We start from the raw sequence: 115,343 nt of genomic DNA, 5'->3' as shown, positions 1-115,343 counted from the left end.
CCTTAATGCTATCAGTAGGTAAAAGGCAACCCCAACGCCCGCGATAGACTTAGACGGGAAGTCGCAGTCAACGCGGTTTGGATTAACAATCGCATCGGCAATCGGTAACTCATCGCCTTGTAAATGGTGATCGGTAACAATCACTTTAATACCCGCTTGCTTCACGATTTCAACGCCGCGAATACAGGAAATACCATTATCTACGGTGATAACCAAATCAGGTTTTATGGCGACGATTTGCTCGGCCAATGCAGGGCTTAGGCCGTACCCCAAGCTAAATCTATCCGGCACGAGGTAATCCACATGCTGAAAACCAAACTGAGGCAACCCCTCCATTAATACGGCGGTGCTCGTTGCGCCATCGGCGTCAAAGTCGCCAACAATCAACACTTGTTGTTGCAAAGAAAGTGCTTCAGCCAGAATTTGGCTTGCAAGCTCGATGTCTTTAAATAATTTAAAATCGTGTAAGGTTGCGGCGCTATTATCGAGTTCAACGACCGATTTAACCCCTCTGGCAGCATAAAGCTGTTTGATCACGGGATGTAGTGAAGCCGGTAAATGGCTGTCATCAACCCGCTCTCTTGGTTTAATTTCTGTATGCATACTTTTTCACAAAACAAAAAAGGCCAAAATGGCCTTTTATATTCTTTATCTTGCTATCTTATCGAGTTCTCAACGCGAACTCCATCGCTAAGCGTGAGTCATTATGACTTAGGGCTATTTGCGTCTAGCATTTGTGCGATAGCCGCTGCAGGTTGATAACCTGGGATCATAGAACCATCTTCAAGAATGATCGCTGGTGTTCCTGAAATACCAAAGCTTTGCCCAAGTTGATAGTGCTCGGCTACTGGCGCTTGGCAGTTTTCAACTGGCTTCACTTCACCACCAGCTTTCGCCTCAGTAAGTGCAGCCGCTGCATCTTTTGCACACCATACGTTTTTCAAATCTTCATAGCCTGAACCACGCAAACCACCACGTGGGAAAGCTAGGTATTTCACGGTAATACCTGCCGCTAAGTAATCTTCTAATTCACGGTGAAGTTTGCGGCAGTAGCCACAAGTAATGTCTGTGAATACCGTGATTTGATGTTTTTCATTTTCCGCTTTGTAGACGATCATTGAGTCTTCGTATTCCGCGATACCTTTCTGGCGCACATCACTCAACGCGTCTTCGGTGATATTACGGCGGTTATCAAGATCGATCATCGTTCCCTGAATCAGATATTTACCATCGGCACTTGAATACAGCACCCCTTTATCTGTGATCACTGTTTTTAAGCCAGCAAGCGGACTATCTTTGATTTGCTTAACCGTTATACCCAATCCGCTAAATTGCGTCGTAATTGGGTCTACTGGTGCTGTTGGTGCGACAGGACCCTCAACTTGCTCAGCGAAAGCGCCAAAGCTCAATGCCAGTGAAGCGGCAACTATTAGTTTTTTCATTATGTTCTCTCTAAACCTGTTATTTGAGGGGATCACACGCCCCTTTGTGTTACTCACTAAGACCGGAGTAACCATAAATAATTCCCAAGCAACAAAAATTAAGCTCTTGGGTGATGCTGCTGGTGCAATGTTTTTAAACGTTCACTGGCAACATGTGTATAAATTTGAGTCGTCGACAAGTCGCTATGGCCAAGCATCATTTGCACAACTCGCAAGTCAGCGCCATGATTCAATAAATGTGTTGCAAAAGCATGACGTAACGTATGTGGCGATAACGGCGACTTTACGTCTGCCAAAATAGCATAGTGTTTTATCCGATGCCAAAAAGTTTGTCTCGTCATACCTATACCGCGCTTGGATGGAAAGACAAAATCGGTAGCATGCTTGATCATTAAGCCCCGCCCTTTTTTGAGAAATTGTTCAATCCAATGCAATGCTTCTTCACCCATCGGCACTAAGCGTTCTTTGCCGCCCTTACCACGCACAAGTACAACAGCTTGCCTCATGTTGACTTGCTCCATTCTTAGCCCGACCAGTTCAGTCACGCGCAACCCTGTGGCATACAAGAGCTCGAGCATTGCTTTATCTCTTAGCCCCATAGGGTCGTCACAATCAGGAGCGTTTAACAAGGCCTCAACTTCTTGCTCTGACAAGGTTTTTGGCAACGACAGTGTTGTTTTAGGTTGCGCAATAGTATCCAGTGGAGACTGCACTATTTCTTTTTCTCGCAGCCAATATAAATAAAATCGCTTTAATGCACTGATGGCTCGCGCGTTACTCTTTGCTTTTAAGCCCTTGTCTATTCTGTGTGCCAAATAAGCCTCAACGTCCTGACTTGTGATTGCCAATAAAGAAGACACAGAGGTTTCTGCTTTTATGAATAAGAGAAATTTTTCAAGGTCGCTGCGATAGGCTGCAATGGTATTTTCACTGAGCCCTTGCTCCAAAAATAGCGCATCTAAAAAGGCTTCTATATATTGCGGATCGGACAGTGTATGGGAAGTTGCTTGGTGTTCGCTCACAGAGTACCTGTATTAATTATTAACGTCATGATGTAGACTTGCCACCTATAATACCAGTCAAATTGAAAGTGATAAATACAATGCAAATTGGGTTATTTTACGGCTCGACAACATGTTACACAGAAATGGCCGCAGAAAAGATTCAGGAAATCATCGGCAAAGACACAATTACCTTATTTAATATTAAGGACGAGCCGCTAAAACAAGCTGAGCAGTTTGACTTCCTCATTTTTGGTATCTCAACATGGGACTTCGGCGAACTTCAGGAAGACTGGGAGTCTCACTGGGACGATATCGACAGCGTTGATTTGAGCAACAAAGTGATAGCGCTATTCGGCATGGGTGACCAACAAGGTTATGGTGAATGGTTTCAAGATGCACTAGGTATGCTACATGAAAAAATTGCCCCTCAAGGCGTCACTTTTTTAGGTTACTGGCCAAATTCAGACGACTATGAATTTGAAGCGTCAAAAGCACTTACCGAAGATAAAAATCAGTTTGTTGGCCTAGCACTAGATGAGGACAGTCAATACGACAAAAGCGACGAGCGTATCGCAACTTGGATAGAGCAAATCATGACGGAATACGCCGAATTAGATGTTTAGCGCAGTAGGCGTTAGCACTAACCCAAAGTGTTAACGTTCAGTCTTGTTGTTAACTGTAAAATTGACTCAATGCGGCCTCAATTTGCGACAGCTTGTAGGGTTTATGGATCACATTATCAAAAACCTCATTTTGTGCTTGGGTCAAAAAGATATCTGCAGTGATCGCGAGTATAGGCAACCTCGCGTTTTCCTGTTTAATTAACTGCGCCGCCTCTGTGCCATTCATCCCCGGCAAATTAACATCCATAAAAATCATATCGAAGTGCGTTTCTTTTGCAGCCTCAAAATAATCTTCTGCTGACTCAAAAATATCATAGCTACAATTGAGCTTATCAAGTATTGCTGTGATCAATAATTGATTAAGCGGATTATCTTCAATTACGCCAATGTGATGATAGAAAATTGCAATGTGCTCAGTCTTAGGTGGAGGAGTAACTTTTGCCTCGCTATCACTTTTACATGGAATGATAAATACAACTTCAGTTCCTTCAGCTTCTTGACTCGATACACTGATCCGCCCATCCATTATTTCTATCAGTGATTTAGTCACGCACAAACTTAAGCCCGCACCAAAGTTACTGCGTTCCTCAAACATACTAAAACGGTCAAACAAATTGGTTTGCTCTGTAGCTGAAAGTCCTCGACCTCTGTCTTTAATGATAAATTGAATCTCACTGCCGATCACAAACGCGCGCAGCATAACTTCCTGACCATACTCACTGCTCTTTACTGCAATATCTAATAAAGTATCAAGCACTCTAGCCAGTTTATTTTTGTCTAGATATAAAACTTGGCCTTGGTGTGCGCCTGTAATCACAGAAGATATCTTTACATTGCGTTGCTTGGCCTCTGTGGCCAATTTGGCGGTCGATTGTTTGAGTATCTCAGGTAAAGAACAAGGCGTTGGTTCAAACTGCACCTTATCTCCTTCGATTAATTCCAGCTCTAAAACGGAATCAATTACGGAAAGTAGCTTGCTGCCTCCCGCTTCAATATTTTGTAAGTAACTTACCGTAGCTTCAGAAAACCCGGCAGCCTCTTGCGAGTTAAGTACCACATCATTAAAACCAATCACTGCGTTTAACTGGGTGTGTAGCTCATGGCTGATATCAGATAAGAAATTGTCTTTGGAATCATTGAGTAGCTTGAGTACGTTCACTTCTCTGCGCAGTTCAAATTGTCGAATCACCTGACGACCCAAGGTCACGAGTGTTTTTCTTTGCAAATCGGTGAGCTTTTTAGGCTGATCACTGATAGCACAAATGGTGCCTACCTTATAACCACCAGAGCTAATCAGAGGTGCACCAGAATAATGGCGGATTTTCGGGCCACCAGTAACCAGTGGATTGTCAAAAAAACGCTCATCTTCTAAGGCGTCTTGCACCTCAAAGACCTCTTCTTGCAAAATAGCGTGAGAACAAAAGGAAATATCTCGATGGGTTTCATCTACATCGAGCCCCACCTTGGATTTAAACCACTGGCGATTTGTGTCTATCAAGCTAATAAGAGCTATTGGCGTTTCACAAATCTCCGACACCAGCTGCGTAATTTCATCGAGGTTTGCTTCTGCTGCAGTATCTAATACCTTGTATTCTCGCAGCGCTTTGAGACGATTTTCTTCGTTATTTGGGATATCTGCTTTTTTCATGAACACCTACACAAGCGATTTAAACCAGTCAAGTACACATAAATCAGACAGTACTTTTGATACGATGACTCTTACTATTTCTCAGCTGAAGTGTAGAAGATAAATCGCGATACGTGTAAAAAAATACCCATCACATTTTCAGGTAAAACTCACGACATAAAGAAATAAAATCATTCGTATATTGCCTATCTACATCGTATATCACCAGTGATTGCTCTTGGCTTGATTGTGGCACATTTTGCTTGGCGATCTGGAGCAATCTGCGAGAGTAAGATTTACTTGGGGTGGCTTTGACTGCGCAGCTTGAAACAAGAAACCAATTTCGCGCCTTGGCAAGCTGACAAAAAAGCAAGCTCTCTTTATAAGGTAAAATTACCGCAAGTTGCCCAGCGTCCGTCGTAAACTTTTCGAAGGCATCAAGCAACGCATCAAAACTTAAGCTGTCTGTATGCCTCGCTCTATTTCTCGCTTGATTTTCTCCTTTCAAGCTAGCATTGAAATAAGGTGGGTTTGATACCATGAGGTCAAAGCGCAGCTCGGTATCAAACTCTTGTATTGCACAGCGATGTAGCTCAATATCAGGCCACGGGCTGTGCTCGATATTAAATTCTGCATCCTTTAACGCATCTTCATCAAGCTCAACCGCATGGACTTTGCTTGTTGGACTTCGCTGTTTACACATCAATGCGATAAGCCCGGTTCCCGTTCCGACATCAACAATCCGGTTGGACTCAGCGAGTGAAACCCATGCGCCAAGCAAAATACCATCCGTCGAAACCTTCATTGCCGCATGATGCTGGGTGACCGAAAACTGTTTAAATGCAAACTGAGACATCCTATACCTTTGAGAAAATGCAATAGCAACGTATAATTCCGCTATTGTCCTTTATTTGTGATGCAATATGCAATTTACTGAATTTGATTTAGACAGCAAGCTGATTAGTGCGATTAAAAAAATGGGTTTCGATACTCCCACCAGCATTCAACAGATGGCTATTCCTGAAGCGCTAATTGGCCGAGATATTCTCGCCAGCGCACCAACCGGTACGGGTAAAACCGCTGCATTCTTGATCCCTGCGATTCAGTATTTGCTTGATTTCCCTCGCAAAGAGCCAGGCTTTGCCCGCGTACTTATCATGACGCCAACGCGTGAACTTGCCTATCAAATACACGAGCAATGTGAACTCCTTGCCGCAGGTGTTAACCTTAAAATAGGCGTGGTAACTGGCGGTATTAATTACGGCAGTCACAAAGAAATCTTCGAAAAGAACAATGATATCCTTATCGCAACCCCAGGTCGTTTGATGGAATATCTTGAAACCGAGAACTTCCACGCAGAAAATGTTGAGCTACTGATCTTAGATGAAGCCGACCGCATGCTAGACATGGGCTTTCGAAAAGAAATGCTACGTATTTGCTCTGAAGCGGTTAACCGTCGTCAATGCTTTTTGTTCTCTGCAACCCTTGAGGGCGAAAGCGTCGAGAGGTTTGCTGAGCGTATATTACAAGACCCAGCACTACTTGAAGCCACCCCATCACGTAAAGAAAAAGGTAAAATTCATCAGTGGGTTCACCTTGCAGATAACTACGAGCACAAAGTCAATTTGCTCGCACAGCTGCTTGATGACGAAGAAGTAACCAAAGCGCTCATCTTCGTAAAAACACGTGAACGCCTAGAAACCCTCGTTGGTGAGCTATTTGCTAAAGGCATTAAAACCACTTGGCTACGTGGTGAAATGCCACAAGACAAACGTATGGCTGCGATGGCAAGCTTTCACAGTGGTAAGACGAATATCTTAGTGGCAACAGATGTTGCAGCCCGTGGTATCGACGTTGCGGATATCAGCCACGTATTTAACTTTGATATGCCACGCACCGCAGATATTTATGTACACCGCATCGGTCGTACAGGCCGCGCTGGTAAAAAAGGCACCGCGGTTTCTTTGGTTGAAGCCCATGATGTTGAAGTTTTAGGTAAGGTTGAGCGTTACACCGACCAAAAGCTGAAGCGCCGTGTAATTAAAGGCCTTGAACCTAAACATAAAGAAGCAAAAGCACCGAAGAAGAAAAAAGATCCGGTGAAAATCAAGGCGAAAAAGAAAGCCGCCAAGGTTAAAAAGAAAAAGTAACCCAAAACCAGCGTCAGTACGCTGGTTTTTTTATGCTAATTTGAGCAAGAGCTAATGTGAGTGAACCTTAACTTGTTCTGTTAGATTTGGCTGATAAAACTAAGTTAACCTAACGGTCGTGTATGTGCCCAATAGCGAGCAATGGAAACATCGCATTAAGTGTTTACTTCACTTTTTCAGCTTGGATGTTAATGGTGATGGGTGTGAGTTGTTTTTCATGCTTGTTAGCTATACATTTAACCTAATGTAAAGTCTAATTGTACCTTAAGATCTTTTTGAATAACGGCAACGCCATTCTCTACTTTAGGGGCATATTTCCAATTGGAAAGAGCTTTGATTGCAGCTTTATCAAAGACTTGTTCAGGTACAGACTTTAGAACCTTAATGTTAATAGGCTTTTTGGAGGCTCTCACTTTCCAAGCTAGTGTAATCAGTTTAGCTAGTGTTATGTAAGCTTTCCCTGCATTGCTCAGCGCTTATTATGTATTCATTACACCTAAATTTGGCTTAATAAGCAATTATATTTTTTGCGCGTACAGAGGCCGCTAGCCTGAGCAATTAAGCAGGTTAACTACTTGATTTTAAAAGGCAGCCATAATCAAGCATACCCTCCTTGGCTAATATCAAAGCGCATCCATGCGCTTCTCATTCATTCTTTTTAAACGACGAAAAAGAACGAACCAAGAAAACGTCGCCCCGACATCACACTCAATCCTTAAATCCTAAGCCGATATAGTGCAACCGCCTTGTAAGGCACGTCCCTATGCCAGACAAGACTTGGCCGACATCCTGTCGGCGCATTGCATATCAGCTTATGCTTTTCGGGTGTGATAGAGGGGGATTAGTTTTGACTGCGAGTTCTAGTTTTTCTCTCAAAGCAGCAAATTTGCCTGCAAGCACCAAACAAAACTATCAGCACCGTTTTCCTCCCTCATCACACCCGAAAGTAAATTACCAATGAGTCATTTCAACGCATGGATGCGTGAAAAGCGGTGACAGGGCCAAGGATGGCCCTTACACGGCGGTGACGTTCATATTGGCAATTTGCTTGAGGAGTCAGTGTGATGTTGGGAGTGCCCTTTCTTTTGCATACTTTTCTTTGGGCATCAAAGAAAAGTATGTCGTAGCCCATGGATGGGCGTCGAAACCAGTCAGGAGGACAAACTGACTTTACGATAAATTTCGAGCTATCAGCTATTAGTAAAATACACCTCCATGTTTAATATCAAAGCGCATCCATGCGCTTCTCGTTCATTCTTTTTAAACGACACGATCGAGCGAACCAAGAAAACGTCGCCCCAGCATCACACTTAATCCTCAAACCCTGAGCCGATATAGTGCAACCGTCTTGTAAGGCACATCCCTATGCCAGACAAGACTTAGCCGACATCCTGTCGGCACATCGCATATCGACTTAAACTTTTCGGGTGTGATGGAGGGGGAATAAGTTGCTTGTGAGATCTTCTACGATTTTTACGATTAAGCTGCTTTAAAGCATTGCAAAAGCTATCAGCGTAGCCTCCTAGCTCACAGTCTAAATAGTGTTGTGGGAGGCGGTTCACCCGCCGAGAAGTTATGCTCTTCTGGTGTGGTTAAGGGGGATTAGTTTTGACTACGAGTTCTAGTTTTTCTCTCAAAGCAGCAAATTTGCCTGCAATCACCAAAAAAACTTTGCAGCACAGTATGTCTCCCTCACCACACCACTACAACGAATCAAACACAGGCTCTACCGCATCTAGACTGAAGTTATCCAGATCCAAGCGGTGCTGTATTCCTAGCGGCAAAACCCACTGTGGATCGGTATGGCCAAAGTCAAGCCGAGTTATTACGGGTAAACTGTCACAGCCAAACTCATCACGTACAACTGATAAAATCACCTCATCAAGCGCAGCCATCTCGCACTCGCTATAATCCCGCGCGCGGCCAATCATTAAGCCGGATAGTTTCTCAAACACGCCCATTACGCCATAGTTACGTAACCAAAAGCGAATATAGTCTTGACTGGGTTTGTCCTCAGAGGTTTCTAAAAATAGCAATTTGTCTTGCCAAAATGACGGCGATGGCCAGTATTCAGTGCCTTTTAGCATCTCCATCACTTCAAAACAGCCGCCAAATAGCCGCCCTTCCACTTGCCCAGTACCTTGCAATACTTTTGGACCATTTGTCGCAATAGCGGGATGCAGCTTACCGACGTTTTCTGGTATTGCCCACTCCGGATATCCATGAGAATAAGCTTTGAATATTGGATAATGGACTTCACCTAGCAGCGCCTGCGCTAAATAGGCTTGATACTCAGCACTAGCGTTGTGATACTGGGAGAAACCGGCCATGACCGATGGGCCGTTAAAGGTGACTAATCCCCATTGGTTCAGCAATGTAGTGAGCGTCGAAAAGTCAGAATAACCCATCATAAACTTAGGGTTATTCAAGATAACGGATTTATCTAAATAAGGCAGGATCCGCGCGGAGTCTGAACCACCAATAGAAGAAATTATCCCGGCGATATTCGGATCGGCAAAGGCATTATTAATATCTTTTGCACGTAATTGTGGCTGTGAAAAAAGCACGTCTGCAGCCGTTCGAGCGGACGGCATTTCAACAATATTAAAACCAAGCGAACGCAGGTTTGCTAACCCTTGCTCAAAGATGTGAGGAAATGTACTTGGGCCACCCCAGCTAGGTGATACAATCGCAAGGGTATCACCCCGGTTTAGTTTTTTAGGCTTGCGTAATCGCACCGTTTATCCTGTCTTAATGGAATATTCATCAGCAACTAGATATATCCCATTAAGACAACAGAATCAAACGCTTATTCGAACCGTTCAACGCGAAACGGAGCTAAATCAACAGAGGTAGGTTTGCCTGTCATGAGTTCAGTAATAAGCGTGCCAGTAATGGCCGACATTAAAATCCCCGTCCTAAAGTGTCCACACGCATTAATATAACCTTCCACTCCATCAACGGGGCCCAAAATTGGCAGCTCATCCGGTGTACCAGGTCTAAGTCCTGCCCAACAACGTTTAATACTCGACTCTTTTAGCACCGGCAAACACTTCATAGCACCTTGCGACAGCTCGGTGATTTTATCTAGACTGTTGGTGGTATCGAAGCCTTTTTCCTCCGTTGATGAGCCAATTAAAATCTCGCCGTTGTCCTTTTGTGCAATGTAGCAATCACTGGTACTGATACAACCATTTAATACTTTAGGCATACGCTCAGACAACACTATCTGGCCTTTAACCGGGTAAACTGGCATGTGTTTACCTGTTGCCTGATAGTAAATATCATCCGCCCAGGCACCAGCGGCATTAATTAAGGTCTCGCAATGCAGGCTTTGATCTTGCGTCCTCACGCCTATCACCTTATTGCCTTCACGCAATACTTCTAGCACTTCGGTATTCAAAAATAACTCAACACCATTTTGGCGCGCCCCCTCTGTGTACGCATCAACTAATCGGTATGGGTTTACCTGATGGTCGCAAATAAAATCTATCGCACCAATCGCATCTGGGGTGATGTAAGGCTCCTCTGCACGTAATTGCTGCTGGTCTAACCACCTGATCTGCGAAGACAAATTGGGGATCCCAGACACTATGCTATCTGCATATATTTCATCGTCGCGATTGTACATAATGAATTTAAGACCGGTACGTTCAAACTTAAAGTCAACATCGTGTCTGGTCAGCATTTCTTCATGCAGTGCTGGATATAATTCGTTTGACTTGAGCGCAAGTTCAAAAAAGCATTCGGGTAATTGATGTGGCCGCAATGTTTGTGCAGCTTCGGTATCTCCTTCACTTTGGAGCTTAGACAGAGTTTTGAAGAAGATCACACCACAGCCAAGTCCGACCGACTCACCAATTGCCCATAATCCACCCGCAGATGCACGAGACGCGTTACCTGGCTTTTTTAAATCCACTAACGCGATTTTTAGGTTAGTATCGCGGCTTAAAAAATAGGCACAGGCAGCACCAATTACACCGCCCCTGCGATAATGACATCATACTGCTTCATGGTTTTTCTCCAGTAAAGTAAATGGAATTGGGTCAAGTGGGAATCTTGGCCTTATCACACCGAGCGTATCTAAGTGCCCTGCCGCGTGCAGTCTATCTAACGCATAGCTAGAACACATTTTCCCTTGGCAGTCTCCCATGCCAATACGGGTTCTCATTTTCACGCTAGATAGATCTTTTGCACCTTGTTGCAATGCTAAATCGAGTTGCTGGCGCTTTACTTGTTCGCAGCGACACACCACGGTATCTGGCTGTGTTAACGCAAGCAGCCCCTCTCGGCGCGCCGAGAAGCGGTCAAATCCAGCTCTAAACTTCTGTGCTTGCTTACGTTTAGTCTTGAGCTTGCGCATCCGCGTGTGGAAGGCTGATTCGCTTAAACAGGCTTGCTCATAGGCAAGCATGGTTGCGGCCATTTTCCCTTCAATGATAGCCGCTTCTGCACCTAGCAAACCATTGGTATCACCACAGACAAAAATTGAATTTAAGCTACTGCGTAAATTGTCATCTAATAAAGGAACATAACCATTCGTGGTGGTGTACTGATGAGAAACCCCGAGCAGCATGGCAAGCTGTGTGCGGGCAACAAAACCGTAGCCAACTCCAAGACTATCCACAGCTAAATGCTGTGCTTTTGACAAGTCCGCATGCCAGTGCTCATCGTAAGGTGCTACGGTAACGCTGGAGAGTTTATCTTGGCCTTCTGCCTTCACGATGCCATAACCATATTTAAACGGAATATTATGCTTTTTGAGATACGCCAACATACTCAATCCCGAAAGCGTCAGCTTAGGTTTATTAAGCAGCGCCACTGTCTCTTTCGCCAGTTCACTAAAGCGACTCGCTTCATATACGCCAACCACTTGAGCACCAGATTTATGTAACTGGCAAGCAACCAGTGGTAATAAGGGGCCAGTTCCGACTAAAGCCACTTTTTTTCCTGGGCGAACTAACCCACTTTTAAGCTGAAGTTGCATCCCGCCCATTAACATCACACCAGGTAACTGCCATCCTTCAAATGGCACGCTGCGCTCATGACAACCAGTTGCCAGAACCAACTTGGTGTAATCTATTTGTGTTAACTGATTTTGTGTTTGCAACAGCAGACCGCTTTCGCCCTCAGGCCCAAGCACTTTGGTTTGTAGTTGTAGTGTTATGTCTTGTTTGTGATGTTCGTAGCGTACCTTTAGCGCAGCCATCGCACGTTTAAGATTTTCATCTAAATGAGGAAGCTTACTCGCGTGTCGAAGTGGCCCGCGATAGATCACCCCACCAATTTTTGGTGCTTCATCAACTAAGGTGCTAGTAATGCCATATTTAGCCAGCTCAGCTGCACAGCTAACGCCTGCGGGTCCTGCACCAACAATAACGATTTTTTCTTTTTGACAACTCGACATCACACTATACTCCAACCTGCTTGAAGCGATTTTGTTTGGTTTCAACCTGCATGTTGGGTTGTACTAAGGTTTGGCAAGCCTTTTGTTTATGTTGTTTGTTTATCGTTACCTGACAACAATGACAAACGCCCATACCACAATAAGCACCAGATACGGCCTCTCGGTCGCTTTCCATGATTTGCTTGTAATTCGCCGCAAGTAAGACAGACAATACGGTTTCACCATCACAGGCATTAACCGCAACCTCGTCGATTTGAATTTGGAACTGTAACCCCTCAGGGTCTGTAATATCTTGGGTTCTGGATAATTCAGACATGAAAAAAATGCTCCTTCAATAAAGTTGCACAAAGCCTACTCTTTAAATATTAAAAATAAACACTTTATTTACTTTATTTACTTTAATTTGATCCAAGTTAACTTTTAAGCACGCTCGTGCTAATTCTGTTCAATTCGGTGCAAATACTGCACTCACCTCACTAAAGCAGTGCAATGTGAACGTATTTACTGCCCAACAAGAATCACATCCTGTTGATATTAAGTAATTTTAATTGTTGGCACAGTTTTTTCTTATCGAATGACACGACGAAAGAAAGGAGCGTAATTATGTACACTTTATATCAAACGATGTACTTACTTTGGCATTTGGATGTGAGTATCTGGCCTGTACACGATACAGCCACAAGCTCAGTAGATGTTAAGGAGAAAGCACAATGACACTTGGCAAACTAGACACAGCAGTACACGCAGTAATGAACGATATGCTCACTCCTTCACAAGCCGCAAAAGCCTATCATGTGCCGCAGCGATCACTTTACAAAGCTCTACGATATTCCAAAGAGAAACAGCAAACTCGATGGCAGAAGTTAATGCATGAAAAGGTAAGGCTTGAACAAAGTCTGGCACGGATAAACAAGGAACTACATGAACAATTTGTCTAGTACCGATATACAGCTTCGCATCATTCAGGCGCCTAGCTTAAAATACAATCGCTTAGATTGTCAGCTTTGGGTAAAACAGCTCAGCGCGCTGACTCAAGCCTGTATTAATCTAGGCGCCTCTATTGGTTTTTTGCCATCTTCCTCGAGCAGAGCAGTACAAAACTATTGGTGGCAGGTATTCGATGCTGTGATCAAGTCGCAAAAGACGCTTATTATTGCTGAACTTAGTGGAGTAATGGCGGGTTGTGTGCAACTCACTCCAGCAACAAAAGATAACGCTCAACACCGGGCAGAAGTTGAAAAGCTATTAGTTCATCCAAACAGCCGACGAAAAGGCGTGGCAACAAAACTGATGCAAGCCATTGAGCAGGAGTCTACACGGCAACAGATATCCCTACTCATCCTAGATACACAATCGGATTCTGACGCGGAAATCCTATATCAGAATTTGGGCTTTAAAGTCGCAGGTCAAATCCCTCATTTTGTCAGCGACGAGCGCGGTGACTTCCATGCCACCACATACTATTACAAACTGCTTGCACCGACCTTGCGCAATCGTATTGAGCGCGTAGCTCAAGCGCCTTATGTCAGTGAATATTAGCAAAACAGTCTAATCAAGCGACTCGCTACGACTTTCATTCAGGCGATAAAAAAACAGCTTACCGATGTGCTGTGGTGTAGTTACAGCCTCTAAGATTGGCGCAGCACCTTGTGGTATGCTCATCACATTGGGATTATTGATAGTAAGACCATCGCGCAGCTTAGTATCTATTGCCCCGGGACACAGTACTGTTATTTTGTAGCCGTCTTTGTGAAGACCTTTAGATAAGGTCACCACACCCGCTTTCGCAGCGCAATAAGACGTCCAATCTTTGTAACTGTTAAATGCCGCCGTCGACGCCACATTGATCAAATGTACCGCTTTGTTTGCTTTAATTGCAGCACGAGAAATTAAATAAGTGCCGATTAGGTTGACTTCGATGTCACGGATCCAGAGATTTGGATCAGAGTCTGCGACTAAACTTGAGTAGAGCGTTCCTGCAGCATTGATTACACAGTCATAAGATTTGTCGTTAAAAAAACGCTCAACTTCAGCTGGTTTAGAGACATCAAGCTGCGCGCGCGATGGTGCTTCCACTTCGTGTCCTAAGCGCTTCAATTCATCGCTTAAATAAGCGGCAAGACCACCCTGTCCACCCGTTATTAACACGTTCATTTCTGTGGCTCTGGGATTGGATGATTGTCGCTTTGCTCTATCAGCTTTTTATACTGATCGTAGATTTTTTGCTTTAAGTTACTGGAGCTGACGCCAGCACCATAAGGAAAGTAAAATACCTGAACTCCAAGCTCTTTCAGATAATCATATTTTCCCTTCCAATCATCGCCAATCACGAACACATCAATATTTAGATTTTTCACCGTTTCACGATGATCTAAAGTACGTTGTGGAATAGCAAGATCTGGGTCTCTTAACCCTTCGATGATCGCCAAACGCTCTTCAAATGGCACTGCCGGTGGCTTTTTATAAGAACAAACAAGTTCATCGGTGCTCACACCAACGATCAACGTGTCTCCTAAACCTCGGCCATAACTAATCATTTTTAAATGATTACTGTGAAATAAATCAAATGTTCCTGAGACATAAACAATCTTATTTTTCATAAATTGCTATTTCCCTCCAGCTAAATCAATAAAAGTTCCTGTAACAAAGCTTGCTTCGTTACTTAAAAGCCAAGCGATGGCATTGGCAACTTCAGTTGCGGTTCCACCTCGCTTCAGCGGTAAAAAATCGGCTAGACGATCAACTCGGTTTGGCTCGCCACCGTCGCCGTGGATATCGGTATAAATACAGCCCGGTCTTACGCAGTTCACACGGATCTGCTCAGCGGCTAATTCCAGAGATAGGCCTTTAGTGAAGCTGTCTATTGCACCTTTTGCAGCCGCGTAGTCAACATATTCATTGGCCCCACCTAAATAAGAAGCTGCCGACGATACGTTCACAATCGCGCACTGTGCTGGATCAGCGCTCAAACGCATGTGTTTAATTGCTTCTCGAGCACAAATAAAATACGGCGTAACATTATTGGTAAGCATATTGTTGATACGCTCTGCGGTCATGTGTTCCACTCGAGTTTGCGTGCTCAGCACCCCAGCGTTGTTGACCAGATGCGTAACCATGCCAATATCGGTCTTTATCTTGTCAAACATTGCCTCTACAGATTTTTCGTCTGTGACATCTGCTTGTAACAAATGCGCTTTACCATTATTACTTAGGATAGTATCGGCGACAGTTTCCGCAGCTTGCACGTTCTGCTTGTAATTTATCACAACGGTAAATCCTTGTTGTCCCAGCAGTTGAGCCGTTGCCGCACCAATCCCGCGGCTCGCACCGGTGATAAGTACCACTTTTTGCATCTATTATTCCTTAAATTGGGTCAAAGATTACTGATAATTCAGCACTTCTACACCCATGTCTTCTTTGACGTGTTCTATCACCATATAGGTATGATTTGTACCAACTCCTGGTATTTCAACGATTTGACCTAATACCTCACGATATTGACGCATATCCTGCACCCGGATCTTAACTAAGTAATCAAAGCCACCTGCTACCATATCACAAGAAACGACGTTGGGGATTTTTACAATATGCTGTTTAAACACCTCAAATACTGCTTCGGTCGAGCTTTTCAAGGTGATCTCAACATGCGCGACCAAATGCTGGCCAAGTTTTGCGGCATTTAATCTTGCCGTATATCCTTCGATATACCCCTCAGACTCGAGTTTTTTCACTCGATCGAGACAAGGACTCGGACTCAAGTTTACCTCTTTGGCCAAGTTTACATTAGAGATCCGACCATTGCGTTGGAGCGCGTCTAAGATTGCTAAATCGATGCGATCTAATACCCGAGTTTTAATGGAAGTCGTCATATCAGCATAAAATTTTGTGAGGGTTTGAGATTACCCGCAAATTTACCGTATTCCTTGAAAATAAAACAGCATATTCTGCTGTCTTTTCGATAGAATGCCCGCGAAATTAACGATAAAGGGCAAAGCGGCATATTTCAGTGTTTAACGCGGCTTTGTTCGAACATTTAGATTATGCATTCTGGCTAAAATTTGAACCCCCAAATGGGTGTGTTATGGTTAGCAATGTGACTGCATCATTTTGTCGTAATTGAGGCTTCCTATATAAATTAAACTACACTTTCAATCTTTGGTTGCTTAGTTTGGCAACAGTTCAGATGTAGTTTTGTAATCTACACATTAAGGTGTGTGATTCCATAGGCTGGCGCGAATTACATGTATTTTTGACTCCAATTTTTGAGGGTTGCTTATGCTTTATAACGGCGATTTGACAACTAACTGTCCTATCCGACAAAAGATCCGTGATTTTTACCGCATCGATGAGAACGCAGTAATTGATCATATTTTACCTTTAGCCGAGGTAGGCGTTACAGCTCGAAGCCGAGCATGGGAACGTGCACGTCAAATGGTATTGAACATTCGTAGAGATCAAGATGGTCAAAACGGTGTAGACGCGCTTTTAAATGAATTCTCTCTTTCTACCGAAGAAGGCGTGGTACTGATGTGTTTGGCCGAAGCTTTACTTCGTGTACCAGACAAAGCAACGCAAGAAAGCCTGATCCGCGACAAGCTCGCGAAAGGCGACTGGAGTTCACACTTAGGCAGCAGCGACTCGTTATTTGTTAATGCTTCAAGCTGGGGTCTACTCGTTACCGGTAAAATGGTTAACTACTCAGACAAGAATAAAGAAGAACAGTTTGGCGTGCTAAAGCGTACCATTGGTCGTCTTGGTGAGCCTGTTATCCGTAAGTCTGTTAACTATGCTATGAAGATCATGGGTAAGCAGTTTGTAATGGGTGAAACCATTCAAGATGCTATAGATCGTGCCGCTGACAAAGAACAAAAAGGTTATGTATATTCGTACGACATGCTAGGTGAAGGCGCACGTACGATGAAAGATGCAGATCGTTACTTCCAAAGCTATATGACCGCCATTCACGCAATCGGTAAAGCAGCGAAAGGCCGTGGCCCAATTAAAAGCCCTGGTATCTCGGTTAAGCTTTCTGCTATTCACCCACGCTTCGAATTCACGCATCGTGAACGCGTGATGAAAGAGCTTGTACCTAAGTTAAAAGAACTAGCGATTGCTGCAAAAGCATACGATATCGGTTTTACTGTTGATGCAGAAGAAGCGGACCGTTTAGATATTTCATTAGATGTCATTGAAGCGGTATTCTCAGACGACGCGCTTGGCGATTGGAATGGTTTTGGCCTTGCGGTTCAAGCATATCAAAAGCGTGCAATCTTCGTTGTTGAATGGGTGGCAGAACTTGCTCGTCGCGTAGGCCGTAAACTGATGGTGCGTTTAGTAAAAGGTGCTTATTGGGATACAGAAATCAAAACCACACAACAAGATGGTCTTGAGCACTTCCCTGTGTTCACCCGTAAAGCAACCACTGACGTTTCTTATAAAGCCTGTGCTATCAAGTTACTTGAAGCCCGCGATGTGTTATTCCCGCAGTTTGCAACGCATAATGCGTACACCGCAGCAACTATCCTAGAAGTTGCCAAAGGCGACAACAAAGGGTTCGAATTCCAACGTTTACACGGTATGGGTGAATCACTTTACGACCAAATCGTTGAAAACGAAGGAATTCAGTGTCGTGTGTATGCGCCAGTTGGTCAGCACGAAGACCTACTTGCTTATCTGGTACGCCGTCTACTTGAAAATGGTGCAAACTCATCATTCGTAAACGCGATTGTGGATACCACTAAGCCTGTGGAGTCACTACTTCCTGATCCTGTAGAAACACTGCAAGGCCTACGTAACCGTTACAATACGCAGATTAAACTCCCTATCGAGCTTTATGGCGATGAGCGTCCAAACTCAAAAGGTAAAGACCTAACGGACATCAACGATTTAACACCGTTTAAAGAAAACCTAGACAACTGGTTTAACGAACACCTAATCGATGAAAGCCAAGTACCAGAGGGTCACCTTGCGGTTCGTAACCCTGCGAACCACAAACAAGTGATTGGATCTGTGCCTTTACACGATGAAGCACACATGCAAAGCGTACTTACCAATGCCGATGCGGCTTTTGAAAGTTGGTCACAAACCTCTGTTGAAGAGCGTGCAAACCTACTACGCCGTACTGCTGACATCCTTGAGCGTCACCATGACGAACTCGTTGCTATCTGTATTAAAGAAGCAGGTAAAGTAACCCAAGACAGCATCGATGAAGTACGTGAAGCCGTTGACTTCTGTCGCTACTATGCAGCACGTGCAGAAGAGCTTTCTAAAGATGAGCGCTTTGAAGCCCGTGGCGTAATTTTATGTATCAGCCCGTGGAACTTCCCTCTTGCGATCTTCTTAGGTCAGGTAGCTGCCGCTATCGTGACGGGTAATACCGTTATTGCAAAGCCAGCTGAACAAACCAGTATGATTGCACTGCGTTGTATCGAATTAATGCATACCGTTGGTTTACCTGAGCACGTTGTACAGCCTGTTATCGCACGCGGTAGCGAAGTGGGTAAACACATTGTGCCTGACGAGCGTATCCAAGCGGTTATGTTCACAGGTTCAACAGAGACAGGTACGCTTATCTCGCAAATTCTTGCTGAGCGTAACGACATTCAAGTTCCTCTGATCGCAGAAACTGGTGGTCAAAACTGTATGATCGTTGACTCAACGGCATTACCAGAGCAAGTGGTTGACGATGTTATTTCTTCAGGTTTCCAAAGTGCGGGCCAACGCTGTTCAGCACTTCGCGTGTTGTTCTTACAAGACGATGTTGCTGACGGTATTATTGAAATGCTCCAAGGCGCACTTAAAGAGTTACATATTGGCGACCCATCGCTACTATCTACCGACGTAGGTCCAGTAATAGACGAAAAAGCGCTGACCACTTTGACTAAGCACGTTGAATACATGAAGTCGAACGGCAAGCTACTATTCGAAGCTAAGATCCCTGATAACAGCGAGAACGGCGCTTATTTCTTCGCCCCTCGCCTATACGAAATTGCTGACCTATCTGTGCTTAAGCGTGAAGTATTCGGTCCGGTAGTCCACGTGGTACGCTTCAAGGCAGACGAGCTTGATAATGTGATCGACCAAATCAATGGCACAGGCTACGGTCTGACCATGGGCGTTCATTCACGTATCGAAGAGCGCTGCGAATACCTAGCTAAGATGTCGCGTGCGGGTAACGTCTATGTGAACCGTAACATGATTGGCGCGATCGTTGGTGTACAACCATTTGGTGGTCGTGGCCTATCTGGTACAGGTCCAAAAGCAGGTGGTCCAAACTATCTAGTTCGCCTTGTGAAAGAAAAGGCATCACCAGACAACGTCCAAATGACAGATCTCACACCTGATGAGCTAGAAATCCACCACTTCCCAGGCGCGGTTGAGCAAGTTGAAAAACTGATGCAAAACTCTAAGCGTGATGAGAAGATCTGGCGTCGTACCGCACTTAATGACCGTGTTTCTGCAGTGCGCCAGCTACTTGCTAAAGTGGCAACAGTAGACATCATTGACGAGCTGGCAGATGATTTGTCGTTAACGCTTTCTGATGCGCGTGCTCAGCTAAACCGCTTAGAAAAGCGTATGCGTACTTACACCACGCTACCAGGGCCAACGGGTGAGTCGAACACGCTGCACTTAGAAGCGCGTGGTTGTGTTGTGGTATATGCCGATAAGAGTACTTCGTTCAACTTCTGGGCGATTTCAATTATCACAGCACTTGCTGCAGGTAACACAGTGATCACAGTAGCCTCTGACTTATTCTATGAAGAAGCATTGGCATTTAGAGATAAGTTTATCTCAACTGGCGTTGCTGAAGGCGTATTCCAAGTAGCGAAGCAAAACCAGCTTCAAGCGATTTTGGCACACCCTCACCTTGCAGGTGCTGTTGTGGCTGCGCGCTCTTCACGCCTTGGTTACTTCTCACAGCAACTTGCAGAGCGTAAAGGTGCTATCCTGCCTGTGATCAGTGCAGAGTACTATGATACGCTTATCAACCGTCTTGTGACTGAGAAAACCATCAGTATCGATACCACAGCTTCTGGTGGTAACACTTCACTGATGACGCTTGTTGAAGACGAAGAGTAAGAGAATATAAGTCGCTATGCTAGGCATAGCGACTTTATCGAACTAAGCCAGCGCAAGCTGGCTTTAATTTTTTACGCAGCGCTTGATGTCCTTAATCCCACAATGACATTAACAATGTCCATTAAATAAACATCTTCAACCAAAGCAATCACATCATTCCATTTAGGGTTGTATTCGTTATTCTCCCAGCGCCTTAATGTTCGCTCCTCTATACCATAGCTTGCGGCTGATTCAGCTTGAGTAAAACCGCGACTTTTACGTGCAAATCTAAGTATGGCAGCGCCAAGCGGCGCGCGTTCAGAAATTAAAGGTTGGCTCATTAACATCACACTCATTCCTTAAAAAATTGCGCAAATATATGACGTTTAGAAAAATCACTTATTTACGCACTCACTGACTAAATGCATTCACTGCGTAATTTAATGAAGATAATAGATCTATTTTTTACGCATTACAACGAAAAACTGGATCTTTTTTGCGTCAAAAATGATTTTACTTCGCAAAAAATAGCCCATATAATGACGCACACGTATCATTATTTAAGAGGCAACGCATGGAACAAAGTCTCATGAGCCTAGCGGAGCGCGTAGAATATGCGATCAAGCCGGACAGTATTAGAGCTTTTGCGTTAAAAATTGATGTATCTGAAGGGACGCTGCGCAGAATATTAAAAGGGGAAGACCCAAAACTCAGTGTGATTGAACGCATTGCTAAACAGGCCAATGTAGATTTGATGTGGCTCGTTACGGGGATCCCACTTGATTGCAAAACCGAATCACCAATCATCCAGCAAAGTATTACCTTGGAAGACTTCAATGAGGACTTTGTTGTTGTGCCTGGCTACCATGTGTCTGTCAGCACGGGTTATGGTGCATTTAACCAAAGTGCCGAGGTTGCGCGCTACCTTGCATTTAGAAAAAAGTGGATTGAATTTAAAAATCTAGATAAGTCACAGCTGGTCGTGGTATTTGCCAAAGGCGACTCTATGGAACCCACTATTCACAATAACAATACAATTTTAGTGGATTTATCGGATAAAAAGTTAAGCGAAGGCCTGATCTATGTTGTCCGCCTTGGTGAGGAGCTTTATGCCAAGCGCTTACAACAAAACTTTGATGGCTCAGTACGCTTGATTAGCGATAATAAAGAATACCGGGAACAAGTTGTGATGCCGAATGAATTGGAGCAGCTGGAAATTCTCGGTAAAGTGGTATGGATTGGTAAAGATCTAATTTAATAATACGATGCTAAATCTTGAATACTTATTCTCTTTTTTAATCGCCAGCACTGTAATTGCCGTGGCACCGGGCCCATCCAATGCGTTTTTAATGGCGCAGACCTTTACTAATGGCCGCGCTGCTGGCATGCAAAGCGCATTAGGCTTTGCACTCGGTGGGGTGATCCACACACTCTTTGCCGTTGTCGGCTTATCGGCACTCCTAAAAGCCTCAGAGACCGCCTATACCACAGTGCAATACCTCGGCGCAGCTTACTTAGCTTATCTAGGTGTAATGACTATCAAAGAGACGCTTGGGAAGGGGCAGATAGCTTGCGAGGAAAAACCACACGTGAGCACCAAAAAGCCTAAAAACGTGATGTTCCAAGCCATGATGACGGAAGTCTTAAATCCCAAAGTCGCCCTGTTTTTTATTGCTTTTATTCCTCAGTTTGTCGATAGTAGCTTGGCGACCTCGACAACGATGCAACTGGCCATGTTTGGCTTACTTTATCCTATTTTAGCTTTTCCCATCGACTGCATGTACATCTACGGTGGTGATAAAATCGCAGGCTATTTTAGGCAGCATCCCGCAGCACCGGTGTGGATTGATCGAATTTCAGGCTTAATTTTTATTGCATTGGCAGTCAACTTATTACTCTAAACAGTCACGCAAAATAGGAGCAGTACACATGCAAAAACGTTCACAGCCACTGCCAGCTAAAAAGCATATTGCTTTGGTTGCACACGATGGCATGAAACCAGCCCTACTTGAGTGGTGTCAGACTCACTTAGATAGCCTAAAACAGCACAAGCTTTACGCTACGGGCACAACGGGTAATCTGATAGAAAAGCATACCGGTTTAGAAGTCACTAAGCTGTTTAGTGGCCCAATGGGTGGCGACCAGCAAATTGGTGCAAAAATCGCGGAGCAGGATGTTCATGTCTTGATTTTCTTTTGGGATCCGCTCGCGTCACAACCTCACGATCCGGATGTAAAAGCACTGTTGAGACTCGCAGCTGTTTGGAATATTCCCGTCGCCTGTAATGAAGCGACAGCAGATTTACTGATGGCGTGCGATAAAATGAGCCAGCCAATCGCAAGACATTTACCTGATTATGAGCAGTACCTTGCTAGTCGCTTAGATTGATAATATAGATGTAGATAGAAGCGGATTGTGACCGCTTCTCTGTTGATGACTTCGATTACTTAAATAGTTTATCCGCCCACTTAGTCAAGCCTGCAGTAACACTACCAAAGTTATCCCCGTTCACCATTTCGATATCACCAATTTGCTGCGCAAGCGTTGCTTTGAGCAGTGGTGATTGTGCGCTACCGCCAGTTAGATAGATCACATCAGGTTTTGACCCTGCTTGATGGATAGCTTCTTTTGCAAGTGTGCCCATCTGTTCTAAGTTCGACATCACCGATTCTGCAAAATCTTGCTGCGTGAATTCAGAGGTGAGTTGTGGCTCAATAAAACCAAGATCGGCATTAAACTTTGCTTGCTCAGAGAGTGCTATCTTGCCAAGTTCACCTTCACGAACCACTTGATGGGTAAGTTTGTTCTGCTGAATATGAAGTAAACGCGCCAGCTTTTGCGGCTCGGCGACATCTCGCAACATGCTTTGTAATTCTCGCGCTAATTTATCACTGTAGAAGTCTAGTTGAGACTGAATATCATTGATTTTACATGCCTGCCAATACAGTTGACTAGGCATTGGCAAACCTGAGCTCATGTTAGAGCCTAGACCACACAACGGCATTAATTGGTGATAAGCAAGCGCAATATCTAAGTCGTTACCACCGATACGTTTACCCGTATGCGCTAAAAAGTCTTGCTGACGCTGTGTATTATTGCGATAACTTGGCCCCATTCGTACAAACGAACAATCGCTAGTACCACCGCCGATATCAACCACCAGCACAAGTTTATCTTGCTGAAGACGGCTTTCGTACTCAATCCCCGCAGCAAGTGGTTCGAAGAGAAAATCCACTTCCTTAAACCCAGCTCTTTTTGCTGCGGTGGTAAGAATATTAACCGCTTGCTGATTACTTTCTTCTCCACCGACGGACTGAAAATTAACAGGTCGACCAATCACAGTGTCGGTAATGGACTGTTGCAGCTGCGACTCGGCACGACGCTTAATCTCCATCATCATCGCCGCTGCAATATCTTCAAAGAAGGCGATTTGTTGAGGTTTAAGCCCAACCGCCCCAAAGAAGGATTTGGGTGATTTTACAAAAAACCCTTCCTCGGGAAATTCGATATACTCAGAAATTGCCGCTTGACCAAAAAAAACGCCCGCTTCATGTGCTTCTAAATCAAGATCGCGCTTAGCTTGCTGTGCTACCGTTAGCAGCCCTTGGCGAGACTGCGTGTAGACTGGATCTGGCTCATTGAGATGACGATTAACAAATGCAGGAATTAACGCATTGTGCATCGCATACATAGTCGAAGGCAGGTAATATTTATCTTGCTCGAGACGCAGTAAGTCCACTTCACCATTTTGCATGACACCCATCGCACAATTAGAACTTCCGTAATCAAACCCGACTTTCATTCTCTACCTCAAACAGCTGAAAAGTCGCGAAGTGTATCATGGTTGTCGTTATTGTCAGATGAATTTATCTAGCTTACAGCACCATTAATAGGCTTATTGCGAGAAGCATAGCGAAATACGCCTGTTGGATCTCAGTCTCCACCATTTTGCATGACACTCTAGGCATTGCACAATGAGAACTTCCGTAATCAAACCCGACTTTCATTCTCTACCTCAAACTGCTGAAAAGTCGCGAAGTGTATCATGGTTGTCGTTATTGTCAGATGAATTTATCTAGGTTCCCACATCCTTAATTGGCTTGTTGTGAAAAGCAAAGCGCACACTGTTAGATTGCTTAGCTTGATACATAGCGGAATCTGCCTGTTGGATCCCAGTCTCGATGTCGAGGTTATTAAACAGACTGACGCCGATACTAATCCGACAACTTAACTTATTGCCTTCTAAGAGATATGGTTTATCGACCTTGTTGATTATTTGCTGGCAGATCCCAACCACATGAGATTCGGCTTGAGGCTGTTGTGGAGATAAATGAGTGATTAAAATCACAAATTCATCGCCTCCCCAACGGATCACCACATCATCTTGGCGTACGCTAGCACACAAACGCTGGGCAACCGCCTTAAGTAACTGATCACCCACATGGTGGCCATGCAAGTCATTCACTTTTTTAAAATCATCAAGGTCCAAAAACAAGATTGCGCTAAAACTACCAAGCTGATGCTGGACATGGAGCTGCTCCACTAATCCATGCTGGAGAATATGGCGATTAGGTAATTCGGTTAATTGGTCATGATACGCTAGTTTCTCGGCTTCAAGATATTCCAGCTTACGGTCATTGATATCCCGAGATAAAACGATAAAGCGTGTTTCCATGTGGTTGTCACTTGCGGTCGCAACCTTACGAGCAATAGAAACTTCAAACCAACGCTCACCAACGGGTGTAGGCAAGTGTATATGGCTACCGTGAGAATAGCCGTTAACTTTTGCTTCCCGTAATGCCTGCATCACTATCTTAGCGGCTTGCTCTGGCATCACCTCAGCCACCGTATGGCCAATCAACTGTTCCGCGGGGGCAACTAACAACTCGGGCCGGAGTATTCTAGCGTCCCAGTGTCGTCCCTCTTCATCCAGTTCAAACATCAAGTCCGGCATCGCACTTAATGTCGACGCCAATTCCTCATAGCTCGGTTGCGCCAAAGCTTGAGTACGGGCCATACGACGGTCCTTGACCATAAGGCGTTGCAACATCCTGTTCCATAATTCTATAAACTTGAACTTTGCAATTTGAAACATGCCAATGAACACAGCTTATCTACGGCTATCGTTATAAAAATAATATACCAATTTTGTGAATTATGGCTAATTACCGACTACATCATAAAAAATATTTTCAAGTCATTGGCTTCGAAGAAGAAAAGCAATTGACGAATGAATAATAATTCCTATAATCGACACGGCAACGCTTTCCATGATGGAAGGCCACAAGATATATAAGGATGACTATGTCTTTTTTCAAAAAAGCCCTTGGCGCAGTCGGTATCGGTGCAGCAAAAGTAGATACCATCTTAGAGACCCATCATGCCTCCCCTGGCGAAGAAATTTCTGGAACGGTTAAAATCATCGGTGGCAAAGTTACTCAAGAGATCAACAAAATAGATCTTAACGTAATGTGCAACTACACGGTTGAAAGAGAGGACAGTGAAGGTGAAACAACCACCATCACTAAAAACCACACCCTTGCTAAATTTCAAATCAACGAACGATTTACTATCGAACCCGGTGATGAAAAACACATTCCATTCGCGCTTAACCTCGCTGAAGAAACACCGCTTACTGTTGGACAATCTAAAACTTGGATTGCTACAAACCTTGATATTGATATGGCGCTCGACAAGTCAGATAGGGACTATTTACACATCGTTCCTACCGAGCTACAACAAGCGGCGATCGATGCGATGGAAGCGCTTGGTTTTAAACTCTATGAGTCAGACTGTGAAGGCATTGATGAAGTGTCATTCTCACGCCTCCCATTCGTACAAGAACTAGAATTTAAAACGATTACCGGTGACTTCCATGGTCGCTTTGATGAAGTAGAAGTGGTTTTCTTCAATCGCGGCGAGCAACTAGAAATCATCTTTGAGATTGATCGCAAAGCGCGAGGCTTTAAAGGTTTCTTCGCGGAGGCGCTAGACCTTGATGAGTCAAAAGCCAGATTGCTGATAGATGAAGCCGACTTAGAAGACCTAGAAGATGCTATCCATGACATTTTAGAGGCAAACTGCTAAGGTACATTAACCTTGTAGTATCGATAGATTTATATTGATGCTTTGCTGATCGTTGCACTCATACGAATGCAACTTCTATATGAACAAACTCTATTATTATTTCAATTCACCTAACGCAGTGACTTATCCCAAGACAAGCGTTGAGGTGTATAGATAATAACTCTCTAGACTGATTTATTGTTACAATTTAAGCCTCTTCAACATGCCAATTAAGGCACGTTTGAGTTGACTTAAGCTCAATAAAACAGCACATTAAAACGAATGGTCAAGGTAGATTAGGTGACAATGAATGTCCAACTTTAGAATTTGGAAACTGGTTAGCCTACTGTGTGTTTTGAGTCTAATGCTGGGCTGCGAATCGAAAGAAGAACGTATCCAGCAAACCATTACACATACACTTCAAGAAGCTTCAACAGCGATAAATACGCTGGGAACCGCCCTTGATAAAAAGCAGGTGAGAAATGCCAACCTTTTGACTGAGTATGGCAAAGTACTTAGTCAGCAAAAACCTCAGCTCAGTGAAATTGCGCAAATTATTTCCCAAGACGCAACAAGCAGTGGGACCTTATATCAGAGTTTATTGACTCGTTATCAGTCCCTCAAATCCCCCGCATCAAGCATGAACAGCGACGACATTATCAACCAAGCAGTGTTGTTAAAAGAAGCCGCTTCAATCAGTTTGTTCAATGATGCGCTGACAGATCCAATCAATGTTTTAGCTGATATGTCAGATGGGAAGCTAGCGCGAGTCGGCGCAATCAGTCAGCAAGCGGAACAAACGGCAAATGGTCAGACCGGAGTCGGTAACCAGCTTGTTGGTAATGCCAATTATGGCGAATGGCAGACCAACTCAAACGGCACTAGCTTTTGGATGTGGTACGGCATGTATCGCATGCTTGGAGATATTGTTGGTGATGTGGAGTATGGCCGCTGGAGTAAACACCGCAAATACAGTTATTACAGCGACTATGGTCGACATAGATACACAAGCTATAAAAGCTACAAACGCCAGACCGAGCTCGCCAAGCGTACTCAACAATCTTATCAGCGACAGGGCAAACAGTTTACCAGTCCCTATGCCAAGAAAAAGTCTGGCGCGTCAGGGTTAAGCCGAAGTAGTAACACCCCATCAGCAGTAACTCGAAGCAGCTATTCTCGAACATCAAGCTACGGCTCTGTTCGCAATAGCTCAAGTAGAACCTCCCGTGGCGTAAGCCGGGGCAAATAGCGCATATATAGCGGAGTTAACACATGTACCAATTTAACGGATTAACAGCTTGGACTTTTCAAGCATTGCTAATAGATATGGCGGTGATCGTCGCGTTATTTGTTAGCTTAAAATACATCAAAGGTTGGGTATCTAACCTTCATGCAAATGATGAAATCACAGAAAAAGACAACTTTGCATTTGGCCTCAGTTTTGCTGGTGGTTTAGCAGGTCTGGCCATCGTAATTTCAGGTATTTCAAGTGGTGCTTTTGCCAGTTCTTTAGCTCAAGAAGCGCTACAAATGGCGGGCTATGGTATCGTTGGTATCATCCTTATCAAGCTCGGTCACTTTTTCCAAGACAAAGTCGCGCTACGCAAGGTAAACCTCCATGACGAAATCGTTAAAGGTAATGTCACCTCAGCACTGATTGACTTTGGCCATGTGGTGAGCGTTGCCATTGTGATCCGCTCAGCTCTACTTTGGGTACTCACAGAAGGCTGGTATGGCTTACCTATTGTGGTTGCAGCCTTCATTATTGGTAATATTTGTATGCTCCTTGTGAGCCAATACCGAGTACAACTATTCAAGCGCACCAACAAAAGTGGCGACTGTTTACAGCAGGCAATCAAAGACAACAATATCGCGGTTGGGATCCGCTACGCGGGCTTTTTAATCGGCTCGGCTCTGGCACTGACTGCAGCGTCCGGTTTAGCGCCGTATGTAGCTGACAATATTAACTCAAGCCTACTTTACTGGAGTATTGCAGCACTGGGTAGCATTGTGCTTTTCATCGTCTTACACCTCGTCATGATAAAAATTATTCTGGCAGGTAAAGATATTTCCGATGAAGTGAACAGACAAAAGAATGTTGGTGTTGCTGCAGTCTCAGCCGCGCTTTCTTTTGCGATTGGTACGACTATGGCAAGTTTGTTAGGTGCATAACCCTTGAGCGCATCTGCACCACAAACTTCAGCAAGAGTGACCGGCAACTGGTCGTTGTTTGGTCACGACACCCTACTTATTGGCGTCATGGCCATTTTGGCCGGTTGCGGCCTAATCTACGAATATTTACTCTCTCATTATGCTGGTCGCGTTTTAGGCTCTGTAGAAAGCGCGATTTATGCCATGATAGGCACTATGATCGTGGCCATGGGCATTGGCGCATTTTTAGCACGCTGGTTCAAAGATCCTTTTACCGCTTTTGCATGGCTTGAAAGCCTAATTGCGCTACTCGGCATGAGCAGTATTTTGGTGATCGCCAGTGTTATTGCACTTACCTATACCCTACCCCATACACTTTCTAGCCTTTACAGCTTGCCTCCCGATAGTATCTTAGATGGCATACCATTTGCGCAATTACAAGCATTTGCCCGATTTTTACCTTATGTTTTCGGCCTCATTCTAGGCATTTTAATTGGCATGGAAATTCCGCTGATTGCTAGGATCCGTCAACAAGTGTATGGCCGCTTCCTTGAAAATAACGCAGGTACCATTTACGGTGCAGATTATATCGGTGCAGGTGTTGGTGCTGCCATTTGGGTCACGATTATGCTTGCGCTGCCAATAATGCAAGCAGCAGCGTGGACTGCGCTATTTAATATCATTGCAGGACTTATCTTCCTATGGCGCTACCATGTTCATGTCCGTTTCGCTAAGTTATTATTCGCGTGTCACTTTGTCCTATTGGGAGTTTTTTTCGTTATTCTGAGCCACGGCTCCAATTGGATGAAAGACCTCAGCAATGTGCTTTACAAAGACAAAGTGATCTATTCAGAATCAACGAAGTACCAACATGTTGTCATCACCGAGCGATTAAGCCGCGCACAACCGATGCCAATTAACGACTTATTCTTAAATGGTCGATTACAGTTTTCATCTGTTGATGAACAGATCTATCACACTATGCTCGTTTATCCTGCTATGCTGGCATCCAACCGTCGCGAAAAGGTATTAATCATTGGCGGCGGAGATGGCTTGGCACTTCGAGATGTACTGGAATGGCCTGTGGAAAATGCAACCTTGATCGATTTGGATGGGCAGCTACTTTCATTATTTGGACTGCAAGGACAACCCTACCCTGCTAGACCGCACATCACTAGTCAATTAACCCGCTTGAATGGCAACGCCTTAAACGACCCAAGAGCCACGGTTATCGTTGCAGATGCATTTTTAGAAGTAGAAAAAATGCTTGATCAGGGCCGACAATTTGACACTATCATTATCGACTTACCCGACCCAAACCATCCCGATTTAAATAAGCTATATAGCGACTACTTTTATAATCATGTGCGTCAGTTACTAGCACCCGATGGTGCACTCGCGATTCAGTCAACGTCTCCCTATCACGCCAAAAAAGCGTTTATTAGCATAGCTAAAACGGTAAAACATGCCGGGTTTACGCATGTTGAGCAATACCAACAGAATATTCCCTCTTTTGGCCAGTGGGGATGGACAATCGCAACGAGAACAGGGCAACCTGCAAGTGCTAGGATCCGGTCGGTCGAGTCTTTACCAGTCCCAAGTAACTGGATAAATAAAGAGTATTTACTTGCTACTTTCGCTTTCCCAAATCGCTTTTTTGACGGAGCAAAAGATATTGAAGTCAACCAGTTAGGAACGGGCAGACTATACGATTATTATCGTCAAGCATGGCAAACAGAAGATGAGTTGTATAAAAATTAGCGCACGGCCATTGACATATTATGTCTTACGTGCAACTCTTAACTCAGACATAATATGTCAAAACAAAAAGGTAAATGAAGATGGAATTAAATGAACTATCAATCAAATTAGCATCATTTGAAACAGAAGGTGCTAACTTCGAATCATTCTTAATCGCCAATGAAGGCGAGCAAGATGTATTGCAAGTGATTGTTGACGGAAATGACGAATTACCAATTTTTGTGACTCAGACTGAAGAACAACTTGTATGCATTAGTTACCTATTTAAAGAGAATGAGGTAAAGCCTGAGTTGCTAAACGAGTTAAACGAAGCACTATTAAAACTGAATGTGCCGATCCCGCTGAGTGCGTTTGCTAAAATTGATGAGCAGTATGCCATATTTGGTGCTCTAGCCGTTTCCTCCTCAATTGATGAGATCACGCACGAACTGGTCACGCTCGCGGACAATGCAATCGAAGCATTAGATGCAGTGACTGTGTATTTGAATGAGTAATATTGGAGTTGTGAAATGAGTATTTTAAAGAAATTATTTACTGCTGTTCGTGGTGGCGCTAGAGAAGTTGGTGAGTCAATTGTTGATGCAAATGGCATTCGTATTTTTGAGCAAGAAATTGCTGACGCACAAAACGCGTTAGCCAAAGCCAAAAAGAGCTTAACTGAAGTAATGGCGAAAGAGATGCAGACAAAACGCAAGTTAGCTGCACTTGAAGAAAGCATTATCGAGCATGAAAACTATGCTGGACAAGCGCTCGAAAAAGGGAACGAAGCTTTAGCGGTAGAAATCGCAGAGAAAATCGGTGAATTTGAAGTTGAGCGTGCAGAGCATCAGCAAGTGCTAGACGGCTTTAGTAAACATGTGATCCTGTTAAAACAGCAAATCAAAGAAGCTGAAAAAACGATTAAAGAAAACCAACGCCAGCTGACAATGGTAAAAACCACAGATAGCGTTCAAAAAGCAACCATGGCAGTAAACAGCACGCTAAATACCAATGCGTCATCTATGGTAAATGCACGTCAGTCACTTGAGCGTATCAAGCAACGCCAGCAAGATAGGCAAGATCAACTGGCTGCGGCAAAAGAGCTTGAAGCCGCTACAACGGGTGCAGATCTAAAAGCCAAAATGGCTGAAGCAGGAATTGGCTCTACGCAAAAGAGTAATGATATTCTTGAACGTATTAGAGCTAAACAAAGCAACTAATATTTGCCGAATTAGAAAAAGGAGGGCTCGCCTCCTTTTTACCCTTTTTGATTATGTAGGTGCATTATGTTTGGCTTTTTTAAATCAAAAAAAACTCCTGAGCGACAGCTTACTCATGCAAAAGATCTGAAAGTTGGGGATATGCTCACCATCATTGATTCATTCGCTTACCCTAGCTGGCTCAAGGGACAAACCCTCAAAGTTGTTGGCGTACAAACTTACCAATTTGAGCGCAGCGCTGCATATGAATTTGTTCTCGAAAGTGATTCAGGTAAAGTCACTTTTTTGCAAATTGAACAAAGTGACGGTGAGGAATACGCAAATTTCTCTATCAAAATCCAAAGAGAAGACGTCGACGCTATTTTTACGCTTGATGAATTTGCGCGTATTTTCGATGAAGAAGCACTGACTCACATCGACACCCACGCTACTCCAGAGATTTTCGAGCGATTTTTAGGTAAAAGCTATCAACAAAGTGAAGCGCCCTACGTTTGCTATTTTTACGATATCGATTATCGCGATCGCGCCTTGCCACGCTATCAAGATGAAAGTGGCGAAGTATGTGAAGTTATCGAGTTGCTGAGTCCTGACGAAAAGTTCGCTATCAACATCGAAATATGGGATGGGGGTGAAACTGACGTGTCACTGACCATGTGCCGACCACTGAGCGATATTGTCGACCTATTCCCTGGAGCTAACTCGTGACCACAAGGGAAGACAAGTGGAAACGTCAAGAAGTGGCATTGAGGGCCACACAAATGGCCTTCGACTTAACCACGGAAGTACAAAAAAGTATTAAAAAACAGGCGATAGACGAAGAACTAACGCCATCCGATATGATCAGAAAGATCCTTGATTTAGAAGTTAAATCGAAGAAAACTCGGCAACGTTTATCCTTCAATCTAACCGATGATGAAATCGCACTACTCGCAGAACGCTTTGGCGTTGATCCCAACGACAAACGGGCTGTAAAGCAACAAGTCGCCAATATGCTACTTAGTCGCTATACAGAAAATAAAGGAAAATAATTGGCTGTATTTATATAGATTATTGATCCATTAACTTCGTATGGCACTACGCTTATTCACCTACATGTCGTAGCGCCTTACATAACAATCACACCGATCACTCTACTGCGAGCAACTCGACCTCAAACACTAATAACGAACCCGGTTCGATTTTACCCGCAGCGCGGTCGCCATAGCCTAAGTCCGGACCAATCCAAAAGCGGTATTTATCGCCTTCGCTCATCAACTGCACACCTTCTGTCCAACCTGGGATCACTTGATTAAGTCCAAAGCTGATGGGTTGGTCGCGCAGTACCGAGCTGTCGAATACAGAGCCATCAAGTAAAGTGCCATGATAATGCACTTTGACTTTGCTCGTGGCACTTGGCTGTTTGCCACCGTCAGTTTGAGTGATTATTTCATACTGAAGACCAGAGTCAGTTTTATGTACCTCTGCACGCTTTTCGTTTTCTTTTAAAAAGTCAGCCGCTTGAATTCGATTAAACTGCGCAAGCTGCTTTTGTTTCTGACCACCTCGAAAAAACACCACTGCAATCACCAGTGCAACGATAACGAGGATAATATTAGTGGTCGTCATGGCTTTCTTCTCCTTTGTCGTCATCGCCGTTTACGACTTTCGCAATACGCTCAAGCTTCGCCATTGCAACTGCATTAATACTGTTTTCAGGATAGCCTTCATCACTTAGCTCTCCTGCAGGTCTATCCATTAACAAGCTAAGCGCTTCATCTACTGTGGCAACGGCATAGACATGGAATAAGCCTTTTTCAACAGCTGCAATCACTTCATCATCTAACACTAAGTTGACCTTGTTAGATTCAGGGACGATCACCCCCTGCTTACCTGTAAGGCCTCGCATTTTGCAGAGTTTAAAGAAGCCTTCGATTTTTTCGTTTACACCACCAATGGCTTGTACTTCACCGTGTTGGTTAATTGAGCCGGTGAGCGCTAAAGATTGATCCACAGGGAGTTGCGTCACCGCCGATAGCAGCGCACAAAGCTCTGCAAGTGATGCGCTATCACCGTCAATAAAACCATAATTTTGTTCAATGGCGATATTTGCGCTGAGTGTCAGGCTAAAGTCTTGCGCATACTTGTTACCTAAGTAACCCGTAAGCAGCATCACGCCTTTTGAGTGAATTGACTTACCTAAGTCTACCTCACGTTCAACGTCAATCACCCCGTCAGCACCCGCGTATACCGTAGAGGTAATACGCGCAGGCGTACCAAATGCGGTGTCACCAATATGCAGTACCGTCAGGCCGTTTACCTTACCAATTGCGGTGCCTTCGGTTGCAATCAAGGTATGTCCTTCTTGAATATCGCTGAGCATGTTTTCGCTTAACTGTCCTGTCCGATATTCTTTTCCAGCTATCGCCTCGTCGATGTGATTAGCGGCAATTTGGTTTACGCCATCTTGCTTGGCATAAAAACTGGCTTCTGCCACCAGCTCCAAAACATCAGCAAAGCGCGCCGAAAGTTTACTGTGGTGCTCCGCTTGGCGGTAGCTAAATTTAAGCATACGCGCGAGTGCCGCTGAGCTTAGCTCAATCTTCAAGGTATCATTGCAGTATTCCATCACCTTAGTGATAAATTGATACTGCATTTTGTCCGAGCTTGGTAAATAGTAATCAAAATCAGCTAGCACTCTAAATAGTTCTGCAAACTCTTCATCGTACTCACCTATGGTGTAATACAGATCTCTCGAACCCAAAAGAATAATTTTGACATCCAACGGAATTAACTGCGGCTTTAAGGTAAAGCTGCTGCCCACCGAATTGTCTTGGTACGGTAGGTCATTTTTAATTTGGTGGGTTTTTAACGACAGTTTAAGGCCATCCCACACCTGCGCGTTAGCCATGACCTTTTCAGCATCCATGATCAGATAACCGCCATTGGCGCGGTGCAATGCACCGGCTTGAATAGAGCGATAGCTGGTGATCAAATTACCTTGAGAGGTTGCATATTCCACCTTACCAAAAATATTACCAAAGGTCGGATTTGGCTCATACACCACAGGCGCAGGGTCGTCCTCTTTAAACTCAACCAGAATATTGGGCGCAAAAAAGTCCGTGAGCATTCCCTTTGAGTCAAAGTCATCTTTGTTTTCGTCGCTGTTGCTACTATCGTCGTCTAGCCAATCTAATACCGCATCGACAATTTCAACCTTGAGATCTTTTAGATAACGCAGTACGCCAATGTGTGCGGCATACTTATGCTCGAGTGCTTTTAATAGCGGTTTGGTCGCCACTTCGATGGTGGTTTTTTTGAGATTACGCAAGCGCTCAGAAGATTCACGCTTCCACCTTGGCAGCTCAATAAGCGACTCGATTAGGGCATCTTCTAATGTTTCTATTGCGGTTAAAAAGTGTGCCTGAACATGCTCGTCCAGAGCCGAAAACTCCGTATCACTGAGCTGCTTACCATCGACCACAGGAGCAAAGCCAACCGTGCCCGTATCTTCTATCAGCGCAACACTCATATTCATAGCTTGCTGCTCAACAGCGGTGATCGCAGCATCGTATTTTTGTTCGAATTCTTTATCTAGCGACTTTTTCTTACGTTGATAACCCGGATTGTCAAAAGCTGCAGGAAAAGTATCTAAGATCTCATCGATAAAGGCGTCAATATCAGCCTCAAGCTGCTTACTTTCACCCGCCTGCATAAATAGCGCGATAGGCTCACGGTGATCGTCGTAATTGTTGACGTACAGCCACTCTTTGGGCGTTGGCTTAGTTTTACTGTGTGCCTCAAGCTTGTCTTTTACCATGGTAAAACGACCCAGTGCCGCTTCTCCCATGACATACACATTATAACCGGGAAGCTCCATTCCCAAGGCAAAGTCTAGCGCGGTTTGAGCGCGCTGCTGGCCAATAAACGGTAGCGCTTCTGGGTAAGGGTTTTGGATACAATTTTCTATGTGAGTCAACGAAACTGATGGCGCGAGCTGGCTCGCAGGCAGTGCTTTTTCAGACGACAATTTAGATTTGGTCATTCTAACTTCTTTGTATTATTCGCATACGTTAGTCTACTCAACTTGGTGCTGCCAAGCTGAGCGCCCACACTTTAGGGCGCTAATGCTTTTCTAGTATATTCCCCATGCCCGCACTCGCTGCAAGCTGGGATCTTGATGGCATAATAAACATCTAATTTATAGCCACAATTCTTACACACTAATTGTCCCAAAGCTATCCATTCACCTTCTTTATAAATACCTTGGTGTTCAAAATCTTTTAAAAGTGCGGACCACTCAAGTTGAGTTCTATCTTCTAATTGGGATATTTCGAATAAGATGTTGGCTTTGAGTTCACTCCAAGCCGCTTCATCGTAGAAGGTTTTGTTTTCGAGAAGATGTTCCAAGTCACGTTTTAGATAGTAACTATAATCATCATAGGTTTGTTTGGTGTAGTCTTTCAGTGCGCTCTGCGCTTCCCAGAATCGCTTAGATAAATCGTCAATTTCATGTTCTTTGACGTCTTTGAGCCAATCGGAAAATTGATCCAGCCATTTTTGATAATCCGCCATTGCTACACTCCTGTTTCGCCGATAGATTAAGTGTAGACCAGATATACCATTCATTGTATTAGGGTTTGCTGAACTTGGTGCTCAGCAAACCCATTTGGCTTCAGATTATGAAGCCAAAAGTCATTGCTATTAGCTTAGAAACGATACTTCACGCCAACGGTCGCTGTTGTACCAAGGCCTTTAATATTGTAGCCACCGTACGTATAGGCTTGTGCGCGAGCTGGGTAGTAGTCTGAGTTAAATAAGTTTTCAATTCCAACAAAAGCTTGCCAACTTTGGTCGAATTGATATTGACCACTAAAGTTAACCACGTTGTAGCTGTCAATTGGACCTTGATCGCCAACATAGTTGCCTTTATCGTTCCGCTCAAAACGTTTACGGTCGCCCACATGTAACCAGCTTAACGTCATCGATAGCGCATCAACTGGCTGCCAGTTTAGGTTTGCCGTAAGCTTTGGTGGGCTAATTTGTCTAGAGCCAAGATAAGTATCGGCTTCGGAATCTTTACCCTCTACATAGCTATATGTCGCAATGAGTTTTAGCGTGTCATTGATCTTGTAATCGACAAGTGCCTCATAGCCCCATATTTTTTGTGGTGCTCGAACAGGCTCATAAACTCCGGTTACTTCATTGAATTTATTCGTTGTGCCAAACTCAGACGTACTTCTATATGCCGCAAATTCAAATCGTAACGTCTCAAATTGAGAGTTAAAACCGATTTCGTAGTTATCAACAATCGATGCTTCTGTTTGAATTTGACCTATGTCTTCTACCGTTGCACTGCGCAGCAGACGGCCAATATCGGAGATATCAGAGCCCTGCGAGTAACTGGCGAATGGGCTGAACTTTTCATTCGCGTTATATTTAATACCCACATTGTAAGTTGTGGCATCATAGTCAATGATGTCACCTTTCACGTTAAGTGGCACAGAGCACTGATCCGCTGAACGGCAAAGTTTTAGTGTTTGGTAATCAGCTACCGCAAGATCAATACTTTCTTGTCTCACTCCCGCTTTTAACACTAGATCATCCGCAACAATCCACTTGGTCTGTAGGTAACCTGCGATGCTTTCCATGTCCATTTCTGGCACCCAAATACGACCATCGACAAGTGGCTGTGAGGTCACATCATTCAACGCATCGATACCATAAATGAAGGTAGCTTGGACATTGTCAAAATCAACCAAGGTATTAAATGTCGCACGCGCCCCCTTTTTTTCAGAACGGATGATAGATTGACCGCCAGTGTATCCTTCATCAGGGTTTGCTAAGCTTGGAGAGAAGAAGAACACGTTCTCAATGTCTTGCATATACGCATCAAGCGTCATTTGTGTATTAGCAAAAACTTCTATATCGGTGTATTTCAAAGTAATGTTTTCATTACCTTCTGGCCCTTGAGGCTTACCTTGTTTTTGCTGAGCTGGTGGCACGTGAATAGCGTAAGATTTTTCACCTAAATTGATGTTACCAAACACATCACCTAGGTCAGTTTTTTGCTGAGAACTGTAGAAGTTGTAGCTAAATTGCAGTTGCTTGTCTTCATCAAAGTCATAGCCAAGCTTAGTAAAATAGTTTTCTGTCACAGTATCCGACAGACCATACTGTAAACCTAGAATATCGCCTTGGGCATCACGCTGAACACCATTTTCTTCATAGCTTGCCGTGACTAAATAACTAAACTGGTCAACGCGGCCATTAATCGCGCCCGCAATTCGAGCACCCGCACTCTCTGCAAGCTTTACTGCGCTAAAGCGGCTGGATAGGCTAATTTCACCTACTGGCTTGCCGTCACTTTTGGCCTGCTTGGTGATGTAGTTAATGATCCCGCCTGAAGCACCATTACCATAAATTGAGGTTGCTCCTTTGATCACTTCTATACGCGCGATAGCACTTGGATCGAGTGTTTTTACACCCAAAGAACCATTTCGCAGTGGTGTAGACTGAGGTACACCGTCAATCATCACCAGTGGTGCACGTCCACGCAACGATTGCCCAGTATTACTTGAACTACCCGTATCCGGAGCAAGACCAGGAACAATTTGAGATAACAAGCTTTGTAATTCTGGATTTACTTTTAAATGATCTTCAATTTGTTTTTGATTAATAATCGTAATGGAGGCAGGCACTTCATCAATGCTTTCAAACACACGGCTGCCCGAGACCACGATATGCTCCAGATCTGCAGCTTGAAGATCTTTAACATTGGTATCGTCTGCAATGGCTGCTGCGCTAACAGCCAACGCTACCATACTGAGAGTAGTTTTTAACATGGTTATCCTTGCTGGATTTAGAATAATAATGATGTAAAAAGCGGCAATATAGTATTGATAAAGCACAATAAAGGCAAGGTTAATGTTAACCATTTGCATTTATAGTTGCATTGATAGCATTTGACGATGGCTATTTTTTGCAATGATCCATAGCTTATTTCGGACTAAAATAATTCCACCTTAGGTGCTGTGATTGCTGGTCAATTTCGGGTATGCTATCGAGCAATTTTCTATTAATTTTGCCAGATGTTTGGAACCCTAGATGCAAGAGCAATATAACCCGCAAGATATCGAAGCCAAAGTACAGTCGTACTGGGAAGAAAACAATACCTTCAAAGTTGTCGAAGACGAAAGTAAAGAGAAGTACTACTGTCTCTCAATGTTCCCATATCCGAGTGGTCGTCTCCACATGGGTCACGTACGTAACTACACCATTGGTGATGTGGTTTCTCGTTTCCAACGTCTACAAGGCAAAAACGTCATGCAACCTATGGGTTGGGATGCGTTTGGCCTACCTGCCGAAAACGCTGCGATTAAAAATAATACCGCGCCAGCTAAGTGGACCTACGAAAATATCGACTACATGCGCAACCAGCTTAAGTTACTTGGTTTTGGTTACGACTGGGATCGTGAAATCGCGACTTGTCACCCAGAATACTATAAGTGGGAACAGTGGTTCTTCACTAAGCTTTACGAAAAAGGCTTAGTGTACAAAAAGATGTCAACGGTAAACTGGGATCCAGTTGACCAAACGGTACTTGCAAATGAGCAGGTAATTGACGGTCGTGGTTGGCGCTCTGGTGCTATTGTCGAGCAAAAAGAAATTCCACAATGGTTCATTAAGATCACCGATTATGCACAAGAATTACTGGATGACTTAGACAAGCTTGAGCACTGGCCTGAGCAAGTTAAAACCATGCAACGTAACTGGATTGGTCGCTCTGAAGGCGTTGAAATCGACTTTAAACGTGCCGACAACGACGAAAGCTTCACCGTATACACCACCCGCCCGGATACCTTTATGGGTGTGACTTATGTAGCAGTTGCGGCAGGTCATCCAATCGCGCAAGAAGCGGCGAAAAACAGTGACGCAATCTCTCGCTTTGTTGAAGAGTGCAAGAACACCAAAGTTGCCGAAGCGGATATGGCAACAATGGAGAAAAAAGGCATCGCAACTGGCTTTACAGCTATCCACCCACTCACAGGACAAGAAGTGCCAATTTGGGTAGCTAACTTTGTATTGATGGATTACGGCTCAGGTGCCGTGATGGCAGTACCAGGTCACGACCAACGTGACTATGAGTTTGCAAGCGCTTATGGTCTTGAAATCAAGCAAGTTATTCAGCCTCTAGCCGGCGCAGAAGTAAAAGCCAATCTGGCTGAAGCGGCATTTACCGAAAAAGGTACACTCATCAACTCTGGTGAGTTCGATGGCCTAGACTTTGAAGGCGCATTTAACGCCATCGCGACTAAACTAGAATCACTAGGCGTGGGTAAGCGTAAAGTAAACTTCCGTCTTCGCGATTGGGGGTGAGCCGCCAGCGTTACTGGGGTTCGCCAATTCCAATGTTAAACAAAGAAGATGGTTCTGAGCTAGCAGCACCTGCTGACATGCTCCCTGTTCGTCTACCTGAAGACGTAGTCATGAATGGAGTAACTTCACCAATTAAAGCGGATCCCGAGTGGGCAAAAGCAACGGTGAATGGTGAAGCGGTATTCCACGAAACAGACACATTCGACACCTTTATGGAGTCATCTTGGTACTATGCGCGTTACTGTAGCCCACGCTACGATGAAGGCATGCTTGAACCTGGTGCTGCAAACTACTGGCTACCAGTAAACCAATATATTGGTGGTATTGAGCACGCAATCTTGCACTTGTTGTACTCGCGCTTTTTCCACAAGTTGCTGCGTGATTTTGGTTTAGTGAACTCTGATGAGCCATTTGAGCGTCTACTGTGTCAAGGCATGGTACTTGCGGATACTTACTACCGCAAAGACGAGAAAGGCGGCGATATTTGGATCGCACCAACTGACGTATTAACTGAGACTGACGACAAAGGCCGCATCACTAAAGCGTGGCATAAAGAAGACGGCGAGCCGGTATTCTCTGCAGGCATGAGCAAAATGTCTAAGTCGAAGAACAATGGTATTGACCCACAAACGGTTATCAAGCAATACGGCGCTGACACGGTTCGCTTATTCATGATGTTTACGGCTCCACCAGAGCAAACTCTTGAGTGGTCTGACTCAGGCGTTGAAGGTGCGCACCGTTTCCTTCGTCGTATTTGGAAATACGCGGTTGATGTAAAGCAAGCTGGCACTGCCGAGCTTGATTTAAGCAAACTCAATGCAGCGCAAAAGACGCTACGTCGCGACATCCACAAAGCCATTGCAAAAGTGACAGACGATATCGAACGTCGCCAAACGTTCAACACGGCAATTGCGGCGGTGATGGAGCTTTCAAACAAGCTTATCAAAGCGCCACTGAGCGATGAGCAAGATATTGCACTAGCAAATGAAGCACTAGAAGCCATGGTGATCATGCTTGCACCTATCACACCGCACATGTGTCACGAGCTATGGACTGAGCTTGGCAAGTCTGGCGATATCTTGGATGCAGCGTGGCCTGTCGTCGACCAAAGCGCACTAGTTGAAGATGAAAAGCTTATCGTGGTGCAAGTGAACGGTAAACTGCGCTCTAAAATCACCGTAGCGGCAGATGCAACGCAAGAGCAAGTTGAAGCGATTGCATTTAGCGAAGAAAACGTCACTAAGTTTACTGACGGCAAGACCATCCGTAAGGTGATCTATGTTCCTGGTAAACTACTTAATGTGGTTGCAAACTAAGATGCGTAGCCTATTTTGGCACACCAGCAAGCTAGCAGTTTTGCTAGCTTGCTTCTTCGTGGCGAGCTGCGGTTTTCATCTCAAGCAGGCCTCTTACCTTCCTGACGATCTAAAAGAAATCACCTTAAGCGGTGACGACAAGCGCTCAGCCTTGTTTGAACAGCTACAGTCAGATCTTCAGCGTGCACAGGTATCCCTTACGCCAAAAAATACCAAGCAAGCTGCTGAGTTGTACTTGTACAATGATTCACTTGAACGTCAAACACTCAGTTTGTTCAAAAATGGTCAGGTTGCTCAGTATGAACTGGCGTATCGCGTGTCGTACCGTTTGAGTCGTCCGGGCCAAAAGCCCGTTAAGCAAATGTTCGAGCTGTATCGCAACTATCAGGATGACCCAGACAATGCGCTAGCAAAAGCAAAAGAGCTTGAGCTGATCCTAACTGAGATGCGCCGTCTTGCAAGCCAACGTATTATTCGAGAGTTGTCGCAGCTGTAATGCGTTGTTATGCCAATCAACTCTCCAATTACCTGAGTAAGGGGCTTGCGCCTTTTTATTTGGTCTTTGGTGAAGAACCCTTTCAGCAAGGCGAATGTGTACTTGCAATTCGAACCGCAGCTAAGCAGCAAGGCTTTGACGAAGTCATTAAATTTGCTCTGCTTCCTGGATTTGACTGGCAAGAGCTCAGTGCTCAGTACAACAGTATGTCCTTGTTCAGTGCGCGTACGCTCATCGAGTTCGACTTTAATGAGCAAAAAGTTCCTACACAAGGCGTTGCTGTTTTAAAGTCTTTGGCCGAACAGGTCAATCCAGATGTCGTTGTTATTTTTAAAGGGCTGGGTGCGGGTCAAGATGTTCAACGCACTGTTTGGTTCAAAGCATTAGAGCCTAAAGGCCTATTCGTCCCCTGCTATGCGTTAACGGGCCGACATCTTGAACGCTGGTTTGACGATGAATGTAAGCGACTGAAGCTGTCCGTGTCACCACAAGGAAAACGCGCCCTCCTCGTCGCCACAGAAGGCAACTTGCTTGCAACGCATCAGGAGCTTGAAAAGCTCTCCTTACTATTTGGTAAAAACCCAGTTGATGAACAGCAATTGCTGAGCGGCTTATTAAATCAATCTAAGTTCGATATCTTTGATTTAAATACCGGATTGCTAAGTGGCAACCCTAAACAAATTATCAAAGTATTGAACAAGCTCGCCAGTGATAATGTAGAGCCTGCCAGTATTCTCTGGACCTTGCAAAACCAAGCACGCACCCTTCTGGGTGTTAAAACCTTATGGCAAACCGGCACTGCGCTTGCGGATGCCTATAAAAAGCATAATGTTTGGAAAAATCAGCAAACCATCACGCAGCAAGCGTTAGACAGATTAACGCTAGAGCAGATGAAACAGTTGCTCTGCATGATGGCAGACTTTGATACCGCATACAAAGAAGCAAGGCTCACAGCCCCATATCAAGCACTGGCACACATCGCTCTGGCCTTTGCTACACCCATCGCAATGCCGTTACCAATTAGCCAGAGTGAGCATGTATGATTGCTTTATTTGGTGGTACTTTCGATCCTCCGCATTTAGGTCATTTAAATATGGCGATGCGCTGCGTCGACGAGCTGAGTCTTGCTGAGTTAAAATTTTTACCTTGTGCCATACCGGTTCATAAGCAAAAGCCCAGCATCAGTGACGAACATCGCCTAGCGATGCTTGCAAATTTGATATCAGGGCAACAAAAACTGATCATTGATAGGCGTGAGCTTAACCGTCAAGGCCCCTCCTACAGCCTACTAACACTGCAAGAGCTCCGTAACGAATATCCAAACCAGCCAATTTTATTTTTAATGGGTATGGACTCGTTTAATAGTCTGCACACTTGGTATCAATGGCAAGAAATCACAGAGCTGTGCCATCTCGTGGTGTATCAACGCCCAGGGGAGCACTGCTCACCAGATGCTAAAGTCTCAGCTTATTTAGCCAAAGCACGCACAGATAACCCAAACAAGCTCCAAACCACCAATGCTGGACATTGTTATTTCCTTCACGGTGAGCAAAAAGACATTGCATCGAGTACAATTAGGGCTGCGATTGCACTGCAAGACGAGGAATATTTGGAACATTGGCTGCCCACTTCTGTCATAGATTATATAAATAGCCATGGCTTGTATGCTGATTAACCTCATAAAGCATGTTAAAATCGCCGATTATTTGAAATACAGAGACAAAAACTTGGATTCACAACAGTTATTAGATTTCGCGCTAGACAAAGTAGATGATATGAAAGCGCGTGATATTGTTAAGCTCGACGTTCGCGAAACTTCTTCAATCACCGATTACTTAGTGATCTGTACAGGCACCTCAAAACGCCATGTACAATCGATTGCCGACCACGTAGCAAAAGAAGCGCGCCATGCTGGAGAAACACCTATTGGCCAAGAAGGTCAAGACATTGGAGAGTGGGTGTTGGTTGATTTGGGTGACGTTGTTGTACACGTGATGCAAGATCAAACCCGTGATTTTTATGACCTAGAAAAGCTGTGGGGCTAATGTGAAGATCCAACTCATTGCAGTAGGTACCAAAATGCCAAAGTGGGTTGAAACTGGCTTCACCGAATATCAAAGACGCTTCCCCAAAGATATGCCACTGGAGTTAATTGAAATTAGCGCTGGCAAACGGGGGAAAAACGCAGATATCAAACGCATTTTGCAACAAGAAGGTGAAAAAACCTTAGCCGCTATCCCAAAAGGTAATCGCATCGTGACCTTAGAAGTGACTGGTAAGCCTTGGGATACACACCAACTCGCGAGCAATATGGAAAAGTGGCAGTTAGACGGTCGTGATGTTAGCTTACTGATTGGCGGCCCCGAAGGGCTTGCGCCAGAATGTATCGCTGCGGCAGAACAAAAATGGTCATTATCAAACTTAACCCTACCCCACCCTTTGGTGCGTATAGTGGTTGCCGAGAGCTTGTATCGCGGCTGGAGTTTAAATAACAATCATCCTTACCACAGAGAATAATAATGATAAAAAAACGGCCGACGATTAGGGATCATTCTGCCGAGGCTAACCTCTTTGCGAGACGGGCCTTTGTCGGCTTTGTTTTTGTCGTTATTATTGTTGGGATCTTGTTTCACAATGTCTACAAGCTTCAGGTAACCGAGCACGAGACCTATCGCACCCGCTCCAACGATAACCGTATAAAAGTCATTCCGGTCGCCCCTAACCGTGGTCTGATTTACGACCGCAATGGTGTCTTGCTCGCCGAAAATCGCCCTGTTTACAACCTTGAAGTGATCCCAGAAGACGTTGAAGATCTCGAAGCATCATTAGTTTCTGTACGTCAACTCATCGAAATTTCTGAGCAAGAAGTAGAAGATTTCAAAAAGGAAATCAAACATAACCGCCGCTTCAAGAGCCAAGTACTAAAGGGTCGTCTGAATGAAGAAGAAGTTGCGATCCTCTCGGTTAACCAACACCGCTTGCCTGGCTTTAGTGTTGAAGCGCGCTTATCCCGTTATTATCCTTATGGCGACACCCTCACTCACGCCCTTGGCTATGTCGCAAAACTGAACAAAGAAGAACTCTTTGACCTAGAGCTAGAGGGAAAAGACACTAACTATCGTGCCACCCATGATATTGGCAAACTCGGTGTCGAAAAGTTTTATGAAGAGCAGCTGCATGGTATTGTTGGCTCTCGTCGCGTCGAGGTGAATAACCGCGGTCGTATCATTCGTACATTAAGCATGGAAACGCCACAACCAGGTAAAGACTTGGTGCTAACGCTTGATATCGGCTTGCAACAAATAGTACAACACGTACTTAAAGACACCCGAGGCGCGATCATCGTCATGGATCCACGCGATGGCGGAATTTTAGCGCTCTATTCCAACCCAAGTTACGACCCGAATCTGTTCGTTCACGGGATTAGCGGCAAAGACTACCGAGCCTTGCTCAACCCAGACAGACCGCTTATCAACCGTGCAACTCAAGGCCGTTATGCACCTGCTTCCACAGTGAAACCTCACCTTGCAGTGCTTGCGCTGGAAGAAGGTGTGGTGAAAGAGAACACCGAAATATGGGATCCCGGTTTTTTTCAAATTCCCAACGTAAAACATAAATGGCGTGACTGGCGTCCGTGGGGTCACGGACACGTTGATGTGTACAAGGCTATTGAACAGTCTTGTGACACCTATTTTTACGAAACCGCATATAAACTCGGCATAACCAAAATTAGCGACTTTATGAACCAGTTTGGCTTTGGTGAGCTTTCTGGTATCGATATTCATGAAGAAACCTCCGCCATTTTGCCATCGGTTGAATGGAAAAGAGAACGTTTTAAAGAGTCGTGGTACCCCGGAGATACGATTTCTGTTGGGATAGGACAAGGCTATTGGACCGCTACCCCAATGCAGATAGCTAACTCGCTGAGCATTTTGGTTAATAAAGGTATACACCGACAGCCTCACTTAGTACAAATCTCTAAGCAAGACACTGAAGTGGAGCAACTGTTTACGGAAGAAAAGCCACCCGTTGTGTTGAAAAACCCTTATCACTGGAATATCGCATTAAAAGCCATGCACAACACGGTAAAAATAGGCACCGCGAAGAATGCATTTAAAGGCGTGACCTATGACCACGCAGGTAAAACAGGTACCGCACAAGTTATCAGTATTGCTCAAGGCGAAAAATACGATGCCAAGAAGCTAAAAGAAAAACACCGAGACAACGGTATCTACGTGGGCTTTGCACCTTTTGATGACCCTCAAATTGTTATTACCGTGGTGGTCGAAAACCAAGGTGGTGGTAGTGCTATCGCAGCGCCAATGGCACGACAAGTGATGGATTATTACTTTTCAGCCTACCCGCTTGAGAAGGAGCAACAGCAATGAGCCCGCTGAATAAGCCGCGTTCGCTATTTGAAAAAGTCCATATCGACCTACCGTTATTTGCAGCCTTGATTACGATGATGATTGGTAGTCTCGCGATTGTTTATAGTGCTAGTGGACAAGATATGGGCATGATGATGCGCCATGGCACACGCATGTTTGGTGCATTAGTCGCCATGCTATTTATGGCGCAGTTCTCCCCCAATACGCTTAAGCGTGTGGCTATCCCAGTTTATCTCTTGGGTCTTGGCATGCTCGTCGCCGTGCTGTTTTTTGGAGTCAGTAGTAAAGGGGCTCAGCGCTGGCTCGACTTAGGTGTTACCCGCTTTCAACCTTCAGAAATAATGAAACTTGCCGTGCCCATGACGGTCGCTTGGTTTATTGGCCGTTCACACTTACCTCCTAGTATTTTGAATTTAACAATCGGCTTTGTGATTGTGCTAGTACCGACCATTCTGATCAAAGAGCAGCCTGACCTCGGTACTTCCATCTTAATTGCCAGTTCTGGTATTTTTGCGCTCTTTTTAGCTGGGTTAAGTTGGCGTTTAATCGGTTCTGGTTTATTACTCGCGGTACCCGGTGGCTATGCGTTTTGGCATTACGGAATGCATGCCTATCAAAAGCAACGTGTACTGACCTTTTTAGATCCAGAAAGCGACCCGCTGGGCTCTGGTTACCATATCATCCAATCGAAAATTGCCATAGGCTCCGGTGGCGTTGAGGGCAAAGGCTGGCTACACGGAACCCAATCTCAATTAGAATTTTTACCCGAGCGCCATACCGACTTTATCTTCTCGGTGTTGAGCGAAGAGTTTGGCTTGTTAGGTGTCACCATTTTACTCAGCTTGTATCTTTTTATCATTGGTCGAGGATTATATATTGCGGTGCAAGCACAAGATGCTTTCAGTAAGCTGCTCGCAGGGGCACTAACTTTGACCTTCTTCGTCTATGTCTTTGTAAATATTGGAATGGTTTCGGGTCTCTTACCGGTAGTCGGTGTTCCACTGCCCCTGATCAGCTATGGCGGTACATCAATGGTGACCTTGATGGCTGGTTTTGGCATTATTATGGCAATCGCAACAGATAAGAGGATGTTGTTAAAATAATGACTGTTCGTATTACCCTGATTTCAAAGCTGGTTTTAGTATTTGCCCTGTTAAGCGTGCTCAGCGCTTGTGGTAGCCGTTATCATATTCGTCATGATAAAGCGCCACTGCGCGAACCTACCGAACTGGAAATGCAGGATGCCATTGTCACCAACGAAAAAAAGAGCGTGAGTGCCAACCGCCCCTACACTGTACTTGGAAAACGTTACACACCAATCTCAGACGAACATGGGTATCTACAAGAAGGCATAGCCTCATGGTACGGCCGTAAATTCCACGGCTACCACACCTCAAATGGTGAAATTTTTAATATGTTCGATATGACAGCGGCACACAAGACGCTGCCACTCCCCAGCTTTGCCAAAGTAACAAACTTAGACAACGGACGCTCAGCCATCGTTAGAATTAACGACCGAGGCCCATTCCACGACGATAGATTAATCGACTTATCTTACGCTGCTGCCTACAAGCTAGGCTATCACCTGCAGGGTACAGCGCGCGTTAAGGTCGAAGCCATTACTCTATCGCGCGAGTCTCCAAGGCTAACCTATGTGCAAGTTGCTGCTGGCAGTAAACTTGAAAACATACAGTTATTAGCAGGTCAGTTAAAACAAGAATTGGGGTTAGGCACACCCATCACGTTTGAAAACAACCTGTACAAGCTTAGAGTCGGCCCAATTACCGACGACAATCAAGCACAATCTCTACTAAAAACCTTACAACAAGGTCAATTTAGTCGTGCTTTCTTGCTTTACAGTGAGCAGGAACTTTAGAATAACCGCAATGAATGCCGATAAACAAAAAAGCGAGCATAATGACTTCTATCAAACCAAAAATCGTTAAAAAAGTCCTTGGACTGGTGTGCACTTTCTCTATTATGAGTGCCAGTGCACAAATTATTCCTTCGCCGCCGCAGATCAATGCGAAAGGCTATTTCCTTGTAGATTTCACAACTGGAAAGGTGATTGCAGAGGGCGAAGCTGATACTAAGCTAGCGCCAGCAAGTTTAACCAAAATGATGACCAGTTATGTTATTGGTACCGAAATCGCGGCAGGTAACATTAGTCCATCTGATCAGGTCACCATTAGTGAAAAAGCGTGGGCTAAGAATTTTCCTGGTTCATCGGTAATGTTTATTGAAGTGGGCAAGCAGGTTAGTGTTGATGACTTAAACCACGGGATTATTATTCAATCTGGTAATGATGCTTGTGTTGCAATGGCCGAGCACATTGCTGGTAGCGAAAGTGCGTTTGCCGATCTGATGAATGCACATGCTGAAAAACTGGGTATGACGAATACCCACTTTATTAACAGCCATGGTTTAGATACTGATGAACATTACACCACCCCAAGAGACATGGCAACATTGGGTGCCGCGCTTATTCGTGATGTACCTGATGAATATGCTTTATACAAGAAAAAATCTTTCTCTTACAACGGTATAAAGCAATATAACCGTAACTCACTACTTTGGGATGCAAGCCTTGAAGTGGATGGCATTAAAACAGGCCACACCTCGGATGCAGGCTACAGCCTAGTTACTTCAGCGGTAAAAGATGATATGCGTCTTGTTGCCGTGGTCATGGGGACAGAGAGCGAACGTGCGCGTAAAGTTGAAAGCAAAAAATTGCTTAACTACGGCTTCCGTTTCTTTGAAACCATTACCCCTTACCAAGCTGGTGATGCTTTTGCCGATCAGCGCGTATGGATGGGTAACAAAGAAACCGTATCGCTTGGCATTATGGAAGACACTCCTATTACTATTCCACGCGGTCAAAGCAAGAACTTAAAGGCTAACTTTGAGTTAGATAAGACGCTCGAAGCGCCGCTAGCAAAAGGCACTAAAGTTGGTACTTTGTTCTTACAGCTTGAAGGTGAAGACGTAGCACAATATCCGCTGGTTACACTTGAAGAGATCCAAGAAGGTGGATTCTTTAGCAAAATCTACGACTATCTACGTTTACAGATCTCGCAATAATTCCTTATCTGATAGGCCAGCCGAGACAGACGGTTGGCTTATCTTTTTTATAAAGCTCATTCCCCCTACCTTCCCAGACATTCATACTTTCTAATCTAAGACCCCTTTTCAATATACCACACGGCTGAAAAATCACTTTAAGTTTACAATTTAAAAACAATTTGTAATAATCAATTTTAGGTACAAAATCGAACTATAAATAAAAGGATATTTAAATGATGATGGCGACAATCGCGGTAATAATGGTGAAGTGCAGAAACTCCTAGCGACTGTGGAAATAATGACAGCCGCCCCAGTAGCTCTTCGGAGGTTTTTGTTCAGCAGAATATCTTAACTTATACCGGTGGTGGCTGTTATGAGCGGGAAGAAGTAGAGAGATGTTAATCTAATAGGTGATACACACTAAAGGCTTTCCTATGAACTACATAGATCGTATATATCTAAAACCAGGCTTACCAGTAGCCAAATTGACTATTGCAGTATTATTGCTTTCCTCTGCTATTTTATACAAGTCAAGCCTACTTTTATATATTGGTTTTTATATGGCGCTAATTATAGTTGCTTGGGATTTACTATCCGTAGTGGCAAAAGAACAAGGAGCTTGTGCAAAAGTTACGCTCATAGCTTACGGTAGACAGCACTGGATACAGTTACTGCTTATGTTAGCGTTTGCTTGTATAGGTATTGGCGGGCTGCACCTTGAATACCTACTACTCACACTTTTTAACATTGCATTCGCTATGTTATTAACAGCCCATGTTATAAGAGTTGTGTATAAAATAAGAAAAATGTCCGCTATTGACGCGATAAAGGAGAGGTTAAAAACCAAGTCGAGGTTTATTCTTTCTGTTAACCTGCTACTCATTGTTGTTATGTGCACCACACCTTTTTTATCTATGTCCGTAGGAGCGTTGGCTGCTAATTATATGGTTATTTTTAGCTGCTACATACAGTTCCTAAACCATATTATTAGTGAGAATATTTTTGCGACTGATTAAACTAGTTTAGAGTTCTCGCAATAGCCTATTTTGATAAAAGTCAATCAGTGTTAAATACCGATTGACTTTTTACACCCCAAACAACAATTTCCAAAGTCGCAAGAAAAGCGAAAAAAGGAAAACGACGCAATGACTATTACTCAATACTTTAAAGAATCTCCTATCTACATCCACATTAGCATGGCTGTATTTATTGTCTGCTTCATACTAAGTGATTATTTAAATAAACCTGTACTATTGTATCTTGGTTTTTATATTGCTCTGTACGGCGCACTTTATCAACTTGCTACGCAGCTTAACCATACCCAAGCGGAAAAAGCCAATATGAAGCATTTGGGATACATTCCAATATTTATTCTGCTATTGGTCAGTATTGTTACTCTCTCACCTCCCTCAATACTTATTACCGCCATCAATCTTGCCGTAGTTAGTATCATCATTTATCAGCTGGTGCGAATTCTTAGCGCTAGAACCAAGCAGTCTAAAAGAAACATAGTAAAGACCTTGAAACGCAACAAAACAGCGCTTTTGATACTACTATTAACAACAACAGTATTTCGACTTTTCTTTGACTCGGAAGGCTTAACAATTAGCAATCACTGCTTCCTTCTATTAGCTACTTTAGCAGTTTTTGATGATTGTAAAGACGTAATCAATGGTGAAAGCTAGCTTCAAAATGACTCAACAAAAACGTCCTTATCGTGGACGTTTTTTTTTGCGCCAAAAATGATAGAATGCGGCCAATAAATGACGACCTTGGCAACTCAAGGCTTGAAAGAGCCGCTAAGTGACCAAATAAAGGCGTCAGCAAGTAGTTCGTTGTGAGGATACCGTCGTGGTAAAACCAGTTAAAAATACTAAGTTTGATGAATACTTAGAATTTCCTTGCCCATTTACATTCAAGATTATGGGCCTAGCAAATGTCAATTTGACGGATCAGATCCTAGCCAAACTGCAGGTTATTGCACCGGGTGATTATGCACCAAAGGTTAAACCAAGCAGCAAAGGCACCTATGAAGCCGTATCTCTTGTCGTTACCGTAACCAGCAAAGAGCATATCGAGCAGATTTATACCGAGATCGGTGGCATCGAAGACGTCCGTTACATCCTGTAGTTGGTAAGGACCCCTAGTTATGGAATCTCGTCAGTTAATTGTGCGCCAACTCGGCCTTTGTAGTTACGAGCCAATTTGGCACAAAATGCAATCTTTTACCGATGAACGTGATGACACCACAGCGGATGAAATCTGGCTGGTGGAACATGAGCCTGTTTTTACACAAGGTCAAGCCGGTAAAGAAGAGCATGTCTTGGCGCCAGGCGACATTCCCGTCGTAAAAGTGGATCGCGGTGGCCAAGTTACCTACCACGGTCCTGGGCAACAAATGCTTTATGTACTGCTCAACTTACGACGATTAAAAATAGGGGTACGTGAACTTGTCACTTGGCTAGAGGAAAGCATTATCGACTCCCTAAAAGAATATGGGATAGAGGCTTACGCTAAAGCCGATGCACCAGGTGTATACGTCAACGATAGCAAGATAGCATCTCTTGGACTTAGAGTCCGCCGTGGCTGCTCGTTTCATGGTCTCGCGCTCAACGTTAATATGGACCTTGGTCCATTTTTACGAATAAACCCTTGTGGTTATGCGGGCATGAATATGGTGCAAAGTAGCGAAATTAATGGACCTCAAACCGTCGCTGAAGCGGGGGCTGGTCTGGTAAAACACATGCTAAAACGCATTAATGCTGAGCATGTCGAATACACTGAAGGGTTTGAAAACGTATGAGTAAACCAGTCAAAATGGAGCCAGGGGTAAAGCTCCGCGATGCTGAAAAAATGGCATTGATCCCAGTTAAAGTCATGCCGACAGAACGCGAAGAAATGCTGAGAAAGCCTGAGTGGTTAAAGATCCGTTTACCAAAATCAAGTGAACGTATCGATGGCATTAAACAAGCAATGCGTAAGCACGGCTTACACTCTGTTTGTGAAGAGGCGTCATGCCCAAACCTTTCTGAGTGCTTTAATCACGGTACAGCAACCTTTATGATTTTAGGTGCCATTTGTACTCGCCGCTGTCCATTCTGCGATGTGGCCCACGGTCGTCCGCTAAAACCTGACGCCCAAGAGCCGGAAAAGCTTGCACTTACCATCAAAGACATGAAGTTGAGCTACGTTGTTATTACCTCTGTTGACCGTGACGATTTGCGCGACGGTGGTGCGCAGCACTTTGCTGACTGTATTCGTGAGATCCGTAAGCACAACCCAGGTATTACAATCGAAATTCTCGTGCCTGATTTCCGTGGTCGTATGGATAGAGCGCTTGAAATCTTGAGTGAAACACCACCAGATGTATTCAACCACAACCTTGAAACTGCACCAAGACTTTACAAGCTAGCGCGTCCAGGTGCCGATTATAAGTGGTCGCTCGAATTACTACGCCGCTTTAAAGAAATGCACCCAGAGGTAAGAACAAAGTCAGGCTTAATGGTTGGACTAGGCGAAGAAATCTCTGAAATTGAAGAAGTCTTAAGAGACTTGCGCGAGCATAATGTAGATATGCTCACCGTAGGCCAATATCTGCAACCTTCAAAGCACCACTTGCCAGTAAAACGCTACGTGCCACCGGTTGAATTTGATGGGCTAAAAGAATATGCCGACGAGATAGGCTTTAGCCACGCAGCTTGCGGACCATTTGTACGCTCTAGCTACCATGCGGATCAGCAAGCCGCCGGTAAAGAAGTAAAATAACTTCTGCTCCGAACTTGAGTTCAAGTAACACGTATATTGCTCCTAGTCGTAAGTAGGAGCAATATCCATACAATTTCCGACCTCCCCTCTACGCATTCATGTAAATTCAATGTAAAATACTCAAAGTTCAGTTACTTAGAATAATAATATGGAATACGGACCAATCAGCTTTTACGCTATTTTTATTGCCGTTGTGGTGCTTGGAGGCAGCTTAGGTGGGCTCTTGCAAGCGATGCGTTCAACGTCGTCATATAAGTTTCGCAAACCTAAATTCAAGAGTGCGAATAGCGCCGCCCCAGAGTACTGGGACTTAGGTGGATTCGGTGTCATTCTAGCCGGTGTGATCTCAGCATTTATGGCAATCGGTGTGCTCACCATGGCGGGCGCTGCAGACTTCAGTCCGGTCAGTAAGTATGCATTTAAATCATATCAAAATGGGGAGCACGACTCCCACCATCAAAACAATGACGAAATACTCATTCCTGTTGCGATGTTTTCATCTGCGCATAACGATAACGCCGTTGAGATCAACCGTATTATCAAAGTGGTCGTAGAGCACAATTTGAAACGGGAAAATGACTCAATTACCGGTTCTGATAAAGCATTTTGGACTTGGATTAAAATCTTTTCATTCTCTATTTTAAGCGGCTTTGGTGGTGTAGGACTCGTTTCTAGCGCCTACAAGCGCTACGTTGGCGAAGATGAATTCAATGACATCCAACAAAAGGTGAAAGAAGAGTATGAAATAGCACGTAAGAATACCGTAGAAATCGCACTCCAACGCGCTAGGGAATTGATTGCAAACACACAGTACGATGAAGCAATTAAGGTTTGTGATGACATTCTTACCAACATCCATCCAAACCATGCAAGAGCAATTGGCATAAAAGCCAGAGCACTCAGCCGAGATGGCAAGCTCGCAGAAGCCATCAAGCTGCTAGAAAGCGCACTTTCCATTTCAGATATGAGTGAGTCCGTCAGAGCTCGTATGCATTGGAATATAGCCTGTTATCAGACTCGTATAGATTTTAGCGAAGGCTTACCTGAGGAGCTAGATTGTATGGCCTGGACGCTGGGTGAGATCCGCATCCATTTGGAGCGCGCAATTGCGCTTGATGAGCATTTAAGGTTGAAGCTACCCGACGGTGAAAGTGACCTTATTGTGCTAAAGTCGCTCAGTGCGAGAGGTCAAGATTGGTTTGACAATTTAGTGCGAGCACAATAGACTCTTAGGTAAGTTAGCTTGATACGGTGCATTTTCATGAGAGATGAAGACTTTATATAAAAGTTAAAGGTACAAGCACAAATTCACTGGATGAAAATATCAGTGAGTAGAGTAAGCCGCATATTGATATGCGGCTTTTTTGTTTTTAACGCATAAATTTTATACGCGAATTGGTATTAGCAGCAAAACGGTTTCATTTCCTCGCTATTCGTTATATCTTGCCTCACCAGATAATAATAATCAGGGGCAAAACGTGCTTAAGAATAAAACTTTGGGCAGCATGCTGATTGTAGCAGGTACTACAATTGGCGCGGGTATGCTCGCCCTCCCTATTGCATCAGCAGGACTCGGCTTTTCTACCGCTATCGCATTATTAGCAATCACATGGTTGTTAATGACCTATACCGCTTTACTTATGCTGGAAGTACATCAATACGCAGATCAAGACGCAACGCTAAATACACTGGCGAAAAACTTACTCGGTAAAGCGGGCCAATATGTGGCAAATTTTTCGATGGTGTTTTTGTTCTATGCACTCTGTTCAGCTTATATCGCGGGAGGTGGTGCACAACTTCAAAGCAAACTGGTTAGTGTATTAGGTGATGAGATCACTCCCCAACTCGGTTCAGTATTGCTTGCTGTTATCATAGCAACCATAGTGACTTTAGGCACAAGTACCGTCGATAAGCTTAACCAATTACTATTTACCATTAAAGTTATCGTGCTCGCGAGTTTGTTTTTTATCCTGACTCCCTATGTTCATGGCCAACATCTTATCGATATGCCAGTGGAGCAAGGACTTGTTATTGCGGCAATTCCTGTCATTTTCACTTCATTTGGATTTCATGGCTCAATTCCGTCAATCGTTAAGTACGTGGGCGTAGATATCCGCCAATTACGTAAAGTAATGATGTTTGGTGCTTCCCTTCCACTTATCATCTATGTGTTTTGGCAGTTACTGAGCCAAGGCGTTATGGGGCAAGAGAGCTTAATGGCAAGTGAGGGGCTGCCGGGTTTTGTCACCAGTATTTCGTCTATCGCACGCAACGACAACGTACAATTATTTGTGACGATATTTGCAGATTTAGCACTCGCGACCTCATTCTTAGGTGTGAGTCTCGGTCTATTCGACTTTTTTGCTGATGCCTTTAAAAAGCAAGATACCAAGAAAGACCGTATAAAAACGGCGTTCATTACCTTTTTACCACCGCTTGGCTTTGCCCTCTTTTATCCAAAGGGCTTTATTATGGCACTGGGATATGCAGCGATTGCGCTCGTGGTGTTAGCGGTATTTCTACCTGTTGCTATGGTATGGAAACAGAGGAAAGTTAGAGGTAATGATGGATATCAGGTTAAAGGTGGTACGCTTGGACTAGGACTTGCCGCTATTTTCGGTGTGATGATCATTACCTCTCAGCTAATGCAAATGGCTGGTCTTATTCCTAGTTTAGGGTGAGCAAAGCAACTGCAAATTAACATGAACCTTAGATAAGGCATTAATTATCCGAGGTTTAGGTTAACTAGTAGTTTCTGCTAATCTATTTTCCCTAGCCAGTCTCGCTTCTTTTCTATCTTGCATTAGCTTCCAAAAGGTAAAGACTGGCACAAATGCTAAACACAGAGTAGCCACATTAACCATAGGAATAATTGTAGGGTACAGGTAAGTTGAATAGGAGAGATCCATAAAATGTCTGTCGACAAGTCTAAAAAACTGTAATAGCGGAGCTGGAATAATGATTATTTGGGCAAGAATACTTTGCCAAAGATACATCTTATCTTTAACAGCCCAGTAAGCAATAATTGCCATAAAGGCAATGTCTGAAAAGGCCCAATAGATATATCGGTAGATTCTATCTGGATCAGCCGCCCTAATGTAATCAGCGTTAAACGCCCCCAAAACGTAAAAAATAGCAATAAGGCTGGCGTATCGAAGCGCCTTTACATCTCGTACCAACAAACACAAAAAAACAGCCACGAATGAGACCCATATGCTGTAATCTACAAAGAAGAGCCTAACAGGCTCCCAAGCTAACCACATAGACCGTTAACGACCCACACTTGGCTTTTTTTCATTTTCCTCGTCGCCGCCTGAGCCGTTATCACCTGGTAATCTATAATTTTTAATGTTCATCATTTTATCCTTATCGAGAGTTTGTAGAGCAGCTAGAACTTTAGCGAATTCCCTGTAACTTGGCAATAAACTGTAATTAATTTTGCCTCACTTCAATAGGGTCTGACTCTTTAGGTTTACCCTGTAAAATTGAGATTTCAACACGCCTATTGCGGCGTCTATCAGCATCGCTGTCATTGGGAACAAGCGGTCTGGTGTCTGCGTGACCAACCACGACCATTCTGTTCTTATCAAAACCACGAACACGCTCCATCACAGTCGCAACAGCGACCGCTCTCGTCGCCGATAAATCCCAGTTATTGGAGTAAAGTTCGTTAGTGACTCTAAAATCGTCCGTGTGACCCGAAACAGTAATTTCACCGGGTACATCTTTAAGTAATTCTGCAATTTCAGCAATCACAGGTTCAAACTTAGGTTGTAAAAACGCACTGCCTGCAGGGAAAGAACCATTCTCTTGAATACGAATAATGATTTGTTGTCCTAGTGACTCAAGCTCAATTGCACCATCCATTATTTGCTTCTCTAGCTGCTGCGCAATCTTTTTAACAAGCTCGTTTACTTGCTCTTGGTCTGCAGAAGCAATTGCTTGCGTTGACGCCATTTCCTGTGCAGTACTGGCCGACTCACCACCACGCTTATTGCCGCGCTGCTCTTGCCGACCACCCGCAGACGATTCATCACCGGCCTGAAACTCAAGCATCTGTTGCGTCATTTCTACGGTTTGCTGTTGAATCGTTTCAATTGGTGTTGGCTCTGGCTTACCTGGGGTAAATTCCATCGCGATAACGCTGGTACCTTTAGGGATATCCTTTACTTCAATTTTATTTTGCACACCAAAAGCAAACTTCATCGATCCTGCAATTTGCTTAAACTTCAGCACGTCCATTTCGGAGAATGCCAATAGCAGTACGAAGAAGCACATTAACAACGACATGAGATCAGCAAACGTTCCCATCCAGGCCGGAAGACCTGGAGGGGGCATTTACATTCTTTCTCATCTGACATGATTATTCCTCAGCCTCAGCGCCACGTTTAGACTCAGGCAAATAATTTTTCAAGATGCCTTCAATAACTTTTGGGTTTTGACCATCTTGAATGCCTAAGATTGCATCTAAGATAAGGCGCTGGTTTCGCTCTTCTTCATCTTTACGAAGCTCAAGTTTAACCTGAATAGGGATCGCTACCACGTTAGCTAAGAACGCACCATACAAAGTTGTTAAAAGTGCAACGGCCATAGCTGGCCCGATTGCTTTCGGGTCGTCCATGTTAGACAACATAGCCACCAAGCCTATGAGAGTTCCGATCATGCCCATCGCAGGCGCAATATCTGCGAGGGATTTAAATAAACCCGCGCCTAGTTCATGTCTTGAAGACGTCAGGGAAATATCTTTTTGCAGTGTGGCACGTACAACATCAGCATCATGACCATCGACTAGCATATCGACGCCTTTACGCATAAACTGGTTGGGAATTTCGGCTTCTTCTAATGCTAAAAAACCACCTTTACGCGCAGAATCAGCAAGCTCAACGGCTTTCTCAATCAGCTCCTCTGGGGTTTCAATCTTAAACATAAAGGCCTTTCCGGCCACTTTACCAATTCCGAAAAACTGTCCAAGCGTAAAGTTAGACAATACGATAAAAATTGAACCACCAAATACGATAACGACGGAAGGCGTGTTATAGAACATAGCGATCTGGCCATCACTACTTAGTACCATGGACATTACAATTAAACCTATGGCACCCAGGATCCCTATTACCGTTGCTAAATCCACATGTCCTCCGGGGGAAGTTATTTGTGATAAATCACGCAGTTATTATTGTTTGAGTTATCGGCAAGTTTTTCTACAACTTAACACTATTATATTAAAAAGTGTTTAAAATGCGAGTTTATAGCAGATCTTGTAATGCCGATACTCGGTCAGATCAAAAAGTCTCTGGTTTTTTTGACCTTGGCGCGCAATCCCCCTAAAATTGCCACACTTTTACTTTACGGGTCAGCGTGACATATGGCGGTAAAAAAACCTGATAACTTGAGCTTTGAAGAGGCCATGCAAGAGTTGGAACAAATCGTTGCAGACATGGAAAACGGTAGCCTACCTCTCGATCAAGCACTTAAACAATTTGAGCGTGGGATAAAGCTCGCAAAAGCGTCAAACCAAAAACTTCAGCAAGCTGAGCAACAGGTCGCTATTTTGATGGGCGAAGATGAGCAAGCACAATTACAGTCATTTGATAACGAAGCCTAATGTCAGCAAAACTACAAGAAAAGCTCCTGTTTGCTAAAACTCGTGTTGAGAACACCGTTTTACACTATTTTGATAGTGTGCTTGATACCGAAGAGAATATAAAAGCTGCTACTCGTTACAGCATAGAAAATGGTGGTAAACGTTTACGACCATTTTTAGTGTATTGCACTGGTGAGCTATTTGGTGCGGTTCCAGCAGACTTAGACAAGGCCGCCGCCGCCATAGAGTGCGTTCATAGCTATTCGTTGGTGCACGATGATTTACCCGCAATGGATGATGACGAACTTAGGCGTGGCCGTCCAACTTGCCATATTCAATTCGATGAAGCGACAGCTATCTTAGCCGGTGATGCCTTACAAACTCTGGCTTTTGAGCTGTTAAGTGAACATCAATTCGCAGTAAACCAACATGCCCAAATAAAAATGATTTCAGTGCTAGCCAAGGCATCGGGTCTACAGGGCATGGTTGGCGGTCAAGCGCTTGATATAGCCGCGACCGATCGTTCAATTACCATAGAGGAACTTGAACGCATTCATAAGCTAAAAACAGGTGCGCTGCTAAGCTGTGCTGTAGAGCTTGGGATCTTATGCGGCAATCCAGAGCGAGTTACGGAGCAAGCATGTAATGCAATACGCACTTATGGTCGTGCAATTGGCCTAGCATTCCAAGTCAGAGATGACATTCTTGATGTAGAAGGTGACACGATAGTGCTTGGTAAGCCACAGGGTTCTGACTTGGAACATAATAAGTCTACCTACCCTGCATTGTTAGGTTTAGAGCAAGCAAAAGAAAAAGCCGAACAGTTGATAGATGAGGCACTGGATGCACTTACAGTAATCGACGGTGACACAGAAATACTTGCAGATTTAGCAAAATACATCATAGATCGAGAATATTAAGCTGACGTATAAAATAACTGCGCCAAGCTAAGAAAATAGTCACAAGTACTTTGTAAACGCTGGCTAACATAATATCATGGCCAGTTAGTGAAGAATTTTAATAATTATGAAGTGAACCACGCGAGGAATTGCGCTGAGATTCACTTAGGACTCTGATAAATACCATGAAACTTGATAGTAGCAAGTATCCTTTACTCGCGTTAATTGACGACCCAAGTCAACTCCGTCAATTACCCCAGCACAAGTTAACCGCGTTTAGTGATGAGCTTCGCGAGTATTTGCTGAACTCAGTCTCTCAAAGTAGCGGTCATTTTGCATCTGGCTTAGGCACTGTAGAGCTTACCGTGGCTTTACACTATGTATATAACACACCAAGCGATAGGCTAGTTTGGGATGTAGGTCATCAAGCCTATCCGCACAAGCTACTGACAGGCCGAAGAGATCGGATGCATACTATTCGCCAAAAGGATGGCTTACATCCTTTCCCCTATAGAGAAGAAAGCGAATACGATACGTTTAGTGTCGGCCATTCTAGTACCTCAATATCAGCGGCACTTGGTATGGCAATTGCTGCTGAAAAGGAAGGCATTGGACGTAAAACCGTCGCCGTTATTGGTGATGGTGCAATGACCGCAGGCATGGCATTTGAAGCCATGAACCACGCTGGCGACATCAATCCGGATATGTTAGTGATCCTAAACGACAACGAAATGTCTATCTCGGAAAACGTTGGCGCACTTACAAATCATTTCGCGAAGATCCTTTCTGGTAGTTTTTACACCAATATTCGCGAAGGCAGCAAAAAACTGCTGTCCGGCGTGCCTCCAGTTAAAGAGCTTGCAGGTCGCATGGAAGAGCATTTAAAGGGGATGATAATCCCTGGTACCTTCTTTGAAGAGCTAGGTTTTAACTATATAGGGCCAATTGACGGACATAATGTAGAGACGCTGGTAGATACGCTGCGTAATATGCGAAACTTAAAAGGTCCTCAACTATTACACGTTAAAACCCAAAAAGGGAAAGGCTATAAACCAGCAGAAGCAGACCCTATTGGTTATCATGCAGTGCCTAAGTTTGATCCAAGCGTGCATAGCTTACCCAAATCCAAACCCAGCGCACCGACCTTTTCAAAAGTGTTTGGTGACTGGCTCTGTGATATGGCCGCACAAGATAATAAGCTGATGGCTATTACACCGGCAATGCGTGAAGGCTCTGGCATGGTGCGCTTTTCTAAAGAGTATCCGGCTCAGTATTTCGATGTCGCTATTGCTGAGCAACATGCAGTAACGCTTGCTGCGGGCTTCGCTTGTGAAGACCTCAACCCAGTTGTTGCAATCTATTCTAGCTTTTTGCAACGCGCATATGACCAACTCATTCATGATGTCGCACTACAAAATCTACCAGTACTTTTTGCTATTGACCGCGCAGGTGTCGTTGGTGCCGATGGTGAAACACACCAAGGGGCTTATGATTTAAGCTTTTTGCGCTGTATTCCTAATATGGTGATCATGGCACCAAGCGACCTCAATGAGTGTCGCCAAATGCTCTATACTGGTCACCGCCTAAATAGGCCAGCTGCGGTAAGATACCCTCGAGGTAGTGCAGGAAGCGCAGACATTACCTCCGAAATGACCGAGCTAGAAATTGGTAAAGGCAAAGTAGTGAGAGAAGGTGAAAAGCTCGCTATTTTAAGCTTTGGTACTTTGTTCGAAAACGCGCAAACTGTTGCCGAAGAGCTAAATGCTACACTTGTGGATATGCGCTTTGTAAAGCCTTTAGACACCGCACTTATCGAAGAGTTAGTGGTAACTCACGAGCGCTTTGTAACACTTGAAGACAATGCGATTGCTGGTGGTGCAGGCTCTGCTGTGAGCGAATATCTAATAGCTCAAGGTCATCTAAAGCCAATCAAACTACTCGGCCTACCTGATGAGTTTATTAAGCATGGCTCGCAAACTGAGATCCACGCTGAATTGGGCTTAAGCAGTGAAGGAATAAGTCAGCAAATTAAGGCTTGGGTAAATCCACAGTCTTGACTCTGAGCAGTTCTAAAAAAGGCTTCCATTTGGAAGCCTTTTTTATTCTCCATCTCTCGTCTTGAGATACGTTGACAGTTTAAAAGCTAGTGACGAGCTTTACCTCATCCACACTCTTACTTCCGCAAGTCCATTGCTTTGCAGAAGTTGTAACTGAGACTCTATATTCGCGCTTTGCTCAAATTCGAATGCATCCAATTGATCGTCAAAGAAGATTGTCGCAGCACCATCACCGCCACGTTGTTTGACCTGATGTAATGCGATATCAGCTAGGTTCACAGATGATTCCCAACCAATAACCTTGCCGCCCAGTAGTGGTAATGGATAATATGACCAGCCCATCGACACCGTCAATTTGGTCGTTTTACCATTCGGTAAGCGGTAATCCGTTTCAGCAATCGCCTTACATAAGTCGCTAACATACTCTTCAATAAAATCTCTGCTAAAGTCGCGCAATAGTAATAAGAATTCGTCACCGCTCCAACGGACGACATAATCAGAACCTTGCGTTCGTGTATTGAGTAACGTAGCTAATTGCTGCAAACAACTATCACCGCCAATCGGGCCGTAAGAGTCATTAATTTTGCTGAAATCGTCGATGTTCATAATCATCAATACCAAGCTCTTATTTTGAGCCTGCAGCGACTGTGCATTGCGCTGATAATGCTCGACATCTTTTGGTAACTGATCAAAGAGGAAGCGACGACTACGTAGTCCCGTCAATTCATCTGAGTGGCTCACAAGCTTAAGCTGAGTGTTAACCTGATTGAGCTTTTCGTTGGCTTTCCTGAGCTCTGTAGTACGCTCAGCTATCAACGCCTCTAGCGCTGCTTGCTTTCTTCTTTCTTGCGCTCTAAATACCCAAAATATCAGATAGAACATAAAGATAAACGCGCAGGTAATAAACAGCCTAAAGTAAATCGTCTCATCGAAACGGCGCGGTAACATAATGGATAAGTTAAGCACCTTCGCCTGCTCCCAATCTTGCCCTTGGCGCTTAGCTTCTAAAACAAAGGTGAAGTTTCCTGGTGGTAAATTAGTATAAATTGCTTCGCGTCGTGACTGGGCATCACGCCACTGCGTATCGTGCCCTTTTAGCTTGTATCTAAATTCAATGCTATGCGGCGCGTAAAAGTCGATTGCGGTATAATTGATAGTTAGATCACGCTCAGAAGTATCAAGCTGGATCACTTGATTTAATGACTCGGTGCTAAATACTCTATCGTGGGTAGACAGTGATTCTAATCTTGGCAATAAATCCCCGCCACCAAAAAGCTGGACATTTTTAGGGATCTCAACAACACCTTGTAAGCTGGGGTAAAAAATAGCAGACTCGGTTTCAACCACTGCATCATGCCCAAGCCCTGAACAACACTGGCTTGGTCTGCCATCAAGCTGTCTATCAAATGGGCTTATTACTTGTTCAACTTGCAAACTCTCTATAGCGTGACCAAATTGCGCAACGGGCATGCGATACACCCCTTTCATCGTGCTCACCCAGATGAGCTGGTTGCTCTTGTCATAATGCAGCGAAAATATCGATCCGTAAGGCAAACCATTTGAAGCATCAAGCTGGTACCAATCCCCGTCTGAGGTGCGATAGAATAACCCATCATTGAGGGATCCAACTAAAGTCGTCACAGTATCCAAATGCAGAATACTGGTAATATAAGCGGTATCCAAGGACGTTTGAGAACCAATTTTTTCGATCCCCTTATCGTTATAACGATAAGCGCCTTTATTAGTTCCTATAAAACCGTACCTTGGGAAGTCTTCAACAAAAGTAACGAATTGGCTACCTAGGAAGGCATTATAGGCAAACGGCGTTATCCCTTGTAATCCAGACGATACAACCCCCTCCCCGTACCAAACCACATACCTCCTCGGTTTGAAGGGCTAAGTGAAAATACAGGATTTTGCCTGAGTTCTCGCTCATTTAACTTTTGCAGTGTGCCATCTTCGTAGATAAGCGCACCGCGATCAGTACCGAGAATGAGCTTTTCACCAAGAAATTCTAAATCGTGTATTACAGAGCGATTTAACTGAGCACTTGTGAGCACGGGCTGATAACTATCATTTAGCCCGATAATACCGAGACCTTCTCTACTAGCCACCCACAATTGACCATTTGGGCCTTGAGTAATGGCTGAAATAGCTTGATTTGTCCGTTGGCCGATATGATGACGCTCAACCTTACCTGAATGAGCAAGCCAAAGCCCCTCATTTAAACTGGCAAGCCAAATATTATCATCGTCATCCATAAAAATATCGGCAAACCAGATGCTCTGGTCTAGTTGAATTGGTTCAACCGCTTGCCAAATGCCATTATTTTGTCGGTATAACAACCGACCATAGGTGGAAACCCACAGGCCACCTTCTTTATCGTTAAGAAACTTATATACCGCGTTATTACCTACTTCTTGGTAACGGCGTAATACTTCATCAATATCTAGAAAATACGCGCCCAGCTCCGACGCTAAAAACAGCTTTCCATCGACCCAAGCTAAGTCATGTATGATGGTTTGTGCTAACTGTTCGGGTAGTGATACTTTACTCGCCAATTCAAGCCTAACCCCATCGCCAGTGCGGTTACTTGATTCGCTGATTTTAAGCAAGTGACGCTCATTTACTAACCAGATACCATCAGGTACTAGCGCCATTTTAGTCACTGAGCCTACAATTTGATTGATTTGAGTAACGTCTAACGTGCTTTGCTCTATGTTATTGGCAGCTAAGGTCAGCTTTTTAGCGGAAACATAATACAGACCATTTGCAGCAATCCAGATCCCGCCGTCTTCATCTTGCAGGATATCCCGTACAGGCCCCTGTAAATCAAAACGTCGAGCCTCTAAGGTTTGTGGATTGAGTCTTAACAGTCCTCGACGTGTGCCAACCCAAAGCATGCCAAATCGATCCACCACCAACTTATTGATGGCATTGCTATTTAAAAACTCGGTATTTTGCGTGTTGAAGTTTTGAAATTGATGGCCATCAAACCGGCTTAGACCAAATTGAGTTCCAATCCAGATATAGCCCTGATTGTCTTGAACGACACTCTTAACGCTTTGTGACGGTAATCCACTTTGGATATTCCACTGTTTAACCACGTAATCATCTATCGCCGCAAAACTCGTCATTGGTAGCAGCAAAGTGAAAATGAAAAACAATAGCCTTGTCATCTCGATTCCATCACATCAGCATAGTTAGACTAAAATGCCAGTTTTAAACAAAGCTTGCACGCAAATCAATGAAAAAATGCCAGCTAATACATCATCTAGCATGATCCCAGAACCACCGTGCAAGCGTTTATCGAGCCATCTTATCGGACCCGGTTTCAAAATATCGAAAAAGCGGAACAAAATAAAGCCGACGATTAATGACTGCCAGCTAAGTGCCGCCCCTATCATGGTAATATAAAAGCCAGCCACTTCATCCCACACGATGGCAGGATGGTCGTGAACATTAACATCGCCCGCTGTTTTGCCACACACCCAGATCCCAAATAACGTCATGACAATTGCAACAAGACATTGCAGCCAAATTGGTGTGCCTTGGGTTGCAAAAATAAACGGCAATGCGGCGAATGTGCCGAAAGTGCCTGGTGCTTTTTTCGCTAAACCAAGACCAAATCCGAGTGCAAAGAATTGATGTGGCTTCTTTAAATTAAATACATACTGCTTAGCCAAACCAACTCCTAGCTAAAATGCTCAAAACCAAGCCCTGCAAGCTGGTAAGGTTGACCTTTTTTAAGCAATTGAATTTCACCATTATTGGCCGTAATTTGGCCAATACAAACTGGCTCAACACCATATTGCTTTAATCTGGTTTCCACGGCATTTTTATTATTATCATTGACCGTGAATAGTAATTCGTAGTCATCACCAAAACCCAGCGCAAGTCGCATGCGTGCGTCTTCATCAAGACTTGAACGCAGCGCGTCAGACTGCGGGACTTTATCCGCGTTTATCTTAGCGCCCACTGTTGAGCTGCGTAAAATGTGCTTAAGATCCGCGAGTAGACCGTCTGAGATATCAATTGCTGAGGTTGCGAGGCCTCTAAGTACTTGACCCGCAGCAACCCGTGGCGCTGGGTAGTGAAATTTTTCAAGCGCCGCTTTGTGGTGTTTTGGCTCAAGCGTCCAGCCTTGCTTTCGCGCTTCGATTGCAAGCCCTGCGTCACCTAGCGGGCCTGTTACATAAATCCAATCCCCCACTCGGGCTCCTGAGCGCTTGAGTGCTTTACCGGTTGGCACAATACCCTTTGCACATACGGTGATAGTCAATGGACCTTGCGTCGTATCTCCACCTATCACCTGTACGTTATAGTACTCAGCAATTTCATGCATGCCCTCAGTAAAAGCTTCTAACCACTCCAAATCAGCGCTGGGTAGTGTTAAGCCAAGCGATACCCAAGTAGGCTCAGCACCCATTGCAGCTAAATCGCTAAGATTCACCGCGATAACACGGTGGCCAAGTGCCCGAGGTGGTATATCTTCAAAAAAGTGCACACCCGCAACTAGCGTGTCGGTTGTTACCGCAAGCTGGTTCCCAGCGGGGATCGAAACCAAGGCACAGTCGTCACCGATCCCAAGCTCTACATCTCGGCGAGTAATGCCGCGGCCTTTAAAATAGTGATTGATTAGCTCAAATTCTTTCATACACAAAAAAGCCGGCCAAGGCCGGCTATTCCTATAGTAAAGCTTATTTGCGAATAAACTTAACCGCTTTGTCTAGTACACCGTTAACAAATTTGTGGCTCTCTTCAGCGCCGAACATTTTCGCCAACTCAATACCTTCGTTGATAGCCACTTTGTATGGCACATCTTCACGGAATTTAAGCTCATAAGCACTAACACGTAACACGGCAAGCTCAACCATATCCAACTCTTCAAGTGGACGAGCTAAATGCGGACGAATCGCTTCGTCTAGCTGCTTTTGGTTAACAACAACACCACGCGCTAAGTCTTTGAAGTATTCGACATCGACTTTAGTTACGTCGTTTTCGATCAGCATTTGCTGTTCGATATCGGCAATTGGGTTACCACTTAGCTGCCAAGAATAAATAGCTTGTAAAGCAAGTACACGTGCTTTGCGTCTAGCTGCTGGTTTCACTGAGATTCCTCTTAAATTTGCTCTAGCACGTTCACCATTTCTAGAGCTCCAAGGGCGGCTTCTCCCCCTTTGTTGCCCATTTTAGTGCCCGCGCGCTCGATAGCTTGCTCAATGCTTTCAGTAGTAAGTACACCAAAAGCAACAGGGATGTCATAATCTAATGAAACGCTAGCTAAGCCTTTGTTAGACTCGTTAGCAACTAAATCGAAGTGTGGCGTACCACCACGAATAATCACACCTAGCGCAATAATCGCGTCGTGCTCTTTTTTCATCGCAACGCGTTTTGCTGCTAGTGGTAGTTCAACCGCTCCCGGTACATATACAACCGTGATGTCTTCATCGCTAACACCACCGGTACGCTTCAACTCATCAACAGCGCCTTCAAGTAAGCTGCTACCGATAAAATCGTTAAAACGTGAAATGACAATGGCAAATTTTTTGCCAGGAGCGTATTTATTACCTTCGATTACTTTCATTAGATGTTCCTAATCTGTATGAGCAATTGCCAAATTGAGGCGCATGATAGCACAGTAATATGGCAATCGCCTACTATCTGAATATAGGCGATTGCGATCAATTTGGCATTTTGGAATTATTTTGGTTCGACGTATTCAACCACTTCTAAGTGGAAACCAGACAGTGCGTGATATTTCTTAGGTAGACTCATTAGGCGCATTTTTTGAATGCCTAAATCAGCCAAAATTTGCGACCCCACACCAACGGTGCGAGAAGTACCTTGGAATTTACGGTAGTTTACTTGTTCACCCGCATCTTCCGCAGCAAAGGCCTTAACCAATGCTTCTATCTCTTCACTACGTTCTTGTTTGCCAAGAATAACTAATACACCTTCGTTGTCGGCGATGTGTTTCATGGCACTTTGCAGTGTCCAGCTTCTATCAGCACTACGATCGGAATGAAGAATATCGTTAAACGTACTTTGCAAATGCACACGTACTAAATTGGCTTCTTCCGATTTGATCTCGCCTTTAACCATCGCATAGTGAAGTTGATTATCAATGGTGTCTTTGTAAGTCACTAGGTTAAACTCACCGAACTCAGTAGGAAGTTTACACTCTGCTACTTTTTCGATAGTGGTTTCGTTTAAGTTACGATACTCAATTAAATCAGCAATGGTGCCGATTTTAATATCGTGTTCTTTTGCGAATACTTCTAGTTGTGGGCGACGTGCCATAGTGCCATCTGGATTTAGAATTTCAACAATCACAGATGCAGGTTCCAACCCCGCCAAACGTGCTAAATCACATCCAGCTTCAGTATGACCTGCGCGCGTTAAAACCCCACCAGGTTGCGCCATGATTGGGAAAATATGACCAGGTTGTACAATATCTTCAGGCACAGCACCTTTGGCAACTGCAGCTTGCACTGTACGAGCACGATCTGCCGCTGAAATCCCCGTCGTTACGCCTTTCGCAGCTTCAATAGACAAAGTAAAGTTGGTAGAGAACTGAGCGCCATTGGTTTTCACCATTAGTGGCAAGTTCAGCTGCTCACAGCGCTCCTGTGTCATGGTTAAACAGATTAACCCGCGACCATATGTTGCCATGAAATTAATTGCATCTGGTGTAATGTGCTCTGCTGCAATGATCAGATCACCTTCATTTTCTCGGTCTTCATCGTCCATCAAAATAACCATTTTACCGGCTTTAATGTCCGCGATGATTTCCTCAGCACTATTTAAACTCATAGTTTTCCCATTTTTACTTTGTCTGTGGCTACTTTATAAAGCCAGCTTTCGCCAATAGACTGGTTGTGAGAGTGGACTCGCTGGCAGCGCTTGGCTCACCCTGAATTAGTCTTTCGAGGTAGCGGGCGATTTGATCAACCTCTAAGTTTAGTTTTGACCCGACTTGAAAACCTGCAATCGTCGTTTCTTGCGCCGTGTGTGGCACTATGGTCAATTTAAAGCGATTTTGTTCCACGGCATTGACCGTCAAACTGATACCATCAATGGCAACCGAACCTTTATACGGAATATACTTCATTAGCGATGATGGCGCGGCCAACCAATAGTCAGTCGCTCTGGCATTAGCGGTTATCTCAACCACTTCAGCAATACCATCCACATGGCCTGACACCAAATGACCGCCTAGACGTGAAATCGGCTGCAGTGCCTTTTCAAGGTTGACCTTTTGGCCTTGTTTGTACTCGGCAAAACGCGTCAAACTTAAGGTTTCGTTAGAAACATCGGCTTTGAAGCCATCATGAAACTTCTCAGTTACGGTCAGGCAAACCCCGTTGGTGGCAATGCTATCACCCAAGTTTACATCGCTCATATCAAGAGATGTTGTGGTCACACGAACAATTAAATCGCCGCCCTTGAGTTGCAATTGAGTTAATGTTCCTGTTGCTTCGATAATACCTGTAAACATTTTACTTCTCTTTAGTCGCGATAAGTTTGAGATCAGGCCCCACTTGGCAAACGTCGCCAAACACTAACTCAGGTATTTGCGACATGGCGCTCAGTGGTGTGGTGTTAAACAGCCCTTTTCCAGCGCCAATTATTTTCGGTGCCAAATAGACGATATACTCATCGATTAGCCCTTGTTCATGCATTATACCCGCTAGGGTGGCACCAGCTTCTAACCAAACATAATTACAGTGCTTTTCAGCCAGCTTGTTGAGCACGGCTCTTAAATCGAGCTTATCACTGATTTCAGGCACGACAATTTGCTCTACGAAATGAGGCCATTGCGCTGAATTATCAATAGTACGGCGAAAAATAATCACTGGAGATGCAATTTTAAATAGCGCAAGATTTGGTGTCAGACGATTTTGTGAGTCAATAATCGCACGTATCGGCTGGCGTAGCTCAGATTGAGGATAATCGGTGTCTTGCAAAAACTCCTCACGAACATTGAGTCTGGCGTTGTCTACCATAACCGTATCGGCTCCGGTCAAGACCACGCAGCTTTGCGCGCGGTGGCGCTGTACGTCTAAGCGCGCCGCGGCTGAGGTAATCCATTTGCTCTGGCCATTATTTAATGCAGTTTTGCCATCAAGAGAAGCGGCAAGCTTGCAGGTCACGAACGGCAATCCATACTCCATTCGCTTCAAGAAACCGGTATTTAGCGCCCTTGCTTGTGGCTCTAGCAAACCAAAAGCCGTTTCAATTCCCGCGGCCTCTAACATTGCCAATCCACGCCCTGCAACTTGTGGATTGGGATCAACCATGGCAGCAACCACTCTGCTGACGCCTGCGTCAATCAGACCTTTTGCACACGGCGGCGTTCTGCCATAGTGACTGCATGGCTCAAGCGTTACATAGGCAGTTGCACCAGCGGCCTTAACTCCAGCTTGCTTAAGCGCATGCACTTCAGCATGACCTTCACCTGCTTTTAAGTGCGCGCCTTCACCGACTATTTCATTGTCTTTTACGATCACACAACCGACATTGGGGTTTGGCGTTGTGGTATATTTACCGCGCTTTGCAAGCGCGATGGCGCGGCTCATGTAATCATGGTCTTGCGGTGTGAACTGGCTCAATCCCCCAACCTCGCAATTTCTTCACCAAACTCACGAATATCTTCAAAAGAACGATATACCGAAGCAAATCGCACGTAAGCCACTTTATCGAGCTTTTTGAGGGCTTCCATAATGCATTCGCCAATCATGTCGCTGGCTACTTCGCGTTCACCAGTGCCACGAATTTGAGATTTAATCTGATGTACCACTTCTTCTATTTGTTCTGTGCTGACAGGACGCTTTTCCAGCGCTCGGTGCATACCATTGAGTAGCTTATCTTCATTGAAGGGCTCTCTGGTACCGTCTTGCTTTATCACTCGCGGCATTACGAGCTCAGCACCTTCAAAGGTAGTAAAGCGTTCGTGGCATAAAATACACTCACGACGGCGACGAACTTGGTGGCCGGAAGCAACCAAACGTGAATCTATCACTTTGGTATCTTTGGCTGTACAGAATGGACAATGCATAGACGCTCTCGTTGACTCAAAAACAAAAAAGGCCGCTTGAATGCGGCCTTAATCATAACAAAAAACTGCTTTTTTGTGAGCGAAATTATGCGTAAACAGGTAATTTAGCGCAAATTGCTTTTACTTTTTCTTTCACTTGTGCCTGTACAGACTCATCATTGATGTTGTCTAGTACGTCACAGATCCAGCCAGCAAGCTCTTTCGACTCAGCTTCTTTAAAGCCACGGCGAGTGATCGCAGGAGAACCGATGCGAAGGCCAGAAGTAACGAACGGTGAACGCGGATCGTTTGGTACTGAGTTTTTGTTTACTGTGATGTTAGCGCGACCAAGTGCTGCATCCGCATCTTTACCTGTGATGTCTTTATCAATCAGGTCAAGTAGGAATAGGTGGTTTTCAGTTTTGCCAGAAACCACTTTATAACCACGCTCTTGCAGTACCGCAACCATAGCTTGTGCATTTTTAACCACTTGCTCTTGGTATGACTTGAACTCTGGTTGTAATGCTTCTTTGAACGCAACCGCTTTCGCAGCGATAACGTGACATAGAGGACCACCTTGGCCACCAGGGAATACCGCTGAGTTTAGCTTTTTGTAGATTTCTTCATCATCACACGCAGAGATGATAAGACCGCCACGAGGACCCGCTAGTGTTTTATGCGTTGTTGTTGTTACAACGTGTGCATGAGGCACTGGGCTTGGGTAGATACCAGCAGCAACGAGGCCCGCAACGTGCGCCATATCAACAAGTAGGTAAGCGCCTACTTTATCAGCGATTTCACGGAACTTAGCCCAGTCAACGATACCTGAGTACGCAGAGAAACCGCCAATGATCATTTTTGGCTTGTGCTCAAGTGCTAACGCTTCAACTTGTGCGTAATCGATTTCGCCTGTTTCTTCGTTTAGACCGTACTGGATAGCATTGTACGTTTTACCAGAGAAGTTTACGTGTGAACCGTGCGTTAAGTGACCACCGTGAGCCAGGCTCATACCTAGCACAGTGTCATGTGGCTGAAGTAGCGCTTGGAATACCGCTGCGTTTGCTTGTGAGCCAGCGTGAGGCTGGACGTTTGCGTAAGTAGAACCAAATAGCGCATTGGCACGGTCAATCGCGAGTTGCTCAACCACGTCAACGTGCTCACAACCACCGTAGTAACGCTTACCTGGGTAACCTTCAGCATACTTGTTTGTTAGCTGAGAACCCTGTGCTTCAAGTACACGTGGGCTACAGTAATTCTCAGAAGCGATAAGCTCGATGTGCTCTTCTTGACGTGAAGTTTCTGCTTCAATCGCTGCAAATAGTTCTGGGTCAAAATCTGCAATATTCATGTTACGTTCTAACATGGTTTCTCCTAGGTAAACGTAAGGGTATTTTTAAAGACAATCTAGCATCACAAGATAACCAGTTTGCCTATGAAATCAGCATGGGCATATTTAAGCAGGGATTGAATTTATTTCACACCCCTATCGCGATGATATTTTTTTATTTAAACATTAATATTTTAAATAAGACAACCTAAGTTGCATTTGAAAAGCTAATATAGTTGTGAAATTGAACATACTTAAGCGGGCCAATTACCCACTTAAGTGTTCATTCTCATTTAGTTCAGCTTTGCCAACATCGCTGCTTTCAAAGCATCATAATCCGCGCTGAGCGGCTCAGCTAAACATGGTTTTTGCAATGCATCGGCCAAGGGTTTTGGCATATCAAGCTGCTGATTTAAAACACCTTCTACAGATTCTTTAAACTTCGAAGGATGCGCAGTAGCAAGGAAAATGCCGGTTTCACCTGCTTGCGAATCCAGTGCTAATCCTTCGTAAGCTATCGCGGTATGTGGTTCAGCTAGATAGCCTTTGCCATGCAACTCTTGCATGACCGCCTGAGTACGCGCTTCCGACACCGAACGTGAATAAAAGTCATGTTTGTTAAAATCACCTCTTTCCAGCATGATTTCAACACGAGGCCAGTTATTAGGTTTACTCACGTCCATCGCATTAGAGAGTGACTCCAAAGTGTCGTTTGGTTGCCACTCACCCGACGCAATGTAACGGGGCACAGTATCATTTTGGTTTGTCGTGGCACTTAACTTGGCAATAGGTAATCCAATCGCCGCCGCAATCATCGCCGCACAGACATTACCGAAGTTACCACTTGGCACCGAGACATGCACATTATCACGCTGCGATTTAGGTAATTGCGCTAGCGCTTCAAAGTAATAACACACTTGCGCCACTAAGCGGCTGATGTTGATAGAGTTTGCTGAATTGAGGCCAAGATTTTGCTTTACTTCGTCATCAAGGAACGCGGATTTCACCATCGCTTGGCAATCATCAAAACTGCCATCTACAGCATAACAATGAATGTTTTTCCCAAGTGTAGTAAACAGCTTTTGTTGGGCAAGCGAAATTTTGCCATGGGGGTAAAGGATCACCACATCGACATTTTCTTTTTCGTAAAATGCATGGGCAACGGCGGCGCCAGTATCACCGCTTGTTGCCGTAAGGATAGTCACGCGCTCCCCCTGATTAAACATGCTAATGCATTCCGCCATAAAGCGGCCGCCAAAGTCCTTAAACGCCAATGTCGGTCCATGGAAAAGCTCTAAACAATGCTGATTTTTAGCAACTTCTACTAACTTAGCTGGGAAATTAAAGGCGCGTTCTACCATTGCATCAAGCGTATCTTGTGGTAGCTCATCACCAATAAGGTGATGCAATACCTTGGCACTACGCTCAGCAAAAGGTAATTCAAGTAGTGCATCAACATCCGCAATACGCTCAAATGTAGGAGGAAAAAATACCCCTTGGTTACGACCTAAACCGATTTTTACCGCTTCAACAAATGAAACAACCTGATGTTCGTCTTTTAAATTCACTAATTTCATTACTTTTGATCCTTTAATTCTCTTGTGCCTAGCGCATCTAATCGGCAAATATGGCTAAAACCCGCTTCATTGATGTAATTTTGTTGCAACCATTGCTGCACTGCGTTTGCCTGTTGCTCAGACTTACAAATGGTAAATAGTGTGGGCCCAGCCCCTGAAATACTCACCAGCTCGGCACCTAGGGCTGGCAGCACTTCTTGTGCTTCGCTAAAGCCGGCAATGAGTGGCGCTCTCGCTTCCTCGGCAATACTGTCTTTCATCATCGACAGTGCTTTGTCAAATTGACCTGACTGCATCAATAAACAAAAGCCCGACAGTCGCTGGGCAAATTCCACCGTATCATGCAAAGAAAACTGCTGCGGAAGCGCTTGCCTAGCTTTCGCTGTATTCAATGCAAAGCCTGGATAAGCAATGACATAAAACCAGCTTTCATCATGCGCAACACTAATTGCTTTACTTGGAATGCAGTCCGCAGTCAGTTGTAGTCCACCAAGGTAACATGGCGTGATATTGTCGTAGTGACGACCGCCACTGACCTTTGCTTCAAAGTCGGCCATCAATTCAATGAGCGCCTCTTGGCTTAATTGCGTATTGGCAAAATCGTTGAGTGCAGCAAAAGCGGCAACCACAGAGCAAGCACTCGAACCTAAACCTGAGCCAACAGGAAGGCCTTTATACAAGGTCATGGCAACCGCAGGCATGTTCGGCGCCACATGCTGTTTAAAGTGCTGTAAACACTGAAACGCCAAATTGTCTTTGGGATCGGCTGAGAGCTTATCGGCATATGGACCAATACAATTGAACGTATCACGATCTGCGGCTTCAACACTGACCTGATCACCCAGTAAACTGCCATCAATAGGCTGGAGTGCGGCGCCAAGAGCATCAAAGCCAACACAAAAATTGCCCATTGATGCTGGGGCATAAAATGTTTTCATTACCCCTACCTCGACAGCGTTTTTAGAATATCAGCAAATACACCCGCAGAGGTTACCTCAGCACCGGCACCATAGCCTCTTATCACAAAAGGCTTTGGTTGATAATACTGACTTAAAATAGCCAATGCATTTTCACCATCGCGAATATCGTACAGGGCATGCTCTTTATCTACCGCTTCTATGCCAACGCGACATTTACCGTCAACGATTGAACCAACATAGCGTAGCACTTGACCTTGTGCTTTTGCCGCTGCAATACGCGCAGCAAAAGCGTCATCTAATTGTGGTAATTGCGCCATAAATTCGTCAACACTGGCGCCCTCGGCAAACCCTTCAGGTAATACAGATTCAACTTCAATATCGCCCAGCTCCAGCGGCAGTCCCGATTCACGAGCAATGATAAGCAGCTTACGCGCGACATCCGTACCAGATAAGTCATCGCGAGGGTCTGGCTCTGTAAAACCGCTTTGTTTGGCTTTCTCTGTCGCTTCCGATAGTGATAAACCATCCGACAATACGCCAAAGATATACGATAGCGAGCCTGACAAAATACCACTGAATGACAGCAGTTCATCTCCTGCGCCAAACAGCAATTTGAGATTGTCTAATACAGGGAGTCCGGCGCCCACGTTGGTTTCATATAAAAAGTGACGGCGCTTAGCTAGTGCAGCCTGTTGTAGTGACTGATAATACTCATAGCTGCCAGTATTGGCTTTTTTGTTAGCCGCCACGACATGAAAACCTGCATTAAGAAAATCTAAATAGCCATCGGCAACGAACTGAGCCGCACTACAATCGACAATCACAGGATTAATTAAATGATTTTGTCTAACAAACTGGCTAACCTGTTGTAAATCAAAGCCCGACTCAGCTTTCTCTAGCGCCAGTTCCCAGTTATCAAACGGTACGCCTTCTGGGTCTAAATAACACTTACTTGAGTTTGCAATGCCATAGAGGTTCAAGCGTATATTACGTTTTTCAAGCCATGCTTGCTGCTTATGAAACTGCTTCATTAACTCCTGACCCACTAGACCGCAGCCAATCAAGAACACATCAATAGACGGGACATGCGTAAAGAAGTTTTCGTGACACACCTTTACCGCGTCTTGGCAAAGTTCACCGTCAACCACTGCCGAAATCGAACTCTCCGTTGAGTCCTGCGCAATGGCAACAATATTTACCTGAGCCTGAGCAAGTGAAGCAAAGAATTTGGCCGCAAGACCTTTGTGCGCTTTCATGTTATCGCCAACCAAAGTAACGATAGCAAGGCTACGCTGGACTTCAATTGGGTCGATTAAACCTGCTTGCGTTTCAAGCTCAAATGCCTGTTCAAGCGCAACCAGCGCGAGAGTTAAGTCTTGCTCATGGACACAGAAACTGATGCTGAATTCACAGGAGGATTGCGTAATGAGTACGATGGATACATTATCTGCTGCCAATGCGGAAAATACTCGAGCAGCCATGCCAACCTTGCCTTTCATCCCTGGTCCTGCCACGGTCAACATAGCCAGTTTATCAAGACTCGAAAGCGCTTTAACGGGAGCTTCTCCACCGCCCTGGGCACAGATCAGTGAGCCAGGCACTTCTGGATCATGAGTATTTTTAATTTCACAAGGCACATCTGCTTTTGCGCAAGGTAAGATTGTTTTTGGGTGGAGCACTTTAGCGCCAAAATAAGATAGCTCCATGGCTTCTTTATAAGATAACACGTCGACCTTAGTCGCTTTCTTTATCAGGCGAGGATCTGCACTGTAGACGCCATCAACGTCAGTCCAGATTTGGCAGATTTCGGCTTCAAGGCACGCAGCAGCGACCGCCGCAGAGTAGTCAGAACCATTGCGACCAAGCGTTGTCAGCTCGCCCGCTTCATTGCTTCCAGTAAAGCCCGCCATAATATAAAAACGCGACGCTTTGGCACGCACCAACTCTGCAAAACATAATTTACTTAGCTTAAGGTCAACTTCGGCATCGAGATACCCGCCCTGCGTTTTTACACAAGCGTCAGCACTAAGCGCTACGGAGTCTGATTGCAGCATGGTGTCCATCAGCGCAACGCTAATGCGTTCGCCAAAACTAATGACATAGGCCCTTGCTTGATCTGGGCAATGCCCCAGTAACTTGGCGCCATCTAATTTATTCTTAAGTAATTCAAAGTCAGGCCAGCCTACGACACCGCCGTACACCGCTTGCACTTCATTGTGTAAGTCATGGCTGCGGGATGTGAATGACTGCCACTGGGAGTCAAACGCTTCCCCCCGTCCAGCCAAATCAGCAAGCTCAACAAGCTGATCTGTCATGCCACCGGGAGCCGACAGCACGACAAGCGCTTGTTGTTGGCCATGATCTTTAACCAGCTCCCTGACTCTTTGTAAACAGGCAAAATCTTTGAGGGAAGACCCTCCAAACTTTAGTACTCGCATCATTTTTCCTCATTCCAAAAACAAAAAAGGCCTGTGTTCTTAGTGAACACAGGCCTTTTTCAAACTCGCACTGACCTATGCCACTATCCTGTTAGGATGGTGGTTGTAATAATGGTCGTAGTGATAATATTCGTTTTCATAATTTTAGAGTGCCTGAAGTTTAGCCATGCTGTCAATACGAAAGAGTAAAATAGATTATGCAAATTTCTAATAGTGACATTTGTAATTTGCATAGATAAGTTATCGGATACCAAACTGGTGCAGCAATCCTAATAACTGCTCTGCTTTTACTGGTTTTTCTAGAAACCCTAACGCCCCCAAGTTTTCTACTCTTTCTTTCATCTTTGCCTGAACATCAGCCGAAATAACCACAACAAAACATTCAATTCGGTGTGCTTTTATTGCCTCTAACACAGCAATCCCATCAAGTACTGGCATGGTTAAATCAAGGCACAATAAATCTATTTGCTGAGTTTTCAGTAAATCAATCGCCTGCTGGCCATTCTGTGCTTGATGCAAGGTCAGGTCTAATTTGCTCTGTAAGTTTTTAATGACTTGTTTACGGGCAACAGCCGAATCATCGCAAACTAAGACGGAATAACTCATAAAGTGGTCAGTCTTGTACTATCGTTAATAAAACGGTCACTGGGTATCGCTATCTTATAACACATTAAACTTTCCTAGGTAAGGCGTTAAAAAGCATATTTAATGAAGATAATTATTTATTTTTAACCATTTATTGGCTAACTTTAAAAACAGATTATACAAAGGCGATGAACTTACCGTAGGAGCTCAGCTTAATTCATGCTGCAAAAAAGCCTCTCAAAAAAATTGCTCACCAATGTGCTATCGGTTTACTTCCTTCTAACCTTTGTCGTCACATGTGGTCAAATCGTTGCAGAATACGTCAATACCAAAGACTATATTCGTAATGAACTCACCATGCTGCAAAAAACCTTTAGCCGCAGTTTGACCCGTGCCATTTGGGAGCTCAATACTAAGCAAACCGTTACCACGGCAGAGGGCCTACTAGCGATCCCCATGATTGAAGGGATTATTGTACGTGATGACAGTGGTGAAATTATTTCACAGCTTGGCCGTTCGTTAGATATTCACGAACTGTATAGCCAACAACTTGTTCAAGAAGAAGCAATAATTGAAGATACGCCATCCGGTTTGTTTGGTTACACATTTCCATTAATTTTTGAGTTCTCGGGTCGTGCAACTCAAGTCGGTGACGTAACCTTGTTTTCTAGCCGAGAGGTCGTCTTTAGTCGCATCATGATCTCAATTTACTTTTTGATAGGCAATGCAATGATCAAGACGACATTCTTGATTATTCTGTTTTTAATTGCCTTCAGAAAGCTGCTTACCGAACCGCTAAGCGACCTCACCGAGCAAATTGAAGACTTTGAGGTCGACAATGTTGATGGCCATAAGATAGACATCGGCGCTAAAGAGCGCAACGAACTAAAGATCATGGAAGAGGCATTTAATAAGCTGATTGATAAGGTCTCTGAATATCGTAAAAAGCTCGATCAAACTCAAAAGGAACTGCTGATCAGCAATGAAAAGCTTGACCAACACAACATTCAGTTGGAGCAAGAAGTCGCGCGTAAGACCTCAAACCTTAGCCAAGCGATGATGGATCTACAGCAACAAAAATATGAATTAGAAAAGCAGAAGTTAACGCTCACGGAAGAGATTGATCTAAGAAAACAAACAGAAGAAGAGCTACTAACAAAACAAAAAGAGCTTGAGAAGTACGTAGATGAGCTGAACATGGCACAAGAGCGTTTGGTGGGTTCTGAAAAGATGGCGGCTCTTGGTGGTCTCGTTGCTGGTATTACTCACGATATTAATACGCCTGTTGGCATCGGCGTGACTGCGACTTCATTCTTACAAGAGCGCTTAGATCAGCTCGAAGCCGCTTACAACGGAAAAACACTATCGCCAAAGGCGTTAGAAGAGTTTATTAGCGAAGCAAAGCAGAGTGCGAGCCTGCTTACAACCAACTTAGACCGCGCGTCAGAACTTGTTGCAAGTTTTAAACAAATTGCGGTCGATCAGGCCAGTGAAGCAGTTCGTACTATTAATTTTAAGCAATACCTAGGTGAAGTGATCCGCTCGTTACACCCAAAATTGAAGAAAACTCATCATCAGGTGAATATTGAATGCCCAGAGGATATGACGCTAAACTTACCGGCCGGAGCAATCAGCCAAATATTCACTAATCTTATCATGAACTCCTTAATCCATGGTTTTGAAAATCAAGACCAAGGACAAATAGATATTAAGATTAAAGAAGATAACGGTATGGTAAATATCGTCTACAAAGACAACGGCAAAGGCGTGAGTAAGGCCCAACTAGACAGGTTGTTTGACCCCTTTTTTACGACCAAACGCGACCAAGGTGGCAGTGGGCTTGGTACCCATATTACGCTAAACCTCGTAAAACAAACCCTGAATGGAGATATCGAAGTAAATAGTGAAGAGGGCAAAGGCCTCACCTACTACATCAGCTTCCCAAAAGACTTACAAAAACCAATGGCGATGTTTAGTTAACAAAAGCCAGTTTACAGTACGACAACCGTTCAATACGCCAAGCTTCCGATTAGTGTATTGGAGCGGGTTGTCTACCCCACCATCAAACGTCATCTAGTGGAATACAAGCTGTGACCTTTTTGCTATGATGACCACAATTTTATTCCAGACGGGCATATTTCTATGTGGTTCAGTAACTTAATCTGCTACAAATTCAAACAAGATGTAACTTACGCACAAGAAGATTTCGAAAAAGCACTCGAGCAGGATATTTTTCGTCCTTGTGGTAGCCAAGACATGACCACTTTTGGCTGGACCAAAGCTTTTGGCAAACATGGCCAAATGCTTTCACATTTCTCACAAGACAGCATTTTAGTGTGTGCTAAACGAGAAGAAAAAGTGCTACCAGCCGCCGTGATTAACGAAATGGTCGCCGAAAAAATTGAGCAAATAGAGCAGCAAGAAAATCGTCCGGTAAAGAAAAAAGAAAAAGACGATATTAAAGAAAATATCCTAGCCACTTTATTGCCTCAAGCGTTCAGAAAATCGAGCCTGCAATTTGCTTTTATCGACCAAAAATCAGGTTGGGTGATTGTAAATAGTGCCAGCTTCAACAAAGCGGAAGAACTACTTGCACTACTGCGTAAGTCTTTGGGCACACTTCCTGTTGTACCTGCATTTGCGAACTATGATTTAGACTTACAGCTAACACACTGGCTCACCGAGTTTAGTGCACCTGAAAGCTTTGCAATAGGCACCGACGCTGAGTTGCAAGAGCCAGACGACAACGGCGCTCAGGTAAAGTTAAAACAGCATGATCTTTCATCAGACGAAATCAAAACGCACTTAGAAAATGGTAAGCGTGTGACTAAACTCGCGTTAGATTGGCGTGAGCGCGTGAAATTCATTTTACAAAACGATGGCACATTAAAGCGTTTAAGCTATGCAGAAGCACTTAAAGACCAAAATGCGGATATTCCAAAAGAAGATCTAGCCGTAAAACTTGATGCTGACTTTATTTTAGTTTCGGAAGAAATCAAAGAGTTGTTAGAAGATCTAACCAAAGGTCTTGGTGACGACGAAGGCTTAGAGTCTTAATTTAGTATCAACTACCGATTGGGTACGAAAAATTGATAGCGGATATGGCTATCAATTTTTCTTTATCCAGCTCAATACTCTATCTTAACAAGGTCACTTTGCGCCAATAGCGAATGGACTGCCATATTGCTTCGTCACAAAGTAAATTTTGTCGTTAACCTTATCCATAATGGGGAAGCCTTGTGCACCAAGCTGAGTGTGAAAGCCAAAGTGAGAGACCGTGTTTTCGGAAAATGGGTTTGCCAGATATTGCAAATCTAGATAGTTCCCATTGTGCTGTCGAGCATAAAAGCAGCGCTTGCCGCAGCCATAGAAAACGTCGTTCAGATAGGGGATATCGAGCTCTATAATATGTAACTCATATGTGGTGAGATCATAGTAGTTGCAAAAAACAGTACTCAATTGACCCCTTTAGTGGCAAAGCCTAGCTGGCTTTCTATTGCTCTATTTCTTACTACTACCTGGTATTTATTAATATCAGCTTGACATCAATTAATGTGGTGGAAGACTAAGCGTACTCAAGTACGAGCGTTTAGTTACTGGCTCGCCACTTTATTTGCACTAACCAACGCATTTGCCGCGCTTTATTTACTCTTCAATGGCATGATAGGAATTCGGCTTTGGCAGTAACGCTTTGCTAACCTGAATTTCAGGCATCGAAGACAATTTACGCCAGTAGTTCGATACCCGGAAGCGGTAATTCGTACAATTAAACGGAGTTTGACGCGTGAATGTGAAAAGCATTTCATTGGCTTTGATGGTAGTGTTCATTTGGGGGCTTAACTTTTCGGTCATTAAATTTGGGCTAGCAGAGTTGCCTCCTATTTTATTCTCAGGCTTGCGTTTTTTAGTAGTCGCGATCCCAGCAGTATTCTTCATTCCTTTTCCTAACACATCGGTATGGAACGTACTCGGGTTGAGCTATTTTTAGGTGTGCTTAAGTTTAGCTTGCTGTTTATTGCGATGGAATCGAATGCATCAGCCGGCATTGCTTCTTTGCTGCTACAAGCCCAAGTCATTTTCACGATTTTGCTAAGTGTTTTATTGTTAAAGGAAACCATGAATCGCTTTCAAGTAGTGGGGATTAGCATCGCAACGTTTGGCTTTAGTTTGTTTTTTATCAACTCCTCTAGTTCAACGACAATATTGGGCGCGGTGCTCATTCTATTCGCGGCATTATTTTGGTCGTTTTCAAATCTCATCATGAAGCGCCTACAAGACGTTAACTTACTCCACTTTATTGTTTGGGTAAGCCTAGTGCCACCATTGCCGCTTTTTACACTGTCTTATTTTATTGAAACTGACTTCCCATTGACCTTACTACTAAACACCACAACACAGTCTTGGTTATCCATTGCCTATGTGGGTTACATCTCGACACTGATTGCATTCGCAATATGGGGTTGGCTACTTAAAAATCACAAGGCTGCGGCAGTGACGCCTTTTGCCTTATTAATCCCTATTGTTGGCATTGTAGGTTCAGCCTTATTACTTAATGAGCAGTTGATGCTAATGGAAGCTATTGGGGGTGGTTTTATTTTATGTGGCTTAACGATTTCTGTCACAGGTGCTCGGATAAGCAAAATATTTAGAAAGCCCCGAGCCGAGGCTATGCCCTAAACGCCAAAGACCTCAACAGAGGTCTTTGTATTCACGGTAAGCAAAAGGCGCTAAGCAAACATTGTTTTAACGTCTTCGAGTACATGCAAATAAGTGTCATCAGCAAACATGTTCACCTCTCTTATTACGCCTTTTTCTTCATACTGTTTTAGCGCTGCTGACTTATCAGACACCTGCAAAATACCTTCTACGATTGCACCAACACGAATAAAGTCGACATAACAGACATGTTCAGGCCGATAATTTGGGTTTGCCCAGCTTTCTGCAACTTCAACAAACTCATCGGTGAATTCCCACTCTCGCATTATTGCACCACCAATCTTGCCGCCTAATTTCTGGATGGCATGGGCCAAAAAGCTTGGATTGGCGAACACTTCAGGGTGACGTTCAGCCTCTGTCAAAATGGGTAAAACACCAATATTAAACACCAAAGAAGCCAACGTGATTGTATCTTTGTTAAGTGAGGTGTGCTTGTTGACACGAAGGTAAAAATCCATCGTTGTTATCGCCTGGCAAGCGACTTTAAGCGTTTTCTGCCAAGCTTTATCCATGTAAGTCTTGATAAGCTTGTTATTAGAAACAAATAGCTGCTCCATCGCCATTGCGGTAGCGATATTCTTGATTTGTCTGAGACCGATACGGGTTACCGCCTGATTTAAGGTATTTACCTTCACCGTACGGCCCATAAAAGCGCTGTTGGCAACTTTGATCATACGTGCTGCAAGGGCTGGGTCGTGAGAAATAACGTCTGCCATCTGCATCAAGTTGATTTCAGGATCATCTGCCGCTTGCCTAACACGAACTGCAATTTCAGGTAATGTCGGCAATACCAAGGTATCGTTATTGATTCTGTCAGTTAGAATCGTGAGCAAAGCATTTTCTGTAGACATGAAACCAAATCCCTTAATAACTGAATAAAAGACCTGACTACAAGCGTAAGCTTATGGCAAAAGTAAGCACTTGCTTGCTGGAGGTCACACTGCTGATTTTTAGTATCTATGACGTAAGTATTGTCTAACTTTCGGATAAAGTTAAGAAAATCTAAAAAAATAATATTTTATTTATATACCCTCAACAATTAGCAAGTTAGAATTCAAGGCATATGGTGCTTTGTGGCAAACTTTGCCGCAAAAATACTGAAAATGACCCACGGGCGGGCACAAATGGTGACCTTTCACGTTAACAGCGGCTTACGTACCACATGCCAATCTAAGTTAACTAAGCATAGTTATACAAAATCGTGTAAGGTGATCGCCACATAATTAGAACACACCGACAACAAGGGAGCATTATGAAACACTCTATGATTTCAGTTGCAATTGCACTTGCAACAGGTCTAACCCTAACTGGCTGCTCTGAGCCATCAACTTCTTCTGAAAAACCGGGTGCACAAACTGAGCAAGTACAAGGTAATACCAAGCAATCAGGCTATAAGCTAGTTAATGCATCTCAAGACAGACTAGATATTTATACCCCAGTAACGCTAGAAACAGACTTAAGCCACCTAAGCGATAACCAGAAAAAGATGTTGGCTTTACTCATCGACGCTTCGGTTATTATGGATGATTTATTTTGGCAGCAAGCATTCGGCGAAGACAAAGCAACATTCCTAAGCAAAATTTCAGACGAAAAGGTACGCCAATTCGCGGACATTAACTATGGGCCTTGGGATCGTTTAAATGGCGACCAAGTTTTTCTTTCTGGCTTTGAAGAAAAAGCACTGGGTGCGGAGTTTTATCCAAGCGACATCACCAAAGACGAGCTCAATAACGCCGATGTAAAAGATAAAACAGGACTGTATTCAGTTATCCGCCGCGATGAAAACGGCAAGCTATACAGCATTCCATATTCATCAGTATATAAATCTGAGTTGGATAAGGCCGCCGAGCTTTTACGCCAAGCAAGTAAACTGGCACAAGACAAAGAGTTTGCAAACTACTTAAACTTGCGCGCAGATGCATTAGTCAATAATAGCTACCAAGCGTCTGATTTCGCTTGGATGGACATGAAGAATAACCCGATTGATGTGGTGATTGGTCCAATTGAAACCTATGAAGACCAGCTATTTGGCTATCGCGCCGCTTTTGAGTCTTACGTTTTGGTTAAAGACTTGGCGTGGAGTGAGCGTCTCGCTAAATTTGCCGCTTTCTTACCTGAGCTACAAACCGGCTTGCCTGTTGATGATAAATATAAGCAAGAAGTACCAGGCTCTGATGCCGACTTAAACGCATATGACGTCATTTATTATGCAGGCCATTCAAACGCGGGTAGCAAAACCATTGCGATTAATCTACCAAATGACGAAGAAGTGCAACTTCAAAAAGGCACGCGCCGCCTACAGCTTAAAAACGCTATGCGCGCAAAATTCGATAAGATCTTAGTACCGATCGCCGATCAACTTATTGTCCCTGAGCAACGTAAGCACATCACCTTTGATGCTTTCTTTGCTAATACCATGTTCCATGAAGTAGCCCATGGACTAGGTATTAAAAATACCATTACAGGTAAAGGCACCGTGCGCCAATCACTACAAGAACACGCCAGTGCACTTGAAGAAGGTAAAGCCGATATCCTAGGTCTATACATGGTCGAGCAATTGCTTAAAAAAGGCGAGATCACCGAAGGTACACTTGAGGATTACTACATCACCTTTATGGCAGGTATCTTCCGCTCAGTACGTTTTGGCGCATCCAGTGCACATGGTAAAGCGAACATGATCCGCTTTAACTTCTTTAAAGAAGAAGGCGCGTTTTCAAAGAACACGGATGGTTTATATCAAGTGAATATGGAAAAGATGGGCGCAGCGATGGAGAAACTGTCTAACCTTATCCTAACGCTACAAGGTGACGGCGACTATCAAAAAGTAGACCAACTGATCGCAACACACGGCGATATCAAAGCGGAACTGCAAAAAGATCTAGATAAGCTTTCCAAAGCGAACATTCCTGTTGATGTTACCTTTAAGCAAGGTAAGCAGGTGCTTGGACTGTAATTACCGAGCACACCATGCCATAGTGACTGAAGCGACAAGCTGAAAGCCTATGGCATGACTCAACGCATTACAATGTAAGTTGAATAAAAATCGCAAAATCACCTAAAGTAAATTAAGAACAAGGCCGATACAAACCAAACATTGTGTTAAAACAAAAAGGAGTTTTTATGACAATGAACTTTCGCATCCATTCTGCATCACTGACTATGGCACCCGCAAAGCCTGCTGCTACACAAGTGAAAGCAGCGTCAGAAGCAGCCACCCCTAAGGGGGATGAAGTACAACAACCATCAGACAAGCCAAATGCTATTGCAGCCTACACTGGTGATATTCCCAATAGTTCACCTTACAATGCACTATTAAACCCAGAAGGTTTTGATTTTGACAATATGTCCCTCAATGAATTTTACGATGTTGTTGATGCGATTCGAACCTTAGAGTTTGATATAGAACGTGCTAGTGGTAATACGGGAAGTTTACGTGATACATTTTGGCATGATGTGATGTCTGTTAAGGGCTCTTTGGAAGGTGTAAATTATGAGAAGCAAGGAATAAAGCCTGATGAAAAAATCAACATCTCACAATTTTATGAGCAGTCAGTAGATGAAGCCAGAAATATGGAAGAAGAGAACTACCGCTCTTTTCATGGTGTATTAGGGTATGCTCAAGAGCAACAAGAAACTGTAGCGCTCATCACTTCCGAATCTTTTATTAAAGAATATCAAGAAAAAGCAATCAGCTTTTTAAAAAGCCAAGAAACTCAACTAATTGATACGCAGGCTTAAGTAGCCTGCGTAATATTGAATTAATTCTCTCGGTATTCGTAACGTACGCCACCACGAGTGCCTGTACCACCGCCATTATTCATTAACGCTAAGCGGTAGTTACCACGAGGTAGATATCTACCAATATGCGTGCCTCGGTCAATTATTTTGCTATCACGATATAAAATTAGCTCCATATCATGGCCGTCATAGTTTTTCTCTATGGTGAAGAAGTAAGAGTTGCAGCTAATACTAGCGCTAGAAAAGCGAGTTAGGGTAACTTCTTGGCCCACTTTAGCGCTCTTATATCTGGTGTACTTATATGTTTCACAGCGCCCTCGATTAACACCCTGTTCACCCACCTCCATATTTTCTGCACTTATCACGACGCCTTGTTGCGAGCTCAACTCACCTTCCGCGAGAGCATAAGACATAGCTGAAGCGCCAACCAAAGAAGCAAGCACAATTGATTTAAATAGATTAGTAACTTTCATAATATTCCTTTGTTTTAGAAGTTATTCTTATTTGGCTTGAGCTGGAAAAGAGAGGTAAAGCTATTATGGAACACCTTTAAAATCCCTTTTACAGAAACAAACTCAATGAAACTTTAATCGCCCCTCGTCCCTAATACAATACTTATCTATTCAAAACTTGTTTTTAATTTTGCAATTTCCTCATCACTATAGGGTTTTGCTGGATAGAGCCCCCAAACCGGTTTTGGCCATGCAATATCAGTTTTAAATCGTGCGATGTGGTGCACATGTAGTTGCGGCACCATATTACCAAGCGCAGCCACGTTCAATTTATCTGGGGTAAAGGTGTCTTGTAACAAACGACTCAGCTTGGCCGATTCTTGCCAAAATTGAACTTGCTGCGACTCAGGTAAATCAATAATTTCTTTCGCGCCCACAACCCTAGGTACTAAGATAAACCAAGGGTACTGAGTATCATTCATTAACAATACGCTACACAGCGGCCACTCGGTAATTAAGATACAGTCTCGTTGTAATTCTTTAGCTAATTCAAATGACATAGTGAAACTCCATAAACCCTATTTACTCGGCACTCTATCCGAATTTGTTGCTATTGCAAAGCGGCTTCATTACCATCCGATCAGACTTTAAAAATATAACAAGGTGGCTACCGTGCACTCTCGCATTAAACACTACACCATCGCCCTTCCGTTAGCGCTTGCCTCTGTCACCGTTAGCGCAGAGCAACTAACGCTAGAGCGACTTTTTGACGACCCGTCTCTTTCAGGTAAAGCACCTGTAAAACTGCAATTTTCTCCTGACGGTTCTCGTGTTACTTATCTTCAAGGTAAAAAAGAAGACTATAACCGTTACGACCTTTGGGAATACAATCTAAAAGACAATACCAACCGCTTGTTGGTAGATTCTGCAGCGCTATTTTCTGGCCCAGAGAACCTCTCAGATGAAGAAAAAGCACGACGTGAGCGTCAACGCATTTTTGGCCGTGGTATTTTAGAATACAAATGGTCAAAAGATGGCAAAGCGCTACTTTTCCCACTCAGTGGCGACTTGTACTACTATGAAATCGCTTCTGGTAAGAGCAAGAAACTAACGGAAACGGAAGCATTCGAAACCGACGCTCGCTTCTCACCAAAAGGCAATTTTGTTTCTTTTATTCGTGAGCAAAACCTCTATGCCATTGATCTTAAATCGGGTAAAGAAACGCAATTAACGAAAGACGGCGGTGGCGTAATTAAAAACGGCATGGCTGAGTTCGTTGCTCAAGAAGAGATGAGCCGTATGACGGGTTACTGGTGGTCGGGTGATGAGCAACAAATTGCTTTTACTCGCATTGATGAAAGCCCAGTTCAGGAAGCCATTCGTAACGAAATCTATGCCGAAGAGGTCAAGCTATTCAATCAACGTTACCCATACACCGGGACTGCTAACGTTGAGATTGAATTAGGTGTTGTAAAGATCAATGACCAAAAGGTGGATTGGATTGATTTAGGCGACGATAAAGATATCTATATTGCCCGTGCAAATTGGTTAAAAGACAACAAAACGCTGTCATACCAGTGGCAAAACCGCTCACAGCAAAAACTGGAACTGCGCTTTTACGATACTAAAAGCAAAAAACAGCAAGTTGCGCTGACAGAAACAAGTGATACTTGGATTAACCTACACTTTGACCTTAAATTCTTAAAGGACAAAAAGCATTTCGTTTGGGCATCTGAGCGCGATGGCTTTAAACACCTCTACCTGTACAGAACCAATGGCCAACTTGTGCGCCAAATCACTAAAGGCGATTGGATTGTTGAAAGCCTTCAGGGAATTGATGAGAAAAAAGGTATCGTATATTTCTCCGGCCGCAAAGACACGCCGCTTGAAAGCCACCTATACAGCGTACCACTTTTCAAAGATGGTGATGCAAAACGTATTACCGAAAAAGGCAGCTATCATAGTGTCGTACTGGCAAAAGATAATCGTACTTTTATCGATAAAAGCTCTTCTGTAAATCGTCCACCAGCCGTTGCGCTACGAACAGTGAATGGTGACTTTGTTACTTGGCTTGAAGAAAATGCGCTGAATAGCGAACATCCGTTAACGCCTTATTTGAGCAATCTAGCTACTCCAGAATATGGCACGCTTAAAGCGGAAGATGGTCAAACCATGTATTACCGCTTATTTAAGCCTGCAAAGCTTGAAAGCGGTAAGAAATATCCGGTTATTGTGAACGTGTATGGCGGACCTCACGCACAGCGCGTTACCAACAGCTGGCGTAGCAAAAACTTGTACTTCCAATATCTTGCCCAGCAAGGTTATGTGATTTTCCAATTAGATAACCGAGGTTCATATAACCGTGGTAAAAAGTTTGAAGATCCAATCTACAAGCACTTAGGTGTAGTGGAAGTGGCTGACCAAATTAAAGGCGTTGAGTTCTTGCGTACGTTAGAGTACGTCGACCCTGAGCGTATCGGTATTTATGGTCACAGCTATGGTGGTTATATAGCGCTGATGACAATGTTTAAAGCTGGTGATTACTTTAAAGCCGGTGTCTCTGGTGCGCCAGTAACCGATTGGGCTCTATATGACACGCATTACACTGAGCGTTACCTTGGTCACCCAGATACAAATGCTAAGGGCTATGAGCAAAGCGCGGTATTCCCTTACGCCGATGGACTAAAAGGTCCGCTGATGATTTATCACGGCATGGCGGATGACAACGTGCTATTTACTCATGCAACGAAACTATTTAAGCAATTGCAGGACGAGGTTAAGCCATTTGAAATGATGACTTATCCAGGCTCGAAGCACAGCTTACGTGGCAAAAAAGTACAAACCCACTTGCATCAAACCATTACTGACTTCTTTAATCGTCATTTTGAGGTTGAAGCTAAGTAAACACTCAATAGCGCCTAGCTTCCTATGAGCTGGGCGCTTCCTCTTCTTTTCTCTACATTTAGTTCTAGTCCATTAGTCTAATTGTTTATTCTTCAAGACTAAGAAAGACTGAAATTATTGTTCTATCTCAAGTTATTACTACTAAGATTAATTAGTATGAATTGATGAGGCGTTCGCGCCACTTGCTACTTTCAATAATAAAACGGCATAAGGATTGCGTTATGTCCAAACAGTTTTTCCGAAATCTCACCATTTTCCAGCGGCTCGCGTTACTGATCATTGTGGTTATTATCGGCGTTATCCTTCAAAGCACAGTGAGCTTATCGCAACAATATGATGCACTCGAAAAACAGCAATATCATAAAACCCAAAACCTTGTTGAAAATGCCTACAGTTTAGTGGCTTACTTCCATCAACAATATGTATCTGGGAAACTCCCTGAAGCACAAGCGAAATCCGCAGCCCTTGATGCCGTTGCCGCTTTACGATATGAAGATAACAATTACTTTTGGATCAACGACTATCACCCAAAAATGGTGATGCACCCATTTAAGAGCGAACTGAACGGCAAAGATCTCAGCCAATCAAAAGATCCCAATGGCAAGCGTTTATTCGTTGAAATGGTACAAGTGGCAGAAAAAAGTGGCGCTGGATTTGTGCCCTACCTTTGGCCAAAGCCCGGCAAAGATGCCCCAGTCGAGAAAATATCTTACGTCAAAGCGTTTACACCTTGGAGTTGGATCATCGGCTCCGGCGTGTACCTCGACACTATCGAAGCTGAGTTTGCCTATATTCGAAATTTGCTATTAATTGAGATGGCGGTGCTTATTATTCTGCTATTCCCATTTAGTGCAATCATAAGTAAGAGTATCATCACCCCCATTCAACAAGCCAAAGACATGATGAAAGATATCGCTCAAGGCGAGGGCGATTTGACTCGACAACTCGACGAAAGCGGCAAAGATGAGATCACCGCGCTTGCCAAATACTTTAACTTGTATACTGAGAAGATGCGTCATTCCATCGCGACAGTGGCCCATAACGCCAAAGAAGTTGAAACGCTGGCCAATCAGGTAAAAGCGGCTGGCGAAGAGAACCTGGCATTTATTGAGTCGCAAAATGACCATAGCCGCCAAGTCGCCACGGCTGCCGAACAAATGACCATGCAAGTTCGTGAGATCAGTAGCAATGCAGATACTGCAGAACATTCCGCCGCAGACGCACGCAATTACAGTGAAAAAGGCAAACAAACTATTTCTCAAACCATCGCCGCCATTAAAAAACTGTCGGAGCAAATTCAATCTGTGAGCGTGACAACGACAAGCCTTGCACAAGAGAGTCAGCATATAGGAACGGTGCTCGATGTTATTCGAGGTATTGCGGAGCAAACCAATTTACTTGCACTAAACGCGGCAATAGAAGCCGCTCGAGCAGGTGAACAAGGACGAGGCTTTGCCGTTGTTGCAGATGAAGTACGCACCCTTGCAAGTCGTACGGGTCAAAGCACCGATGAAATCCACAACATGATCGAGCGACTGCAAAAAGAAGCGCAGCAGGCCGTAGCAGCAGTTAAAATTAGTCAACAAATCTCGGAACAAACGGTTGCACAAGTACAGCTTGCCGATAACGCACTGACTGAGATTGAACGCCTAATTGACGCTATCTCGGATATGAGTACCCACATCGCCAAAGCCACCGACGAGCAGAGTCTTGCAGCACAAGAAGTTAATGAGCGGATCGCTCAGCTTTCGGACTCCACCCATCACTCTTTGGATACCACGCATTCGCTCAACAACACCAGTGAGCAACTCACACGGGCAAGTCACGAATTGAGTGACATAGTTAATCGCTTTAGAGTATGATATCCGCCATGCAGAGCACCTGTTAGTGCTCTGCTTCTCGCCTTATAGATGATTGATATTCCTTATCTTGTCGATAAAAATAATCCGTGAGCATCTAAGCTATTTTACCGCTATATTGCCAATTTATTTGCTGAGCAAAAATAGCCCGTGAAAATCTGTTTTATTATGTACCCTTGGGAGCGTGTAGAAGCTGAAAACGACAGCACGCTAAGACTTATCCACGAAGCCGTATCGCGCGGTCACGTCGTTGCCATCACCACCGTAAACAACTTAACTATTCGCGAAAGTGTCGCGAGTGCTTTCTGCGATGTCTTTGTTGCTGGTCAAAAAGTTTCTGACAACTTCGTGAGCTTTTACAACAAAGCTGAGTTTAAAAAAGTACAGCTTCCTTTGGCAGGTTTTGACGCAATATTTATGCGCGCCAATCCGCCGCTTGATACCCTGGCGATGAACTTCTTAGACTCTGTTCGTGATGACACTTTCATCATCAACGACATTGATGGCCTGCGCATTGCCAATAACAAGCTATACACTGCATCTTTCCAAGGCATTGCGAGAGAGTTTATTCCAAATACCCATGTATCTAAAAACAAAGAATATTTAGAGCGTATATTCTCTGAGTCAGAGCAAGAGAAAATGATCTTAAAGCCGCTTGATGGCTTTGGTGGTCGCGGTGTTATCGTCGTTGAAAAACGTGCGAAGCAAAGTTTTAGCTCACTCCTTGAGTTTTATATTGGTGGCGATGAGGCAGGTAAAGGCAGCAACTACGTCATTTTGCAAGACTATGTTGAAGGTGCCGACGAGGGTGATGTTCGCATCCTAATGCTTAACGGCGAACCGATTGGTGCCATGAAACGTGTGCCTGCAGCAAATGAAGTGCGTGCCAACGTACATGCCGGTGGCAAAGTGGTGAAACACAAACTCACCAACCAAGAAAAAGCGTTATGTAAGCATATCGGTCCTAAGCTTGTGCGTGATGGTTTGTATTTTGTTGGCATTGACGTGATAGGCGGCAAGCTTATCGAAGTTAACGTACTCTCGCCTGGTGGGATAACCCGTATTAACCGTTTAAACCGCTGTAAGCTGCAAGTGCAAGTTATCGATTTTGTAGAGAGTGTGGTGCACGCCAAAGAACTAGTAACGCATCGCAAAAACCAATTCCGTCAAGTAATAGAAGATGCTCATGCTATCTGAACAAGCTATCATTGCCGCGCTTGAAGCCGGCAAACCCATCAGTGGGCAATTTGCTGAAGGCGCTTTTCACCTCGAAGTGAGAGAATACGTGCCTTATGTCGCCACCGCTGTACATGCAGGCCACCGCACTCGTGCTAGCCTAAAAGGCTTGTTCGCCATTAGCGATGCTGAGCGTTTACAAGAGGAAGATCCGTTTACCGACGGCATGATTGAATCATTACCCATCACGCTTATCGCGCGTGACTCACGTTACGAATACGATCTTAACCGTGCGCCAGAGCTTGCGATATACAAAGAAGCCTGGGGTAAACAAGTGTGGAGCCAAGCGCTACCGAATGCAGACATAGACGTTAGCTTGTCAAAGCATGCAGCCTATTACCGCGTACTCAGTGCGCTTTTAACCACGCTTGAGCGTAAGTTTGGTGCCTGCTTGCTATTTGATGTACACAGCTATAACTATCAAGTTCGCAGCTACCCTTATGCACCAACCTTTAACATTGGCACTGCACAACTTGATACCTTGCGTTTTCGCGCCGTATTAGATGAGCTGAAAAAGCAGCTAGGGCTAAAAAAGCTGGCAGGTCAGCTGGTGGATTGTGCTGAAAATACCGTCTTTCAGGGCCATGGTTATCAAGCGCAATATATTACCAGCCACTTTGATAACACCTTAGTGGTACCGCTGGAAGTGAAAAAAGTCTTTATGGACGAAAACAGCGGCGAATTATTCCCTGTAGTGTTTGAAAAACTACAGCGCAACATGCATCTCGCTTTGAGTAAAACGGCAAAAACATTTGCTAAAAATCACTGCTATAAGCCACTTCGCAAAGCAAAATCAACGTCGCAGCTTGACCCTGCGTTGGTTAACGTGGACGCTGCGCTGTACCGTATTGCCAAAAACCTAGAAACGCTGCATTACGTTAACCCAAGTAATATTGCGCAAGAAAAGCGCCGTTTTTTCTCGAAACGTCATTATCAGCCGGCGTTTAAATATCGCCCGCTGAAAATTGACCCGTACGAGTTTAAAGAGCAACTCTACCGCTTGCCCGTTGGAAAAATCCAAGACCCGATCGTAAAAGATTTATATCGTAAAGTGATCGACAGCTACGCCACTAAAATCGAACTGATCACCCAAATTGGTCGCGAAGCGTTTTTGTATAACTCGTTACGTTATTATGGTGAGCCGGATTACAACGATATAAATAATGCGACGTTTTTGCTGCACGCACGCGAAACCGAAACCTTGCCAAAAAAAGACATTACGGCCGAGCAAGCCTTAGTACGTTTTAATCAAGCAATTGAAACCATGGGCTTACCTTGTAAGGTCGCTATATCAAGCAAACTCGTTGCCAAAGCAATGGTCGACAATAGTAAGCGTCTTTTACTTGTAAATAGCAGTGCAATGCTATCTGAGCTTGATATTAATGCCTTGATAGAGCATGAAATTGGCGTGCACTTGCTCACGACCTTAAATGCTGACGCCCAGCAACTTAAAGTGCTGCACTTAGGTCTACCCGGCAATACCTACACCCAAGAAGGGCTTGCCATCTATCGCGAGTATCAATCTGGACAAATAAATCTGACACGATTAAAAGTATTAGCGCTTAGGGTGATTGCGGTCAACATGCTGCTTAAAGGCGATAAATTCTATCAAGTGTATGAGTTTTTGGCTGACTCGGGTGTATTAAACGTCAATGAAGCCTTTGCGCTGACCACGCGAATTTTCCGTGGTGGTGGCTTTACTAAAGATCATCTCTACTTAAAAGGCTTTAAAGACATAGTGCAGCTTGCCAACACTCGCAGCTTAGATAACTTATATCTCGGTAAAACGGGCATCGCGCACTTAGATGCATTGGATGCGTTAGTAGAGCAAGGTATATTCACAAGGCCTAAATATCTGCCGGATACGAGCCGAGATCCAGAGCCAGATGCTATCCTAAGTTATTTAATTTCTTCAATTAAATAGGCCAAATTCGCCACTGTGGTTATACTAGTGCCATCTAGTATCTACCCAGTGGCTTTATTTTGACACAACAGGAAATAGATTTACTCGCTTTTGAGCTGGCAAACCTTCGTCTCAAAGCCGATCTTACGCTTGCGCCTGAATACCCTAATTTCTCAGATAAGCCCTACCCGCTTGGTCGCTGTCTGGAAATTCGCGATGAAATGTTTAAACTCGTCACCACGGAGCTCAAGCAAAATTCAGAACGTTTATCTGTGCTCAGAAGTTATATGCTTAAAGAGAATACAGAGCTCAAAAAAGTATGGGGTTCACTGCGCGATGAGTACTTTCAAAATGCGATGTTGGTGGGAGATTGGTATATAGATACCGCAAACGATACGGTCAATGCAAACAAACCCAGAGTTGAAATCAAGCCCATCGCACAATCAGGCTTTTCAACCATCACTAATTTCGAGCAGTTTGTGAAGATTGCTCGGTCTTATTGGCAAGTGGATGTGTTTAAAAACACTGCCTTTCCAGCAATCGCACCTTACTTACCGTTAATTTGTGTCAACGCAACAGGCGCCACTTGGCTAGCTGCGGCCAACGACGATATGATCAAAGTCGCCACCGACAGTGAATTTAAGCTATCTGAGCAAATCCTCACCCAGTTGCCAGAGCCAGACACTAATATCGTATCGCGCTGGAAGCAGACCCTAACTGGCATCGATGCTTTAGATGACATCTTATTGCAAACAGGAAAGCCTGAGGGGTTTTGCCAACTATACAGAGCTGCCGAAAAGGCCGCGGATTTGGCATTTAGAGATAGAGTCGTACGCGCCTATATGAGCTTACCCAAAGGCGCGTAGCGTAGCGAATTAGAAGGAAGTGGGATAAGTCGGCTTTTCGTCCGTGATTTCCCATTTATCTTCTGTCGGTCTGTCTACTCGACATTGATTTTGTTGTTGGAAACACCGATCCTCACAGTTTTGTACTTGCATCGGATCTGAGTAATCCTTGCGGCAGGTAACAGAACACGAACGTGAATCACCTTCGCAATCAACCGGCACATTGCTTACTCGAGTCGTAAAATGCCCACTGCAACCGCTAACAAACACAGCGACGAACACTGCCGCTACCCATAATTTTTTTGTCATTGTTCTTCTCTCAAAAACACCGGCTCTTGGGCCTTTTGCGTTGCTTCATCGCTAAAGCGATAACCTGCAATATCAAACGCTTTCAAGTTTTCCAAATCCGATACTTGGTTCTCAATGATATATCTTGCCATCATACCACGCGCTTTTTTCGCGTAAAAACTGATGACTTTGTATTGACCATTTTTACAATCTTTAAAGATAGGTGTGATAATGTCGCCTTTTAGCGCTCTCTTATCTACCGCTTTAAAGTACTCATTTGAAGCTAAGTTCACCAAATATTGTGTTTGTGCCTCTTCCATGACCTTATTCAGTTTGTCAGCGATAATCGTGCCCCAAAACTCATACAGGTTTTTGCCACGCGGGTTACTTAACTTTGTACCCATTTCTAAACGATAGGCTTGCATTAAGTCAAGTGGTTTTAGAATGCCATACAGCCCAGATAAGATACGTAAATGATTTTGCGCATAATTTAAGTTAGCCTCAGTAAGGCTTTGCGCTTCTAAACCAACATAAACATCGCCGTTGAAAGCAAAAATAGCTTGTTTAGCATTGTCTTGCGTAAAGGGTTGTGACCACTCAGTAAACCTTGCTGCATTTAAGCCTGCAAGTTTATCACTTATCTTCATTAAGCTACCGATCTGCTGTGGTGATAAGTCGCGACAAACTTGAATAAGTGACTCACTATGCTCCAGCAACTCAGGCTGTGTGTGCGTCTTGATTGGTGCGGGTGTTTCATAGTCTAGGTTTTTCGCTGGAGAAATAACTGTGATCATGGTTTGCCTATTGACTTAGCTAGTAATTAATGTCAATTTCAACACTATCCCCAAGTAACTTCAAGTGTTTGTCCGCTTTCACTTGGGTTTAAGCAATTCGCTGTTAAAGTACAGCTTCGTTTTACAACTCGACCTTATATAACAACAACCTAAAATAGTGAGTGTGATATGTCGCCCGATACGGACATATGACCTATTCAGCTATTTCATGGTGTTGCAACATAAGGCGTCTAATATCACTTCGCTGTTATCAATATTGGAATGAGGAACACATGACTTCAGCATTAGATAGGCTAAAACAACATTCATCAATCGTCGCTGACACCGGTGACATTGAAGCCATCCGCAAGCTACAGCCTGAGGATGCAACAACTAACCCTTCTCTTTTACTTAAAGCGGCAGAGACGCCTGCTTACCAGCCTTATCTAGCAGAAGCTTGGGATTATGCCAAAGCCAATGAAAGTGACGCTGACAAGCAACTAGCGCTAGCTTGTGACTATTTTGCCGTTGTGATTGGTAAAGAAATCGCGAACTCTGTGCCAGGATATATCTCAACCGAAGTAGACGCACGTTTATCTTTTGATACCGAAGCGACCATCGCAAAAGCAAAAACACTATTGAATCTATATGAAGCACAAGGCGTTAGCAAAGACAAAATCTTGATTAAGATTGCATCGACTTGGGAAGGTATTAAAGCCGCTGAAGCACTAGAAAAAGAAGGTGTTAAGTGCAACCTAACGTTGCTATTTAGCGAAGCGCAAGCACGAGCATGTGCCGATGCAAACGTATTTTTAATTTCACCATTTGTTGGCCGTATTCTAGATTGGCACGTTGCCAATGGCTTAGAAAAGCCAACTGATCCACTGCAAGATCCGGGTGTGCAATCTGTTCGTAGTATTTTTGAATTTTATAAGCAGCACGGTTATAAAACCGTTGTAATGGGCGCCAGTTTCAGAAATACAGGTGAAATTCTTGCACTAACGGGTTGTGATAAACTCACGATTAGCCCTTCTCTACTAGAAGAGCTTGCTGCAATGCCTGCAAACGAAGATTACTTACTTGAAGCTGACTTTGAGCCTAAAGCCAAACCTGCGGCGCTAACAGAAGCTGAGTTCCGCTGGTTACATAACCAAGACGCAATGGCCACAGAAAAGCTTGCTGAAGGTATCCGTTCGTTTGCCGATGCGCAAGAAACATTGGTAGCACGCTTTAAAGCACTATAAGTGCCTTAAACTTTCGATTTCAAAACGCCGCATTATGCGGCGTTTTTGTTATCGCTCTCAATACAAACCTCTCTGAACACCTCCTAGATATCACCCGAATTGACCTTCATCAAACTGTCACTTGGTTTTAACCCAAAAGACACAATTGTGTTTTATTTTTATCCCGTCTGTGGTATATCAATATCACTTGAAGTGAAAATTGATGCCGCTACTTTCTGGTTTTGGTACAAAAAGCAAGCAACGCGGGGTTGTTTGTAGCGTACTTTAGCTATCAGACTTTTATCGGTTCCTCATGAAGAGGTTTGCCAAATAGTATGAAGAAATCAACGGTGTCATTGCAGTTGTAGTGCTAACAACAGCCAAAGCAAGTGCCACTTTAGGTTGTTTTTATCAATAGGAGATTTTCATGGATACCCTAGACGAGTTATTAGAATTATTAGAAAGTCCGGATACTAGGAAAAAAACTTCATCTAAGGGCAAAAAAAGAAAATGGCGTGAAATTGAAGCGCTAAAAGATAAACAGCGACTACGCAAAGAACTACAGGAACTAGATATTTTCGCAGACAATGTTGATTTAGACGAATTTGATTTTAACTAAAAAGAGCGCCCTTCACGGCGCTCTTTTTGGTTTTTATCTGCTATAGCTCGGTCAATCGCCAGTCGATTGGCTGCTTACCCATTTGGGTGAGCAGCTGGTTGGTTTTACTAAAATGGCCACTACCAAAAAAGCCGCGATGCGCTGAGAGCGGCGAAGGATGTGGTGCGTGTAAAACATGGTGACGGTTTGTGTCTATGCTCTTACCCTTTTTCTGGGCGTGTGAGCCCCAGAGTAAGAAAATAACGCCTTCGCTTTGGGCATTCAGTCTTTCAATCACTACATCTGTAAAGCGCTCCCAGCCCAAATGTTTGTGTGAATGAGCTTGGCCTTGCTCTACCGTCAACACCGTATTTAACAACAGTACGCCCTGTTTAGCCCAGTCAATTAGGTAGCCGTGATTAGGTATGCTAAAGCCTTCAATATCCTGCACCAACTCTTTATACATATTATTTAACGATGGCGGTGGCTTAATCCCTGGCAACACAGAGAAACATAGACCATGGGCTTGATTGGGGCCGTGATACGGGTCTTGCCCTAAAATCACCACTTTAACCTGGTCGAAAGGGGTGACTTTAAACGCTTCAAATACTTGGTCGTGTGGCGGAAACACATTGATACCTTGAGCGCGACGCTCTGCCACGTAATCCATGGTTTGTTTAAAGTAATCTTGTTGCTTTTCCTGACCTAACACGTCACTCCACGTTGTCATGCTTCACCTTTTTCATCATATTATAATGGCTTCGAGAAGCGTCGAGTTTACCACATAAATCCGATATTCCCTCGAGCATGCGATAGCTATAACGATGGAGCAGATCGGCATCTACCGAAATAGTTTGTTGGTACTTTACCGCTGGGATCGAAGGCCATTGCTGCCATTCAATTGCTTTCACCTCTTGTTTGGTCTTTTCTTCAGGGATCACAATCACTTGTGGTGATTTCAACAGAACATTTTCAATGCTAATTTGCGGATAGTCCGTGGTGGCGTCGGCAAAAACATTTTTCACATTACACACAGTAAATACTTGCTGTAACCAACTTTCGCCTCCCACAGTCATTAGCGGAGATGGCCACAATTGATAAAACACAGCTAAGCTAACGCTTTGTTTATACTTGGCTTTTAGTTCATTTAAACGTTTAGAAAATAAATCAGCCTGTTGCTGTGCTTGAGATCCAAGACCAGTAATTTTACCTAGGCGTAGCAACTCATCGGGTAGTTTATCTAGATATTTCGCTTCACTATAAATCACGTCAACACCAAAGCTTTCGAGCTTTTCGAGCATAGGAACGTGACTTGCATTTTTCCACGCAATGATAAGATCAGGCTTAAGTGCCAAAATTTTCTCAACCGAAATGCCTTGATAGTCGCCAACTTGAGGCAGTTGCTTGGCTGATTCTGGATAATCTGCATAGGCTACCGTGCCTACAATCCGTTCTCCAGCCCCTATTGCATAAAGATTTTCGACAATATGAGGCGCAAGCGCGATGATCCGCTCTGCGGGCTTAGCGCTAACACTAAAGGCAAAACCTAGAACAATAAATAACGCGAATTTTAACATCAGTAGTCAAACCCTTTTTGCGCCTTAATGCCGGTCTCAAAGGCATGCTTCACATTGCGCACCTCACTCACGGTATCTGCAAGCTCGGTCAGGCGTCGATGTGCACCGCGCCCAGTTACAATCACTGACTGCATAGTAGGACGGTTTTCTAGCGCCGTTATGACTTCGTCTAAATCTAGATAGTCATAGCTCAACATATAGGTAATTTCGTCAAGCAATACCAAGTCGATGCTTTCATCTTGCAACCATACTTTTGCTTGCTGCCACGTCGCCTGCGCAGCGGCTGTGTCGGTTTCACGGTTTTGCGTTTCCCATGTAAAGCCCGTTTTCATGACCGCAAATGGCACACCGACTTTTTCGAGCAAATTGCGTTCACCGCAATCCCAGGTTCCTTTAATAAACTGTACAACCGCAGCGTTCATACCATGACCGACACAACGCGCAACGGTGCCAAAACCTGATGTTGACTTACCTTTACCGTTACCTGTGATCACTTGTAAAATGCCCTGCTCTTGCTGCGCCGCTGCAATTTTTTCATCGACTTGTTGTTTTACTTTTTGCTGTCGTTGCTGATGCTTATCTTGTTGTTCACTCATGTTATTCCTCAATTATTTTCATTAATTTTTGCCAATCTAAATGTGCTTCACAGCTGTCGGCAAGACGCGTAATTTGCCGCTCTCTGTGCTTCGCTAAATCAATCGCGGTAGTTCCCGCCTGCCTAATACCAGCCCAAGACAAGATAGCCTGTGTCGCTGCGACCGTATCAAATAAACCATGTAAATAGGTGCCTGCAATTTGGTTATCTTGAGAGATAAAACCGTCTTGCACACCGTTATTTGGATGTGTGTTAAATCGCAAGAATGGCACCTCAAGTGCCGCTCCAGAAGAGACCCCAGCATGAATTTCGTAACCAAAAATTTCAGCACCTTGCTCATCCAGTTGGCAAATGCCAGATACTTGCGTCAGTACTTTTTGCTCTGAGAGTGTGGTCTCAAAGTCAGCCAGACCAAGCCCAGCGACTTCGCCGAGTGTTGATTCCACCGCATTTGGATCTCTGATGAATTTACCTAACATTTGCAAACCGCCACACACGCCAAGTACCTTACCACCGTATCGCAGGTGCCGTTTGATTTCTTCCGCCCAACCCTGTTTGCGTAAGAAGGTTAAATCGCTCAACACATTTTTACTGCCAGGCAATATGATTAAATCACAAGGACCGATAGATTCTTGATAGCGCACATAACGCAAATCCACTTCAGGGTTTAAGCGCAAGGTGTCAAAATCTGTATGATTACTAATATGGGGAAATAGCAAGACCCTGACGCTTAACGATCCCTGTTCACAGATATTGTCCACCGTCACCGCATCTTCTGCATCGAGCGCTAAGCCGTGTAAATAGGGCAATACCCCAAGTACCGGCTTACCCGTTTTTTGCTCGAGCCAGTCAAGTCCAGATTGCAATAACGCAATATCACCACGGAAGCGATTGATCACAAACCCCTTAACCAAGCTTTGTTCATAGTCACTTAATAGCGCAAGAGTGCCAACCAAGTGTGCGAACACCCCGCCTTTGTCGATATCAGCGATAATGATCACGGGGCATGCAACTTCACAGGCAAACCCCATATTGGCAACGTCATTTTCACGCAGATTGATCTCAGCCGGGCTCCCCGCCCCTTCCACTATGCACAGCTCAAATTGTTCGCTGAGGCGTTGATGTGAGGAAAGTACGGCCTCCATCGCTACCTTTTTGTAATCATGATAAGCGGCTGCTTCCATATTGCTAATGGCTTTGCCGTGAATGATCACTTGTGCGCCGGTGTCAGAGTTTGGCTTAAGCAAAATAGGATTAAAGTCTGTGGATAGCGGGACTTTTGCGGCTTCGGCTTGGAGTGCTTGTGCCCGACCAATTTCACCGCCGCAAGGTGTGACGGCACTATTTAGTGCCATATTTTGCGGCTTAAAAGGCGCAACAGATAAGCCTCTACGCTGCAGCACCCGGCAAAGTCCCGCAACCAGTGTACTTTTACCGGCATCCGACGTGGTGCCCTGCACCATTAAGGTTTTCATACGTCTTGACCTTTTAAACATTGTGGCAAGCCTGCAATAACAAAGTCGACTCTGTCGGCCACTTTGGCAATGTCTTGATGGAGCCAACCAGACTCATCAACAAACTCACGGCTTAGCTCACCCAACGGGATTATCCCATGTCCCACTTCGTTACTCACCAAAATAACAGTGGCAGCACAGCTTTCTAGTGCCGCCAGTAAATGCTCCTTTTTGTCTATGGTCGCGGCCTTACCCATTTCGCATAAGCCAAAACTCAGCCACAAGGTCAAACAATCGATAAGTAACAGCGCATCTTCGCGTGCAGTAGCAATAAGCTTATCAATGTGCCACGGCTCTTCTACTAGCTGCCAGCGGCTATCGCGCTGCATCTGGTGAGCAAACACTCGGCTTTTCATTTCTTCATCTTGGGCCTTTGCAGTTGCAACATAGTAAAGTTCGTTCACCGCACCTTGCTCTAACAATACAATAGCGCGCTGCTCTGCCAAGCGACTCTTACCTGAGCGAGCACCGCCCAGTATTAACTGTATTTGTGCCATTAAAGATGACCCACAATAAAAAGCAAAATAACAAGCTCAGCGAGTTGCTGCGCGGCCCCTAAACAGTCTCCGGTGTAACCACCAAGCTGAGCGTTAAACCATTTAATGCACACAAGTCTTAGCACAAATAAACCAGTGCACAGCATCAGCAAGTCGAACAGTGAAAGCGCAAGCCATAGCCAACAAAAAATTAAAATCGCGATGGTAGTGAGCATAAGACGAGTCACCGCAGCACCCGATAGATGTTTCGCTACCGGCTTAACTTTGCTCAGCTTATCAGCCTGTACATAGTTAAGCGCACCGATTAAAGACACCGCAAAGGCACGGCTTAGGCTGTGGGCTAAAATAAGCGAAGCGAGTGTCATTGCAAAATCATTGAAGAGCATGCTCAAAAGCGCAAATTTGGCCAATAACAGCAATATCAGCGCACAACTACCATATGTACCAAGACGGCTATCTTTCATGATCTCAAGCTTTTGTTCACGGCTCCAGCCACCGCCAAAACCGTCAAAAACATCAGCAAAACCATCTTCGTGAAAAGCGCCGGTAAGTAAAATACCCGCAGCCAGTGCAACAACAGCGCCGAACATTGGTGATACACTATCACTGGCAACATAGCCAAGCATGGCCGATAATCCTCCCACAAATAAACCAACTAAAGCAAAGTAACCACTCACTTCGTTGAGTTCATTGGATGAAGGGGCGGGATCCAGGCGAATTGGCACTCGCGTTAAAAACACCACGGCAAGCCTAAACAGTCGCCACTCTTGTTGCCACTGCATTATGCGTCTACCACTTGCGTAACGTGGGCATCGGCAAAGCTTGCCATTTCGCAAAAAAAGCCTAGCGCAGCTTGTAATAATGGTAGCGCTAGCGCGGCTCCCGTACCCTCACCCAAGCGCATATCTAAATGTAGTAATGGCTCAGCATTTAACTGCTCTAACATTAACTTATGGCCTTGCTCCATAGAGCCGTGAGCAAACACCATATATTGCTTACTATGTGGTGCTATTCTACTTGCCAGCATAGCCGCTGCGGTGGAGATGAAACCATCCACTATGATTACTTTTTGTGCACGTGCAACCGCCAGCATGGCGCCAACCATTTGCACAATTTCAAAGCCACCAAGGCGCTGCAAAATTTGTTCTGGCGTCGCAAGCTTATCTTGATGATATTCTAGAGCCTGTTTGATAAGTGCCCGTTTTTTGCAAAGCGTTTCATCGTCAATGCCTGTACCGCGCCCCACACATAATTCCACACTCGCACCACTGAGCGCTGCTAAAATTGCAGCTGCGGAACTGGTATTGCCAATCCCCATTTCACCAAAAGCAATCACGTTGCTACCTGCTGCAATAGCGGACATCACCACTTGTTCTCCATATTCAAGCCCTTGCTTGAGCTGTATTTCGCTCATCGCGGGCTGTTTATGAAAAGCGTGAGTAATATCGCCAAGTCGCTGCGAGCGCAAATTCGGCGCAGGCTCACATGGCACTAATGTGCCGCAGTCTACTACGGTTAACTGCCAACCAAGTTGCCGACAAAAGACGTTGATCGCTGCACCACCCTGCACAAAGTTTGCAACCATTTGCCCAGTCACTTCGCTTGGCGCAATAGAAACCCCTTGGCTTGCAATACCATGGTCGCCCGCAAAAACAAACATTGCAGGGCGTGTTATTGCTAAGTGCTCTATGTCCAATTGCGTCAGCCCTTGTGAGAAGATCTGTACTAGCTGCGCAGCCAAGGCTTCAAGCTTACCAAGCGCACCTAGCGGTTTGGTTTTTAAGTCAATGCGCTGTTGAATAAGCGTGTTTAAGCGTGTATCTAACGGTTTAACCATGGGTAACTCCGACGCCTCCAGAGCGGCGATTTTTGAAAATAAGCAATGCTAAGAAGAACACGCTGCCAATGGCGGCGGTGATCACGCCCACGGGAAGCTCCTGATTATCGATAAGAGTGCGCGACAATACATCCACCCATAGCATCAAAAGCGAACCGCAAAGCGCGGTGGCCACAAGCCCAATAACCTTTGCTTGCGAGATAAAAAAGCGCACGATATGCGGGATCATCAAGCCTACAAATCCGACTCCGCCGCACGCAGCCACAAGTACTGCGGTGAGTAAGGAGCTCAATAACAACATACCTATTCGTACTCGTCCTACATTCACGCCAAGCGTGGTGGCACTCTCATCTCCGAGCAACAAGGCGTTGAGTGGCCGACGCATCACTAAAAGCGTGATAAAACTCAGCAACACGACCAAACATGGAAGCCATAGCCATTGCCAGCTCGCCCTTGCAAATGAGCCTAGATTCCAAAACAAGATTGCACTGATGGCTTGAGGGTCACTCCAATAAAGCAACAAACTGGTAAAGGCACTGAACAGAAAAGAAAGTGCGACGCCCGCCAAGAGCATAGTTTCCACCTGCTGCAGTGCATTGCGTTTTGCCACAAATAAAAGCAGCAAGATAGACAGCAAACTTCCGACAAATGCAGCCCCAGACATCATTAAACTAGACTGTGCACCAAACAGCGCGATAAGTACCACCACACCGAATGAAGCACCTGAAGAAATACCAAATAAATAAGGATCAGCTAGAGGGTTACGCGTCACGGTTTGCAAAATAAGACCCGCTATCGCCAGTCCTGCTCCCGCGCTCATCGCCAGTAACGTCCGTGGCAGACGAAGTTCAACTACCACCCGTTGTTGAAGTACGTTGGGATCGAAATTAATAATCGCTTGTATGACCGTATGCCAAGATAAATCAATCGCACCGATCTTAAGTGCCATCAGCATGCTAAAACAGCATAAACTCAATAGCAGTACCGAGATCAACGCGATCCGCTTTGCGGCAATCATAACTGATATCCGTAATGAAAGCGTATATGCGGGATCTCACTGTTATTGGGCGGATGACGGACAGCAGAAACCCCAGCACATACTCCAAAAACTTGGCTTAATAGGGTTTCGTTAATGACTTCAAGTGGCGACCCATCTGCAACAAGCTCACCGTTATTTAATACTAATAAGCGGTCGCACAAGGCGCTAGCCAAATTTAAATCGTGAAAAGAGGCAATGATAGTAACGCCAAGCTGTTTGGCCAGTTCCATAATTTGGATTTGATATTTAATGTCCAAATGGCTGGTGGGCTCATCCATTATTAATACTTGAGGCGCTTGCACCATAGCACGTGCGATCATTGCCCTTTGCTTCTCCCCACCAGACAAGGAGCTAAAACATTGCTCCAACTTATGGCTCAATCCAACCTGCTCAATGGCATGTAAGATTGCCTGTTTTTCAGCAGCCGTCGTTGTCGCGAGCAGTGATTTGTTTGGTGTTAGCCCCATCAATACCATATCGAATAATGGCAGAGTAAACTCAGCGGGGATCTCTTGTAGCACGACGGCAACATTTCTCGCGTAGGCCTTACGTCCATAACTGGCTAGCGGCTTACCGTTAAAAAGTAGCGCCCCAGAGCTTGGCGTTGTGTATTGATATAACGTGCGCAGCAAGGTCGACTTTCCAGCTCCATTCGGTCCGAGCAAACCAATAAATTCACCCGAATTAATAGCAAAGCTGAGTGCCTTTAAGATGGCTTTACCACCAAGCTGCACGCTAAGTTTATCGACTTGAAACTGTGGAGTGACCGCCATAGCACCTCTGATTGGGCACGGCAAAGAGACAACCTAGCGAGTAAGCTGCTACTTTGACTTAAGTCTGCCCGCTTAAGTATATGGATAGGCCTTGGTATCTGACTTATGCAAGAGATAACACTCAAACACTTACAGTTGCGGGGACAGTTGAGGACTCACACCTCATTCCCAATATCTGCCTATCGTGAAATTTGCAATATTATGAAGTCTAGACGTCTAAAATACAACTTTTGGCCAAGCGCTTTGATTACTGTCGTAAAATATCTCAACTTTTACTATACCCGCATAAGGAATAGTTATATTTGACTGGTGTGCGGTAAATTCCGGTGGCAGGTCAAGAATAAGTGCAATAAGCGCTTTTATTACGCCTGCATGCGCGACGACGGCGATACACTCTTCACTTGGCGACGCCAAAATGCTGTGCCACCACGTGGCAACCCGATGATGAAAATCATGCATAGACTCGCCCTCAGGAGGCGTGTGCTGCCAAGGGTTTTGCCAAAAGTCACCAATACTTGGAGATTGGGTGTCGCGCCAAAGTGTATCATAGGGTTTTCCATCCCATTGTCCAAAGTCAAATTCGGCGAGATTCGGCTCCACGTCAACGGGGAGTTGATACTGTTTTGCAAATGCTTTCGCGGTATTCAGGCAGCGCTTTCGTGGCGAACTAATAACACGCTGCAGACCACCTAGACTCGTTAACGATTGCAGCAATTGCTGAGCGCCGGCTGTACTCAATTCGGGATCGGTCACTCCGAGTAGATGGTCTGACATGGTCGTTTCACCATGACGAACAAAATAGAGTTGCCGTTGCATATTTACTTCACCTGAGGTTTGTTACCCAAAAAGCAAAAACGCAAGCTAAGCTTGCGTTTTCAATTAATATTATTCCACGGTTACAGGATCTGGTTTTCTTTCCACATCTCTTCTTTTGCTAACCGCTTTTTGCGTTTGTCGCATGGATCGTCGCAATCACAGATTTTATCAATACCCATTGAGCCCAAACCACCACAGCTACTCGCCATGGATTTCTTTTGTACGATAACGCCTACAGCCATCGCAACAGCGATAAGCATAAGTAAACCGAAAGTAAGGAGGAATAAAGACATTATCTAGCCCCTTTTATTGCTACATTGAATTGAGTGACGACGCGCAAATTATACGCTTTCATGGCGTCACTCACAATTAAATTATGGGGTGTTGCACAGCTTAATTCAAGTACGGCTCAAACGCTTCACTTGCGTAACTCTTGATCCCTTCAGGGCTTTTATACATCAAATATACGGGGAGTTGATGCTCGGTGGCATACGCCTTTGCGCGCTCCGTGCCCATCACGGTCAATGCTGTCGCTAAGCCATCAGCCGTCATCGCAGATGGATGCAGTACCGTTACCGATACTAGCTCATGTTTAACCGGGCGACCTGTTGTTGGGTCAATAAGGTGTGTAAAGGTTTCACCGTCCATTTCATAGAAAATACGGTAGTCACCTGAGGTTGCAATACCATTTTTGCCAGGCTCTATCACACGGTGAATTTGGCGTTGACCAACAGGTGCATCGGGTTTCTCGATAGCGATACGCCACTCACCATCCGGTTTCTTGCCAGAAACACGAAGCTCGCCGCCGATTTCAACCATATAGTCATGAATATCATGGCTCTCAATCACCTCAGCGACCTTATCTATGCCATAACCTTTAGCGGTTGCAGAGAATGATAATTCAAGCCCCGCAACTGTCTTCGCAAGACCACGATTATTTAAAATAAGCTTATCGACACCGATACGAGTGCGCATATCGTCTAACTCAGCCTGCGACGGACGCATTGTTGGCCTTTTGTCAGGACCAAACCCCCACAAATCGATAAGTGGTCCCATCGTAACATCAAGCGTTTTGGTCGACTTTCCAAGGCGGATAGACTCAGCAACTACCAAGCGAAAATCTTCACTAATAGGCATGACTGTATTCGCTGCTAAACGATTGAACTGGTTAATCTCAGAATCTGGTATATAAGTGGACATAGATTGATTAACAACCTTTAATGCTTGCTCAACCTCATCGTGCAACTGCGCTTGTTCGAGCAGCTTTTCGCCGGGGAATACCTTAATGTTGTATGTCGTACCCATGGTTTTGCCGGACAGCACGATTTCCTTAGCTTCAGGTTTTGCGTCTTGGCACCCTGTTAAAAAAACGAATAAAAACGAAATGATAAAAAATCGAGATAAAAAAGCGTCACTTGCTTGCATCAGAATTCCCTGAGTTTAGTACCAACGGGTATAAAAAAGCCCTCGAGCAAAGTATTTTGCTGGAGGGCTTATATTCTAACTTAAGTTCATCGTTAGACCGAAGCCTAATTAACCACCGAAGTCATCAAGTAGGATGTTTTCGTCTTCAACACCTAAGTCTTTAAGCATGTTAATCACTGCCGCGTTCATCATTGGAGGACCACACATGTAGAACTCACAATCTTCTGGCGCTTCATGGTCTTTAAGATAGTTTTCAAAAAGTACGTTATGAATGAAGCCAGTGTAACCTTCCCAGTTATCCTCTGGTTGAGGATCTGAAAGGGCAACATGCCATTCGAAGTTATCATTTTCTTCTGCTAGACCGTCGAAGTCTTCCACGTAGAACATTTCACGCTTAGAACGTGCACCGTACCAGAAAGACATCTTACGCTTAGAGTTAAGACGCTTAAGCTGATCGAAGATGTGTGAACGCATTGGCGCCATACCAGCACCACCACCAACGAATACCATTTCTGCATCTGTGTCTTTCGCGAAGAATTCACCGAATGGACCAGAAATGGTAACCTTGTCACCCTCTTTTAGTGACCAGATGTACGATGACATCTTACCACAAGGTAAAGTTAGGTTATTTGGCGGCGGAGTCGCGATACGTACGTTTAGCATAATGATGCCGAACTCTTCTGGATAGTTAGCCATTGAGTATGCACGGATCGTTTCTTCGTCAACTTTAGACTCTAGCTTAAAGAAACCAAAACGTTCCCAGTCAGCACGATATTCTTCAGGAATATCATAGTCTGCATATTTAACATGGTGAGCTGGTGCTTCAATCTGAATGTAACCACCGGCACGGAAAGGTACAACTTCACCTTCAGGGATGCCTAGTTTTAGCTCCTTGATGAAGGTTGCTTTGTTATCGTTAGAGATAACTGTACACTCCCATTTTTTAACACCGAAGATTGATTCTTCAACTTCGATTTCCATGTCGTTTTTAACGTTAACCTGACACGCTAGACGACAGCCTTCACGTGCTTCACCTTTAGAGATATGGTCAAGTTCGGTTGGTAGAATATCACCACCACCCTCTTTAATATGTACGCGACACTGGCCACATGAGCCACCGCCACCACACGCAGACGATACGAAAATACCCGCGTTTGCAAGTGCACCTAGTAGCTTACCGCCAGCAGGAGTCTTGATCGCTTTTTCAGGATCGCCGTTAATATCAATTGTAACGTCACCGCTTGCTACAAGCTTCGATTTCGCTGCAATGATAATAAGCACTAGCATCACAACGATAGCGATGAACATGCTTACGCCTAATACAATAGTTTCCATCGTATAGTTTCCTCGCTACCTTACAGTGAAATACCAGAGAATGACATGAAGCCAAAGCCCATTAGACCTACAGTAACAAAGGTAATACCTAAGCCACGTAAACCATCAGGAACGTCTGCATACTTCATCTTCTCACGAATACCTGCTAACAATACGATAGCAAGTGCCCAGCCCACACCTGAACCTAGACCATAAACTACAGATTCACCGAAGTTTAGGTTACGCTCAACCATGAATGATACCGCACCGAAAATCGCACAGTTAACTGTGATTAGCGGTAGGAAGATACCCAGTGCGTTGTACAGTGCAGGGAAGAACTTGTCCAATGTCATTTCTAGAATTTGAACAAGCGCTGCGATTACACCAATAAACGTCAAGAATCGTAGGAAGCTAAGATCCACTTCAGGGAACCCTAACCACTCCAATGCACCAGGTGCTAGCACTGCGTGATAAACTAAGTTGTTTACAGGTACAGAAATACCTAGAACAACGATTACTGCAATACCTAGACCTAATGACGTGGTTACTTTCTTAGATACCGCCAAGAAAGTACACATACCTAAGAAGAAAGACAAAGCTAAGTTTTCAATGAAAACCGCTTTTATAAATAAATTAATATATTGTTCCATCTCTCTCCCCTTACGCCTTCGCTTCTACTTGCTCTTTCTTCCAAGTACGTAGTGCCCAAATAAATGCACCGACGATGAAGAATGAGCTGAATGGCATAACTAGTAGACCCATAGGCTGATACCAACCACCTTCTGAGATAAGTGGTAAAATTTCAACGCCAAACAATGTGCCTGCACCAAATAGTTCACGGATAAAGCCAACTGTTAGAAGAACAACAGAGTAACCTAGGCCGTTACCAATACCGTCAAGGAATGACATTGTTGGTGGTGACTTCATTGCATATGCTTCTGCACGACCCATTACGATACAGTTAGTAATGATAAGGCCGATGAACGTTGATAGTTCTTTCGCTGTTGAGTAAACAACGGCTTGAAGCACTTGGTCTACAACGATTACTAGAGATGCAATAATCGTCATTTGTACAATGATACGCACACTTGAAGGAATGTGGTTACGGATCATTGAGATAAATAAACTTGAAAACGCAGTAACCAATGTCAACGCGATCGACATGATAAGTGCATTTTTAAGGCTTGAAGTTACCGCTAGTGCAGAACAGATCCCCAACACTTGCAGTGCAATCGGGTTGTTCGCAAAAACAGGACCAAACAAGACTTCCTTCATTTCTTTTGCATTAGCCATTAGTTCAATGCTCCTTTACGTACTTTCGCAAGGAATGGACCAAACGCTTTGTCGCTCGTCCAGAAATCAACTGTGTGATCAACACCGTTAGAAGTAAGTGTTGCACCAGATAGACCATCTACCTTGTGTTCGTTACCGCCAGCACTACCTTTAACTACGTCGATTGGAAGCTCTTTACCTTCCCAAAGTGCAGTCCACTTAGGGTTTTGGATTTCACCACCAAGACCTGGAGTTTCGCTGTGCTTATAAAAGTTGATTGACTTAATTGTCTCACCATCAGCTTCCAGCGCAAGGAAGCCATACATCACACCCCAAAGGCCGTAACCTTGGATTGGTAGAATGATAGTAGAGACATTGCCTTGGTCATCTTTTGCAAAATAAACCGGTGAGTTATTCGTAATACGTTGAATACCCGCTTTATCTTCTTCTTTAGAAAGCTTGTAACTACGCTTGGCATCAAACTTAGTCGCTTCAAAGTCAAAAGTTTCCGCTTTAACGTCCTCAACAAATTCACCTGTTTCTAGGCTAACAACACGTGATTCGATATTTTGGTTAAAAACTTCAGACACGTTTTTAACTTTATCGTAGCCAGCAACGGCTAAAATGTTGCGTTGAATATCTTCGTTTTTGTTTGCTTGCTGCATAGGGCGAAGCTGAACCGAAGCAAAAGATACTACGATTGCACACACTAAACATAAGCCAACAACTACGCCGAGCGTTTTGCCCATTGATTCATTCTTAGTTGACACGTGCCAATCTCCTCTTCACATTAGACTGCACTACGAAGTGGTCGAATAATGGAGCAAAAAGGTTAGCGAATAGGATTGCCAACATCATGCCCTCTGGGTATGCCGGGTTAACAACACGGATAAGCACAACCATTACACCGATTAGCGCACCGTATAACCACTTACCTTTGTCTGTGAAAGACGCAGATACTGGGTCTGTTGCCATAAAGAACATACCAAATGCAAAACCACCAAGTACTAAGTGCCAATGCCAAGGCATTGCAAACGCAGCGTTTGTTTCAGAACCGATTGCATTTAGAACAAATGACATCACAACCATACCGATGAATGTACCTAGCACGATGCGCCATGAGGCGATACGAACATAAACAAGGAACAAACCACCAAGTAAGATTGCCAGTGTAGATGTTTCACCTACAGAGCCTTGGATAAAGCCATAAAACGCGTTAAACCATAGGTCCATGTTGCTGTAATCTAATACGCCCGCAGTCGCTTGACCTAAGTATGTCGCACCAGAAAACGAGTCAACCGCTGTCCACACTGTGTCACCAGAAATATCAGCAGGGTAAGCGAAGAACAGGAACGCACGGCCAGCAAGTGCTGGGTTTAGGAAGTTACGACCTGTACCGCCAAAGATTTCCTTCGCGATTACGACACCGAAAGTGATACCTAAAGCAGCTTGCCATAGTGGAATTGTCGCAGGCAGAATAAGCGCAAACAATACCGAAGTTACGAAGAAACCTTCGTTTACTTCGTGCTTACGAACTGACGCGAATAACACTTCCCAGAAACCACCAACCGCAAACACCGTTGCATAAATAGGGAGGAAGAAACATGCACCATAGAACATCTTGGCGCCCCAACCTGCATCAGCAGTTAATTCACCACCAAGCGCTTGGAAGATAGCTACCTGCCAAGTATTAGCAAGCTCAAAACCATTACCTAGTGCAAGCGCAGCTTGGTGACCGATGTTGAACATACCAAAGAACATTGCAGGGAACGTCGCCATCCACACTAAAATCATAATACGTTTTAGGTCGATGTTATCACGAACGTGCGTTGCACCTTTGTTTACATAACCTGGAGTATAGAAGATAGTTGCTACGGCTTCGTAAAGCGCATACCACTTCTCGTGTTTACCACCAGGTTCAAAGTGAGGTTCAATGTCTTCTAAAAATTTCTTTAAGGCCATTTTTAACCTTCCTTCTCGATAGTAGTCAGGCAATCGCGCAGGATTGAACCGTACTCATATTTGCCCGGACATACGTAAGTACATAGTGCTAAATCTTCTTCATCTAGCTCTAGTGCACCCAACGAAATCGCAGAATCTAGATCACGTGAAATAAGATCACGTAATAATAGGGTTGGCAAAATATCGAGTGGCATAACACGCTCATAGTTACCGATTGGCACCATTGCACGCTTAGAACCACCTGTAGACGTTGTCATTTTGAACAAACGGCTAGGTGCTAAGTGTGAAATGAATGTACGCGTTACTGAGAATTTGTCACTACCTGGCGCGATCCAGCCAAAAAGCTCTTTCTCGCGACCTTCAAGTAATACAGATACTTGAGTATGGTAACGACCAAGGTAAGCGTGAGGGCCAGTTGCTGTTTTACCAGCTAACACAGAGCCAGAAATGACTCGGTTATCACCGTCTTCAAGCTCGCCTGCAACTAAATCTGTTAGCGACGCACCGACATGAGTTTTCACTAAGCGAGGATTCTTAACACGAGGACCCGCTAGAGAAACAACTCTGTCCGTATAGATTTCACCTGTAAGGAACAACTTACCAAACGCGATGACATCTTGGTAACCAATGTGCCAAACTTGCTTGTTTGTACCTACAGAATCTAGGAAGTGAATGTGAGTACCCACGTTACCTGCTGGGTGTACACCTGCAAACTCGTGAACTTCTACTTGTGAGATAGAAGAACTAGGTACGTTAGCACCCGCTTTCTTACACACAAATACTTTGCCTTCAGTCAAACGAGATACGACCGCTAGACCCGCTTCAAACGCTTCCACGTTTTCTGCGATGATAACAGCAGGATCTGCTGCTAACGGATTAGTATCTGTTGCTGTCACAAAGATTGAGCTAGGTGTTGCACTCGGCACAGCGACACGGCTGAATGGACGTGCACGAAGCGCTGGCCATTGACCAGACTCGATTAGCACTTCCTTCACTTTGTCAGAGTCTAGGTTGCTTAATTCAGCAGCTGAAAACTTCTCAAAAGTGATTTGCTCGTCGCCTTGAACTTCGATCACAACGGATTGAAGTACACGCTTAGCACCACGGTTAATTTCTTTAACTACACCAGAAGCTGGCGCAGTAAACTTGACGCCTGGGTTCTTTTTATCTTCAAAAAGAACTTGGCCTTTTTTGACTTGGTCATCCACACGAATATGCATGGTAGGACGCATACCTATGAATTCTTCACCTAGCACAGCTACTCGTTTGACAGCAGAACCATCATGAATAACTTGCTGAGGTGCGCCCTCGATTGGTAAGTCCAGACCTTTTTTTATGTTGATCATACGCACTTGCATTACATTAACGGAAAGAAACTGAAAATATCTTTAGTCACCACAGCGCCACCTCGTTTGTACTAAGTATTAGGTATAAAGAGCAGAAAGTTATGAGTCCGAATAGGGTTCCCAAACAAGCCCCTTTAAAATACCCCTCAACGCACAAAAAAGCAGCGTCGTGATAAAAGTCCTCACATATTTCTCTGATTTTAACATTAATCGTACTGAGTATGCGAGTGGAATTATGAAATTAATACGACTTTAACGTGGATTTAGATTAGTTGAAAAATCCATCACTGGAAGGAGTATAGACCAAAGTTGCATAGATAAAATTTTTCTTACCCTAATCTGCAAAATAAGTAAAAATTCGAACAATCAAACAAAAACGGGCAAGGTACCAATTAGCACTTTGCCCGCAAAATCAAAAAAGGTGAGATCAAAAACCGTGAAATTAAACGAGGTGATTAATTTCTACCGTTGCATCCACATCCACTTCGTAATCTACGCCGTCGACCCCAAAGCCGAATAGCTTCAAGAATTCGTTGTGATAGCCAACATAATCCGTCAGTTCGTCGATTGTATCTGTATCAACGGTATCCCAAATGGTTTGTACACGCGCTTGAACGCCGTCTTCTAGTTCCTTATAGTTTTGGAACAAATGACCGGCATCATCAAAGCGTGGCGATTGCCCATATAGGTTTTCAGTAAACAAGCCATGGATTTGCTCGATCGTCCCTTCATACGTGCCATCCCCTTTCATCACTTTGAAAAGTGCAGAAATATATAAAGGCATAATCGGGATAGCAGAGCTTGCCTGCGTCACTACTGCATTTAATGACGACACATACGCTTCGCCGTTAATATCAGCTGTAGTTTCGCGAATTGCTAGCGTCGCACGGTCCAAGTCTTCTTTGGCTTTACCAATAGTTGCGTGACCGTATATTGGCCAAGTCAACTCTTTACCGATATAAGTGTATGCCGTTGTTTTAAAACCTTCAGCTAACACATCCGCTTGTTTAAGCGCATCAATCCAAAGTTCCCAGTCTTCACCCCCATCACTTTAACCGTATTGGCGATTTCGTCTTCGTCAGCAGCTTCAACTGTCATTTCATCAATGACGCGCTTTGAAGTATTCAGGTTTTTAGTGGTGATAGCTGAGCCAATTGGCTTAAGTGTTGAAGAGTAAACTTCATCAGATTTAGGGTCTTTACGACGAGGAGAAGCAAGGCTATATACCACTAAATCTACTTTACCCAGTTCCGCTTTGATGGTGTCGATGGCTTTTTGCTTCAACTCATCAGAAAACGCATCGCCATTGATATTTTTAGACCATAAACCCGCTTCTTCTGCAGCTTGTTGGAATGCAGCCGTATTATACCAACCTGCTGACGCCGTTTTTTTCTCCGAACCTTCTTTTTCAAAGAAGATACCTAGTGTTTTCGCACCAGCCCCAAATGCAGCAGTAATACGCGATGCCAAGCCATAACCTGTCGATGCACCAATCACTAATACATTTTTAGGACCATTTTCAATTTGGCCTTGTTGTTTTACG

At 44.3% G+C, this 115,343-nt stretch carries 108 protein-coding genes, 4 pseudogenes and 1 riboswitch (2 of these 113 cut by a window edge); of the genes and pseudogenes, 49 read left to right on the top strand and 63 right to left on the bottom strand.

The genetic code is table 11. The features are described from left to right. From recJ to xerD, 3 genes are all read right to left on the bottom strand, one after another. Positions 1–603: the 5' portion of a single-stranded-DNA-specific exonuclease RecJ gene (gene recJ / locus B1L02_RS03890; RefSeq protein WP_088529992.1), read on the bottom strand. 1,128 nt of this gene lie to the left of the window's left edge; the window shows 603 of its 1,731 coding nt (coding positions 1–603); its start codon is at positions 601–603; its stop codon lies off the left edge, out of view. 101 nt (positions 604–704) lie between these two features. After that, entirely contained in the window at positions 705–1,442 is a 738-nt protein-coding gene (gene dsbC, locus B1L02_RS03885) for a bifunctional protein-disulfide isomerase/oxidoreductase DsbC (protein WP_045990471.1), read from the bottom strand. A 98-nt stretch (positions 1,443–1,540) separates the two neighbouring features. Beyond that, entirely contained in the window at positions 1,541–2,464 is a 924-nt protein-coding gene (gene xerD / locus B1L02_RS03880) for a site-specific tyrosine recombinase XerD (protein WP_088529991.1), read from the bottom strand. Between the two features lie 80 nt (positions 2,465–2,544). Between xerD and fldB the strand changes: the two genes are divergently transcribed. After that, the gene (fldB, locus tag B1L02_RS03875; protein ID WP_088529990.1) at positions 2,545–3,069 is read left to right on the top strand and encodes a flavodoxin FldB; all 525 of its coding nucleotides are present in this window, start codon (positions 2,545–2,547) and stop codon (positions 3,067–3,069) included. Between the two features lie 49 nt (positions 3,070–3,118). On the opposite strand, the gene B1L02_RS03870 is transcribed toward fldB, so the two are convergent. Together B1L02_RS03870 and B1L02_RS03865 are read right to left on the bottom strand one after the other, a co-directional pair. Continuing rightward, on the bottom strand, positions 3,119–4,717 hold the full coding sequence (locus B1L02_RS03870) for a response regulator (protein ID WP_088529989.1): 1,599 nt from the start codon (positions 4,715–4,717) through the stop codon (positions 3,119–3,121). A gap of 130 nt (positions 4,718–4,847) precedes the next feature. Then, on the bottom strand, positions 4,848–5,552 hold the full coding sequence (locus B1L02_RS03865; RefSeq protein ID WP_088529988.1) for a tRNA1(Val) (adenine(37)-N6)-methyltransferase: 705 nt from the start codon (positions 5,550–5,552) through the stop codon (positions 4,848–4,850). Between the two features lie 67 nt (positions 5,553–5,619). Between B1L02_RS03865 and srmB the strand changes: the two genes are divergently transcribed. Beyond that, positions 5,620–6,846, top strand: coding sequence for an ATP-dependent RNA helicase SrmB (gene srmB / locus B1L02_RS03860; protein WP_088529987.1), 1,227 nt, complete (start codon positions 5,620–5,622; stop codon positions 6,844–6,846). Between the two features lie 236 nt (positions 6,847–7,082). On the opposite strand, the gene B1L02_RS03855 is transcribed toward srmB, so the two are convergent. The 5 genes from B1L02_RS03855 to B1L02_RS03835 form a co-directional block, all read right to left on the bottom strand. Continuing rightward, positions 7,083–7,277, bottom strand: a complete 195-nt coding sequence (locus B1L02_RS03855; protein WP_088529986.1) for a TonB family protein — start codon at positions 7,275–7,277, stop codon at positions 7,083–7,085. A gap of 1,272 nt (positions 7,278–8,549) precedes the next feature. After that, positions 8,550–9,584, bottom strand: coding sequence for a S66 family peptidase (locus tag B1L02_RS03850; protein WP_088529985.1), 1,035 nt, complete (start codon positions 9,582–9,584; stop codon positions 8,550–8,552). A gap of 71 nt (positions 9,585–9,655) precedes the next feature. Next, positions 9,656–10,774 (bottom strand): NAD(P)/FAD-dependent oxidoreductase, encoded by a 1,119-nt coding sequence (locus tag B1L02_RS03845; RefSeq protein ID WP_269466966.1) that lies wholly within the window; start codon positions 10,772–10,774, stop codon positions 9,656–9,658. Between the two features lie 72 nt (positions 10,775–10,846). Further along, entirely contained in the window at positions 10,847–12,253 is a 1,407-nt protein-coding gene (locus tag B1L02_RS03840; RefSeq protein WP_088532237.1) for an NAD(P)/FAD-dependent oxidoreductase, read from the bottom strand. A gap of 4 nt (positions 12,254–12,257) precedes the next feature. Beyond that, the gene (locus B1L02_RS03835; RefSeq protein ID WP_088529984.1) at positions 12,258–12,569 is read right to left on the bottom strand and encodes a 2Fe-2S iron-sulfur cluster-binding protein; all 312 of its coding nucleotides are present in this window, start codon (positions 12,567–12,569) and stop codon (positions 12,258–12,260) included. 394 nt (positions 12,570–12,963) lie between these two features. On the opposite strand from B1L02_RS03835, the gene B1L02_RS03830 reads away from it, so the two are divergent. Together B1L02_RS03830 and B1L02_RS03825 are read left to right on the top strand one after the other, a co-directional pair. Continuing rightward, positions 12,964–13,191, top strand: a complete 228-nt coding sequence (locus B1L02_RS03830) for a helix-turn-helix domain-containing protein (protein WP_088529983.1) — start codon at positions 12,964–12,966, stop codon at positions 13,189–13,191. Beyond that, entirely contained in the window at positions 13,175–13,792 is a 618-nt protein-coding gene (locus B1L02_RS03825) for a GNAT family N-acetyltransferase (protein WP_088529982.1), read from the top strand. Before B1L02_RS03830 ends, B1L02_RS03825 begins: the two co-directional genes overlap by 17 nt. A gap of 9 nt (positions 13,793–13,801) precedes the next feature. Here B1L02_RS03825 and B1L02_RS03820 read toward each other — a convergent pair whose 3' ends face one another. Genes B1L02_RS03820 through B1L02_RS03805 form a run of 4 tightly spaced genes read right to left on the bottom strand, consistent with a single transcriptional unit; the run spans position 13,802 to position 16,122 of the window. Further along, a complete protein-coding gene (locus B1L02_RS03820; RefSeq protein WP_088529981.1) occupies positions 13,802–14,407 on the bottom strand; it encodes an SDR family NAD(P)-dependent oxidoreductase in 606 nt (201 codons plus the stop codon). Further along, complete coding sequence (locus B1L02_RS03815; protein ID WP_010371961.1) at positions 14,404–14,853, bottom strand: adenylyltransferase/cytidyltransferase family protein; 450 nt, start codon at positions 14,851–14,853, stop codon at positions 14,404–14,406. Before B1L02_RS03815 ends, B1L02_RS03820 begins: the two co-directional genes overlap by 4 nt. 6 nt (positions 14,854–14,859) lie before the next feature. Beyond that, positions 14,860–15,606, bottom strand: coding sequence for an SDR family oxidoreductase (locus B1L02_RS03810; protein WP_088529980.1), 747 nt, complete (start codon positions 15,604–15,606; stop codon positions 14,860–14,862). A gap of 27 nt (positions 15,607–15,633) precedes the next feature. Next, positions 15,634–16,122 (bottom strand): winged helix-turn-helix transcriptional regulator, encoded by a 489-nt coding sequence (locus tag B1L02_RS03805; protein ID WP_010371968.1) that lies wholly within the window; start codon positions 16,120–16,122, stop codon positions 15,634–15,636. 406 nt (positions 16,123–16,528) lie between these two features. Here B1L02_RS03805 and putA point away from each other — a divergent pair, with 406 nt between their 5' ends. After that, entirely contained in the window at positions 16,529–20,332 is a 3,804-nt protein-coding gene (putA, locus tag B1L02_RS03800; RefSeq protein WP_088529979.1) for a bifunctional proline dehydrogenase/L-glutamate gamma-semialdehyde dehydrogenase PutA, read from the top strand. A 71-nt stretch (positions 20,333–20,403) separates the two neighbouring features. Here the strand turns inward: putA and B1L02_RS03795 are convergent, their stop codons facing one another. After that, complete coding sequence (locus B1L02_RS03795) at positions 20,404–20,658, bottom strand: helix-turn-helix domain-containing protein (RefSeq protein ID WP_010371972.1); 255 nt, start codon at positions 20,656–20,658, stop codon at positions 20,404–20,406. A gap of 227 nt (positions 20,659–20,885) precedes the next feature. Between B1L02_RS03795 and B1L02_RS03790 the strand changes: the two genes are divergently transcribed. From B1L02_RS03790 to B1L02_RS03780, 3 genes are read left to right on the top strand one after another with little or no spacing between them, the layout of a single operon-like run. After that, positions 20,886–21,569: an XRE family transcriptional regulator gene (locus tag B1L02_RS03790; protein WP_010371973.1), complete on the top strand. Its 684-nt coding sequence runs from the start codon at positions 20,886–20,888 to the stop codon at positions 21,567–21,569. A gap of 7 nt (positions 21,570–21,576) precedes the next feature. Further along, complete coding sequence (locus B1L02_RS03785; RefSeq protein WP_088529978.1) at positions 21,577–22,212, top strand: LysE family translocator; 636 nt, start codon at positions 21,577–21,579, stop codon at positions 22,210–22,212. Between the two features lie 28 nt (positions 22,213–22,240). Then, positions 22,241–22,699: a methylglyoxal synthase gene (locus tag B1L02_RS03780; RefSeq protein ID WP_010371978.1), complete on the top strand. Its 459-nt coding sequence runs from the start codon at positions 22,241–22,243 to the stop codon at positions 22,697–22,699. 55 nt (positions 22,700–22,754) lie between these two features. Here the strand turns inward: B1L02_RS03780 and yegD are convergent, their stop codons facing one another. Both yegD and B1L02_RS03770 read right to left on the bottom strand, forming a co-directional pair. Further along, a complete protein-coding gene (gene yegD / locus B1L02_RS03775; protein ID WP_088529977.1) occupies positions 22,755–24,113 on the bottom strand; it encodes a molecular chaperone in 1,359 nt (452 codons plus the stop codon). Positions 24,114–24,386: 273 nt separating this feature from the next. Beyond that, entirely contained in the window at positions 24,387–25,328 is a 942-nt protein-coding gene (locus tag B1L02_RS03770) for a sensor domain-containing diguanylate cyclase (RefSeq protein ID WP_223191933.1), read from the bottom strand. Between the two features lie 287 nt (positions 25,329–25,615). Here B1L02_RS03770 and B1L02_RS03765 point away from each other — a divergent pair, with 287 nt between their 5' ends. The 8 genes from B1L02_RS03765 (at position 25,616) to B1L02_RS03730 (ending at position 32,516) form a co-directional block, all read left to right on the top strand. Then, entirely contained in the window at positions 25,616–26,398 is a 783-nt protein-coding gene (locus B1L02_RS03765; RefSeq protein WP_088529975.1) for a sporulation protein, read from the top strand. Positions 26,399–26,687: 289 nt separating this feature from the next. Beyond that, a complete protein-coding gene (locus tag B1L02_RS03760; RefSeq protein WP_088529974.1) occupies positions 26,688–27,626 on the top strand; it encodes a hypothetical protein in 939 nt (312 codons plus the stop codon). 23 nt (positions 27,627–27,649) lie between these two features. Then, on the top strand, positions 27,650–28,549 hold the full coding sequence (locus B1L02_RS03755; protein ID WP_088529973.1) for a DUF350 domain-containing protein: 900 nt from the start codon (positions 27,650–27,652) through the stop codon (positions 28,547–28,549). An 87-nt stretch (positions 28,550–28,636) separates the two neighbouring features. After that, positions 28,637–30,289, top strand: coding sequence for a polyamine aminopropyltransferase (locus B1L02_RS03750; protein ID WP_232003178.1), 1,653 nt, complete (start codon positions 28,637–28,639; stop codon positions 30,287–30,289). An 80-nt stretch (positions 30,290–30,369) separates the two neighbouring features. Beyond that, positions 30,370–30,783 carry a DUF2170 family protein gene (locus B1L02_RS03745; RefSeq protein WP_010371994.1) on the top strand — a complete coding sequence of 138 codons (414 nt, stop codon included), beginning with the start codon at positions 30,370–30,372 and terminating at the stop codon, positions 30,781–30,783. A gap of 15 nt (positions 30,784–30,798) precedes the next feature. Continuing rightward, on the top strand, positions 30,799–31,488 hold the full coding sequence (locus B1L02_RS03740; RefSeq protein WP_088529971.1) for a PspA/IM30 family protein: 690 nt from the start codon (positions 30,799–30,801) through the stop codon (positions 31,486–31,488). Between the two features lie 66 nt (positions 31,489–31,554). Next, positions 31,555–32,193, top strand: a complete 639-nt coding sequence (locus B1L02_RS03735; protein ID WP_088529970.1) for a DUF4178 domain-containing protein — start codon at positions 31,555–31,557, stop codon at positions 32,191–32,193. After that, positions 32,190–32,516 (top strand): hypothetical protein, encoded by a 327-nt coding sequence (locus tag B1L02_RS03730; protein ID WP_088529969.1) that lies wholly within the window; start codon positions 32,190–32,192, stop codon positions 32,514–32,516. The genes B1L02_RS03735 and B1L02_RS03730 overlap by 4 nt, the downstream gene beginning before the upstream one ends. Positions 32,517–32,613: 97 nt before the next feature. On the opposite strand, the gene B1L02_RS03725 is transcribed toward B1L02_RS03730, so the two are convergent. The 4 genes from B1L02_RS03725 to B1L02_RS03710 form a co-directional block, all read right to left on the bottom strand. Then, the gene (locus tag B1L02_RS03725) at positions 32,614–33,093 is read right to left on the bottom strand and encodes an FKBP-type peptidyl-prolyl cis-trans isomerase (protein WP_088529968.1); all 480 of its coding nucleotides are present in this window, start codon (positions 33,091–33,093) and stop codon (positions 32,614–32,616) included. Next, entirely contained in the window at positions 33,080–35,509 is a 2,430-nt protein-coding gene (locus B1L02_RS03720) for a Lon protease family protein (protein WP_088529967.1), read from the bottom strand. Before B1L02_RS03720 ends, B1L02_RS03725 begins: the two co-directional genes overlap by 14 nt. Before the next feature lie 71 nt (positions 35,510–35,580). Beyond that, complete coding sequence (locus tag B1L02_RS03715) at positions 35,581–36,039, bottom strand: zinc ribbon-containing protein (RefSeq protein WP_010372012.1); 459 nt, start codon at positions 36,037–36,039, stop codon at positions 35,581–35,583. Between the two features lie 134 nt (positions 36,040–36,173). After that, the gene (locus tag B1L02_RS03710; protein ID WP_088532236.1) at positions 36,174–38,309 is read right to left on the bottom strand and encodes a TonB-dependent receptor; all 2,136 of its coding nucleotides are present in this window, start codon (positions 38,307–38,309) and stop codon (positions 36,174–36,176) included. Positions 38,310–38,571: 262 nt separating this feature from the next. Here B1L02_RS03710 and leuS point away from each other — a divergent pair. The 17 genes and pseudogenes from leuS to B1L02_RS03625 all read left to right on the top strand — a co-directional run bounded on the left by leuS (position 38,572) and on the right by B1L02_RS03625 (position 55,552). Further along, a pseudogene (leuS, locus tag B1L02_RS03705) lies at positions 38,572–41,159 on the top strand (leucine--tRNA ligase). Beyond that, positions 41,143–41,655, top strand: a complete 513-nt coding sequence (lptE, locus tag B1L02_RS03700; protein ID WP_088529966.1) for an LPS assembly lipoprotein LptE — start codon at positions 41,143–41,145, stop codon at positions 41,653–41,655. The pseudogene leuS and the gene lptE overlap by 17 nt, the downstream one beginning before the upstream one ends. Continuing rightward, entirely contained in the window at positions 41,655–42,698 is a 1,044-nt protein-coding gene (holA, locus tag B1L02_RS03695; protein ID WP_088529965.1) for a DNA polymerase III subunit delta, read from the top strand. The genes lptE and holA overlap by 1 nt, the downstream gene beginning before the upstream one ends. Next, complete coding sequence (gene nadD, locus B1L02_RS03690) at positions 42,695–43,330, top strand: nicotinate-nucleotide adenylyltransferase (RefSeq protein ID WP_088529964.1); 636 nt, start codon at positions 42,695–42,697, stop codon at positions 43,328–43,330. Before holA ends, nadD begins: the two co-directional genes overlap by 4 nt. 52 nt (positions 43,331–43,382) lie before the next feature. Further along, positions 43,383–43,700, top strand: a complete 318-nt coding sequence (rsfS, locus tag B1L02_RS03685) for a ribosome silencing factor (RefSeq protein WP_088532235.1) — start codon at positions 43,383–43,385, stop codon at positions 43,698–43,700. A gap of 1 nt (position 43,701) precedes the next feature. Further along, positions 43,702–44,172, top strand: a complete 471-nt coding sequence (rlmH, locus tag B1L02_RS03680) for a 23S rRNA (pseudouridine(1915)-N(3))-methyltransferase RlmH (RefSeq protein WP_010372039.1) — start codon at positions 43,702–43,704, stop codon at positions 44,170–44,172. A 2-nt stretch (positions 44,173–44,174) separates the two neighbouring features. Next, positions 44,175–46,043, top strand: a complete 1,869-nt coding sequence (mrdA, locus tag B1L02_RS03675) for a penicillin-binding protein 2 (RefSeq protein ID WP_088529963.1) — start codon at positions 44,175–44,177, stop codon at positions 46,041–46,043. Continuing rightward, positions 46,040–47,146: a rod shape-determining protein RodA gene (rodA, locus tag B1L02_RS03670; RefSeq protein ID WP_017216356.1), complete on the top strand. Its 1,107-nt coding sequence runs from the start codon at positions 46,040–46,042 to the stop codon at positions 47,144–47,146. The genes mrdA and rodA overlap by 4 nt, the downstream gene beginning before the upstream one ends. Then, positions 47,146–47,919: a septal ring lytic transglycosylase RlpA family protein gene (locus tag B1L02_RS03665; RefSeq protein ID WP_088529962.1), complete on the top strand. Its 774-nt coding sequence runs from the start codon at positions 47,146–47,148 to the stop codon at positions 47,917–47,919. Before rodA ends, B1L02_RS03665 begins: the two co-directional genes overlap by 1 nt. A gap of 41 nt (positions 47,920–47,960) precedes the next feature. Further along, positions 47,961–49,124 (top strand): serine hydrolase, encoded by a 1,164-nt coding sequence (locus tag B1L02_RS03660; RefSeq protein ID WP_010372052.1) that lies wholly within the window; start codon positions 47,961–47,963, stop codon positions 49,122–49,124. Positions 49,125–49,540: 416 nt separating this feature from the next. Then, entirely contained in the window at positions 49,541–50,122 is a 582-nt protein-coding gene (locus B1L02_RS03655; protein ID WP_088529961.1) for a hypothetical protein, read from the top strand. Positions 50,123–50,251: 129 nt separating this feature from the next. Next, positions 50,252–50,791, top strand: a complete 540-nt coding sequence (locus tag B1L02_RS03650) for a hypothetical protein (RefSeq protein ID WP_088529960.1) — start codon at positions 50,252–50,254, stop codon at positions 50,789–50,791. Between the two features lie 166 nt (positions 50,792–50,957). Beyond that, positions 50,958–51,236, top strand: a complete 279-nt coding sequence (ybeD, locus tag B1L02_RS03645; protein ID WP_010606146.1) for a DUF493 family protein YbeD — start codon at positions 50,958–50,960, stop codon at positions 51,234–51,236. Positions 51,237–51,255: 19 nt separating this feature from the next. Further along, entirely contained in the window at positions 51,256–51,909 is a 654-nt protein-coding gene (lipB, locus tag B1L02_RS03640) for a lipoyl(octanoyl) transferase LipB (protein WP_088529959.1), read from the top strand. Beyond that, positions 51,906–52,871, top strand: coding sequence for a lipoyl synthase (gene lipA / locus B1L02_RS03635; protein WP_010372064.1), 966 nt, complete (start codon positions 51,906–51,908; stop codon positions 52,869–52,871). The genes lipB and lipA overlap by 4 nt, the downstream gene beginning before the upstream one ends. A gap of 148 nt (positions 52,872–53,019) precedes the next feature. Beyond that, on the top strand, positions 53,020–54,096 hold the full coding sequence (locus tag B1L02_RS03630; RefSeq protein WP_088529958.1) for a tetratricopeptide repeat protein: 1,077 nt from the start codon (positions 53,020–53,022) through the stop codon (positions 54,094–54,096). A 253-nt stretch (positions 54,097–54,349) separates the two neighbouring features. Beyond that, the gene (locus B1L02_RS03625; protein ID WP_174694548.1) at positions 54,350–55,552 is read left to right on the top strand and encodes an aromatic amino acid transport family protein; all 1,203 of its coding nucleotides are present in this window, start codon (positions 54,350–54,352) and stop codon (positions 55,550–55,552) included. A gap of 60 nt (positions 55,553–55,612) precedes the next feature. Here the strand turns inward: B1L02_RS03625 and B1L02_RS03620 are convergent, their stop codons facing one another. From B1L02_RS03620 to pomA, 3 genes and pseudogenes are all read right to left on the bottom strand, one after another. Beyond that, positions 55,613–56,071, bottom strand: a complete 459-nt coding sequence (locus tag B1L02_RS03620; RefSeq protein ID WP_223191934.1) for a hypothetical protein — start codon at positions 56,069–56,071, stop codon at positions 55,613–55,615. Between the two features lie 232 nt (positions 56,072–56,303). Then, positions 56,304–57,232 (bottom strand): annotated as a pseudogene (locus B1L02_RS03615) (flagellar motor protein MotB). Positions 57,233–57,234: 2 nt separating this feature from the next. After that, entirely contained in the window at positions 57,235–58,002 is a 768-nt protein-coding gene (gene pomA, locus B1L02_RS03610) for a flagellar motor protein PomA (protein WP_010372079.1), read from the bottom strand. 234 nt (positions 58,003–58,236) lie between these two features. Between pomA and xseB the strand changes: the two genes are divergently transcribed. The 3 genes from xseB (at position 58,237) to dxs (ending at position 61,411) form a co-directional block, all read left to right on the top strand. Then, complete coding sequence (gene xseB / locus B1L02_RS03605; protein WP_088529954.1) at positions 58,237–58,476, top strand: exodeoxyribonuclease VII small subunit; 240 nt, start codon at positions 58,237–58,239, stop codon at positions 58,474–58,476. Then, positions 58,476–59,375 carry a (2E,6E)-farnesyl diphosphate synthase gene (gene ispA, locus B1L02_RS03600; RefSeq protein ID WP_088529953.1) on the top strand — a complete coding sequence of 300 codons (900 nt, stop codon included), beginning with the start codon at positions 58,476–58,478 and terminating at the stop codon, positions 59,373–59,375. Before xseB ends, ispA begins: the two co-directional genes overlap by 1 nt. Before the next feature lie 164 nt (positions 59,376–59,539). Beyond that, positions 59,540–61,411 (top strand): 1-deoxy-D-xylulose-5-phosphate synthase, encoded by a 1,872-nt coding sequence (dxs, locus tag B1L02_RS03595; protein WP_088529952.1) that lies wholly within the window; start codon positions 59,540–59,542, stop codon positions 61,409–61,411. A 99-nt stretch (positions 61,412–61,510) separates the two neighbouring features. On the opposite strand, the pseudogene B1L02_RS03590 reads toward dxs, so the two are convergent. The 14 genes and pseudogenes from B1L02_RS03590 to B1L02_RS03525 form a co-directional block, all read right to left on the bottom strand. Further along, positions 61,511–64,590, bottom strand: a pseudogene (locus B1L02_RS03590) (two-component regulator propeller domain-containing protein). A gap of 24 nt (positions 64,591–64,614) precedes the next feature. Next, positions 64,615–65,097 carry a phosphatidylglycerophosphatase A gene (locus B1L02_RS03585; protein ID WP_088529951.1) on the bottom strand — a complete coding sequence of 161 codons (483 nt, stop codon included), beginning with the start codon at positions 65,095–65,097 and terminating at the stop codon, positions 64,615–64,617. An 8-nt stretch (positions 65,098–65,105) separates the two neighbouring features. Continuing rightward, positions 65,106–66,068 (bottom strand): thiamine-phosphate kinase, encoded by a 963-nt coding sequence (thiL, locus tag B1L02_RS03580; protein WP_088529950.1) that lies wholly within the window; start codon positions 66,066–66,068, stop codon positions 65,106–65,108. A 43-nt stretch (positions 66,069–66,111) separates the two neighbouring features. Beyond that, positions 66,112–66,522 (bottom strand): transcription antitermination factor NusB, encoded by a 411-nt coding sequence (nusB, locus tag B1L02_RS03575; protein WP_010372094.1) that lies wholly within the window; start codon positions 66,520–66,522, stop codon positions 66,112–66,114. Positions 66,523–66,533: 11 nt separating this feature from the next. Beyond that, positions 66,534–66,998: a 6,7-dimethyl-8-ribityllumazine synthase gene (gene ribE / locus B1L02_RS03570; RefSeq protein ID WP_010372096.1), complete on the bottom strand. Its 465-nt coding sequence runs from the start codon at positions 66,996–66,998 to the stop codon at positions 66,534–66,536. Positions 66,999–67,114: 116 nt separating this feature from the next. After that, a complete protein-coding gene (gene ribBA, locus B1L02_RS03565; protein WP_088529949.1) occupies positions 67,115–68,227 on the bottom strand; it encodes a bifunctional 3,4-dihydroxy-2-butanone-4-phosphate synthase/GTP cyclohydrolase II in 1,113 nt (370 codons plus the stop codon). Between the two features lie 28 nt (positions 68,228–68,255). After that, positions 68,256–68,912, bottom strand: coding sequence for a riboflavin synthase (locus B1L02_RS03560; RefSeq protein ID WP_010606132.1), 657 nt, complete (start codon positions 68,910–68,912; stop codon positions 68,256–68,258). A 1-nt stretch (position 68,913) separates the two neighbouring features. Then, positions 68,914–70,026 carry a bifunctional diaminohydroxyphosphoribosylaminopyrimidine deaminase/5-amino-6-(5-phosphoribosylamino)uracil reductase RibD gene (gene ribD / locus B1L02_RS03555; protein ID WP_088529948.1) on the bottom strand — a complete coding sequence of 371 codons (1,113 nt, stop codon included), beginning with the start codon at positions 70,024–70,026 and terminating at the stop codon, positions 68,914–68,916. After that, positions 70,023–70,472 carry a transcriptional regulator NrdR gene (gene nrdR / locus B1L02_RS03550; protein ID WP_088529947.1) on the bottom strand — a complete coding sequence of 150 codons (450 nt, stop codon included), beginning with the start codon at positions 70,470–70,472 and terminating at the stop codon, positions 70,023–70,025. Before nrdR ends, ribD begins: the two co-directional genes overlap by 4 nt. A gap of 85 nt (positions 70,473–70,557) precedes the next feature. Further along, positions 70,558–71,814, bottom strand: a complete 1,257-nt coding sequence (gene glyA / locus B1L02_RS03545) for a serine hydroxymethyltransferase (RefSeq protein WP_010372111.1) — start codon at positions 71,812–71,814, stop codon at positions 70,558–70,560. Positions 71,815–72,071: 257 nt separating this feature from the next. Then, entirely contained in the window at positions 72,072–73,355 is a 1,284-nt protein-coding gene (gene thrC / locus B1L02_RS03540) for a threonine synthase (RefSeq protein WP_088529946.1), read from the bottom strand. Further along, positions 73,355–74,293: a homoserine kinase gene (thrB, locus tag B1L02_RS03535; protein WP_088529945.1), complete on the bottom strand. Its 939-nt coding sequence runs from the start codon at positions 74,291–74,293 to the stop codon at positions 73,355–73,357. Before thrB ends, thrC begins: the two co-directional genes overlap by 1 nt. A gap of 5 nt (positions 74,294–74,298) precedes the next feature. After that, positions 74,299–76,713, bottom strand: a complete 2,415-nt coding sequence (gene thrA, locus B1L02_RS03530) for a bifunctional aspartate kinase/homoserine dehydrogenase I (RefSeq protein ID WP_088529944.1) — start codon at positions 76,711–76,713, stop codon at positions 74,299–74,301. A 240-nt stretch (positions 76,714–76,953) separates the two neighbouring features. Then, positions 76,954–77,319 carry a response regulator gene (locus B1L02_RS03525; RefSeq protein ID WP_088529943.1) on the bottom strand — a complete coding sequence of 122 codons (366 nt, stop codon included), beginning with the start codon at positions 77,317–77,319 and terminating at the stop codon, positions 76,954–76,956. A gap of 198 nt (positions 77,320–77,517) precedes the next feature. Between B1L02_RS03525 and B1L02_RS03520 the strand changes: the two genes are divergently transcribed. Then, positions 77,518–79,278, top strand: a complete 1,761-nt coding sequence (locus B1L02_RS03520; RefSeq protein ID WP_088529942.1) for a sensor histidine kinase — start codon at positions 77,518–77,520, stop codon at positions 79,276–79,278. Positions 79,279–79,440: 162 nt separating this feature from the next. Then, positions 79,441–80,355 carry a recombination-associated protein RdgC gene (rdgC, locus tag B1L02_RS03515; protein WP_088529941.1) on the top strand — a complete coding sequence of 305 codons (915 nt, stop codon included), beginning with the start codon at positions 79,441–79,443 and terminating at the stop codon, positions 80,353–80,355. Positions 80,356–80,448: 93 nt separating this feature from the next. Here rdgC and B1L02_RS03510 read toward each other — a convergent pair whose 3' ends face one another. Next, positions 80,449–80,757, bottom strand: coding sequence for a hypothetical protein (locus tag B1L02_RS03510; protein WP_088529940.1), 309 nt, complete (start codon positions 80,755–80,757; stop codon positions 80,449–80,451). A 355-nt stretch (positions 80,758–81,112) separates the two neighbouring features. On the opposite strand from B1L02_RS03510, the gene B1L02_RS24905 reads away from it, so the two are divergent. Next, on the top strand, positions 81,113–81,286 hold the full coding sequence (locus B1L02_RS24905; RefSeq protein ID WP_250644913.1) for an EamA family transporter: 174 nt from the start codon (positions 81,113–81,115) through the stop codon (positions 81,284–81,286). Then, complete coding sequence (locus B1L02_RS24900) at positions 81,256–81,975, top strand: EamA family transporter (protein ID WP_250644912.1); 720 nt, start codon at positions 81,256–81,258, stop codon at positions 81,973–81,975. Before B1L02_RS24905 ends, B1L02_RS24900 begins: the two co-directional genes overlap by 31 nt. A gap of 50 nt (positions 81,976–82,025) precedes the next feature. Here B1L02_RS24900 and B1L02_RS03500 read toward each other — a convergent pair whose 3' ends face one another. After that, positions 82,026–82,865 carry an HDOD domain-containing protein gene (locus B1L02_RS03500; protein ID WP_088529939.1) on the bottom strand — a complete coding sequence of 280 codons (840 nt, stop codon included), beginning with the start codon at positions 82,863–82,865 and terminating at the stop codon, positions 82,026–82,028. Between the two features lie 401 nt (positions 82,866–83,266). Between B1L02_RS03500 and B1L02_RS03495 the strand changes: the two genes are divergently transcribed. Then, a complete protein-coding gene (locus B1L02_RS03495; RefSeq protein ID WP_088529938.1) occupies positions 83,267–84,967 on the top strand; it encodes a dipeptidyl-peptidase 3 family protein in 1,701 nt (566 codons plus the stop codon). Positions 84,968–85,134: 167 nt separating this feature from the next. Beyond that, positions 85,135–85,752, top strand: a complete 618-nt coding sequence (locus B1L02_RS03490; RefSeq protein WP_088529937.1) for a hypothetical protein — start codon at positions 85,135–85,137, stop codon at positions 85,750–85,752. A gap of 20 nt (positions 85,753–85,772) precedes the next feature. Here B1L02_RS03490 and B1L02_RS03485 read toward each other — a convergent pair whose 3' ends face one another. Together B1L02_RS03485 and B1L02_RS03480 are read right to left on the bottom strand one after the other, a co-directional pair. Beyond that, entirely contained in the window at positions 85,773–86,225 is a 453-nt protein-coding gene (locus B1L02_RS03485) for a hypothetical protein (protein ID WP_088529936.1), read from the bottom strand. A gap of 146 nt (positions 86,226–86,371) precedes the next feature. Next, entirely contained in the window at positions 86,372–86,764 is a 393-nt protein-coding gene (locus B1L02_RS03480) for an HIT domain-containing protein (RefSeq protein ID WP_088529935.1), read from the bottom strand. A gap of 112 nt (positions 86,765–86,876) precedes the next feature. On the opposite strand from B1L02_RS03480, the gene B1L02_RS03475 reads away from it, so the two are divergent. The 5 genes from B1L02_RS03475 (at position 86,877) to B1L02_RS03455 (ending at position 94,972) form a co-directional block, all read left to right on the top strand. After that, on the top strand, positions 86,877–89,108 hold the full coding sequence (locus tag B1L02_RS03475; protein WP_088529934.1) for a S9 family peptidase: 2,232 nt from the start codon (positions 86,877–86,879) through the stop codon (positions 89,106–89,108). 221 nt (positions 89,109–89,329) lie between these two features. Continuing rightward, positions 89,330–90,970 (top strand): methyl-accepting chemotaxis protein, encoded by a 1,641-nt coding sequence (locus B1L02_RS03470; RefSeq protein ID WP_088529933.1) that lies wholly within the window; start codon positions 89,330–89,332, stop codon positions 90,968–90,970. 147 nt (positions 90,971–91,117) lie between these two features. Next, positions 91,118–92,164, top strand: coding sequence for a glutathione synthase (gene gshB, locus B1L02_RS03465; RefSeq protein WP_010372154.1), 1,047 nt, complete (start codon positions 91,118–91,120; stop codon positions 92,162–92,164). Beyond that, the gene (locus tag B1L02_RS03460) at positions 92,154–94,127 is read left to right on the top strand and encodes a flavohemoglobin expression-modulating QEGLA motif protein (RefSeq protein ID WP_088529932.1); all 1,974 of its coding nucleotides are present in this window, start codon (positions 92,154–92,156) and stop codon (positions 94,125–94,127) included. Before gshB ends, B1L02_RS03460 begins: the two co-directional genes overlap by 11 nt. Positions 94,128–94,186: 59 nt before the next feature. Continuing rightward, positions 94,187–94,972 (top strand): hypothetical protein, encoded by a 786-nt coding sequence (locus tag B1L02_RS03455; protein WP_088529931.1) that lies wholly within the window; start codon positions 94,187–94,189, stop codon positions 94,970–94,972. A gap of 9 nt (positions 94,973–94,981) precedes the next feature. Here the strand turns inward: B1L02_RS03455 and B1L02_RS23660 are convergent, their stop codons facing one another. Continuing rightward, complete coding sequence (locus B1L02_RS23660; RefSeq protein ID WP_151208251.1) at positions 94,982–95,260, bottom strand: hypothetical protein; 279 nt, start codon at positions 95,258–95,260, stop codon at positions 94,982–94,984. Continuing rightward, a complete protein-coding gene (gene yaaA, locus B1L02_RS03450; RefSeq protein WP_088529930.1) occupies positions 95,257–96,033 on the bottom strand; it encodes a peroxide stress protein YaaA in 777 nt (258 codons plus the stop codon). Before yaaA ends, B1L02_RS23660 begins: the two co-directional genes overlap by 4 nt. 272 nt (positions 96,034–96,305) lie before the next feature. Here yaaA and tal point away from each other — a divergent pair, with 272 nt between their 5' ends. Beyond that, positions 96,306–97,256: a transaldolase gene (tal, locus tag B1L02_RS03445; RefSeq protein ID WP_088529929.1), complete on the top strand. Its 951-nt coding sequence runs from the start codon at positions 96,306–96,308 to the stop codon at positions 97,254–97,256. A 406-nt stretch (positions 97,257–97,662) separates the two neighbouring features. Beyond that, positions 97,663–97,854, top strand: a complete 192-nt coding sequence (locus tag B1L02_RS03440; protein WP_010606112.1) for a DUF3545 family protein — start codon at positions 97,663–97,665, stop codon at positions 97,852–97,854. Positions 97,855–97,894: 40 nt separating this feature from the next. On the opposite strand, the gene ung is transcribed toward B1L02_RS03440, so the two are convergent. From ung to fabV, 19 genes and pseudogenes are all read right to left on the bottom strand, one after another. Further along, positions 97,895–98,563 carry a uracil-DNA glycosylase gene (gene ung, locus B1L02_RS03435; RefSeq protein WP_088529928.1) on the bottom strand — a complete coding sequence of 223 codons (669 nt, stop codon included), beginning with the start codon at positions 98,561–98,563 and terminating at the stop codon, positions 97,895–97,897. Then, on the bottom strand, positions 98,547–99,410 hold the full coding sequence (locus B1L02_RS03430) for a cobalamin-binding protein (RefSeq protein ID WP_088529927.1): 864 nt from the start codon (positions 99,408–99,410) through the stop codon (positions 98,547–98,549). The genes ung and B1L02_RS03430 overlap by 17 nt, the downstream gene beginning before the upstream one ends. Then, entirely contained in the window at positions 99,410–100,006 is a 597-nt protein-coding gene (gene cobO / locus B1L02_RS03425) for a cob(I)yrinic acid a,c-diamide adenosyltransferase (RefSeq protein WP_088529926.1), read from the bottom strand. Before cobO ends, B1L02_RS03430 begins: the two co-directional genes overlap by 1 nt. Position 100,007: 1 nt before the next feature. Then, complete coding sequence (locus B1L02_RS03420) at positions 100,008–101,480, bottom strand: cobyric acid synthase (protein WP_088529925.1); 1,473 nt, start codon at positions 101,478–101,480, stop codon at positions 100,008–100,010. After that, positions 101,477–102,016 (bottom strand): bifunctional adenosylcobinamide kinase/adenosylcobinamide-phosphate guanylyltransferase, encoded by a 540-nt coding sequence (gene cobU / locus B1L02_RS03415; RefSeq protein ID WP_088529924.1) that lies wholly within the window; start codon positions 102,014–102,016, stop codon positions 101,477–101,479. Before cobU ends, B1L02_RS03420 begins: the two co-directional genes overlap by 4 nt. Then, positions 102,016–102,798, bottom strand: coding sequence for an adenosylcobinamide-GDP ribazoletransferase (locus B1L02_RS03410; RefSeq protein ID WP_088529923.1), 783 nt, complete (start codon positions 102,796–102,798; stop codon positions 102,016–102,018). Before B1L02_RS03410 ends, cobU begins: the two co-directional genes overlap by 1 nt. Beyond that, entirely contained in the window at positions 102,798–103,853 is a 1,056-nt protein-coding gene (cobT, locus tag B1L02_RS03405) for a nicotinate-nucleotide--dimethylbenzimidazole phosphoribosyltransferase (protein WP_088529922.1), read from the bottom strand. Before cobT ends, B1L02_RS03410 begins: the two co-directional genes overlap by 1 nt. Further along, on the bottom strand, positions 103,846–104,871 hold the full coding sequence (locus B1L02_RS03400; RefSeq protein WP_088529921.1) for a FecCD family ABC transporter permease: 1,026 nt from the start codon (positions 104,869–104,871) through the stop codon (positions 103,846–103,848). The genes cobT and B1L02_RS03400 overlap by 8 nt, the downstream gene beginning before the upstream one ends. After that, positions 104,868–105,665 (bottom strand): ABC transporter ATP-binding protein, encoded by a 798-nt coding sequence (locus B1L02_RS03395; protein ID WP_088529920.1) that lies wholly within the window; start codon positions 105,663–105,665, stop codon positions 104,868–104,870. Before B1L02_RS03395 ends, B1L02_RS03400 begins: the two co-directional genes overlap by 4 nt. Before the next feature lie 92 nt (positions 105,666–105,757). Then, positions 105,758–105,838: riboswitch (cobalamin riboswitch) on the bottom strand. Positions 105,839–105,881: 43 nt separating this feature from the next. Next, complete coding sequence (locus B1L02_RS03390) at positions 105,882–106,481, bottom strand: histidine phosphatase family protein (protein ID WP_088529919.1); 600 nt, start codon at positions 106,479–106,481, stop codon at positions 105,882–105,884. Positions 106,482–106,561: 80 nt separating this feature from the next. After that, positions 106,562–106,774 (bottom strand): (Na+)-NQR maturation NqrM, encoded by a 213-nt coding sequence (gene nqrM / locus B1L02_RS03385; protein ID WP_010372193.1) that lies wholly within the window; start codon positions 106,772–106,774, stop codon positions 106,562–106,564. Positions 106,775–106,874: 100 nt separating this feature from the next. Continuing rightward, positions 106,875–107,906, bottom strand: coding sequence for an FAD:protein FMN transferase (locus tag B1L02_RS03380; RefSeq protein ID WP_088529918.1), 1,032 nt, complete (start codon positions 107,904–107,906; stop codon positions 106,875–106,877). Positions 107,907–108,014: 108 nt separating this feature from the next. Then, positions 108,015–109,241, bottom strand: a complete 1,227-nt coding sequence (nqrF, locus tag B1L02_RS03375) for an NADH:ubiquinone reductase (Na(+)-transporting) subunit F (RefSeq protein WP_088529917.1) — start codon at positions 109,239–109,241, stop codon at positions 108,015–108,017. A 20-nt stretch (positions 109,242–109,261) separates the two neighbouring features. Then, complete coding sequence (nqrE, locus tag B1L02_RS03370; RefSeq protein WP_088529916.1) at positions 109,262–109,870, bottom strand: NADH:ubiquinone reductase (Na(+)-transporting) subunit E; 609 nt, start codon at positions 109,868–109,870, stop codon at positions 109,262–109,264. Positions 109,871–109,880: 10 nt separating this feature from the next. Then, positions 109,881–110,513: an NADH:ubiquinone reductase (Na(+)-transporting) subunit D gene (locus B1L02_RS03365; protein ID WP_010372200.1), complete on the bottom strand. Its 633-nt coding sequence runs from the start codon at positions 110,511–110,513 to the stop codon at positions 109,881–109,883. Beyond that, a complete protein-coding gene (locus B1L02_RS03360; protein WP_088529915.1) occupies positions 110,513–111,262 on the bottom strand; it encodes a Na(+)-translocating NADH-quinone reductase subunit C in 750 nt (249 codons plus the stop codon). The genes B1L02_RS03365 and B1L02_RS03360 overlap by 1 nt, the downstream gene beginning before the upstream one ends. Then, the gene (locus B1L02_RS03355; RefSeq protein WP_088529914.1) at positions 111,252–112,454 is read right to left on the bottom strand and encodes an NADH:ubiquinone reductase (Na(+)-transporting) subunit B; all 1,203 of its coding nucleotides are present in this window, start codon (positions 112,452–112,454) and stop codon (positions 111,252–111,254) included. Before B1L02_RS03355 ends, B1L02_RS03360 begins: the two co-directional genes overlap by 11 nt. A 2-nt stretch (positions 112,455–112,456) precedes the next feature. Next, positions 112,457–113,800 (bottom strand): Na(+)-translocating NADH-quinone reductase subunit A, encoded by a 1,344-nt coding sequence (locus tag B1L02_RS03350; RefSeq protein ID WP_088532234.1) that lies wholly within the window; start codon positions 113,798–113,800, stop codon positions 112,457–112,459. 442 nt (positions 113,801–114,242) lie between these two features. Continuing rightward, positions 114,243–115,343: pseudogene (gene fabV, locus B1L02_RS03345) on the bottom strand (enoyl-ACP reductase FabV) (it continues 89 nt past the right edge of the window).

Origin of the sequence: Pseudoalteromonas piscicida, from assembly GCF_002208135.1 — a bacterium.
GTDB classification, from domain to species: Bacteria; Pseudomonadota; Gammaproteobacteria; order Enterobacterales; family Alteromonadaceae; genus Pseudoalteromonas; species Pseudoalteromonas piscicida_A.
The sequence above is the reverse complement of the archived record's forward strand: the minus strand, read 5'-3'. Positions and strand labels throughout refer to the sequence as shown.

What these genes read in the sequence shown, in the direction of transcription:
- B1L02_RS03490 (WP_088529937.1), top strand. Translation starts at nt 85,135, where the DNA reads ATGACAATGAACTTTCGCATCCATTCTGCATCACTGACTATGGCACCC.
- B1L02_RS03740 (WP_088529971.1), top strand. Translation starts at nt 30,799, where the DNA reads ATGAGTATTTTAAAGAAATTATTTACTGCTGTTCGTGGTGGCGCTAGA.
- B1L02_RS03380 (WP_088529918.1), bottom strand. Translation starts at nt 107,906, where the DNA reads ATGCAAGCAAGTGACGCTTTTTTATCTCGATTTTTTATCATTTCGTTT.
- B1L02_RS03725 (WP_088529968.1), bottom strand. Translation starts at nt 33,093, where the DNA reads ATGACGACCACTAATATTATCCTCGTTATCGTTGCACTGGTGATTGCA.
- B1L02_RS03790 (WP_010371973.1), top strand. Translation starts at nt 20,886, where the DNA reads ATGGAACAAAGTCTCATGAGCCTAGCGGAGCGCGTAGAATATGCGATC.
- B1L02_RS03865 (WP_088529988.1), bottom strand. Translation starts at nt 5,552, where the DNA reads ATGTCTCAGTTTGCATTTAAACAGTTTTCGGTCACCCAGCATCATGCG.
- B1L02_RS03710 (WP_088532236.1), bottom strand. Translation starts at nt 38,309, where the DNA reads ATGTTAAAAACTACTCTCAGTATGGTAGCGTTGGCTGTTAGCGCAGCA.
- B1L02_RS03770 (WP_223191933.1), bottom strand. Translation starts at nt 25,328, where the DNA reads ATGGCCCGTACTCAAGCTTTGGCGCAACCGAGCTATGAGGAATTGGCG.
- nqrF (WP_088529917.1), bottom strand. Translation starts at nt 109,241, where the DNA reads ATGGAAACTATTGTATTAGGCGTAAGCATGTTCATCGCTATCGTTGTG.
- B1L02_RS03655 (WP_088529961.1), top strand. Translation starts at nt 49,541, where the DNA reads ATGAACTACATAGATCGTATATATCTAAAACCAGGCTTACCAGTAGCC.
- thrC (WP_088529946.1), bottom strand. Translation starts at nt 73,355, where the DNA reads ATGAAATTAGTGAATTTAAAAGACGAACATCAGGTTGTTTCATTTGTT.
- B1L02_RS03460 (WP_088529932.1), top strand. Translation starts at nt 92,154, where the DNA reads ATGCTATCTGAACAAGCTATCATTGCCGCGCTTGAAGCCGGCAAACCC.
- B1L02_RS03720 (WP_088529967.1), bottom strand. Translation starts at nt 35,509, where the DNA reads ATGACCAAATCTAAATTGTCGTCTGAAAAAGCACTGCCTGCGAGCCAG.
- nqrE (WP_088529916.1), bottom strand. Translation starts at nt 109,870, where the DNA reads ATGGAACAATATATTAATTTATTTATAAAAGCGGTTTTCATTGAAAAC.
- B1L02_RS03660 (WP_010372052.1), top strand. Translation starts at nt 47,961, where the DNA reads ATGACTTCTATCAAACCAAAAATCGTTAAAAAAGTCCTTGGACTGGTG.
- B1L02_RS03780 (WP_010371978.1), top strand. Translation starts at nt 22,241, where the DNA reads ATGCAAAAACGTTCACAGCCACTGCCAGCTAAAAAGCATATTGCTTTG.
- B1L02_RS03470 (WP_088529933.1), top strand. Translation starts at nt 89,330, where the DNA reads ATGTCCAAACAGTTTTTCCGAAATCTCACCATTTTCCAGCGGCTCGCG.
- ung (WP_088529928.1), bottom strand. Translation starts at nt 98,563, where the DNA reads ATGACAACGTGGAGTGACGTGTTAGGTCAGGAAAAGCAACAAGATTAC.
- B1L02_RS03825 (WP_088529982.1), top strand. Translation starts at nt 13,175, where the DNA reads ATGAACAATTTGTCTAGTACCGATATACAGCTTCGCATCATTCAGGCG.
- B1L02_RS03410 (WP_088529923.1), bottom strand. Translation starts at nt 102,798, where the DNA reads ATGCAGTGGCAACAAGAGTGGCGACTGTTTAGGCTTGCCGTGGTGTTT.
- thrB (WP_088529945.1), bottom strand. Translation starts at nt 74,293, where the DNA reads ATGAAAACATTTTATGCCCCAGCATCAATGGGCAATTTTTGTGTTGGC.
- B1L02_RS03715 (WP_010372012.1), bottom strand. Translation starts at nt 36,039, where the DNA reads ATGGCGGATTATCAAAAATGGCTGGATCAATTTTCCGATTGGCTCAAA.
- srmB (WP_088529987.1), top strand. Translation starts at nt 5,620, where the DNA reads ATGCAATTTACTGAATTTGATTTAGACAGCAAGCTGATTAGTGCGATT.
- B1L02_RS03795 (WP_010371972.1), bottom strand. Translation starts at nt 20,658, where the DNA reads ATGTTAATGAGCCAACCTTTAATTTCTGAACGCGCGCCGCTTGGCGCT.
- B1L02_RS03430 (WP_088529927.1), bottom strand. Translation starts at nt 99,410, where the DNA reads ATGTTAAAATTCGCGTTATTTATTGTTCTAGGTTTTGCCTTTAGTGTT.
- B1L02_RS24905 (WP_250644913.1), top strand. Translation starts at nt 81,113, where the DNA reads ATGGTAGTGTTCATTTGGGGGCTTAACTTTTCGGTCATTAAATTTGGG.
- dxs (WP_088529952.1), top strand. Translation starts at nt 59,540, where the DNA reads ATGAAACTTGATAGTAGCAAGTATCCTTTACTCGCGTTAATTGACGAC.
- B1L02_RS24900 (WP_250644912.1), top strand. Translation starts at nt 81,256, where the DNA reads ATGGAACGTACTCGGGTTGAGCTATTTTTAGGTGTGCTTAAGTTTAGC.
- holA (WP_088529965.1), top strand. Translation starts at nt 41,655, where the DNA reads ATGCGTTGTTATGCCAATCAACTCTCCAATTACCTGAGTAAGGGGCTT.
- B1L02_RS03810 (WP_088529980.1), bottom strand. Translation starts at nt 15,606, where the DNA reads ATGCAAAAAGTGGTACTTATCACCGGTGCGAGCCGCGGGATTGGTGCG.
- nrdR (WP_088529947.1), bottom strand. Translation starts at nt 70,472, where the DNA reads ATGCATTGTCCATTCTGTACAGCCAAAGATACCAAAGTGATAGATTCA.
- B1L02_RS03480 (WP_088529935.1), bottom strand. Translation starts at nt 86,764, where the DNA reads ATGTCATTTGAATTAGCTAAAGAATTACAACGAGACTGTATCTTAATT.
- lipA (WP_010372064.1), top strand. Translation starts at nt 51,906, where the DNA reads ATGAGTAAACCAGTCAAAATGGAGCCAGGGGTAAAGCTCCGCGATGCT.
- B1L02_RS03520 (WP_088529942.1), top strand. Translation starts at nt 77,518, where the DNA reads ATGCTGCAAAAAAGCCTCTCAAAAAAATTGCTCACCAATGTGCTATCG.
- thiL (WP_088529950.1), bottom strand. Translation starts at nt 66,068, where the DNA reads ATGAAAGAATTTGAGCTAATCAATCACTATTTTAAAGGCCGCGGCATT.
- B1L02_RS03785 (WP_088529978.1), top strand. Translation starts at nt 21,577, where the DNA reads ATGCTAAATCTTGAATACTTATTCTCTTTTTTAATCGCCAGCACTGTA.
- B1L02_RS03420 (WP_088529925.1), bottom strand. Translation starts at nt 101,480, where the DNA reads ATGAAAACCTTAATGGTGCAGGGCACCACGTCGGATGCCGGTAAAAGT.
- B1L02_RS03650 (WP_088529960.1), top strand. Translation starts at nt 50,252, where the DNA reads ATGACTATTACTCAATACTTTAAAGAATCTCCTATCTACATCCACATT.
- thrA (WP_088529944.1), bottom strand. Translation starts at nt 76,713, where the DNA reads ATGCGAGTACTAAAGTTTGGAGGGTCTTCCCTCAAAGATTTTGCCTGT.
- B1L02_RS03500 (WP_088529939.1), bottom strand. Translation starts at nt 82,865, where the DNA reads ATGTCTACAGAAAATGCTTTGCTCACGATTCTAACTGACAGAATCAAT.
- rodA (WP_017216356.1), top strand. Translation starts at nt 46,040, where the DNA reads ATGAGCCCGCTGAATAAGCCGCGTTCGCTATTTGAAAAAGTCCATATC.
- lipB (WP_088529959.1), top strand. Translation starts at nt 51,256, where the DNA reads ATGGAATCTCGTCAGTTAATTGTGCGCCAACTCGGCCTTTGTAGTTAC.
- B1L02_RS03390 (WP_088529919.1), bottom strand. Translation starts at nt 106,481, where the DNA reads ATGCAACGGCAACTCTATTTTGTTCGTCATGGTGAAACGACCATGTCA.
- B1L02_RS03760 (WP_088529974.1), top strand. Translation starts at nt 26,688, where the DNA reads ATGTCCAACTTTAGAATTTGGAAACTGGTTAGCCTACTGTGTGTTTTG.
- ribBA (WP_088529949.1), bottom strand. Translation starts at nt 68,227, where the DNA reads ATGAGTTTAAATAGTGCTGAGGAAATCATCGCGGACATTAAAGCCGGT.
- nqrM (WP_010372193.1), bottom strand. Translation starts at nt 106,774, where the DNA reads ATGTCTTTATTCCTCCTTACTTTCGGTTTACTTATGCTTATCGCTGTT.
- B1L02_RS03745 (WP_010371994.1), top strand. Translation starts at nt 30,370, where the DNA reads ATGGAATTAAATGAACTATCAATCAAATTAGCATCATTTGAAACAGAA.
- tal (WP_088529929.1), top strand. Translation starts at nt 96,306, where the DNA reads ATGACTTCAGCATTAGATAGGCTAAAACAACATTCATCAATCGTCGCT.
- B1L02_RS03765 (WP_088529975.1), top strand. Translation starts at nt 25,616, where the DNA reads ATGTCTTTTTTCAAAAAAGCCCTTGGCGCAGTCGGTATCGGTGCAGCA.
- B1L02_RS03630 (WP_088529958.1), top strand. Translation starts at nt 53,020, where the DNA reads ATGGAATACGGACCAATCAGCTTTTACGCTATTTTTATTGCCGTTGTG.
- B1L02_RS03440 (WP_010606112.1), top strand. Translation starts at nt 97,663, where the DNA reads ATGGATACCCTAGACGAGTTATTAGAATTATTAGAAAGTCCGGATACT.
- lptE (WP_088529966.1), top strand. Translation starts at nt 41,143, where the DNA reads ATGTGGTTGCAAACTAAGATGCGTAGCCTATTTTGGCACACCAGCAAG.
- B1L02_RS03665 (WP_088529962.1), top strand. Translation starts at nt 47,146, where the DNA reads ATGACTGTTCGTATTACCCTGATTTCAAAGCTGGTTTTAGTATTTGCC.
- glyA (WP_010372111.1), bottom strand. Translation starts at nt 71,814, where the DNA reads ATGTTAGAACGTAACATGAATATTGCAGATTTTGACCCAGAACTATTT.
- ispA (WP_088529953.1), top strand. Translation starts at nt 58,476, where the DNA reads ATGTCAGCAAAACTACAAGAAAAGCTCCTGTTTGCTAAAACTCGTGTT.
- B1L02_RS03805 (WP_010371968.1), bottom strand. Translation starts at nt 16,122, where the DNA reads ATGACGACTTCCATTAAAACTCGGGTATTAGATCGCATCGATTTAGCA.
- B1L02_RS03560 (WP_010606132.1), bottom strand. Translation starts at nt 68,912, where the DNA reads ATGTTTACAGGTATTATCGAAGCAACAGGAACATTAACTCAATTGCAA.
- dsbC (WP_045990471.1), bottom strand. Translation starts at nt 1,442, where the DNA reads ATGAAAAAACTAATAGTTGCCGCTTCACTGGCATTGAGCTTTGGCGCT.
- mrdA (WP_088529963.1), top strand. Translation starts at nt 44,175, where the DNA reads ATGATAAAAAAACGGCCGACGATTAGGGATCATTCTGCCGAGGCTAAC.
- ribE (WP_010372096.1), bottom strand. Translation starts at nt 66,998, where the DNA reads ATGAAAGTAATCGAAGGTAATAAATACGCTCCTGGCAAAAAATTTGCC.
- B1L02_RS03840 (WP_088532237.1), bottom strand. Translation starts at nt 12,253, where the DNA reads ATGTCGAGTTGTCAAAAAGAAAAAATCGTTATTGTTGGTGCAGGACCC.
- xseB (WP_088529954.1), top strand. Translation starts at nt 58,237, where the DNA reads ATGGCGGTAAAAAAACCTGATAACTTGAGCTTTGAAGAGGCCATGCAA.
- B1L02_RS03495 (WP_088529938.1), top strand. Translation starts at nt 83,267, where the DNA reads ATGAAACACTCTATGATTTCAGTTGCAATTGCACTTGCAACAGGTCTA.
- fldB (WP_088529990.1), top strand. Translation starts at nt 2,545, where the DNA reads ATGCAAATTGGGTTATTTTACGGCTCGACAACATGTTACACAGAAATG.
- B1L02_RS03820 (WP_088529981.1), bottom strand. Translation starts at nt 14,407, where the DNA reads ATGAACGTGTTAATAACGGGTGGACAGGGTGGTCTTGCCGCTTATTTA.
- B1L02_RS03835 (WP_088529984.1), bottom strand. Translation starts at nt 12,569, where the DNA reads ATGTCTGAATTATCCAGAACCCAAGATATTACAGACCCTGAGGGGTTA.
- yaaA (WP_088529930.1), bottom strand. Translation starts at nt 96,033, where the DNA reads ATGATCACAGTTATTTCTCCAGCGAAAAACCTAGACTATGAAACACCC.
- B1L02_RS03525 (WP_088529943.1), bottom strand. Translation starts at nt 77,319, where the DNA reads ATGAGTTATTCCGTCTTAGTTTGCGATGATTCGGCTGTTGCCCGTAAA.
- B1L02_RS03485 (WP_088529936.1), bottom strand. Translation starts at nt 86,225, where the DNA reads ATGAAAGTTACTAATCTATTTAAATCAATTGTGCTTGCTTCTTTGGTT.
- B1L02_RS03750 (WP_232003178.1), top strand. Translation starts at nt 28,637, where the DNA reads ATGGCCATTTTGGCCGGTTGCGGCCTAATCTACGAATATTTACTCTCT.
- B1L02_RS03735 (WP_088529970.1), top strand. Translation starts at nt 31,555, where the DNA reads ATGTTTGGCTTTTTTAAATCAAAAAAAACTCCTGAGCGACAGCTTACT.
- B1L02_RS03870 (WP_088529989.1), bottom strand. Translation starts at nt 4,717, where the DNA reads ATGAAAAAAGCAGATATCCCAAATAACGAAGAAAATCGTCTCAAAGCG.
- putA (WP_088529979.1), top strand. Translation starts at nt 16,529, where the DNA reads ATGCTTTATAACGGCGATTTGACAACTAACTGTCCTATCCGACAAAAG.
- rdgC (WP_088529941.1), top strand. Translation starts at nt 79,441, where the DNA reads ATGTGGTTCAGTAACTTAATCTGCTACAAATTCAAACAAGATGTAACT.
- B1L02_RS03400 (WP_088529921.1), bottom strand. Translation starts at nt 104,871, where the DNA reads ATGATTGCCGCAAAGCGGATCGCGTTGATCTCGGTACTGCTATTGAGT.
- nadD (WP_088529964.1), top strand. Translation starts at nt 42,695, where the DNA reads ATGATTGCTTTATTTGGTGGTACTTTCGATCCTCCGCATTTAGGTCAT.
- cobO (WP_088529926.1), bottom strand. Translation starts at nt 100,006, where the DNA reads ATGAGTGAACAACAAGATAAGCATCAGCAACGACAGCAAAAAGTAAAA.
- B1L02_RS03350 (WP_088532234.1), bottom strand. Translation starts at nt 113,800, where the DNA reads ATGATCAACATAAAAAAAGGTCTGGACTTACCAATCGAGGGCGCACCT.
- B1L02_RS23660 (WP_151208251.1), bottom strand. Translation starts at nt 95,260, where the DNA reads ATGACAAAAAAATTATGGGTAGCGGCAGTGTTCGTCGCTGTGTTTGTT.
- B1L02_RS03815 (WP_010371961.1), bottom strand. Translation starts at nt 14,853, where the DNA reads ATGAAAAATAAGATTGTTTATGTCTCAGGAACATTTGATTTATTTCAC.
- cobT (WP_088529922.1), bottom strand. Translation starts at nt 103,853, where the DNA reads ATGGTTAAACCGTTAGATACACGCTTAAACACGCTTATTCAACAGCGC.
- B1L02_RS03830 (WP_088529983.1), top strand. Translation starts at nt 12,964, where the DNA reads ATGACACTTGGCAAACTAGACACAGCAGTACACGCAGTAATGAACGAT.
- yegD (WP_088529977.1), bottom strand. Translation starts at nt 24,113, where the DNA reads ATGAAAGTCGGGTTTGATTACGGAAGTTCTAATTGTGCGATGGGTGTC.
- cobU (WP_088529924.1), bottom strand. Translation starts at nt 102,016, where the DNA reads ATGGCACAAATACAGTTAATACTGGGCGGTGCTCGCTCAGGTAAGAGT.
- B1L02_RS03355 (WP_088529914.1), bottom strand. Translation starts at nt 112,454, where the DNA reads ATGGCCTTAAAGAAATTTTTAGAAGACATTGAACCTCACTTTGAACCT.
- B1L02_RS03755 (WP_088529973.1), top strand. Translation starts at nt 27,650, where the DNA reads ATGTACCAATTTAACGGATTAACAGCTTGGACTTTTCAAGCATTGCTA.
- B1L02_RS03365 (WP_010372200.1), bottom strand. Translation starts at nt 110,513, where the DNA reads ATGGCTAATGCAAAAGAAATGAAGGAAGTCTTGTTTGGTCCTGTTTTT.
- B1L02_RS03395 (WP_088529920.1), bottom strand. Translation starts at nt 105,665, where the DNA reads ATGGCGGTCACTCCACAGTTTCAAGTCGATAAACTTAGCGTGCAGCTT.